The 92,511-nt window shown below is 70.3% G+C and carries 77 protein-coding genes, 2 tRNA genes and 3 pseudogenes (1 of these 82 running past the window's edge); 48 read left to right on the top strand and 34 right to left on the bottom strand.

Annotated features, from left to right (window positions below):
- Nucleotides 1-126: 126 nt before the first annotated feature.
- Entirely contained in the window at nucleotides 127-510 is a 384-nt protein-coding gene (locus tag ACFY2A_RS20650; RefSeq protein ID WP_363923075.1) for a hypothetical protein, read from the bottom strand.
- A gap of 276 nt (nucleotides 511-786) precedes the next feature.
- On the opposite strand from ACFY2A_RS20650, the gene ACFY2A_RS20645 reads away from it, so the two are divergent.
- From ACFY2A_RS20645 to ACFY2A_RS20610, 8 genes and pseudogenes are all read left to right on the top strand, one after another.
- Nucleotides 787-859 (top strand) — tRNA-Asn (locus ACFY2A_RS20645).
- 320 nt (nucleotides 860-1,179) lie between these two features.
- A pseudogene (locus tag ACFY2A_RS20640) lies at nucleotides 1,180-1,794 on the top strand (FAD-dependent oxidoreductase); the annotation flags it as partial.
- A 47-nt stretch (nucleotides 1,795-1,841) separates the two neighbouring features.
- A complete protein-coding gene (locus ACFY2A_RS20635; RefSeq protein ID WP_387173689.1) occupies nucleotides 1,842-2,792 on the top strand; it encodes a hypothetical protein in 951 nt (316 codons plus the stop codon).
- Entirely contained in the window at nucleotides 2,789-4,486 is a 1,698-nt protein-coding gene (locus ACFY2A_RS20630) for a M16 family metallopeptidase (RefSeq protein WP_387173688.1), read from the top strand. The genes ACFY2A_RS20635 and ACFY2A_RS20630 overlap by 4 nt, the downstream gene beginning before the upstream one ends.
- Before the next feature lie 150 nt (nucleotides 4,487-4,636).
- Nucleotides 4,637-4,710, top strand: a tRNA-Ile gene (locus ACFY2A_RS20625).
- A 560-nt stretch (nucleotides 4,711-5,270) separates the two neighbouring features.
- Entirely contained in the window at nucleotides 5,271-6,095 is an 825-nt protein-coding gene (locus ACFY2A_RS20620; RefSeq protein WP_387173686.1) for a class I SAM-dependent methyltransferase, read from the top strand.
- On the top strand, nucleotides 6,092-7,267 hold the full coding sequence (locus ACFY2A_RS20615) for a hypothetical protein (protein WP_387173684.1): 1,176 nt from the start codon (nucleotides 6,092-6,094) through the stop codon (nucleotides 7,265-7,267). The genes ACFY2A_RS20620 and ACFY2A_RS20615 overlap by 4 nt, the downstream gene beginning before the upstream one ends.
- A 411-nt stretch (nucleotides 7,268-7,678) precedes the next feature.
- Nucleotides 7,679-7,891 (top strand): annotated as a pseudogene (locus tag ACFY2A_RS20610) (helix-turn-helix domain-containing protein); the annotation flags it as partial.
- 288 nt (nucleotides 7,892-8,179) lie between these two features.
- Here the strand turns inward: ACFY2A_RS20610 and ACFY2A_RS20605 are convergent.
- Both ACFY2A_RS20605 and ACFY2A_RS20600 read right to left on the bottom strand, forming a co-directional pair.
- Nucleotides 8,180-8,305, bottom strand: a pseudogene (locus ACFY2A_RS20605) (LysR family transcriptional regulator); the annotation flags it as partial.
- An 812-nt stretch (nucleotides 8,306-9,117) separates the two neighbouring features.
- A complete protein-coding gene (locus tag ACFY2A_RS20600) occupies nucleotides 9,118-9,978 on the bottom strand; it encodes a hypothetical protein (RefSeq protein ID WP_387173682.1) in 861 nt (286 codons plus the stop codon).
- A 134-nt stretch (nucleotides 9,979-10,112) separates the two neighbouring features.
- On the opposite strand from ACFY2A_RS20600, the gene ACFY2A_RS20595 reads away from it, so the two are divergent.
- The 7 genes from ACFY2A_RS20595 (at nucleotide 10,113) to ACFY2A_RS20565 (ending at nucleotide 16,948) form a co-directional block, all read left to right on the top strand.
- Complete coding sequence (locus ACFY2A_RS20595; protein WP_387173680.1) at nucleotides 10,113-13,163, top strand: BTAD domain-containing putative transcriptional regulator; 3,051 nt, start codon at nucleotides 10,113-10,115, stop codon at nucleotides 13,161-13,163.
- A 118-nt stretch (nucleotides 13,164-13,281) separates the two neighbouring features.
- Nucleotides 13,282-13,629 (top strand): PadR family transcriptional regulator, encoded by a 348-nt coding sequence (locus ACFY2A_RS20590; protein ID WP_363923091.1) that lies wholly within the window; start codon nucleotides 13,282-13,284, stop codon nucleotides 13,627-13,629.
- Nucleotides 13,630-13,631: 2 nt separating this feature from the next.
- Complete coding sequence (locus ACFY2A_RS20585) at nucleotides 13,632-14,012, top strand: DUF1048 domain-containing protein (RefSeq protein ID WP_387173678.1); 381 nt, start codon at nucleotides 13,632-13,634, stop codon at nucleotides 14,010-14,012.
- Nucleotides 14,009-14,821 carry an ABC transporter ATP-binding protein gene (locus ACFY2A_RS20580; protein WP_387173676.1) on the top strand — a complete coding sequence of 271 codons (813 nt, stop codon included), beginning with the start codon at nucleotides 14,009-14,011 and terminating at the stop codon, nucleotides 14,819-14,821. The genes ACFY2A_RS20585 and ACFY2A_RS20580 overlap by 4 nt, the downstream gene beginning before the upstream one ends.
- Nucleotides 14,818-15,582 carry an ABC transporter permease gene (locus ACFY2A_RS20575; RefSeq protein ID WP_387173674.1) on the top strand — a complete coding sequence of 255 codons (765 nt, stop codon included), beginning with the start codon at nucleotides 14,818-14,820 and terminating at the stop codon, nucleotides 15,580-15,582. The genes ACFY2A_RS20580 and ACFY2A_RS20575 overlap by 4 nt, the downstream gene beginning before the upstream one ends.
- A gap of 109 nt (nucleotides 15,583-15,691) precedes the next feature.
- Entirely contained in the window at nucleotides 15,692-15,952 is a 261-nt protein-coding gene (locus ACFY2A_RS20570; protein ID WP_387173672.1) for a hypothetical protein, read from the top strand.
- A gap of 3 nt (nucleotides 15,953-15,955) precedes the next feature.
- Nucleotides 15,956-16,948 (top strand): PP2C family protein-serine/threonine phosphatase, encoded by a 993-nt coding sequence (locus ACFY2A_RS20565; RefSeq protein ID WP_387173670.1) that lies wholly within the window; start codon nucleotides 15,956-15,958, stop codon nucleotides 16,946-16,948.
- A gap of 15 nt (nucleotides 16,949-16,963) precedes the next feature.
- Here ACFY2A_RS20565 and ACFY2A_RS20560 read toward each other — a convergent pair whose 3' ends face one another.
- Together ACFY2A_RS20560 and ACFY2A_RS20555 are read right to left on the bottom strand one after the other, a co-directional pair.
- Nucleotides 16,964-17,317: an STAS domain-containing protein gene (locus ACFY2A_RS20560; protein WP_387173668.1), complete on the bottom strand. Its 354-nt coding sequence runs from the start codon at nucleotides 17,315-17,317 to the stop codon at nucleotides 16,964-16,966.
- A gap of 124 nt (nucleotides 17,318-17,441) precedes the next feature.
- Complete coding sequence (locus tag ACFY2A_RS20555) at nucleotides 17,442-18,224, bottom strand: aminoglycoside phosphotransferase family protein (protein ID WP_387173666.1); 783 nt, start codon at nucleotides 18,222-18,224, stop codon at nucleotides 17,442-17,444.
- A gap of 233 nt (nucleotides 18,225-18,457) precedes the next feature.
- Here ACFY2A_RS20555 and ACFY2A_RS20550 point away from each other — a divergent pair, with 233 nt between their 5' ends.
- The 3 genes from ACFY2A_RS20550 to ACFY2A_RS20540 are packed head-to-tail and all read left to right on the top strand — an operon-like array spanning nucleotide 18,458 to nucleotide 19,619.
- A complete protein-coding gene (locus ACFY2A_RS20550) occupies nucleotides 18,458-18,802 on the top strand; it encodes an ArsR/SmtB family transcription factor (RefSeq protein WP_387173664.1) in 345 nt (114 codons plus the stop codon).
- Nucleotides 18,799-19,266: an SRPBCC domain-containing protein gene (locus ACFY2A_RS20545; protein ID WP_387173662.1), complete on the top strand. Its 468-nt coding sequence runs from the start codon at nucleotides 18,799-18,801 to the stop codon at nucleotides 19,264-19,266. Before ACFY2A_RS20550 ends, ACFY2A_RS20545 begins: the two co-directional genes overlap by 4 nt.
- Nucleotides 19,263-19,619, top strand: a complete 357-nt coding sequence (locus ACFY2A_RS20540; RefSeq protein WP_387173660.1) for a nuclear transport factor 2 family protein — start codon at nucleotides 19,263-19,265, stop codon at nucleotides 19,617-19,619. Before ACFY2A_RS20545 ends, ACFY2A_RS20540 begins: the two co-directional genes overlap by 4 nt.
- A gap of 64 nt (nucleotides 19,620-19,683) precedes the next feature.
- Here ACFY2A_RS20540 and ACFY2A_RS20535 read toward each other — a convergent pair whose 3' ends face one another.
- The 3 genes from ACFY2A_RS20535 to ACFY2A_RS20525 all read right to left on the bottom strand — a co-directional run bounded on the left by ACFY2A_RS20535 (nucleotide 19,684) and on the right by ACFY2A_RS20525 (nucleotide 22,249).
- Nucleotides 19,684-20,829: an RNA polymerase sigma factor gene (locus ACFY2A_RS20535; protein WP_387173658.1), complete on the bottom strand. Its 1,146-nt coding sequence runs from the start codon at nucleotides 20,827-20,829 to the stop codon at nucleotides 19,684-19,686.
- A gap of 6 nt (nucleotides 20,830-20,835) precedes the next feature.
- The gene (locus ACFY2A_RS20530; RefSeq protein WP_363923115.1) at nucleotides 20,836-21,243 is read right to left on the bottom strand and encodes a YciI family protein; all 408 of its coding nucleotides are present in this window, start codon (nucleotides 21,241-21,243) and stop codon (nucleotides 20,836-20,838) included.
- Between the two features lie 127 nt (nucleotides 21,244-21,370).
- On the bottom strand, nucleotides 21,371-22,249 hold the full coding sequence (locus ACFY2A_RS20525) for a dihydrodipicolinate synthase family protein (protein ID WP_387173655.1): 879 nt from the start codon (nucleotides 22,247-22,249) through the stop codon (nucleotides 21,371-21,373).
- 70 nt (nucleotides 22,250-22,319) lie between these two features.
- On the opposite strand from ACFY2A_RS20525, the gene ACFY2A_RS20520 reads away from it, so the two are divergent.
- A complete protein-coding gene (locus tag ACFY2A_RS20520) occupies nucleotides 22,320-23,228 on the top strand; it encodes a LysR family transcriptional regulator (RefSeq protein WP_387173653.1) in 909 nt (302 codons plus the stop codon).
- A gap of 64 nt (nucleotides 23,229-23,292) precedes the next feature.
- On the opposite strand, the gene ACFY2A_RS20515 is transcribed toward ACFY2A_RS20520, so the two are convergent.
- Together ACFY2A_RS20515 and ACFY2A_RS20510 are read right to left on the bottom strand one after the other, a co-directional pair.
- Nucleotides 23,293-24,387 carry a hypothetical protein gene (locus tag ACFY2A_RS20515; protein ID WP_363923121.1) on the bottom strand — a complete coding sequence of 365 codons (1,095 nt, stop codon included), beginning with the start codon at nucleotides 24,385-24,387 and terminating at the stop codon, nucleotides 23,293-23,295.
- A gap of 148 nt (nucleotides 24,388-24,535) precedes the next feature.
- Entirely contained in the window at nucleotides 24,536-24,919 is a 384-nt protein-coding gene (locus tag ACFY2A_RS20510) for a DoxX family protein (RefSeq protein ID WP_387173651.1), read from the bottom strand.
- Between the two features lie 164 nt (nucleotides 24,920-25,083).
- Here ACFY2A_RS20510 and ACFY2A_RS20505 point away from each other — a divergent pair, with 164 nt between their 5' ends.
- On the top strand, nucleotides 25,084-25,992 hold the full coding sequence (locus tag ACFY2A_RS20505) for an aminoglycoside phosphotransferase family protein (RefSeq protein ID WP_387173649.1): 909 nt from the start codon (nucleotides 25,084-25,086) through the stop codon (nucleotides 25,990-25,992).
- Nucleotides 25,993-26,018: 26 nt separating this feature from the next.
- On the opposite strand, the gene ACFY2A_RS20500 is transcribed toward ACFY2A_RS20505, so the two are convergent.
- Nucleotides 26,019-26,909, bottom strand: a complete 891-nt coding sequence (locus ACFY2A_RS20500; RefSeq protein ID WP_387173647.1) for an AraC family transcriptional regulator N-terminal domain-containing protein — start codon at nucleotides 26,907-26,909, stop codon at nucleotides 26,019-26,021.
- Between the two features lie 149 nt (nucleotides 26,910-27,058).
- Here ACFY2A_RS20500 and ACFY2A_RS20495 point away from each other — a divergent pair, with 149 nt between their 5' ends.
- Both ACFY2A_RS20495 and ACFY2A_RS20490 read left to right on the top strand, forming a co-directional pair.
- Nucleotides 27,059-27,844: an SDR family NAD(P)-dependent oxidoreductase gene (locus tag ACFY2A_RS20495; RefSeq protein WP_387173645.1), complete on the top strand. Its 786-nt coding sequence runs from the start codon at nucleotides 27,059-27,061 to the stop codon at nucleotides 27,842-27,844.
- Nucleotides 27,845-27,929: 85 nt separating this feature from the next.
- Nucleotides 27,930-29,165 (top strand): acyl-CoA thioesterase/bile acid-CoA:amino acid N-acyltransferase family protein, encoded by a 1,236-nt coding sequence (locus ACFY2A_RS20490; RefSeq protein ID WP_387173643.1) that lies wholly within the window; start codon nucleotides 27,930-27,932, stop codon nucleotides 29,163-29,165.
- 39 nt (nucleotides 29,166-29,204) lie between these two features.
- Here ACFY2A_RS20490 and ACFY2A_RS20485 read toward each other — a convergent pair whose 3' ends face one another.
- The 4 genes from ACFY2A_RS20485 to ACFY2A_RS20470 form a co-directional block, all read right to left on the bottom strand.
- Nucleotides 29,205-31,361 carry a DUF4153 domain-containing protein gene (locus ACFY2A_RS20485; RefSeq protein WP_387173641.1) on the bottom strand — a complete coding sequence of 719 codons (2,157 nt, stop codon included), beginning with the start codon at nucleotides 31,359-31,361 and terminating at the stop codon, nucleotides 29,205-29,207.
- 34 nt (nucleotides 31,362-31,395) lie between these two features.
- On the bottom strand, nucleotides 31,396-32,115 hold the full coding sequence (locus tag ACFY2A_RS20480; RefSeq protein ID WP_387173639.1) for a dihydrofolate reductase family protein: 720 nt from the start codon (nucleotides 32,113-32,115) through the stop codon (nucleotides 31,396-31,398).
- 76 nt (nucleotides 32,116-32,191) lie between these two features.
- On the bottom strand, nucleotides 32,192-33,469 hold the full coding sequence (locus ACFY2A_RS20475; RefSeq protein ID WP_387173715.1) for an RNA polymerase sigma factor: 1,278 nt from the start codon (nucleotides 33,467-33,469) through the stop codon (nucleotides 32,192-32,194).
- Nucleotides 33,466-33,828, bottom strand: a complete 363-nt coding sequence (locus ACFY2A_RS20470; RefSeq protein WP_387173637.1) for a YciI family protein — start codon at nucleotides 33,826-33,828, stop codon at nucleotides 33,466-33,468. The genes ACFY2A_RS20475 and ACFY2A_RS20470 overlap by 4 nt, the downstream gene beginning before the upstream one ends.
- Before the next feature lie 275 nt (nucleotides 33,829-34,103).
- On the opposite strand from ACFY2A_RS20470, the gene ACFY2A_RS20465 reads away from it, so the two are divergent.
- The 5 genes from ACFY2A_RS20465 to ACFY2A_RS20445 all read left to right on the top strand — a co-directional run bounded on the left by ACFY2A_RS20465 (nucleotide 34,104) and on the right by ACFY2A_RS20445 (nucleotide 37,534).
- Entirely contained in the window at nucleotides 34,104-34,373 is a 270-nt protein-coding gene (locus ACFY2A_RS20465; RefSeq protein ID WP_387173636.1) for a hypothetical protein, read from the top strand.
- Nucleotides 34,373-35,410, top strand: coding sequence for a hypothetical protein (locus ACFY2A_RS20460; protein ID WP_387173634.1), 1,038 nt, complete (start codon nucleotides 34,373-34,375; stop codon nucleotides 35,408-35,410). The genes ACFY2A_RS20465 and ACFY2A_RS20460 overlap by 1 nt, the downstream gene beginning before the upstream one ends.
- A 149-nt stretch (nucleotides 35,411-35,559) precedes the next feature.
- The gene (locus tag ACFY2A_RS20455; protein ID WP_363923141.1) at nucleotides 35,560-35,919 is read left to right on the top strand and encodes a GntR family transcriptional regulator; all 360 of its coding nucleotides are present in this window, start codon (nucleotides 35,560-35,562) and stop codon (nucleotides 35,917-35,919) included.
- Nucleotides 35,916-36,842: an ABC transporter ATP-binding protein gene (locus ACFY2A_RS20450; protein WP_387173632.1), complete on the top strand. Its 927-nt coding sequence runs from the start codon at nucleotides 35,916-35,918 to the stop codon at nucleotides 36,840-36,842. The genes ACFY2A_RS20455 and ACFY2A_RS20450 overlap by 4 nt, the downstream gene beginning before the upstream one ends.
- Nucleotides 36,839-37,534, top strand: coding sequence for an ABC transporter permease (locus tag ACFY2A_RS20445; protein WP_387173631.1), 696 nt, complete (start codon nucleotides 36,839-36,841; stop codon nucleotides 37,532-37,534). The genes ACFY2A_RS20450 and ACFY2A_RS20445 overlap by 4 nt, the downstream gene beginning before the upstream one ends.
- A gap of 126 nt (nucleotides 37,535-37,660) precedes the next feature.
- Here ACFY2A_RS20445 and ACFY2A_RS20440 read toward each other — a convergent pair whose 3' ends face one another.
- A complete protein-coding gene (locus tag ACFY2A_RS20440; protein ID WP_387173629.1) occupies nucleotides 37,661-39,835 on the bottom strand; it encodes a carbohydrate-binding module family 20 domain-containing protein in 2,175 nt (724 codons plus the stop codon).
- Nucleotides 39,836-40,091: 256 nt separating this feature from the next.
- Here ACFY2A_RS20440 and ACFY2A_RS20435 point away from each other — a divergent pair, with 256 nt between their 5' ends.
- Entirely contained in the window at nucleotides 40,092-41,021 is a 930-nt protein-coding gene (locus tag ACFY2A_RS20435) for an LLM class F420-dependent oxidoreductase (protein ID WP_363923149.1), read from the top strand.
- Nucleotides 41,022-41,256: 235 nt separating this feature from the next.
- Here ACFY2A_RS20435 and ACFY2A_RS20430 read toward each other — a convergent pair whose 3' ends face one another.
- Nucleotides 41,257-41,685 carry a hypothetical protein gene (locus ACFY2A_RS20430; protein ID WP_363923151.1) on the bottom strand — a complete coding sequence of 143 codons (429 nt, stop codon included), beginning with the start codon at nucleotides 41,683-41,685 and terminating at the stop codon, nucleotides 41,257-41,259.
- Between the two features lie 59 nt (nucleotides 41,686-41,744).
- On the opposite strand from ACFY2A_RS20430, the gene ACFY2A_RS20425 reads away from it, so the two are divergent.
- Nucleotides 41,745-42,980, top strand: a complete 1,236-nt coding sequence (locus ACFY2A_RS20425; RefSeq protein WP_387173626.1) for a D-arabinono-1,4-lactone oxidase — start codon at nucleotides 41,745-41,747, stop codon at nucleotides 42,978-42,980.
- A gap of 73 nt (nucleotides 42,981-43,053) precedes the next feature.
- Nucleotides 43,054-43,608, top strand: coding sequence for a Uma2 family endonuclease (locus ACFY2A_RS20420; protein WP_387173624.1), 555 nt, complete (start codon nucleotides 43,054-43,056; stop codon nucleotides 43,606-43,608).
- A gap of 17 nt (nucleotides 43,609-43,625) precedes the next feature.
- Here ACFY2A_RS20420 and ACFY2A_RS20415 read toward each other — a convergent pair whose 3' ends face one another.
- The 3 genes from ACFY2A_RS20415 to ACFY2A_RS20405 are packed head-to-tail and all read right to left on the bottom strand — an operon-like array spanning nucleotide 43,626 to nucleotide 46,859.
- Entirely contained in the window at nucleotides 43,626-44,765 is a 1,140-nt protein-coding gene (locus ACFY2A_RS20415) for a site-2 protease family protein (protein WP_387173622.1), read from the bottom strand.
- Between the two features lie 46 nt (nucleotides 44,766-44,811).
- On the bottom strand, nucleotides 44,812-46,095 hold the full coding sequence (locus ACFY2A_RS20410; RefSeq protein WP_387173620.1) for a 7-cyano-7-deazaguanine synthase: 1,284 nt from the start codon (nucleotides 46,093-46,095) through the stop codon (nucleotides 44,812-44,814).
- Nucleotides 46,092-46,859, bottom strand: a complete 768-nt coding sequence (locus ACFY2A_RS20405) for a hypothetical protein (RefSeq protein WP_387173619.1) — start codon at nucleotides 46,857-46,859, stop codon at nucleotides 46,092-46,094. Before ACFY2A_RS20405 ends, ACFY2A_RS20410 begins: the two co-directional genes overlap by 4 nt.
- Nucleotides 46,860-47,042: 183 nt before the next feature.
- Between ACFY2A_RS20405 and pglW the strand changes: the two genes are divergently transcribed.
- The 7 genes from pglW to ACFY2A_RS20370 all read left to right on the top strand — a co-directional run bounded on the left by pglW (nucleotide 47,043) and on the right by ACFY2A_RS20370 (nucleotide 62,888).
- On the top strand, nucleotides 47,043-51,197 hold the full coding sequence (gene pglW, locus ACFY2A_RS20400) for a BREX system serine/threonine kinase PglW (protein ID WP_387173617.1): 4,155 nt from the start codon (nucleotides 47,043-47,045) through the stop codon (nucleotides 51,195-51,197).
- Nucleotides 51,198-51,296: 99 nt separating this feature from the next.
- Nucleotides 51,297-53,393: a prolyl oligopeptidase family protein gene (locus tag ACFY2A_RS20395; protein WP_387173615.1), complete on the top strand. Its 2,097-nt coding sequence runs from the start codon at nucleotides 51,297-51,299 to the stop codon at nucleotides 53,391-53,393.
- 84 nt (nucleotides 53,394-53,477) lie between these two features.
- Entirely contained in the window at nucleotides 53,478-54,737 is a 1,260-nt protein-coding gene (locus ACFY2A_RS20390) for a DUF3696 domain-containing protein (protein WP_387173613.1), read from the top strand.
- A complete protein-coding gene (locus ACFY2A_RS20385; RefSeq protein ID WP_387173611.1) occupies nucleotides 54,727-55,578 on the top strand; it encodes a hypothetical protein in 852 nt (283 codons plus the stop codon). Before ACFY2A_RS20390 ends, ACFY2A_RS20385 begins: the two co-directional genes overlap by 11 nt.
- Nucleotides 55,579-55,590: 12 nt before the next feature.
- Nucleotides 55,591-57,246: a DUF262 domain-containing protein gene (locus tag ACFY2A_RS20380; RefSeq protein WP_387173609.1), complete on the top strand. Its 1,656-nt coding sequence runs from the start codon at nucleotides 55,591-55,593 to the stop codon at nucleotides 57,244-57,246.
- Nucleotides 57,247-57,280: 34 nt separating this feature from the next.
- The gene (gene pglX / locus ACFY2A_RS20375; RefSeq protein ID WP_387173607.1) at nucleotides 57,281-60,835 is read left to right on the top strand and encodes a BREX-2 system adenine-specific DNA-methyltransferase PglX; all 3,555 of its coding nucleotides are present in this window, start codon (nucleotides 57,281-57,283) and stop codon (nucleotides 60,833-60,835) included.
- 523 nt (nucleotides 60,836-61,358) lie between these two features.
- Entirely contained in the window at nucleotides 61,359-62,888 is a 1,530-nt protein-coding gene (locus tag ACFY2A_RS20370) for an IS1634 family transposase (RefSeq protein ID WP_387173713.1), read from the top strand.
- A gap of 359 nt (nucleotides 62,889-63,247) precedes the next feature.
- Here ACFY2A_RS20370 and ACFY2A_RS20365 read toward each other — a convergent pair whose 3' ends face one another.
- The 8 genes from ACFY2A_RS20365 to ACFY2A_RS20330 all read right to left on the bottom strand — a co-directional run bounded on the left by ACFY2A_RS20365 (nucleotide 63,248) and on the right by ACFY2A_RS20330 (nucleotide 67,627).
- Nucleotides 63,248-63,481: a hypothetical protein gene (locus ACFY2A_RS20365; RefSeq protein WP_387173605.1), complete on the bottom strand. Its 234-nt coding sequence runs from the start codon at nucleotides 63,479-63,481 to the stop codon at nucleotides 63,248-63,250.
- Between the two features lie 195 nt (nucleotides 63,482-63,676).
- Nucleotides 63,677-64,630 (bottom strand): phospholipase D family protein, encoded by a 954-nt coding sequence (locus ACFY2A_RS20360; RefSeq protein WP_387173603.1) that lies wholly within the window; start codon nucleotides 64,628-64,630, stop codon nucleotides 63,677-63,679.
- 151 nt (nucleotides 64,631-64,781) lie between these two features.
- Entirely contained in the window at nucleotides 64,782-65,204 is a 423-nt protein-coding gene (locus tag ACFY2A_RS20355; RefSeq protein ID WP_387173601.1) for a hypothetical protein, read from the bottom strand.
- Complete coding sequence (locus ACFY2A_RS20350) at nucleotides 65,201-65,863, bottom strand: hypothetical protein (RefSeq protein WP_387173599.1); 663 nt, start codon at nucleotides 65,861-65,863, stop codon at nucleotides 65,201-65,203. The genes ACFY2A_RS20355 and ACFY2A_RS20350 overlap by 4 nt, the downstream gene beginning before the upstream one ends.
- Entirely contained in the window at nucleotides 65,860-66,120 is a 261-nt protein-coding gene (locus ACFY2A_RS20345; protein WP_387173596.1) for a hypothetical protein, read from the bottom strand. The genes ACFY2A_RS20350 and ACFY2A_RS20345 overlap by 4 nt, the downstream gene beginning before the upstream one ends.
- Nucleotides 66,121-66,125: 5 nt before the next feature.
- Entirely contained in the window at nucleotides 66,126-66,389 is a 264-nt protein-coding gene (locus ACFY2A_RS20340; protein WP_387173594.1) for a hypothetical protein, read from the bottom strand.
- Between the two features lie 181 nt (nucleotides 66,390-66,570).
- Nucleotides 66,571-66,777 (bottom strand): DUF397 domain-containing protein, encoded by a 207-nt coding sequence (locus tag ACFY2A_RS20335; RefSeq protein WP_387173592.1) that lies wholly within the window; start codon nucleotides 66,775-66,777, stop codon nucleotides 66,571-66,573.
- 13 nt (nucleotides 66,778-66,790) lie between these two features.
- On the bottom strand, nucleotides 66,791-67,627 hold the full coding sequence (locus tag ACFY2A_RS20330; RefSeq protein ID WP_387173590.1) for a helix-turn-helix domain-containing protein: 837 nt from the start codon (nucleotides 67,625-67,627) through the stop codon (nucleotides 66,791-66,793).
- A gap of 270 nt (nucleotides 67,628-67,897) precedes the next feature.
- Between ACFY2A_RS20330 and ACFY2A_RS20325 the strand changes: the two genes are divergently transcribed.
- From ACFY2A_RS20325 to ACFY2A_RS20295, 7 genes are all read left to right on the top strand, one after another.
- Nucleotides 67,898-68,314 carry a DivIVA domain-containing protein gene (locus ACFY2A_RS20325; protein WP_387173588.1) on the top strand — a complete coding sequence of 139 codons (417 nt, stop codon included), beginning with the start codon at nucleotides 67,898-67,900 and terminating at the stop codon, nucleotides 68,312-68,314.
- The gene (locus ACFY2A_RS20320) at nucleotides 68,311-68,571 is read left to right on the top strand and encodes a hypothetical protein (RefSeq protein WP_387173587.1); all 261 of its coding nucleotides are present in this window, start codon (nucleotides 68,311-68,313) and stop codon (nucleotides 68,569-68,571) included. The genes ACFY2A_RS20325 and ACFY2A_RS20320 overlap by 4 nt, the downstream gene beginning before the upstream one ends.
- Nucleotides 68,568-70,577: a hypothetical protein gene (locus ACFY2A_RS20315; protein ID WP_387173585.1), complete on the top strand. Its 2,010-nt coding sequence runs from the start codon at nucleotides 68,568-68,570 to the stop codon at nucleotides 70,575-70,577. Before ACFY2A_RS20320 ends, ACFY2A_RS20315 begins: the two co-directional genes overlap by 4 nt.
- A gap of 108 nt (nucleotides 70,578-70,685) precedes the next feature.
- Nucleotides 70,686-74,531 carry a phage resistance protein gene (locus ACFY2A_RS20310; RefSeq protein WP_387173583.1) on the top strand — a complete coding sequence of 1,282 codons (3,846 nt, stop codon included), beginning with the start codon at nucleotides 70,686-70,688 and terminating at the stop codon, nucleotides 74,529-74,531.
- 43 nt (nucleotides 74,532-74,574) lie between these two features.
- Nucleotides 74,575-77,280 carry a BREX-2 system phosphatase PglZ gene (gene pglZ / locus ACFY2A_RS20305; RefSeq protein WP_387173581.1) on the top strand — a complete coding sequence of 902 codons (2,706 nt, stop codon included), beginning with the start codon at nucleotides 74,575-74,577 and terminating at the stop codon, nucleotides 77,278-77,280.
- Entirely contained in the window at nucleotides 77,277-78,581 is a 1,305-nt protein-coding gene (brxD, locus tag ACFY2A_RS20300) for a BREX system ATP-binding protein BrxD (protein ID WP_387173579.1), read from the top strand. The genes pglZ and brxD overlap by 4 nt, the downstream gene beginning before the upstream one ends.
- 1 nt (nucleotide 78,582) lies before the next feature.
- Nucleotides 78,583-80,688, top strand: a complete 2,106-nt coding sequence (locus ACFY2A_RS20295) for a DEAD/DEAH box helicase (protein WP_387173577.1) — start codon at nucleotides 78,583-78,585, stop codon at nucleotides 80,686-80,688.
- Nucleotides 80,689-80,718: 30 nt separating this feature from the next.
- On the opposite strand, the gene ACFY2A_RS20290 is transcribed toward ACFY2A_RS20295, so the two are convergent.
- The gene (locus tag ACFY2A_RS20290) at nucleotides 80,719-81,633 is read right to left on the bottom strand and encodes a L,D-transpeptidase family protein (protein ID WP_387173575.1); all 915 of its coding nucleotides are present in this window, start codon (nucleotides 81,631-81,633) and stop codon (nucleotides 80,719-80,721) included.
- 180 nt (nucleotides 81,634-81,813) lie between these two features.
- Nucleotides 81,814-83,262: an alpha-amylase family protein gene (locus tag ACFY2A_RS20285; protein ID WP_387173573.1), complete on the bottom strand. Its 1,449-nt coding sequence runs from the start codon at nucleotides 83,260-83,262 to the stop codon at nucleotides 81,814-81,816.
- 254 nt (nucleotides 83,263-83,516) lie between these two features.
- Here ACFY2A_RS20285 and ACFY2A_RS20280 point away from each other — a divergent pair, with 254 nt between their 5' ends.
- The 4 genes from ACFY2A_RS20280 (at nucleotide 83,517) to ACFY2A_RS20265 (ending at nucleotide 88,387) form a co-directional block, all read left to right on the top strand.
- Nucleotides 83,517-85,319 (top strand): hypothetical protein, encoded by a 1,803-nt coding sequence (locus ACFY2A_RS20280; RefSeq protein ID WP_387173571.1) that lies wholly within the window; start codon nucleotides 83,517-83,519, stop codon nucleotides 85,317-85,319.
- A gap of 2 nt (nucleotides 85,320-85,321) precedes the next feature.
- Nucleotides 85,322-86,782: an NADH-ubiquinone oxidoreductase-F iron-sulfur binding region domain-containing protein gene (locus tag ACFY2A_RS20275; RefSeq protein ID WP_387173711.1), complete on the top strand. Its 1,461-nt coding sequence runs from the start codon at nucleotides 85,322-85,324 to the stop codon at nucleotides 86,780-86,782.
- 61 nt (nucleotides 86,783-86,843) lie between these two features.
- Complete coding sequence (locus tag ACFY2A_RS20270) at nucleotides 86,844-87,428, top strand: redoxin domain-containing protein (RefSeq protein ID WP_387173569.1); 585 nt, start codon at nucleotides 86,844-86,846, stop codon at nucleotides 87,426-87,428.
- On the top strand, nucleotides 87,428-88,387 hold the full coding sequence (locus tag ACFY2A_RS20265) for a cytochrome c biogenesis CcdA family protein (RefSeq protein WP_387173567.1): 960 nt from the start codon (nucleotides 87,428-87,430) through the stop codon (nucleotides 88,385-88,387). Before ACFY2A_RS20270 ends, ACFY2A_RS20265 begins: the two co-directional genes overlap by 1 nt.
- Here ACFY2A_RS20265 and serS read toward each other — a convergent pair.
- From serS to ACFY2A_RS20245, 4 genes are all read right to left on the bottom strand, one after another.
- Nucleotides 88,358-89,638, bottom strand: a complete 1,281-nt coding sequence (gene serS / locus ACFY2A_RS20260) for a serine--tRNA ligase (protein WP_387173565.1) — start codon at nucleotides 89,636-89,638, stop codon at nucleotides 88,358-88,360. The two genes, ACFY2A_RS20265 and serS, sit on opposite strands and share 30 nt — an antisense overlap.
- 144 nt (nucleotides 89,639-89,782) lie before the next feature.
- On the bottom strand, nucleotides 89,783-90,874 hold the full coding sequence (locus ACFY2A_RS20255; protein ID WP_387173563.1) for a MerR family transcriptional regulator: 1,092 nt from the start codon (nucleotides 90,872-90,874) through the stop codon (nucleotides 89,783-89,785).
- A 33-nt stretch (nucleotides 90,875-90,907) separates the two neighbouring features.
- Nucleotides 90,908-92,095, bottom strand: coding sequence for a saccharopine dehydrogenase family protein (locus tag ACFY2A_RS20250; protein ID WP_387173561.1), 1,188 nt, complete (start codon nucleotides 92,093-92,095; stop codon nucleotides 90,908-90,910).
- A 43-nt stretch (nucleotides 92,096-92,138) separates the two neighbouring features.
- Nucleotides 92,139-92,511: the 3' end of an alcohol dehydrogenase catalytic domain-containing protein gene (locus ACFY2A_RS20245; RefSeq protein WP_387173559.1), read on the bottom strand. It continues 782 nt past the right edge of the window; 373 of the gene's 1,155 nt are visible here — the last part of the coding sequence; the start codon falls outside the window, past its right edge; its stop codon occupies nucleotides 92,139-92,141.

The following is a 92,511-nucleotide window of genomic DNA, read 5'->3' as shown; positions in this document are numbered from 1 at the left end:
CGGGGCGCCGGGGGGGGGGCGGGGCCCGGGGGGCCCCCCCCCCCGGGGGGGGGGGGGGGGGGGGGGGGGGGGGGGGGGGGGCGCCCCCCCCGCGGGGGGGGGGCCGCCCCCCCCGTCCGGGGGTGCTCAGAGGGTGCTGCCGTTGGCTCCGGAGCCGGACGGCTTGCTGCGGGGGGTGGCGGACGTCGAACCGGAGCTCGACGAGCCGGAACCCGACTTGCTGCCGGCCGTGGCCGGCGTGCCGGCAAACGTGTCGTCGGCGGGGGTGAGCCCCGCCTTGCCGTTGGCGTTCAGCTTCTCGCCCAGCTTGGAGTTGCCGAGCTTGTCCTTGCCCTCGTGGTAGAGACGGTTCGCCTGGGCCTGCGCGACCCCGGCCGCCTCCTGGACGGTCGGGTGGTCGAGCACCTTGCGGCCCCGGACCACCAACTCCTCGTACTTCTCCCGGCCGGCACGGGCGCCCAGGACGAACCCTGCAGCCAGCCCGCCAAGGAACATGATCTTTCCGCGCATGGCGGCTCCTTTCGTACCTGACGCGCCGTCGTCCCGCTCCCGGAAGCCCGGGTGGCGGGACCGACCGATTCGCGCCTGAGTCCTGTCGTCGGCAGCTAACTACCCATCCTGCTCTCCGCTCATACCTCCTTGTGCCGGGATGACGATTTGTCTGGTAAACGGCCCCCGGATCGCTCGGTGGTGGCCGATGAACCCCCTGGACCAACACCCCCCGCCGTCCTGTACTCTTGTGCCCGGCGCGCGGTGCGGAGCGATCCGTTCCGGGCGTTGTTGCGGTCCCCCGTAGCTCAATTGGCAGAGCAGCCGGCTGTTAACCGGCAGGTTTTTGGTTCGAGTCCAAACGGGGGAGCTTCCTTCCTCACCACGACGCCCACCGGCCGGATCCGGTGGGCGTCACTCGTTCCCTCACCGGACGGCGTCGACCGTCGCGACGCCGCGCTTCGGCGGCGGTGCCCGGCCAACCGGTCTACGCTGGTGCCCGTCGATCCTGCGCCGACAGCCGGTGGGTGGGATGTCCGGAATCTGGAAGATCGGCCCGGCCGAGCTGCGGCGGTCCGAGGCGTCCCCGGCGGCCGTTCGCTCCGCCGTGGTCACGCGGCACGCCCGCCGCCGGCCCGCACGACCAGGGTGGGGCCTGCCCGATGGCCGCTGACATCGACGTCGTGGTCGTGGGCGGCGGCCTCGCCGCTGCCCGCCGGGCTGCTCGACCTGAACACCACAGTCTCCGAGGTGGCCCCGGGCCGGGTCCGGACCACCGTCGGTGAGCTGCGCTGCCGGGCCGTCGTCGTCGCCGTCGACCCGCCCGCCGCCACCCGGCTGCTGGACCTGCCGCCGGTACGCATGCACAGCTACACCACCTACTACCACGCCACCACCGAGCCGCCGTTGGACGAAGCGATCCTGCTCCTCGACGGCGACCGCCGCGAGATGATCGCCAACACGGTCGTGGTCAGCCGGGCCGTGCCCGGCTACGCGCCGCCCGACCGACACCTGATCGCCACCTCCGTGGTCGGGCCGTCGGTACCGTCCGAGTCGGCCGTGCGGCTGGAACTGACCCGGCTGTACGGGCGGCCCATCGCCGACTGGACGCACCTGACCACGGTCACGATCCCTGCCGCGCTGCCCGCCGCGCCGCCGCCACAGGGCCGGCTACGAAAGCCGGTGGCGCTGGGAAACGGGCTGTTCGTCGCCGGTGACCACCGCGACAGCCCATCGATCCAAGGGGCACTCGCCAGCGGATGGCGCACCGCCGGGGCCACCCTGCGGCACCTGCGTCAGCACTGAGAATTCGGGGCCACCAGGCCCAAAGATGATCACTTATGATCCTCGCCATGCCCCGACCCCTCGCGCCGCCGGTGCTCGACACCGCGGCGGCGTACCCCCAGGTGGCCGCCGCCCGTGACGCGCTGGCCGCCGGTGACTGGCCGGCGCTGCGCACCCTCGTCGACGCCCAGGACGCCCACGGTAGGACGGTCCTCGTCGGCGAGGTCGGCGGCACGGCGGACGTCGAGACGTTCCTCCGGAAGGCGCTCGCCGAACAACCGGACGACCCGGTGGCCGCTGCCATGCTGGGGGCGCACCTGATCCACGCCGGGTGGCGGATCCGGACGGCCAAACGGGCGCAGGATGTCAGCCGGGAACAGTTCGTCCAGTTCTTCGATCATCTGCGCCGGGCCGAGCAGGTCCTCATCGAGACAACCGCCCGCCACCCGGAGGACGCGGCAGCCTGGACCCAGCGGGTCACCAGCGCTCGTGGCCTGCAACTCGGCCAGGCCGAGGCCCGCCGCCGGTACGACCGCCTCGCCGCCGGGCACCCGCACCACCTGCCGGCACAGAGTTCCCTGTTGCAGCAGCTCTGTCCGAAGTGGAGTGGAAGCTGGGAGAAGGCGCACACCTTCGCCCGGGAATGCGCCGACGCCGCACCGGCCGGCGCACCAAATGCCGTCCTCGTCGTCGAGGTGCACCTGGAACAGGCCTTCGACCACGGCACCCTGTCCGCTGCGCGGGCATTCCTGCGCGGTCAGCAGATGCGCGCCACGATCCACGATGCGGCACAGCGCTCCATCTGGCACCGCGAGTTCCGCCACGGCTGGGGCTGGGTCGGGGTACGCAGCACCTTCGCCCTCGCCTTCTGCCTCATGCAGGAGTGGACGCTGGCGGCACAGCAGTTCGCCGCCCTCGGCGACCTCGGTGACGAGTCGATGTTCGGCTACTTCGGCGACGCGGTGGCGCAGTTCCAGCGGTTCCGCGAGAAGGCGTACGCGAAGGGCGGCCAGCCGTGATCCAGCACCTCGAAACCGACGGGGTGCCGACCCTGCTCGCCCCGACCGGCGGGCCGATGCGCGCCGGGCTGACCTTCCGGGTCGGCACCGCCGACGAGACGCTGGCCCGTCACGGCATCACCCACCTGGTCGAACACCTCGTCCTCGCCCCGTTGGGCACCGCCGACTACCACTTCAACGGTGCCACCGGACCGACCTTCACCACCTTCCACATGCAGGGCTCAGCCCAGGACATCGCCACCTTCCTCACCTCCGTCTGCGCCAACCTCACCGACGTGCCGACCGGCCGGTTGGAGGTGGAGAAGGACATCCTGCGTACTGAGTGGAGCAGCCGGGGAAGCGCGGCCATCGACGACATCCCGTTGTGGCGCCACGGTGCCCGCGACCACGGGCTCAGCAGCTACCCGGAATGGGGACTGGGCCGGCTCACCGCCGAGGAACTGCGCCAGTGGGCCGCACGCTGGTTCACCCGGGAGAACGCGGTGCTCTGGATCGCCGGTGACCGGGTGCCCGAAGGGCTGCGGCTGAACCTGCCCGCCGGCACCCGCCAGCCGGTACCGGCTGCCTCGTCGGCGCTGCCGACCACCCCGGCGTACTTCGTGCACGGCTCGCGGGCTGTGGTGCTCGACGCGGTCGTGCGGCGTCGGACCGCCGCGAACGTCTTCGCCGAGGTGATGGAGCGCGAGCTGTTCCGGGCGCTGCGCCAGGACGCCGGGCTCTCCTACACCATAGGCAGCGGCTACGAGCCGCGCGGCGACGGCCAGGCCCACCTGCGTGCCCTTGCCGACGCGCTGGCCGAGAAGCAGGACGCCGTGCTCGGTGGATTCATCGACGTGCTGGCCAAGCTGCGGGTGGGCCGGATCGAGCAGAGCGACCTCGACGCCGCGGTCGCCAAGCGGATGGACATGTACGCCACCGCCGAGGCCGACGCCACCCGGCTGCCCGCGTACGCCTTCAACCTGCTCACCGGCGAGCCGAACCACACCATCGACGAGCATCTCGCGCAGCTGAAGGCGGTCACCGTCGCCGACCTGCACGAGGTCGCCCAGGAGGCGTACGCCTCGGCGCTGCTGATGGTGCCGGACGGGACCAGCGCCGACTGGGCCGGCTTCACCGCCGCGCCCACCTCGTCGGAGGCGACCGTGTCGGGCACCACCTACCACGCCCGCGACGACGACAGTCGACTGCTCGTCGGCACCGAGGGGGTCAGCCACCTCAGTGCCGGCGGCACCCTCACCGTCACGTACGCCGACTGCGCCGCGCTGCTCGCCTGGCCCGACGGCGCCCGACAGCTCATCGGCCACGACGCGATCGTGTTGCACATCGAGCCGACCCTGTTCGACACGCACCCGGCGGCGATGCACGTCATCGACAGCGGAGTGCCCATCGACCGGCAGATCACCATGCCGCCCCGCGACCCGGAGAGCATCCCGCAACCGCGTGCCCTCCGCGCGGCCCGCGAGCACCTGGCCCGGCCGAAGCGGGCCGGGTGGGAGATCCTGCTGATGGTGCTCAGCGGCCTCGCCACGCTGGTGGTGGGCGGGTTCACCCTGCTGCTCACCATCGGAATGTTGATCAGCCCCACCGCCGAGGAGGACGTCGCCGTACTGTGGGGTGCGGTCGTGATCGGCTGGCTGCTCACTGTTATCCTCGCGTTGCCCATCGTGCTGCTGACACGAGGGCGACGCCGGTGAGGAGAGGCCGTCGACGCCGAATCCCTCCCGACGTGCACCGCACGGCGCTCGCACCCAGCGTCCGACCTTGCGGCCCGTCGGACCGCAAGGAGGTCGGGAAGGTTCGTTGGCCGGTGATCGACTGGGCGGGATAAGATCCGGCCCGGTGCCGGGGCGGTAGCTCAGCCGGTTAGAGCAGGGGACTCATAATCCCTCGGTCGCGGGTTCGAGTCCCGCCCGCCCCACATAACTCTCTGAGCTGCTGGTTCGCGGCCGGAGGTGGTCACCATGCGAACCGTCGGAGTGGCATCCAACGGATCGGTGGACAGTCAGGCTGTTTGGTCATACATGCGACCATGACGGGGCTGCCGTTGGGGGAAGTGAAGACCCGGCTTTCTGAGTTGGTGGGTCGTGTGCACGACCACCATGAGCGGGTGACGGTGCGTGGTCGGCCGTCCGCTGACCAGCTCGCCGAGACCCATTCGCACTCGTCGCGCCTCGGCCGCGTGGACCGGCGGCTGCCGGAAGATCCGTACACGCTTCGCACCACCCGACCGTCCGCCGAGCGTTGGCCGAACGGATGCCAGAGGCCGTCGCGGTCGCCGCCTACGAGTTCATGACCGGACCATTGGTACGGGAGCCCACCGGGCCGAGAAGAGCGTGCTACCGCCGCTGACCGACCGGTTCAGCGTGCGGCGGGGCACTTACCGGACCATCTACCGCATCCTCGACCTGGGTCACCGCCTCGCCCACCGGCCCCTCACCGCGAGTGGCCGTGCGTCGCGTGGCTCGATCATGGTTCTATGTGGACGTGTTTAACGACGTCGGACTCACCGCCTACCTAGTGAACGAGTCACGAGCGCGACGGGAGGATCTCGCGGCCGATCCGCTGGCGAGGGAGTGGATCTCGGAAGAGGACCGTGGCGCGGTTCGGGACCTGTGGGACGAGTTCGCCGGCGCGGTGTACCCCCACGACGACCTGGTCGTGTCCTTGCGTGGCCGCATCATCCTGGAGACCCTGACCCAGGCCCTGGAGAAACGCAGCGACACGGTACTGGTGGTGTGCGGGGCCGGCTTCTCCTCGTATCCGTGGCTGCTGCCGTTCCCTGCGGCGATGGAGGTCGACCTGCCCGACATGGTGGCGGCCAAGCGGCGCCGAGCCGCCGAGCTGCGGGCCGCCGGGGTGCTTGATCAACGCGAGGTCGCGCACATCGCGGCGGATCTGAACGACCCCGCGGCTCATCGCCGGCTCCTGGACCGGATCCGGCGGTTCGCCGCCGGGCGGCCCATCGCATTTGTGGCCGAAGGGCTGGTCTTCTATCTTCCCCCGGATCGGGCCCGGGCCGTCGTCGGACTGGGGGCCGCGGCGGGGCCGCCGACCCTGACGATGGTCAGCTACTGGCCGCTCGCTGCAGCGGATCATCCGGTGCTGGCTGCGCAACGCCGGTGGTTCCGGAAGCGGTCGGTGCCCGAGGACGCCAGCTACCTGACCATTGGTGATCTCTCGGCGGTCGTGGGCGCTCCAGTGGAGAACCACAGCACCGAAGACCTTCAGCACCGGTACCTCGGTGAGGTCGTCGTACCCGAGACCGAGCTGATCCCGGAGCACGTGGCGGTGGCCGGGCGATGACCGACGTGCTGCACGTCCAGACCAGGGCCTACCCCCTGCATTACGCCTCGGTCGACCGCACAGTGGAAACGGTGGTGGTGCCGGGACGCGGCGAGGTCCACCTCGTCCCGGGAATGCTCGGTTCGGTGGCGTACAACTCCGAGGAGACACTCGACGTCGATCTCACCGACATCGTCCAGGCTGCGGTCAGCCTGCCCGACGTGACGATCGTCAGTTGCCGGATCCGGATCCTCGCCGCCGGTGCCGTACTCGTGACGTATGCCCTGCGGCACCCGACGGACCTGCGCGAGCTCGGCGTGCACGCCCTGGTCACGCTGGACGCGACGATCAACCGCAGGCTCCGGGAGGCCGACCGGGTCGTGTTGGGGGATGTGCTGGCCGCCGCGCAGCAGGCCGGACTCCTCCGGAACGTCATGGTGCCGCCGGGCGGTGCTGCGGCCCCCGACTGGACGGAAATCAACCCCCGCGCCGTCCGATACAACTGCCACTTCATCGCGCGGGATCCCGCCTGGGAGCCGGATGGTCGAGTGCCCGGTCTGATGCTGGGTCCCCACTGCCAGATCCTGTTGCCCTACAGCTATGCCTGGGACCGCGATCCGTCCCCCGACGCCATCGATGACATCCTGACGATGCTGGAACCGGCCGATATCGCCGTCGCCCAGCAGTCGGTGCTGGTCGGCGCGAGTGTCGGCGGGCTCCGGATCCTGACCGAACTGGCCCAGGCGGCCCCCGGTCGGCTCACGGGGCCGGAGTTCCGGCGGTTCCTCGACGGCGTCTGGGCTGATTATCACCATCTCGACGCGTACCGGGTGGAGTCGGGCCAGGACCACCGGGCCACCTATCTCGCAGCCCGCGAGACAATCGGGCTCGACGGTACCCACGAGCGCGCGGAGAGGTTGCTCAGCCACGTGAACGCCTCGCTGCTTGCCGAGGCCTCGCTGCGCAGCGAACGGTTGGACAGGCGGCTCAACCGGGTCGCCGCCGCGCTGACCGTGGTCGCGTCCGCAGCGTTCCTGCTCGACATCGCGGCCTTCCTGTTGCCGGACGTGAGCGGGCAGATGAAGGTGATGGTCGTCTCCGGGGTGACTCTCTTGGCCGCCGGTCTGCTGGGCGCGACCATCTACTGGTCCGGGGAACGGAACGCTGAGCGGGGACAGGCTTTGCAACGGTAGGTGCAAGAGCGGCTTCCGATCTGGCTGGTCGGCCGGTGCTCCTGACGCACCTGGCACTCCTCCTCGGTGATGATTCACGGACGTCGTGAGATCCGTCGGCAGTTGGGTCTGGCGCCGGATGCTACCGATGAGCTGGCTCCGGCGACGCCGCGGCATCGGCATCGGCAGCGGCAGCGGATCGTCGACGTGGATGGCGTGCGGGACGCCGGCGGCGTGCCAGCCATTCGGGTGGTGCCCGACAACTGACGCCGACCTTTGCGAATTCGCGAACCGGGTCGTCTTTGATCCGTGGTCGCAGGCGGTGCTGCCGGTCGCCGGCGACTGGACGCAGTGGTACGAGAATGCGATCCCGGTCGCCGAGGTTGCTTACGAGGGTTGGCTTGCCTTCGAGAGGAAACGGAGGGAGGGCTGATGGTCGACTTCCATGACTGGGACGACATCCGCGCCGAGTTGCACGATGGAGACGACGACGCGCTCGATGCGGAATCTGCCCGCACCGAGGCATGGGTCAGCGCGTTCCACCTCGCCGAGGAGCGCAAGCGTCACGGTCCCACCCAGCAGCAGGCGGCCGAACTGATGGGGGTCACGCCCGGCCAGGTGAGTCAGATCGAGAACGGCGATCTGGACGCCAACGAGGTGGCGACTCTCAGCCGGTATGCACGAGCGCTGGGTGCTCGGATGGGCATCATCTTTGACTATGGCAGCGACCTGCGTCACGTCGCGGATCTCGTGCCCGACGATCCCCATGACGCCGAGCCGTACCGTCCCGGTCGTTCCCCGGGTGGATTCCGCCGCCCGCGTCAGGCCCTTGCGGATCGCGTCGTATCCGGTGCGCAGGTCCTCCCGCAGCTGCTCACCGAGGGGCGTCAGGGTCACGGCACGGCTCGTGCGCTCGAACAGCGCACCGCCGATCCGGCGTTCCTGCACCTTGATCGCCTGGCTCACCCGCGCCTGCGACACATGCAGCCGCTCGGCGGTCCGGCCGAAGTGCAGCTCCTCCGCGAGCGTCAAGAAGATCTCGATGTCGCGCAGTTCCACGCAATCTCCCCGCCGAATGACACCTCGGTATGGATCACGAGGGTTCGGGTCATGGATGCTACCGATCGCGCTTGCGGACGGCCAGGCGACCGCTGCCGGGTACGCCGGATGCTCGACTGGCGAAACGGTGGGCCAGCCCGCGGCGGCGGCCCCGTCTTGCCGGGTCGTGACCGCGTCAGCGGGCCAGGAGACCGAGGATCCGGTCGGTGACGAGCGCGGTGGCGTCGGCGTCGTACGTCGGCAGCGAGCTGTCGGTGAACAGGTGCGGGTCGCCGGGATAGGCGGACAGCTCTCCCTCGGCTACCTCCTTGACCAGCGCGCGGGCCGTGTCGATGTCGCCCTCGCCGGCACCGACGAGGATGACCGGCTAGACCGGCTTACCGCCCACCCGGCACTGGACGGGCCAGAGATCGTCTACCTGCGGGCACGGATCGCCCACCGCCGCGGCGACACCGGCCGTGCTCACACCGTGATGCGCCCGCCTGTCGTCGACCGAGGAGTTGCGGGCGCTGAACGGCCCGGACGGCTGGACGCAAAGTACAAGAGTGTTGCGGCCGAGCGGTCTGACTGCCGTCATCCGACGCGCGGCACCAATAGTCCGTCACGAGGCGGCCCTACCCTGCCATCGCTCTTTGCCGATGGCAGGGTGGCGGGCCACCAGAGATGGCGGCGTGGTTCGCATGGTGGTACGTCCGGCAAGACGCCAGCCGGACGGCGACAGGCCGCAGGTGGCGGATGCCACCTGCGGCCCTTGGCCTCTTACTGTGCGGCCGGTCGTCTGCACCGGCCGAGGTAACAGCGTGGCCGTCGGCTCAGGCGCAGATCGCCTGGATGGCCAGACCGTCGCTGGGCACGCCGGTCAGCGAGAGGCGGACCGCCCTGAGGTTAACGTCCGGGTAGAGGGAGTTCAGGAAGGTCTGACCAGCCGAGCCGGCTCCCGTGGCGCCGCCCACCGAGTGCACCTGCTCGGTTCCGGGGCAGGTGTGACTGGCCGAGCTGACCCCGGTCTGCACCGATCCCTCGGCCGCCGCCCCCACCGGGTTGGCGCAGATGGCGTACGCGGTGACCTGCCAGGTACCCGAGTAGGAGCCGTCCTCGGCGGCAGCGGCCCGGGCGATGTCCAGGGGACCGGAGGCGCGGGACATCTGCAGGCCGACGCTGCCGAACCCGCCACCGGCGATGCTCGCCCCGCTGCCGATCACCCGCTGGCCGCCCGAGCAGCCTGCGGCGGTGCTCCGAGGCGAGACCGAGGAGTAGCCGGAGGCCTGCGGGAGGATGTTGTATCCGGGCACCGAGGCCGCGGGGGCGCAGATGGCGTACCCCTCCAGTGCCCAGTTGCCGCTGATCCCGCCCGGCGGCTCGTCCGCCCAAACCTCGTACCGGTCGGTCTGGCCGGGGCCGCTGATCGGCTGTAGGTGGCTCAGCCGGATCAACCCCGCCGCCGGGCCGCTAACCCGGGCGCCGCCGCCGATCACCCGCATCCCGTTCGGACACTCGGCGGCCCGGAACTTCGGCGACTGCGAATTCGTCGCGGTGCTCACGTGGGTGGTCCGGATCAGACCACTGACCGCGACGGCCGGGGCGGTCGCGACGAGCTGGGCGGCCGCACCGAACGCCAGGGCGGCGATCAGTGCCGCCACGCGGAGACCGGTTCGAGCTTGCTTCGTGTTCATGGCTCCTCATTTCGTATGGATCGAGGTGACTGGCTCGTGCCGTCGCTCCGGACTGTGCCGGGTGGACCTTCGGAGAAGTTTCGACAGTCGTTAAATGGGCTGCTCAGCCGGATGGCTCGGGGGATGCTGCAGAGATGGACACGGCCCGGATTCCACCCGGCGCGGATTCGGCCGGTCCGTCTCCTCCGGAGAATCAGGTCGAGTTGCTGGTCCTCGGTGAGATGGCGGTGCGGGTCGGCGACCGAAACCTCGACCTGGGGCACGCCCGGCAGCGGTGCGTTCTGGCGGCCCTGCTGGTCGACGTGAACCGGGTGGTCCCTGCCGAGCGGCTGCTCGACCGGGTCTGGGGAGAGCGGCAGCCACAGCGGGCCCGCAACGCCCTCTCCGCGTACCTCTCCCGCCTGCGTCAGGTGTTGGCGCCGGCCGAGCAGGTGGAGATCGTCCGCCGGGCCGGCGGCTACCTGCTCCGGGCCGATCCCACCCTGGTCGACCTGCACCTGTTTCGTCATCTGATCATGCAGGCCCGCGCAGCCACTGTGGCCGGGTACCGGTCCGAGCAGGCTGGTCCGCCCGAGGCCGGGGCGACCCGGCCCGGAGGCGACCCGGCGGCCCTGCTGACCCGGGCGCTGTCGCTGTGGCGAGGGGAGCCCTTCGACGCCCTGGAGAACGCCTGGCTCGACACGGTCCGGACGGCCCTGATCGCTGACCGCCACGCCGCCGAGTTGGACCTGGTCGATCTGCAGTTGGCTGTCGGCCGGCACGCCGACCTGCTCGGAGAGCTGACCGCCAGAGCCACGGCGCATCCCCTCGACGAGCGGATCGCCGGCCAGTTGATGCGCGCCCTGTACGGCGCGGGACGGCAGGCCGAGGCACTGCGGCACTACCAGCTGATCCGTACCCGGCTCGCCGAGGAGTTGGGCACCGATCCGTCGGTGCCGCTGCGGCGGACCTACCATCAGATCCTGACCGCGGATCCGGCTCTCGGGGCAGCAACCGTGTCGCATGTCATCCCGGCGGCGGCGGCGGTTACGGCTGCAGCGCCGAAAGTCTCACCCCCGGAGTTCGTCGCCGTGGCAGGGCACCCGCCGCCCCGCCAGCTGCCGGCTCCGCCGCTCGGCTTCACCGGTCGGGTCGCGCAGCTCGCCGAGTTGGACGCCATGCTCGCTGGGCAGGATGTCAGCCGGGAGGCGACGGGGACGGGAGCGCCCGGGACGGTCGCGGGGCCGGGTGAGTCGGCGGCGGCCCCCTTGGTGGTGGTGGCCGGCACTCCTGGCGTCGGCAAGAGCACCCTCGTGCTGCACTGGGCACACCGGGCCGTAGACCGGTTCCCCGATGGGCAGCTGTACGTGAACCTGCGCGGCTTCGATCCGGTCGGTTCGGTTCTGGAACCCGCCGAGGTGGTCCGCGGATTTTTGGCGGCCCTGGGAGTCGCACCCCAGCGCATCCCGATCGGCCTGGCAGCGCAGACCGCCCTCTACCGCAGCCTGGTCGCCGGCCGGCGGATGCTGGTGTTGCTGGACAACGCCCGAGATCCCGAGCAGGTACGTCCGCTCCTGCCCGGGGCACCGGGCTGCGTCACCGTGGTGACCAGTCGTGGACAGCTCGGCGGTTTGATTGCCATCGAGGGCGCCCGGCCGCTCACCGTCGATCTTTTCACCGACGCGGAATCACTGTGGTTCCTGGTTCAGCGGCTGGGGCAGGCGCGGGTTCGGGCGGAGCCGGTGGCCGCAGAGGAGATCATCGCGCGCTGTGCCCGACTGCCCCTCGCGCTTGCCATAGCCTCGGCACGAGTGGTGGTGAACCGGTCGATCACCCTCACCCACCTGGCCAACGAGTTGGCCGGGGCCGGCGGCCGCCTCGATCCGTTCGATGGTGGTGATCCGGCGGCCGACGTTCGGGCCGTCTTCTCCTGGTCGTACCGGGCGCTCGCCCCGGCCGCCGCCGAGCTGTTCCGGCTCATCGGGCTGCATCCTGGCCCGGAGTTGGAGGTGGCGGCTGTGGCGAGCCTGGCGGGCAGCCCGATGCCCGCCGTCCGGCGCCTGCTGGCCGTCCTGACCCGCGCCAACTTGGTCACCGAGCACGCTCCCGGGAGATACGTGCTGCATGACTTGCTCCGGGCGTACGCCGCCGAGCAGGCCGAGGCCGAGGAGCCGGTGGTGAGCCGGCGGGCCGCAACCCAGCGCCTGCTCGACTACTGCCTGCACACCGCGTACGCCGCGGACCGGCTGCTGTATCCGCACCGGGATCCGATTCTCCTGGCCGACCCGGAGCCCGGGGTGATCCCGACAGCGCTGACCGACAACGCGGCGGCGATGCGCTGGCTGGTGGCCGAACACCGGGTACTGCTGGCCGCGGTCAACCTGGCGGCGCGGGACGGCTGGGACCGGCACGCCTGGGAACTCGCCTGGAGCCTGACCAGCTACGTCAACCTGCGAGCGCTCTGGCACGACCAGGTGGCCGTCCAGGGTGCCGCGTTGCCGTCGGCGGTCCGGCTGGCCGACCGGGTTGCCCAGGCGCACCTGCACCGCAACCTGGGGCGGGCACTGACCCAACTGGACCGTCCGGACGAGGCTCAGCGGCACCTGGCGCACGCCCTGGAGCTGTTCGTGGCCGTCGGGGACCGGGCAAACCAGGCGCAGACCCATGTGAACATTGCCCGGGTGCTGGAGCAGCAGGGCCGGGACCGGGAAGCCCTCGGATACGACCTGCGCTCGCTGGAGCTGTATCGGCTGGCCGGGCATCTGGCCGGTCAGGCCCGTGCCATGAACAACATCGCCTGGGTCCGGATCCGGCTCGGCGAACACGACCGGGCCCGTGAGCTGTGCCGGCAGACGCTGGAGATCAACCAGGAAATCGGCAACCGGCATGGGGCGGCTACCAACTGGCGTACGGCCGGCTGCGCCGAGGCGGCGGCCGGCGCGCACCACGAGGCGATCGTCTGCCACGAGCGGGCCCTGCGGCTGTTCCGGGAGATCGGGGACCGGGGTGGCGAGGCGGAGACTCTGGTCGGGCTCGGTGACGCCCGGTACGCCTGTGGCCAGGTCGAGGCTGCCCGGGAAAGCTGGGCGGAGGCGCTGGTGCTGCTGGAGGAGACCGGCCATCCGGACGCTGCTGCCGTCCGCGCCCGCCCGTCCGCGTTGATCATGAGGTCAGCGCAGACTGAGAAGGTCTCCCGTCTCCGCTGACCCCCGTGATCACTGGGTGCGGTCCCGCACCTTTCGGTATTCAGTGTTGCTATCTACCGGTACTTAGCGCTACTGTCTACCAGTAGTCAGCGTCGCTGGGTACTGAGGAGATGATGGCATGGGCAACCAGATGACGGAGATGCTGAAGGGCACCCTCGAAGGCATCGTCCTGGCGATCCTGGCCCGCGAGTCCGCGTACGGCTACGAGATCACCGCGTGGCTGCGTGACCGCGGATTCTCGGACATCGCGGAAGGCACCATCTACGCGCTGCTCGTCCGCGTGGAGCAACGGGGGTTCGTGGACGTGGCGAAGGTGCCCTCCGAGAAAGGGCCCCCGCGGAAGGTGTATTCGCTCAACGCGAAGGGGCGGGACCAACTGGCCGAGTTCTGGAGGACGTGGAGCGTCCTCGCCGATCGCATCGAGCAACTCCGGCACAACGGCAACCAACACGACCAGGGAGTATGAGCATGGCCGCGAAGTGGATCGAGACGATCGTCGGATCGCTGGAGCAGAAGAAGCAGTACAAGCAGCTCATGGCCCGGATCGAGGCCCTGCCGGAGCCCTACCGCGGCGCGGCCAAGGCTCTGCACCGGTACGTCATGTACCGCGGCGGAATCCTCGACGGCGACACGCTCACCACGATGCTCGGCGACCTCGTCGACCTCTGGGAGCGGGCGGTCGCTGACGGAACGCCGGTCCGCGCAATCGCCGGCGACGATCCGGTCGAGTTCGCCGAGACCTTCCTGCAGGCGTACGGCGGTAGGCAGTGGATCGACAAGGAGCGCGAGCGGCTCCGGAAGGCGATCGACGCCGCCGAGGACAACAACAGCAAGGAGGAGAGCGCATGACCACCAGGATGCGCGAACCCGCGATCAGGGTGCGGGCCATGACGAAGTCCTACCAGGACCTGCACGTACTGCGGGGCGTCGACTTCGACGTGGCGGCCGGGACCATCTTTGCGCTGCTCGGCTCGAACGGCGCCGGAAAGACCACGCTGGTGCGGATTCTGTCGACGTTGCTGAAGGCGAACGGCGGCAGCGCGACCGTCCACGGCTTCGACGTCTCCTCGGCTCCGGCCGACGTACGCAGGTCGATCAGCCTGACCGGCCAGTTCGCCGCGGTCGACGGAGTGCTCACCGGTCGGGAGAATCTGGTCCTGATCGCGAAGCTCCGCCACCTGAAGAACCCGGGGGCGATCGCCGACGACCTGCTCGCCCGCTTCTCGCTCACCGATGCCGCGAACCGCCGGGCGGCGACGTACTCGGGCGGCATGCGTCGGCGGCTGGACATCGCGATGAGTCTGGTCGGCGACCCGCCGGTCGTATTCCTCGACGAGCCGACCACCGGCCTCGACCCGCAGGCCCGCATCGAGGTCTGGCAGACGGTGAAGCAACTCGCCAAGGATGGCACCACCATCCTGCTGACCACTCAGTACCTCGACGAGGCCGAGCAACTCGCCGACCGAATCGCGATCCTGCACAAAGGCACGATCATCCAGCACGGCACCCTCGCCGAGCTGAGGCAGCTCCTCCCGTCCGCCAAGGTCGAGTACGTCGAGAAGCAGCCGACCCTTGAAGACGTCTTCCTCGCCCTCGTTGGTGACACCAGCGACACCACCGACGAGACGGCCGTGCCCGCGGGAGAGGAATCCCGATGACTGCCCACGTCCTCAGCGACACCGGAACCCTCACCGGCCGCTCCCTGCGCCACATCCTCCGCAGCCCGGACACCATCATCACCACAGCGATCACCCCGATCGCGCTGCTGCTGCTCTTCGTGTACGTGCTGGGCGGAGCCATCAACACCGGATCCGACGAGTCGTACATCAACTACATGCTCCCGGGCATCCTGCTCATCACGATCGCATCCGGCATCGCCTACACGGCGTACCGCCTGTTCCTGGATATGCAGGGCGGCATCTTCGAGCGCTTCCAGTCGATGCCGATCTCGCGGCCCTCCGTGCTCTGGGCGCATGTCCTGACCTCACTCGTCGCCAACCTGGCCTCGATCGTGCTCGTCATCGGCGTCGCGCTGATCATGGGGTTCCGTACCGGCGCGTCGGTGGCCGACTGGCTCGCCGCCGTCGGCATCCTGATCCTGTTCACCCTCGCCCTCAGCTGGCTCGCCGTGATGGCGGGCCTGTCCGCCAAGACCATCGACGGCGCCAGCGGCTTCAGCTACCCGCTGATCTTCCTGCCCTTCATCAGCTCGGCGTTCGTCCCCACCGGCTCGATGCCCGGCCCGGTCGCCTGGTTCGCCGAGAACCAGCCGGTGACGTCCATCGTGAACACTCTCCGCGCGCTCTTCGCGCAGCAACCCGTCGGCAACGACATCTGGATCGCCCTCGCCTGGTGTGTCGGCCTGCTCGTGGTCGCCTACGTCGCCGCGACGGCGATCTACCGCAAGAAGATCAGCTAGCTGATCGCAAGAAGACAGCGCCGCGTCCGCACGGACGCGGCGCTGTTCCCTGTGGCGCAGCCGGCGTAGGGCGAACTGGGTACGTCGGGGCTGTTCGTAGACTTCGGGGGTGGAGAGCAGTCAGGGGCGAGTTCTGGCCGGCTTGTTGGACGCGGCCGAGGACGCCTCGCCGGTGGAAGCCGTCGAGGCGGTCACCCGTGAGGTCGGCGAGGCGCTCGGCGCGTCGGCGGTCTCGTTCCTGATTGCCGATCTCAGCGGTCGGGCGTTGGTTCGGCTGGCTTACGTGCCGCTGCACGGCACGGGCGGGACCCGCCGCCACGGCGACGAGGCCGCCACCGTGCTGCCGTTCGATGGAAGCCCCGCGGAGTAGGCGTTGCGTACGCAGAAGGTGCAGGTGATCAAGCGGTCCGATGGCTGGACGGTGCTGGCGCCGGTGACCGACCGCGGTGAGGCGATTGGCCTGCTGGAGATGCTGTTACCCGCGGAGCCGGCCGCGCAGGCGCTCAGGGAGATCGTCCGCACGGCGCACGCGTTGGCATTCGTGGTGATCGCGAACCGGCGACACACCGACCTGTTCGAGTGGGGGCAACGCACGACCCCGTTCACGCTGTCCGCCGAGATCCAACGCCGCCTGCTGCCGGGTTCGTTCACGTGTGAGGCGAGTGCGTTCACCCTGTCCGGGTGGTTGGAACCGGCTGCCAGCATCGGCGGGGACACCTTCGATTACAGCCTGGGCCGCGACGTGCTGCACTTCAGCGTCACCGACGCGATGGGCCACGGGGTGGGCAGCGCGCTGACCGCCACCCTGGGCGTGGGCAGCCTGCGCAACACCCGCCGCCGTAGTGCGGGCCTGGTCGAGCAGGCCGACGCCGCGAACGCCGCCATAGCCGAACACGCAGGGGTACGTGGCAGCTACGTCACCGCGGTTCTTGGCCGCCTGTACCTACGCAACGGAGTCTGCGCGCTGCTCAACGCCGGGCATGTCCCGCCGCTGCTCGTCCGTGGCGGTGACGCGCAGCCGGTGTCGCTGCCGGGGAACTTCCCGCTGGGCATGTTCGCCGAGGCCGAGTACCGCCACGAGGAGATCACGCTGCAACCTGGCGATCGCCTGGTCGTGGTGACCGACGGCGTGCTGGAGCGCAACGCAGCCGGCTTGGACCTGCCTGCTGTGTTGCGGTCGATCGGTGATCTGCACCCACGCGAGGCTGTCCGGGCGTTGGCCGACGCCGTACTTGAGGTGGCCGGGCCCAGCCTGGCCGATGACGCGACCCTGCTGATCCTCGACTGGTACGGCGGGCATCAACGAGGCCGCCGTGCCAGCGCGGGCGCGGACGTGGAGCGTGCCAGCGCGGCGCTCACCGACTGACCACTGCCCGCCGGGTCACGCCGTCCGAGGACGGCATGTCGCTTCCGCGCCCGGTACGTCGTCGTAGATGTCGACCACCCGGTCCACCGACGTGATACTCAGGACGCGGCGTACCCCGGGCTGCACCGACGCCAGGCAGAGCCGGCCGCCGACACCGCGCAACGCCTTGAACATCACCACCAGCGTGCCCAGTGCGCTGGAGTCCATGAACCCCACTCCGCCCAGGTCCACCACCACCTGCCGGTCGCCGGCGTCGATCAGCTGCTGCAGGCTGTCGCGCAGCTGCGGGGAGGTCGCCATGTCGAGATCACCACTCACCTTGACCACGGTGCACCCCAGCCCCGGCCGAGCCGACAACAGCAGATCCACAACGGCCTCCCAAGGCGGACGATTCGTACCCACTCTATGTGTCCCTGCGGCGGAGCGCTGTCAGCGGTCGACAGCACCGCCGGCACCGGCCGTCAGGATGGCGGTAACGCCAGTCCCGGCCGGTTCAGTGGTGCAGAGCGCGTTCGAAGATTGAGCGGTTGGAGCGTACGTACTCCGCGTCGTTGAGGTACTGGATGTGGTGTCCGTCGGCCAGGTGGCCGGCGAAGGCGGCGTTGCCGGCGGCCGCCTGGGCGTGCATGAAGTCGACAAGTGCGTGCAGCCGGGCGACGGTGACGTCGACCAGGCCGGCTCGGGCGCTGTTGGCCAGCCCGTAGCGGTCGCAGAACGTCCGGAGCCGGGCGGCCTGTTCCTCGGTGGTTCCGAAGCCGTCCGTGTTCTCCGGCGCGGTCATCGGCACCCAGCGGTAGGCCGCGTAGGCGACATCCCAGATCCGGGGCCCGGGCTGGGCGTGGTCGAAGTCGATGATGCCCACGACGCGGTTGCCGTCGAGCACGCAGTTGTGTGGCGCGTAGTCACCGTGACAGATGACCTCGACCGGTTCGGTCGCCGTCACCTGCCAGCCGTCGCGGGGCGCGCGCTGCGCGTACTCGGCCGTCGCGTCGTGGTACGCCCGCAGCAGCACGGCCGCACTCTCCAACGCCTCGACCGAGGCCGCCGCGGCGGTGGGCGGATAGTTCGACACCTCGCCCGGTAGGAAGTCGAGCATCTCGAAGCCGGGTTCGTCCGTGTCGCGTACCCGGGGTGCCGCCGTGAAGCCCTGGGCGGCGAGCTGCCGCAGTAGTTCGTGCACCTGTGCGGACCAGGGTCCGGTAGGGCGACGCACCATGTCGCCGATCCGAACGACCTCGTTGACGCCGCCGCCCGTCAGGATCTCCCGCTCGACCATCCGTCCCACTCCGCCGGGTCGATTTCCGTCCGACCGGCCACGCTCCGACCAGCCGGCCACGCTCCGACCGACCGAACCTGACCGTTCGACGATACGAAGCCCGTCCCGGGCGTCGGCCTTCAGGGTGCACCCGCAGTCGCCGCCCGGTCCTGACCGGAAGGGGAGTGGCTCGGCCGGCGGGAAAAAAGCAAACCATTGTTTTTGCAAATAACTGTTTGTGTTAGCGTGGGGCCATGTCCACCTCGCTGGCACCAACGCCAGAGCTCGATTCCGCCTTCGCCGCGCTCGGTGACCCTGTCCGGCGTGCCCTGGTGACCCGACTCGCGCGCGGTGACGCCACGGTGGGGGAGCTGGCTGCGCCCTTCGACCTGACCCCACAGGCGATCTCGCACCACGTCGGGGTGCTGCGGCGGTGCGGCCTCATCGAGCAGCGGAGAGAGGGCACGAGACGTCCCTGCCGGTTGAGGGCCGATCAGCTGTCGTTGCTCGGCACCTGGATCGCCGACCAACGCCGGGTCTGGGACGACCGGCTCGACGCCCTGGAGCGGCACCTCGTCGACGAGGAGGCGGTCCGATGACCGCCAGATCGCAGCTTCGCGGCGACGAACTGATCGCCAGCCGCCGCCTTCCGGCCGAGCCCGATCGCGTCTGGGTCGCCTTCACCTCACCGACCGGCATCGCAGCATTCTGGGGCGGTTCGCATGCCGTCGTGCCGCCCGAGTCCGTGATCGTGGACCTGCGTCCCGGCGGGGAGTTCGCGCTCGACACCCGCGCGCCGGACGGCGCCACCCGTCGGCTCCGCTTCGTCTACGTGAGCGTCACCGCACCGCACGAGCTCGTGTTCGACGAGCCGCTGACCGGGCTGCGGACAACCGTCAGTTTCCGCCTCGCTGCCGGTGGCACCGATCTGACCGTGCACCAACGCCGGCTTCCCGCTGAGCTTCGCACGACCCAGGCGGCGGAAGGGCTCGCCTCGATCCTCGACGCGCTGGCGGCACACCTGCAACATCCCGATGCCACCCAAGAACGGAGCACATCATGACGCAGCAGACCCAGCGCGACCTTGTCGCGGACTACCTCGAAGGTTTCCGGACGAGCGACCACCGGCGCATACTCGCCACCCTCACCGACGACGTCGAATGGATCATCCACGGCCACCGGACCACCCGAGGCAAGGCCGAGTTCGACAGTGAGATCGAGAATCCGGCGTTCACCGGCAGCCCGGAACTCGACGTCCAGCGTGTGCACGAGGACGGTCCGGTGGTCATCACCACCGGCGAGGGGCGCGGGGTCAGCGTCGAGCACGGGCCGTTCCGGTTCGCCTTCAACGACCTGTTCACCTTCCGCGACGGGCTGATCGCCCGCGTCGACTCCTACGTCGTACCGCTGCCCTGAGGCGGTCGCCTCGCCGGCGGGCCGCCGACCGGCCCACCGGCGGCCGTCTCCAGCGGCCGACCGGTCAACGACGCAGTTCCGCGTTGAGCCGGGCGGCCTGTCGCGTGAGATGTTCACATTCCGGCAGGCTGGGCGCCGATCGGGCGGCTTCGGCGTAGAGGCGCGCCGCGGTCGCCAGATCACCGTCACGCTCGTGCAGGTAGGCGGCGACAGCGCGGTGCCGGGGCAGGGCGGGGTCGAGACCCACCAGGGCGGCCAGGCCGGCCCGTGGCCCGTCGGCCTCGCCGACCGCGACGGCCCGGTTGAGACGGGCCACCGGGCTGTCGGTGAGGCGCACCAGTTCGTCGTACCACTCGACGATCTGCACCCAATCCGTCTCCTCGGCGGTGCGGGCGTCGGCGTGCAGCGCGGCGATGGCGGCCTGCGCCTGGAATTCGCCCAGGCGGTCGCGGGCCAGAGCGTTCTGGAGCACCTGCACGCCCTCGGCGATGAGGCGGGTGTCCCAGCGGCTGCGGTCCTGTTCGGCCAGCGGCACCAGCCGGCCGCCGGCGGTGGTCCGAGCCGCACGACGGGCGTGATGGAGCAGCATGAGCGCGAGCAGGCCCGCCACCTCCTCGTGCCGGATCCTGGCCGCCAGTTGGCGGGTGAGCCGGATCGCCTCCGCGGCGAGGTCGACATCGCCGGAATAGCCCTCGTTGAAGACCAGGTAGAGCACGCGCAGCACGGTGGTGACGTCACCGGGCTGGTTGAACCGGACTCCGGTGACGGTCCGCTTGGCCCGGCTGATCCGCTGCGCCATGGTCGTCTCCGGCACCAGGTAGGCCTGGGCGATCTGCCGGGTGGTCAGGCCACCCACCGCCCGCAGCGTCAGCGCCACCGCCGAGGTCGGGGTCAACGACGGATGCGCGCACAGGAAGTACAGCGCGAGCGTGTCGTCCACCGGTTCGCCCGGGCCGGGCGCGGGCTCGACCTCCACCAGCGCCTCGCGCCGCCGCCGGGAGCTGTCCGCGCGAGCCGCGTCGAGGAACTTCCGCCAGGACACGGCGACCAGCCACCCCTTGGGGTCGCGCGGCGGGTCGGTCGGCCACACCCGTACGGCCTCGACCAGCGCGTCCTGCACGGCATCCTCGGCCGCCGCGAAGTCAGCTCCGCGACGGACGAGGATGCCGATCACGGCGGGAGTAAGGGTCCGTACTACGGCCTCCTCCACCGTGTGTCACTCCGAGATGGTCGGCGGCTCGGCCAGGAACGGCCGTACCTCGAGCCACTCGTGCAGCGGCTTCCCGCCGGTACCCGGCGCCGCGGACAACTCGCCGGCCAGCTCCAGCGCCCGCTCGTAGGTCTCGACGTCGATCACCATCCAGCCGGCGATCAGATCCTTGGTCTCCGCGAACGGGCCGTCGGTGACCGGCGGTCGCCCCTCGCCGTCGTAGCGGACGAACGTTCCCTCCGGGGAGAGCGCCTGGGCGTCGACGAACTCGCCGGTGCCTTCGAGCCGGGCGGCGAAGTCCCGCATGTACTGCACGTGGGCCGAGATCTCCTCGGGCGTCCACTGGTCCATCGGCACGTCGGTCAGCGGCTTCGGGCCGCCACGGTAGTGCTTGAGCAGCAGGTACTTGGCCATCGAATACTCCTTGTCAGGTACGGGCCATTGTGGCCGCGTTCGGAGCAAGGACGGAGCCCGACCCGGCTTTTCGACATGCCGCCGGGAAGATTTTCCGGCGGATGTCGGGCCGCCGTTTCCGTGCCGGTCATGCCAGCACCGCCGGTACCTCGGTCAGACAGGACAGCGCCCGGGCGGTGGCCGTCGACGTGGCGGGCAGCAGCGGAGGTCGGACGAGCGGCGTCGGGATCCGTCCCTGAGCGTGCAGCACCGCCTTGACAACGGCGGGGTTGGGTTCGGCGAACAGCGCGGCAGAGAGGGCGGCGAGCCGGTGGCCGAGCGGCCGGGCCCGGGCGACGTCGCCGGACCGCCAGGCCGCGACCAGGTCGGCGTAGTCGGCGGTGGCGAGGTGCGCGGAGGCGAGGATGCCGCCGGCCGCGCCGAGGGCGAGCAGCGGCGAGACGTACGCGTCCTCGCCGCACAGCACCGCGAAGTCGGACGGTGGGTCGGTCAGGAGGGCGATGGTGTCGGCGTCGATGCCGCCGACCGCGTGCTTGACGCCCACCAGGCCGGGCAGCCCGGCGAGGCGGCGCAGCGTGCCGACGCCAAGCTGCTGCCCGGTGCGGTACGGAACGTGGTACGCGACCAGCGGCACGGGGCAGTCCTCGGCCAACCGGGCGTAGTGCGCGAGTACCGCCTCCTCGCCGGGGCGGAGAAACGGCGGGACCAGGCAGAGTGCCGCCGTGACCTCGGGTCGTTCGGCGAGGGCGCGCAACTCCGCCGCGGTGTGCGCACCGACCAGCAGAGCGGCCCGGTGTTCCCGGCAGACCCCGGCGATCGCGTCGACGACGGTCCGCTGCTCGACGGCGCTGAGGGCGTGCGGCTCGGCGGTGGTGCCGAGGGCGACCAGCCCGACCGCGCCGGCTACCAGCACCTCGTGGGCGAGGGTGCTCAGGGCGTCGAGGGCGACGGCACCGCTCTCGTCGAACGGCGTGACCATGGGTACGTAGAGCCCGGCAGGTGTCATGCTGCCAGCCTCCGACAGCAGAAGGTGAAGCACCAGTTCCGATTACTCACCAGATACGTAAGCTGAACTGATGCTTGACGTCCGCCGTCTGCGGCTGCTGCGGGATCTGTCCCACCTCGGCACCATCGCCGCCGTGGCCGAGGCGCACACCTACACGCCGTCCGCCGTCTCCCAGCAACTCGCCGCGCTGCAACGCGAGGCCGGCGTCGCGCTCCTGGAACGGGCCGGCCGACGGGTCACCCTGACCCCCACCGGGGAGGCGCTGGTCAGGCACGCCGAGGTCGTCCTCGCCGCGCTGGAGGCGGCCGACGCGACCCTCGCCGCCGCGCGGGGCGGGCTCACCGGCACGGTACGCATCGGCGCGTACCCCAGTGCCGTGCGTACGCTGCTGCTGCCCGCCCTGGTCGCGCTCGGCCGCGACCATCCCGCGCTCGACCTGATGGTCACCGAGTTGGACCCGGTCGCCGTGCCCGACGCGCTGCGCGACCGCCGCCTCGACGTGGCCCTCGTGCACGACTACGACATCGTGCCCGTCGAGCCGGATCCGGCCCTGGACTCGGTGCCACTGCTGGACGAGACGGTGTTCCTGGCCGTCGGGGCGAGCCGGAATCTCACCGGTGACCCGATGAGCTCGGTACGCGACGCGGACTGGATCGTGGGCAGCCCGGGCACGCTCTGCCACTCGGTGACCCTGCACGCCGGTGAGCTGGCCGGCTTCCGCCCGACCGTGCGGCATCACGCGGACGACTTCACCGCCGTGCTCGCCCTGGTGGCCGCCGGTCAGGGCGTCGGACTGGTGCCCCAACTGGCGGTCGAACGGCCGCCCGCCGGGGTGGTCCTCGTCCCCCTCAGCATCCGACGGCGTACCCGGATCGCCTACCGGCAGGGTGCGGGTGGCCATCCCGCGGTGGCCGCGAGCATCGCCGCGCTGCGCGCGGCCGCCGGTGACCTGCCCGCCGAGCAGCCGGCCGGGTCCTGAGACGCCGCGCCGTGCACCTGCGTCGGTCCCCGCCCAGGTGGCGCCTGGGCGGGGACCGCCGATCTCAGGCGCTCGACGAGAAGGTCGAGCTGAACGCGACGTCCTGCGGACGGCCGGCGTTGCTGAAGCAGGCGACCGGCAGCACCGCATCGCTGCCGAACTGCGCCCACAGCTCCTGGATGGTGCAGTACGAGGGGTCGTCGCCGATCGCGGTCACCTGCGCGGTGGTGCTCTTCTCGTGCAGGGCCGGGAACTTGACGACGAAGGTGCCGGGGCCGGTCGGACCGAAGCCGTTGGCGCCGACACCGAGCGGGTACGAGTAGTTCGTCGGGCCGGCGAACGGCGACGCGAGGTATCCGAAGTGCTTCGGCGGGCCGAACGACGCGTAGACCGAGCGCTCCCGATGGAACGACACGGTGAAGTCGCTGTCCATCAGCGTGCCGGTGACCGGATTGTGGCAGGCGACGTAGACCACCGCGTCCGGGCCGGCCGCACCCCAGCGGAGGATCTTGCACCGGCGTGGTTGTGCGTTCGGCTGCTGGGCGGTCACCTGGACGTTCCCGGACAGCACGCCGGGCGGCGCGCCGACCGCCCGAAAGCGCACGTCGTAGATGCCCACCGCGACGTGGGCGACGGTGACGGGCGCACCTGTCGAGTTGTACGACTGGGCGAGGAAGTTGGACAACACCTGCGCCGAGGAGTACGTGCCGACGCCCGCCGGCAGAATGCCGGAGCTGACCGTCCACAACACCGTGAACGGGGTGTCGGTCGGGGTGCCGCCGGGCCGGAAGCACTGCACGTCGACGATCTCGTCGGCGCCCGAACTGCCCCACCGCACGAGCTGGCAGAAGCGGCCGTCCTTCGCCACGGCGGTGACGTGTGCGTTGCCGCGCGAACCCAGGCCGATGGCCGGAAACCTCACCAGGAACCGGCCGGGGGCGACCTTGCCACCGGTGGCCGTTGGACCCGGCGCCCAGCTGCCGAACTGGTAGGCCGCGGGCAGCGGCGTCCAGACCGGCACCGTCGGGTCGTCGACGTACGCGAATCCGAAGCGGTCGGCGGTGGCGGCCGTGGCTGGTGCGCCGGGGATCGACAGCGCCGCGGCCAGCACCACGGCTAAGCCGGCGGCAAGGTGACGGAGACGGAGGCGGAGAGACATGGGCCACTCCAATCGGTGGTAGTCGATGCTTGCTGCCACTGTTCCGGGTGCCGGTCAAGGTCACAATCGGCTTGCCTACAACCGGTGGGACGGGTGCTCGGCACAAGTGCGGTCGCCCTGCCGACACCCGTCGCCGGCGACCGATCGCTCAGCCGGTGAAGGACTCGGGTCCGAACCGGCCCCAGGCCACGTAGCCGGCCAGGGCGAGATAGACCAGGTTCAGCGCGACGAACCGGGCCTCGCCGTCGCGCAGGTGAGTGACGGCGGCGCCGATCATCAGCAGGATCCAGCAGACGGCGGTGACCGGCACCAGCACCGGTGCGATGTCCAGCACGGCCGGCAGGATCAGGCCGACCGCGGCCAGGAGTTCGAGGACCCCGAGCGTCTTGACGAAGCCCGTGCTGGCGCGCCCGGTCCAGCGGGCGCCGGGCAGCGTCGCCAGCTTCTCCCTGGGTACGAACGTCTTGCTGAGGCCGCCGGCCAGGGCGACGAAGGCGAGCAACCCGGCGGCGATCCACAGGCTGAGGTTCATCAGCTTCTCCTCGCGACTTGTCGGTGCGGCCGGCGTGTCGGTCGACCGCACATCAGATGCCGCCGCCCCGGTCGCTGTGACAGCTCCACCCCGTGACCCCCTTCACAACCTCGTACGCGAAGAATTGGGTGGCCCACCCGCGCGCCCGGCGCAAGGATCTCGGCGTGACACTGCACCAGGGTGAGATTCCGGTCGACGAGGGTGTCGTCAGATCGTTGGTGACGGAGCAGTGCCCACAGTGGGCACACCTGCCGCTGTCCCGGGCTGGCGCGGGCACCGACAACACCATGTACCGGCTCGGCGAGGACCTGCTCGTCCGACTTCCGCGTACCGCCGACAAGGCACCGTCGCTGCGCAAGGAACAGCGATGGCTGCCTCGGCTGGCGCCCCTGCTCGCCTGCCGGATCCCGGAGCCGCTGCACACCGGCGTACCCGGCAGCTCATTCGCGCTGCCCTGGTCGGTCTACCGGTGGATCGACGGCGACGAGGCCGGGCCGGAGACCGTCTCGGACTGGGCGGCGTTCGGCACCGACCTTGCGGCCGTGGTACGGGAGCTGCACGGCGTGGACCTCATGGGTGCGACCCGAACGGGCGACCTGAGCTGGTACCGCGGGGGAGAACTGCGGGCCTGCGCGGAGTGGGTCGGCGGCGCCCTCGCCGACTGCCGTGGCATCCTCGGCACCGAGGTCGACGTCGAGACGCTGGAACGGCTGTGGCAGACGGCGCTGGCCCTGCCCGAGCCGTCCGGACCGCAGGTGTGGCTGCACGGCGATCTCCGGCCCACGAACCTCCTGGTACGACACGGCAGGTTGCACGCGGTAATCGACTTCGGTGGCCTGTCGGTCGGCCTGCCCGATGCCGAGCACGCCCCGGTGTGGGACCTGCCGCCCGAGGCGCGCCACGCGTACCGAAACACCGTCGACGTCGACGACTCGACCTGGCTACGTGCCCGCGCCTGGGCGATCGCCGTGGCCGCCAGCGGTATCCCGTACTACCAGCACAGCTACCCGGCGTTCGTCGCCGAGTGCCGAGCCCGCCTCCAGGCGATCCTCACCGACGAGGGCACGTCGTGACCGGCCGGTGCCGAGCGGACGAGCGGCTACGGCACGGTGGGCGCGGGGTGCCGCAGGCGGGCGGCGTCCTGGCTCGGTGGCGCGCCGAACAGGCGGCGGTACTCGCGGCTGAACTGTGACGGGCTCTCGTACCCCACCCGGTATCCGACACCTGTGACGTCGTCGGGGTGGGCCGCCAGCAGCAGCCGGGCCTGCTGGAGCCGGATCTGCTTCTGGAACTGGATGGGGCTCATCGCGGTGACGGCCTGGAAGTTGCGGTAGAAGGCGGAGAGGCTCATGCCCGACATCTGGGCGACCTCCTCCACCCGGAACGCCTCCCGGTAGTTGTCGCGAATCCATCGCACCGCGCGGCTGACGTGGGCGATGTTGCTGTCGGCCAGGCCGAGTTGGCGGACGGTCTCGCCCTGCTCACCGGTGATCAGGCGCCACAGAATCTCCCGCTTGATCATTGGCGCGAGCACCGGGATGTCGCGTGGTGTGTCGAGCAGGCGCAGCATCCGTACCGCCGCGTCGAGCAGTTCGACAGGCGCGTCGCTGACCGCGAGCGCGGACGGTGCGCCACGAGGCCGGGTGAACTCTCCGGGTGTCATGTCGAGCAGCAGGTCGGCGACGGCCACCGGCTCCAGGGCGAGGCCGAACCCGAGAGCCGGCCGGTGGCGGCTGGCCTCGGTGTAGTGGCCGGTGACCGGCAGGTCGACCGAGGCGATCAGGTACTGGCCGGCGCGGTACTCGTACACCCGGTCGCCCAACGCGAGCGTCTTCGCGCCCTGGGCGATGAGCGCCAGCACCGTGCCGGACATCGACGCCGCGGGTTGGTACGCCTGCTCGGCCTTGCCGATCAGCACACCGTCGACGGCGGTGGTCCCGTCGGCCCGGGCGTGACGGGCCAGCAACGACCTCAGTTCGTCGAGTGCCACCCAGGGATTTGAGCATCCGCCGCTGCCTCCCCGCAATGAGAGGATCAGGCAAGAGGTCGGGAGTACTCATCTAACAGAAGTCCTGCCAGCGCTGATCGAATGGACTCATCTCAATCGCAGGGGCTGACAGAAGCTCCACGAATGAACAGGTGGGTAACGGTATGCGGGTCGCCATCGTCATCGGTGCCAGCTCCGGGATCGGGCAGCGCACGGCAATCCAACTCGCCAAGCGGGACATCGGCGTGATCCTGACCTACAGGGGCAACCAGGTCGGTGCGCAGGACACGGTGACGGCCATCGAGAAGGAGGGCGGCACCGCTGTCGCGCTCCGGCTGGACGTCGGTCGCAGCGAGACCTTCCCGGCCTTCCGCGAGCGGGTCGTCACCGTGCTGCGCGACACCTGGCAGCGGGACACCTTCGACCATCTGGTCAACAACGCCGGCTTCGGTGGGATGGCGATGTTCGAGGACACCAGCGAGGAACTCTTCGACAGGTTCATGCGGGTACTGCTCAAGGGGCCGTACTTCCTCACCCAGGCGCTGCTGCCGCTGCTCGCCGACGGTGGCGCCATCGTCAACGTCAGCAGCAACTCGGCGTCCCCCACCGGTCTGGTCGACGCCGGCTACTCCGCGTACGCCACGATGAAGGGCGGCCTGAACGTGCTGACCCGCTACCTGGCCAAGGAACTGGCCTCCCGCGACATCCGGGTCAACGCCGTCTCGCCGGGTCCGACGCGTACCCGGATCTCGGACGCGGCCGGGGTGGTGGCCTTCGAGGCGTACCCGGAGGTGATCCCGGCGCTCGCCGCCAAGACCGCCCTCGGCCGCATCGGCGAGCCCGACGACATCGGCAAAGTCATCGCCGCCCTGCTCGACGACACGGGTGGCTGGATCACCGCGCAGAACATCGAGGTCTCCGGCGGCTACGACCTCTGAGGCACCGGGACGGTACGCCGGTCGGCCCCGACCGGCGTACCTCGGCGGGTCGGGTGGGTGGACCGCCGGGGATACGGTGTCATCGATGCCGCGTTCGAGGACGTCCAGGATCCTGCCCGCCGCCATGGTGGGGCTGCTGGTCGCGACCCTTCTCGTCGGTGACCGGGGCAGGGGCGGGGCGCCGCGCCTGCGCCTGGACGTGGCGCCGGCCGTCGCCCTCGTCGACCAGCCGGTCCGGGTACGCGTGAGTGGCCTGGCCGCGCGGGAGCGGGTGGTGGTCGCCGCCGCGGCCCAGGACCACTCGGGGCGCAGGTGGCGGGCGGAGGCGACGTTCGTCGCCGACGCCGACGGTGTCGTGGACGTGTCACAAGACGCACCGGTGGACGGCTCCTATTCGGGCGTCGACCCGATGGGCCTGTTCTGGTCGATGGATCCGCTGGACGGCGACGCCTCCTACTTCGCGCCGGCCTGGCCGCACCTACGGCGTGACTTCCCGGTCCGGCTGTCGGCCACCGGTGGCGAACGGGAGCCCGCCGCCGCCACCGTACGGCGGGACTGGACGGCGGGCGAGGTCTCCTTCACCGAGCTGACGCCGACCACCGACGGGGTACGCGGGTTGCTCGTGCTCCCACCGCCGGAGGTGCCGCGACGACGCGGGGTGCTGTGGTTCGGCGGCTCGGAGGGCGGCGTCGGCGGGCTGTACGACGCGCCGTTGCTAGCCTCCCGGGGGCATCCGGTGCTGTGCCTGGGCTACTTCGGAGCTTCCGGACTTCCGGACAGCCTGCACGACATCCCGCTGGAGTACTTCGTCACCGCCGCCGAACTGCTCGCCCCGTACTCCGGTGGCGAGGTGGTGGTGACGGGCTACTCACGCGGCACCGAAGCCGCGTTGCTGCTGGCACAGCAGCGCCCCGACCTGGTCCGCGCCGTCGTCGTCTACGCACCGAGCAGCGTCGTCCATCTCGGTTACCCGTACTCGGGAGCGCCCGCCTGGACCTACCGTGGCCGACCCGTGCCGACCGGCCGGATGCCTGTCGACCGGATCGACGGACCGGTACTGGCCGTCGCCGGTGAGGACGACCAGCTCTGGGACGCGCCGACCTACGCCGCCGAGCTGCTGCTGGCCCTCGGTGGCCCGCCGCACCGCGCGTTGTTCTACCCGGACGCCGGTCACGGCGTGGGAACCTTTCCGTACCTGCCGTCGAAGACGGTGCACCAGGGGCGCACCGGCACGCACAACCACGGCGGCACCCGGGCGGGTGACGCCGCCGCCCGCCGGGACGGGTGGTCCGAGGTGCTCGCCTTCCTCGCCGCCCTCTGACGGCCGGAAGCCGACCCGAGCGGGTCGGCTTCCGGGCGGTCAGCGCGGTGTCCGGTTCTTCGGCAGGTCGAACTGGTCGGCGCGGCGGCAGTCGCGCTGATTGCCGATGGCGTCGGGCCCCAGCCGGTCGAGCACCTCCCGGGCCCGTTGCCGACCGCGGTTCCAGGCGTGCCACGGGTCCGGCTCGGCCAGGTCGTCGGCGATCCAGCTGAGCGTGCACCGGCGGACCGGATCGGGCAGGGTGGACAGGGCGGGAGTGGCGTCCGCGGAGAGCGCCCGCAGATACCAGGCGTCGATCCGGCCGGTCTGCTCGTACCGGGCGACATTGCGGCGCGCCGCGTAGTCCTCCGGGTTCAGCGCGGCCAGGCTCAGCAGCATCACCACCGCGAGAGCTGCGGTCAGTCGCGGAATCCAGGCGCCGCGCCAGCGTACGCCGGCCACCAGGATCATCAGGAACACGGCACCGAGCAGCAGTTCGAACGCCATCACGAAGATCCGCTCGCCGGTGAAGCTGTAGACCTTCTGGTAGGTGTACATCCGGGACAACGCCGACACCACGATGACCACGCTCAGCGCACTGAGCAGGCCCAGCAGGATTCTCAGCAGGACCCGGTCCAGCGGTCGGTCCCGACGTGCCCACCTGGTCACCCCGCCGAGCACCGCCAGGGCCAGCAGGGTCACCGCGACCAGTTGCCAGAAGCCGCTGCGGGCGTACTCGGCGTAGCTGAGTCCGGTGGTTTCGAGCACGTGCCGCTGCCCGCCGAAGAGGACTGTGAACTGCACCGCGACGAAGCCGCCGAACAGGGCGGTCAGAGTGGCGATCGGCGGAGCCCACTCGACGAGCCCGATGCTGCGCGAGGTCGGCCGGTCCACCGAGGACAGCTGAGGCGGAGCGGCGATCGTGTAGACGGCGGCCACGGTGATCAGGGCGCCGACGGCGGCCAGGAACAGCCACCGGAACACGCCGCCCACGCTGATCTCCGGAATGAGGGCGCCGAGTACCTGGGAGAAGGCGGCGTCGGCGGAGGAGAGCAGCGCCCCGAACACGACCAGCACCGCCACGGTGGCGGCGACCGAACCGACGACCCGACGGGCGGTCCCGGAGTCGTCGGGTGCCCGGACGTGGGCACGCACCCACGGCAGTCCGCGTAGCGCCGCGATCGGGGTGGCCACCAGGCTGAACAGGATCGACCGGATACGTCGTCCACCGACGATCGCGAGTGCTGTGCAGGCCAGCGCGCCCAACACGCAGAACGTGACCAGCCACCAGGCGTTGCGGAAGCCGAGGACCGCGAGCAGCGCCAGGGCAGCCGCGGCCCAGCCGGCCCGCAGCCGACGCTCGGGCCGGGGGAGTCCGGCGATGTGGTGCCGCACCGCGACGGCGACGCCGGTGCTGAGCACCAGGTAGCCGAGGAGCCAGCCGATGCCGGTGCGACCCAACGGTACGAGCGTGGCCACACCGAGCGCCCCGGCCAGGACGGCCAGGGGCGTTGCCCGGTTGCGGGCCGGCGCCGGTCCCGGCCACACCCGGTCGAAGAACGACGGCTGCGGCGGCGCCGGCCGGAACGGGTACGGCGGACCCGGCCGCGAATAGCCGGGTGGCACCGACTGCGGAACCGGCCCACCCGCCGGGGCCACCGGCCCACCCGCCGTCGGCCCACCCGCCGTCGGCCCACCCGCCGTCGGGCTGCCCGCCGTGGGCGTGACGGCTGGCGTCGCGGCGGCTGGTGGGCCGCTCGCCGGCGGGCCGCCGGCCGGGGAACTGCTGGCCGCGTCGCCGGTTGGTGGGCTGCTGGCCGGGCCGTCGGCCGTCGTGGTGGTGGCTGGTGTCGTGGGCTGTTCCGTGGCCGCGCCGGCCCGGGTATCGGTAGGACCGGTGGCGACGAGCCCCATCGGCTGCGCGGCCGTGCGTTGCGTCGGTGGCGTCGGACCGGCCGGGCGAACATCCTCCGGCACCAGGGGCAGGAAGATGGCGTAGCCCTGGGTGCCGGGCGGGACGCTTACCGGAATCGCCCAGGCGGGCTGGTCGGCCGGTCCGGGCCAGACGATGGGTGTCAGCCCGTCTGCCGGTGGCATGACCAGCAGACGGGGGGCCGTCGCAGCCGGCGGCGCGGCAGCCTCGGGACCGGCTGCGACGGGTAGCTCGTCCGGTTCCCCGGGCACAGGGGAGCCGACGACGGGTGGCGGCTTGGACACCGCGCCCTCCTAGATCGACATGTGTGCCGTCACTCTAGGGCCGGGCGCGCTCTCCGGTGGTCCCGCCAGGGGTGTCGGTGCCCCTGCCACGGTCGTCGAGGACCAGCGGTGCGCGGCCGCGCACCGTGTACCGGACGTGCGTGACCTGCGGGCCGGGGACCACCCGGTCGGCGGTGAGCTCGATCGCCTCGAAATCGTCGAGCCCCAGATCGTCGAAGAGCCGTAGCCCGGCACCGAGGACGACCGGCACCACGTGCAACTCCAACTCGTCGAGCAGCCCGGCCCGCAGCACCTGCCGGACCAGGCTGCCGCCGCCGGCCACCGCGACGTTCTTGCCACCGGCTGCGGCCCGGGCCTGTGCCACCGCGCTGGCCAGCCCGTCGGTGACGTAGGTGAAGCTGGTGCCGCCCCGACGGTGCAGCGTCGGGCGGGGCCGGTGGGTCACCACGAAGACCGGAGCGCGGAACGGTGGTTCGTCGCCCCACGGCACCTCGCCGCCGTCGGCCATCCGGCGTCCCATCACGTACGCGCCGGCCGCGGCGAACGACTCGGCGATGATCTCGGAGTCGGCGTCGTGCCGGCCGCCGGTGAAGCCCTGCCGCTCGCGCCACGCCATCGCTTCGGTGGCCCACCGGGTCACCCGGAAGAACCCGTGGCTCTCCGCCGACCGCAGCCAGTCGCCGTCGCCGTCGTGCTGCGGGCCGGCGTAGTAGCCGTCCAGCGACACCGACAGTTGGGCGGTCACCTTCGTCATGTCCGTTCCTCCCGGATTTGGCGGCACCCACCGTGGGTGCCGATCCACCGGTGGATCGGAGCCGGACGGCTCGCTTCTACCGGATCCGAAAGTGACCTGGCCCACACAGGCGCTGGCTTGGGTCGCTCGCGGCGGCGGCGCGGCGCAGCAGATACCGCCGTTCGGGATCGCTGCCGGCATGCTGCGCCGCTGCCCGCCACTGCGCGGCGGCGGCGGCCCGATCGTCGGCGCGTTCCAGCAGGTGGGCGCGGACGGCGTGCAGTCGGTGGTGCCCGGCCAGCGGCCCCGACTCCACCTCGGACAACAGGGCCAGCGCGGCACCCGGCCCGTGAACCATGCCCACCGCCACTGCCCGGTTCAGGGTGACCACCGGGTTGGGCGCGATCTGCTCCAGCAACTCGTACAGGGCGAGCACCTGGGGCCAGTCGGTGGCCTCGGTGCTCGGCGCCTCGGCGTGCACCGCCGCGATGGCGGCCTGGATCCGGTACGGCCCGGCTGGTGAGGCGGCCAGGCTGCGTTCGACAAGTGCGCGACCCTCGTCGATCGCCGTCCGGTCCCACCGCCCACGGTCCTGCTCCGCCAGTGGCACCAGTTCGCCGTCCGGGCCGACCCGGGCCGCCGCTCGGGCCTCGGTGAGCAACATCAGCGCGAGCAGGCCGGCGGTCTCCCCGTCGCCGGGCAGTTGCTCGTGCAGTCGGCGAGTCAGCCGCAGGGCCTGCCCGGTCAGGTCGGCGCGACGCAGCTGGGGGCCGCTGCTGGCGCTGTATCCCTCGTTGAACATCAGGTACAGCACCTGGCGTACGACGGCCAGCCGTGCCTCCGGTGCCGCCGTCGGCGGCGGTGCGAACCGGGCGCCCGCCTCCCGCAGCCGCTGTTTGGCCCGGGAGATCCGTTGTCCCATGGTCCGCTCCGACACCAGGAAGGCCGCGGCGACCTCTGCGGTGGTGAGCCCACCCACCGCGCGCAGGGTCAGTGCCAGTTGCGCGGGTGCCGGCAGCGCCGGATGGCAGCAGAGCAGGAACAACTCCAGCAGGTCGTCCCGGGGCGTCTCGGCGTCGGGTGGCGGGGCGACCAGCGCGTCGCGTGGGGTGAGGTCCAACGCCGTACGTTCGCGGCGGGTGCGGGCGGCCTCGGTGCGTACCAGGTCGACGTAGCGGCGGGCGGCGACGGTGTGCAGCCAGCCCGACGGCTGCTCGGGTACGCCGTCGAGTGGCCACCTCTCGACGGCGGCGACCAGGGTCTCCTGCACGGCGTCCTCGGCCCGGCCGAAGTCGCCGTACCGGCGGACGAGCGTCGCCAGCAGCTGTGGCGCGAGCCGGCGCAGCAGGTCGACGGTGGCCGCGTCGAGGCTCAGTGGTCCGCTCCGGTCATCAGCGGCCAGATCTCGATGCCGCCGCCGGCGGTGCCGAACCGCAGACCCGGATAGTCACGGGCGATCTCCAACGCCCGCTGCTCGTCGTCGACGTCGACCACGAAATACGAGCCCACGTATTCCTTGGCCTCCAGGTACGGCCCGTCCGTGACCACCGGAGCGTCCGCGGTGATCCGCACCGACCGGGGCCGGGACACCAGCCCCTGCACGTCGACCAGCTCGCCGGAGGCCCGCAACGACTCGGTGAAGGCGTCGACCTTCCCGATCAGGGTGGTCAGGTCGCCGTCCGGGAGGCTGCCCCAGATCTCCTCGTTGCCATAGATCAACATTAGATACTTCACGCGTCGCCTCCATAGTGGTCAATATGTCTGGAAAAGGACAAGACGGCGGAGCGTACCCCGACGCACTGTTGTAGCAGGTAGCGAGGCTGCGGATGGCGGGCCACATCCGATCCTCCGGCCGGGGCGGGAACCGCGACGTCCCCGCCGGCCGCCAGTAGGGATCACGCCGGGGCGCGCGCCGACGCGCCACCCCGGCTCCGGCCCGCCGTCGCAGACCAGCCGCACCGACGGTGTTGCACCGCTGGTCACGGCGACCAAGCCAGGAAGGAGCCGCCATGGCCGCTCCCACCGCCAACGCCTCGATGAACCCCACCACCTACTCAACGGGCGAGCAGATGCTGCTGACCGTGAACTACGGCGACGCGGACCACCAGCGGTTGACCGTGACGGTCACGGTGGCCGACGCGCAGGGCAACCGTAGCGCCCCCGTCTCGGTGACCGCGGTGATCGATCCGCTCACCGTCACCGTCGTCGACGACTCGGGGCGCACCTGGTCCCGGGTCTCCGACAACGGCTCGGTCGCCGTCTACCGGGCGGTGGCGTGATGCCGAGGGTGACCGTCACCGTGCGCGACTCCGCCAACCGGACCGCCAGCGCCAGCGTCGCCTACACCGTGCTGCCGCCGGTGCTGGGCGGGTACTACCTCTCGGGCGGCGCGGACCCGACGGCCGACATCACCCGCGGCAACTTCCGGTCGCTGACCCAGTACCGCAGCTTCGCCGACGCCTACATCTTCCCCGGCTACCAACGCCCCTGGCTGATCACGCTGGGTCGGGCCGGGGTGCAGCTCAACATGGTGCTCGAACTAAAGCACTACGGCGCGCCCGACACCGGGCCGCAGACCTTCACCGTGGACGGGGTGCGATACACCGTGCCGGCGCCGGCGATGACCATCCAGCAGCGACCCGGCGCGGTCTGGCCGAAGGCGTACGGCTACGGCCAGGTCCTCGCCGGGCAGTGCGACGGGCTGTTCGCCCGGGCGCTGTCGCAGTACCGGACGATGGGTTTCGGGGTGAACATCCAACTCGCCTCCGAGCTGGACACCGATCACGAGTTCGGCACCACAGAGGCCGGAAAGGCGTACACCTGGGCCGAGTCCGACGCCCGGGCGGTGCAGGCTGTGACGTACATCGTCAACTGGTTCAGGGCCAAAGGGCTGCCCCAGGGCAGCACCTTCTCGGTCGGGCTCGGTGGCTTCAACCGGGACTGCTTCCGGCGTACCCACCCCGAGGCGCTGATGACCCGGCTCGACTACCTCCAGTGGAACGTCTACGCGACAAGTCCCAGCCACACCGCGTTGGAGCGGTTCCGGCGTACCAAGGACTGGGCGGTGGCCGATCTCGGCCCGGTGGCGTTGTCCCGGCCGGCGCTCATCGCCGAGTGGGGCGTACGGGTCATCGAGATCCCCGACCAGGCGGCCTGGATCGCCACCGTGCCGCCGGCCATCGCCCGGCTCAACGCCGAGCGTGGCCCGCTGATCGCCCGGACGAACTACTTCAACTCCGGCTGGGGCACCCTCAGCCCGAAGGCGACCGGGCTGGCCGCGCTGCGGGCCGCGTATGCCCGCCCGCCGTACGGCTGAGCTCCGGTACGACGGCCCGGTCCGGCGTGACTCCCGGACCGGGCCGTCGCCCGCCCATCCCCTTGACAACGGCGCCACCCTGGTTGCATGGTTAGTTACATGAGTAATGAACCAGTCAACCAGTGTGCCGACTGGGGATGGCGCACGTGATGGAGGACGGGCGGCCGATCTTCCTCCAGATCGCGGAGCTGCTGGAGAACTCGATCCTGGACGGGACCCTCGCGGAGGAGGGTCAGGTGCCCTCGACGAACGAGCTGGCAGCCTTCCACCGGATCAACCCCGCGACCGCCGCCAAGGGGGTCAACAAGCTGGTCGACGACGGAACTCTCTACAAGAAGCGAGGAATCGGCATGTTCGTCTCTCCCGGCGCCCGAGCGAAGCTCCGCGGCCGGCGCCGCGACGAGTTCGCCCGACAGTACGTCCGGCCGTTGCTCACCGAGGCGCGCAAGCTCGGCATCGAACCGGCCGAGCTCAAGAACATGATCGACACCTGGGAGGCGGGCCGATGAGCGCGGTCGTCACCGTCAGGGATCTGACCAAGCGGTACCGGGGAGTCACCGCCCTGGACGGGGTCAGCTTCTCGCTAGCCGAGCATCGGATCCATGGCCTGCTGGGGCGCAACGGGGCCGGCAAGACCACCCTGATGCAGATCCTCACCGCGCAGAACTTCGCCACCAGCGGTGAGATCAGCGTCTTCGGGCAACACCCGTACGAGAACGAACAGGTGCTCTCCCGGATCTCCTTCATCAAGGAGAGCCAGACCTATCCGTCGCACCTCCGGGTCACGCACGTCCTGCGGGCGGCCCGCCTGGTGTATCCGGGCTGGGACGAGGAGTTCGCGCAGCGGCTGGTCGACGTGTTCCAGTTGCCGCGCGGACGCAACGTCCGCAAACTCTCCCGTGGCATGCTCTCCGCGCTCGGCATCGTCGTCGGGCTCGCCTCGCGTGCCCCGCTGACCTTCTTCGACGAGCCCTACCTGGGCCTTGACGCCGTGTCCCGGCAGCTCTTCTACGACCACCTGCTGGCCGACTACACCGAACATCCTCGCACCATCGTGCTGTCGACCCACCTCATCGACGAGGTCAGCGACCTGATCGAGCACGTCCTGCTGATCGACCAGGGCCGGCTCCTGCTCGACGTCGAGGCGGAGGCACTGCGCGGTCAGGTGGTCACCGTCTCCGGCCCGGTCGCGGCGGTGGACGAGTTCTCCCGTACCGGCACCGAACTGCACCGGGCGTCGCTCGGCGGCACGGCCCGGGCCACCGTACGCGGCGACTTCGGCCCGGCCGCGTACGACCGTGCCCGGTCCCTGGGCCTCGGCCTCGAAGCGTCCTCGCTGCAGGACATCGTCGTTCGCCTGACCACCTCGAACAACGGGCACGCGGCCGGTGCCGGCAGCGCCGCCGCGGCAGACAAGGAGGCCGTCCGATGAACCGCGCCCTGACCGTGGCCCGCCTGCAGTTCGTCGGCTGGCGCAGTGTGGTCGGCTGGCCCTGGGGGATCCTCGCGCTCAGTTTTTCCATCAACCTGGCGCTGTTCAGCGCGATGAACGAGGCCGACGACTTCGAGCCGACCACCGGTGGGCTGATGAGCATCTACGTCGTGATGATCGTCGCCAGCATCAACGCGATCACCCAGGAGTTCCCGTTCGCGATCGGGTTGGGCGTCTCACGACGCAGCTTCTACCTCGGCAACGTGCTCCACTTCGCCGGACAGGCGGTCAGCTACGGCGCGGTGCTCTACCTGCTGGCCGTGATCGAGGAGGCCACCGATGGCTGGGGCGTCAACATGCGCTTCTTCGGCGTGCCCTTCCCCCTGGTCGATCATCCGGTGCTGCGGTTCCTCGGCTTCGCGATCCCGTTCCTGCTGCTCGGCTTCATCGGCATCGCGATCGCCCTGGTCTTCAAGCGCTGGGGCGTCAACGGCCTGCTGATGCTGAGCACCGTCGCGTTGGCCGGGATCGGTGGGCTCGTCGTGCTCGCCACCTGGCAGGGCTGGTGGTCGGCGATCGGTGGCTGGTTCGCCGACCAGCCGGGCTGGGCCCTGCTGGTCGGCTGGCCGGCGCTGCTCACCCTGCTGCTCGCCGGCCTCAGCTATCTGACCATCCGACGCGCGACGCCCTGACCGTCGACATGCCGGCGTCCGAGACGGGTGGAGACCGGCATGTCGACGCACCGTGGGACGGGGGCGGCCCCTCCCGATCGGGGGATCGGGAGGGGCCGCACGGTGTGTAGGTCAGCGCCCGGTGGGTCAGCGCCAGGTGTCGATGAGCATCGGTGAACCGGAGGCGGTGGCGGTACGGTTCGCGCCCGACTCCCACACCACCTGGCCGGAATCGGTGCGCTTGACGTACTTGTAGGAGAACGTGGTGCCGGCGGGCAGGCGCACCGTACCGGTCCAGACCGGGTACTCCGTCGGTGACAGCCGGATCCCTCGGGCCGGATCCCAGCCACCGAGTGCGGTCAGGTCGCCGACCAGGTAAACCTGTTGGCCGTACGTGGTGCCTGCGGTGACCCGTACGGAGACCGTGGCGTCGCCGGGGGGATCGCTCGCCGGCTGGTTCCAGGTGGCGGTGACGGCGGTGCCGCCGGTGCCGGTGCGGTTGGGGTCGTTCTCCCACTGCGTCGTGCCGTTGCCGACCTTGACCAGCTTCCACTCGAACGCGCTGCCGGTCGGAATGTCCACCGACCCGGTCCAGGTCGGGTAGCTGCCCGACGTGGTGGACAGCTTCACCCCGTTGCTCGGGTTCCAGGAGCCGAGCTGCGGTATCGAACCGACGACGTACACCTCCTGACCCGGGTCGGTGGAGACGGTCGCGGTGAACCGGGTCGACCCGGTTGGCTGGGACGGGCTCGCGGTCGGCGTCGGCGTGGTGGTCGGCGTCGCGGTAGGGGTCGGGGTCGGGGTGACGCCGTCGAGGCGGGCCTCGACGTGCAGGGCCACCGCCTGGTCGGCGGGGATGGCGGCGGTGAAGCTGCCGCCGGCGACGGTGACCGCGCCACCCGGGCACGCCCCGGTCGACCGGTCGTAGGCGCCCCGGCCGACGTTGCAGTAGCGGCCGTCCGGCAGCGAGGTGACGAAACTGCGGTTCCAGGTGTTGCCGGTGGCGTTGAAGGCGGCGTACCCCCGGTTGCCCCGACCGAACGCCAGCCGGCCGTTGCCGTCGGTGGTGACCGACCCGATGCCGGTGCCGGCAACCGCGTTACGGAAGCCCGGCATGCCGGCCACCCCCGGGTCGCGGTGCTCACAGATCCACGCACTGCTGGCGCAGTCGGTGGCCAGGGTGGTGCCGTCGGAACTGCTGGGCGGGCCCTGCCCGTGCACCGATCCGTACGCGTAGCTCGACATCAGCTGGGGTCGGCCGTAGGGATGGGCCATCATGAACGTGTCCGCCAGGTAGTAGCGGGCACCGCTCTTGTACGTCAGCGTCGGGTTCTCCCGCTGCGTGTCGTGGTTGTCGATGAACACGACCGCCTGCTGCGCGGTCAGCCCGCCGTAGTTGGGCAGGTTGCCCAGCTGGGCGATGTTGCCGTCGCGGAACGCCGAGGAGACGGCCCGCTGGTAGTCGAAGTTGGTCACTCCGCCGTACGGGGCGTACGCCGTGTAGGGGATGGTTCCGTCGCCGTACACCTCGTGGAAGAGGTCCGGCTGGCCGCCGAAGCCGGGCACGTCCCGTAGCCGACTGATGATGTCGGCCAGGTGCGCCTCCTGTACGTGCTTGGCGGCGTCCACCCGGAACCCGGCCACTCCGAGGTCGATCACCGCGTTCATGTACTTGGCGACCTTCCGTCGCACCTCGGGGTCGGCGGTGTCGAGGTCGGCCAGGTCGAGCAGTTCGCAGTCCTGTACCTCCTGCTTGTTGCCCCAGTTGCTGATCCGCCGGTAGCAGGGCCCGAAATCGGCGTAGCCGTAGCTGTCGCCCGAGCCGTCGTCGAACAGGTTCGGATAGCTGTACTTGCTGTAGACGGTGCCCGCGCTGCCCGGGCCGCTGCCGGCCGAACCGGTGCCGCTCATGTGGTTGAGCACCATGTCCACATAGATCTTCACGCCCTGGGCGCGGCAGCGCTGGACCATGTCGACGAACTCGGCCTTCGTGCCCCGCCGGGTCTGAACGAGCCGGTACGACACCGGCTGGTAGTCCTGCCACCACGGGTAGGTGGCGCCCTCGGCGCTGGGCAGCACCACGTGCTCCTGCGGCGGGGAGACCTGCACGCCACCCCAACCGTCGGGGCCGAGGGTGGATTCGCACTCGTCGGCGACGGAGTTCCACCGCCATTGGAACAGGTGGACGATCGCGTCGCCGTTGGCGCGTACGTCGGCCGCGCTGGCGGGCCCGGTGCCGGCGGTGACGGTGGCGAGACCGACCGCGACCAGCAACGCGGTCAGGGCCGCGGGGATCGCGGCGCGGGGACGGGGGATACGCACGGTGCCCTCCTCGGGGGACGGTCAGGCAGACGTCGGTGACAGCCGAGGTTCCTGCAAGCAATGCAAGAAGTTGCGGTGGTTGCGTGACCGTAACAGGAGCATCGATAGTTGGGAACCTATCTTTCACAACATGGTGCAACGGGATTCAGGTCCTTGCCGCTGTCTGCAATACCTGCAAAGATTTCCGACCCTGACTCCGAAAGTGACCGGTGAGCGTCCCCGAGCGCCACAGCCGGCGGCTTTCTATGCTCGACCCATGGAACTGCGGATCTTCACCGAACCCCAGCAGGGTGCCAGCTACGACGACCTGCTCGCCGTGGCCCGACGTGCCGAGGAGACCGGCTTCGGCGCCTTCTTCCGCTCGGACCACTACCTGAAGATGGGATCGGTCAGCGGCGAGCCCGGCCCCACCGACGCCTGGACGACGCTGGCCGGGCTGGCCCGGGACACCCGGTCCATCCGGCTCGGCACGCTGATGAGCGCCGCGACGTTCCGGCTCCCCGGCCCGCTCGCGATCACCGTCGCCCAGGTCGACCAGATGAGCGGCGGACGGGTTGAGCTGGGCATCGGCACCGGCTGGTACGACGCCGAGCACCAGGCGTACGGGATTCCGTTTCCGCCGCTGGGGGAGCGGTTCGACCGGCTGGACGAGCAACTCGCGGTGATCACCGGCCTGTGGCGCACCCCGTCGGGCGAGACGTTCGACTTCACCGGCCGGCACTACCAGGTAAGCGACTCGCCCGCGCTGCCCAAGCCGGTCCAGCGCCCGCATCCGCCGATCCTGCTCGGCGGCAAGGGCGCGAAGCGTACGCCGCGGCTCGCCGCCCGTTACGCCGACGAGTTCAACCTGCCGTTCGTCTCGATCGACGAGACGGTGGCCCAATTCGAGCGGGTCCGCGCCGCCTGCGCCGACATCGGCCGCGACCCGGCCCAGCTGACCTGGTCCAACGCGCTGGTGCTCTGCTGCGGCAAGGACGACGCCGAGGTGGCGCGGCGGGCCGCGGCGATCGGCCGCGACCCGGACGAGCTGCGCGTCAACGGTCTCGCCGGCACACCCGCCGAGGTCATCGACACCATCGGCCGGTACGCGGAGATCGGCAGCCAGCGCCTCTACCTCCAGGTGCTCGACCTGACCGACCTGGACCACCTCGACCTGGTCGCGGCCGAGGTGATGCGCCAGCTCTGACCAGCCGACGCGGGCGACTCCCGCGCGGTGCGGACGCCGTGGGGCGGTGCGGACGCCGTGGCGCGGCGCGGGCGGCTCCGTCCGGCGCGGGCGGCTCCGATTGCGGCAAGCCGGGGTGTCAGCGGCCCCGGAGACACCGGCATGCCGCAATCGGAGTCGATCTCGCCCAGATGCCGCCCGCGACCGGGCAGGCCGGGCCGGACCGGCGGGCCGGGCAAGCCGGGCGGCGGGCGCGTCAGACCCGGTGTTCGTCGCGCAGCACGGTGTCGAGCTGGCCGTCCCGGTCGCGGTCGAGGTAGGTGACGTCAGGGAGCCCGTCGCCGTCGAGGTCGAACTGCACCTGGTCCGCCACGCCGTCGCCGTCGAAGTCGGTGACCACCTGGACCGAACCGTCCATGTGCCGGGTCACGATCGACCGGGCGCCGGCCTCGACCCGGGGTGGCGGGCCGGGTGTTGGCGGTGGTGCCGGCACCGGCTCCGGGGCGGGGCTGGGCTGCGGGTCCGGCTGGCTCGCCGACGGCCCGACATCGGACCAGGTGACCGAGGAGCCGTCGACGGTGCCGGTGGGACCGCTGGCGGGGTACACGCCACTGCCGGCCGGGTCGATCTCCTCCTCGGAGGGATACACGTCGCCGCGAGGGGCGGGATCACGGTAGCTGCTCATCGGCGTAGGGTTCCCCGACGGAGCCGACGGTAACCGCCGGCGTGGAGAGGGGGTCGGGAGTGTCGACGCACCGCAACTGGGCCGGCAACGTCGAGTACGTGGCTCGGGCGTACCACCGGCCGTCCTCGATCGACGAGCTGCGGGAGCTGGTCGCCGGCAGCGACCGGATCCGGGCGGTGGGCAGCGGACACTCGTTCAACCGGCTCGGCGACACCACCGGAGACCTGGTCACGCTGGCCGGACTGCCGGCCACCCCGCACCTGGACGAGCAGCGGCGGGTGGTGCACGTACCGGCCGCGCTGCGCTACGGCGACCTGGCCACCTGGCTGCACGAGCGGGGGTACGCGCTGGCCAACCTCGCCTCGCTGCCGCACATCTCGGTGGCCGGCGCGGTCGCCACCGGCACCCACGGCTCCGGCGAGACCGTCGGCAACCTGGCCACCGCCGTCGCCGGCCTGGAACTGGTCACCGCCGCCGGTGACCTGCTCACCGTGGACCGTACCGACCCTGAGTTCACCGGGATGGTGGTCTCTCTCGGCGCGCTGGGCATCGTCACCCGGCTCACCCTCGACGTGGTGCCGACCTTCGAGGTACGCCAGTACGTCCGCCTCGACCTGCCCCGCGAGGCGCTGGACGAGGCGCTCGCCTCGGCGTACAGCGTCAGTGTCTTCACCGACTGGCGCTCCACCCGCGGCACCCAGGTCTGGCGCAAGCAGCTCGCGGACCAGCCCGCGCCCCCGGCGGACTGGCTCGGCACCACGGCGGCCGACCGGCCCTGGCACCCGGTGCCCGGCATGCCGGTGGTCAACTGCACCGAGCAGCTCGGCGTGCCCGGCCCCTGGCACGAGCGGCTGCCGCATTTCCGGCTCGGCTTCACCCCCAGCAACGGCGACGAGTTGCAGTCCGAGTACCACCTGCCCCGCGCGGTGGCCGGCGAGGCGCTCGCCGCGCTGGACGAGGTGGCGCAGCTGATCGCCCCGGTCGCGCAGACCAGCGAGCTGCGCACCATCGCCGCCGACGGCCTGTGGCTCAGCCCGCAGTACGAGCGCGACAGCCTCGCAGTCCACTTCACCTGGATCGCCGACGCGACGGCGGTACTGCCGGTGGTCGCCGAGGTCGAGCGGGCGCTGGCTCCGTTCGCTCCTCGGCCGCACTGGGGCAAGGTCTTCACGATGCCGACCGGGACGATCGCCGAGACCTATCCCCGCTGGTCCGACTTCGCCGCGCTGGTCAATCGCCTCGACCCCGAGGGGACGTTCCGCACTTGGGAACTCGACCACCTGTTTCCCCGTTGACGAGGATCCGGCAGACCGACGGGGCGCGGCGCGGCCCGGTGGATGTGCCCGGACATCGAACTAGGATGAGCCCATGAGCGCTGAGGCTGTCGGCATGCACATGCCCGCCGTCGTGACGCTCGACGACGTGGCGGCGATGAACGCCGCCGACGCGAACGGTCATCGTTACGAGACCAGCCCCGAGGGGGTCCTGTCGGTCATGCCGCCGCCCGACTCGGAGCACGCGACGATCGCGAGCCGACTGTTCGCCTGGCTGATCATGGCGGGCTGGCCTGCGGAACAGGTGCTTCAGGCGGTCGGCGTACGCATCCCCGGGCCGGACGGAAACGGTGGCCGGATTCCGGACCTGAGCGTCTGGCGCAAGCCTCCCCGGCGTGGCGTGTGGTCGGCGGTGGCGGACATCGCGCTCGTGATCGAAATCGTGTCACCCGGCTCCGAGGCGATGGACTCGGTCACGAAGGTGCGTGAGTACGCCTCGGCGGGCATCCCCCGGTACTGGGTCGTGGACCGGGACGGCGCGCAGACGGTCACGTTGCACGAACTCGGCGGCGAAGGGCGGTACGTCGAGCAGGCCCGCATGCCGTTGGCCTGGCTGTTGCAGACCGCTCCGGCCGACCACCTCGACTGAGTCAGCGCAGTCGGCGGTCAGCGGCCGGTGGTGAGCTGGTCGCGCATGCTGCTGCGCTGCACGGCGCGGCTGATGTCACTGGGCGAGACGATGCCGACCAGCCGGCCGTCGGTGACCACAAGCGCCCGGCCGTCGGCACAGTCGCTGAGCCGGGGCAGCAGGTCGGTGAGCGGCTCGTCGGGGGAGGCCAGCACCAGGTCGTCGGCGCGGCAGGCCACCGCCGCCAGGGTGGTGCTGCCCCGCTCGTCGGACGGCACGCCGCGTACCCGGTCGAGGGTGACCAGCCCGACGGGCCGGTCGTCCTCGATCAGCGGCAGCGCCGTGTGCCGGTACGCGAAGAGGTAGTTGTCCACGAAGTCGGCCACCGTCAACTCACCCGAGGCGGTCTGCGGCTGCGGGGTCATCACGTCGGCGACCCGGATGCCGCGCAGCGCGTTGCCCACCCTGGCCTGCCGCTCCTCCATGGTCGCCGCCCCGATCAGGAACCAGCCGATAAGCGCCAGCCACAACCCGCCGACACCGGTGCCGGTGAGGAACCGCCACAGCCCGAACCCGATCAGCGCCAGGCCGAGAATCCAGCCGGCCCGGGCCGCCACCACCGTGGCGCGGGTCCGGTCACCGGTGGCCTTCCACACCGCCGCCCGCAGCAGCCGCCCACCGTCCAGCGGTGCCGCCGGCAGGATGTTGAACACCGCCAGCAGCAGGTTGATGCCGCCGAGCCAGGCCATCACGCCCAGCAGCAACCCCTGCACCCCGGCCAGGGCGAGCAGCGTCGCGATGGCTCCGAAGAAGACGCCGATGATCAGACTGACCAGCGGGCCGATCCCGGAAATGCGCAACTCGGCACCGGGGGAGCGGGCCTCGCCGCGCAGCTCGGCGACGCCGCCGAAGAGCCACAGGGTGATCCCCTGCACGCCCAGGCCGTTGCGCTTGGCCACCACCGCGTGGGACACCTCGTGGGCGAGCAGGCCGAGGAAGAAGACCACCGCGGCGGTCAGCCCGGCCAGCAGGTACGCGACCACGGACCGGTCCGGGTACGACTCGGGGAACAGGTTGGCCGACAGCCCCCACCAGATCAGCGCGAAGATGACCAGGACACTCCAGTTGACCCCGACCGGTACGCCCACGATCTTGCCGAGCCGGAAATTCGCCCTCATGTCTCGGTCATACCCCCACAGCCCGTTCCCATGCCAGGGCCGAACGTCACCGATCCGCTGCCCTGACCATTTGTCCGTGCCGGACGATCATCCGGGTCAGCTCCGTACGGCCGCGCTGCACGACGTCAACAAGGGCGGTCAGGTCAGACCCTTCCGGTACGGGCAGGTCGGTGAACAGATCACGCACGCCGAACGGTCTGCTCAGCCAGCGCTGCAACGCTCGCCGGTTGCCGGACAGGTCGTCACTGTCCGGCAGGCTCCAGACGTCGGTCCCATACGGCGTAGCGTCGCCGCCGAGTGCGGCAAACAGGCCGGAGTGGCGCATGAGGCACGGGTAGCAGTGCCCGCAGTGCAGGTCCGGGCCGTTGCTGGAGGGGTGACCGCAACTCACGGTGGTGCCGCTCAGCAACATAGGTGAGAGCCCGGCGTGCAGTGCACGCCGGCAGACCTCTCCCTTGGTCAGGTGAACGTATGGATTGGTTACGATGACAGATCCGCCGACCTCCCGAATCACCTCGTTGAGAAGCCACAGCGTGAGTGGATGTACCGAACGGGTGGAGCAGGCGGCTGCCCGGGCCGGCGTCAGTGGTGGGTTTAGCGCCAACTGCCCGTTCTCCGGCACGCAAACCTGCGGCACCCGGTGGGCAGCCGCGAAATATACGGCGGCCGTCGAGTAGATCAGACCGCGGGTACGTGCGGACAACTCCATCCGCCGTCCGGGAGCGGCGACCTGCTGCGACGAACTGAACTGCCATATCCGCCGTCGCCGCTGGCGATCAATCGCGGCGAGGGCGGCATCCTGCTGTGGCTTCCACTTGGGTTCGAAGTAGGAGACGAGAAGGAGGTTGCCGGCGGGAGCCAGGGATCGCTCGGCGGCGTAGGCGACAGAGTCCAGCCCACCGGAGAAGAGTGCTACTTCCTCGATCGGGAAGTCGTAGTGGCTCCTGCTCTGGTGCGGGAGCGCTGTGGCGCCGGGCCGCACTCTGATCCGCCAGCGATCCGCGCTGAGTACCTCCGCCAGCGATGAGAGCAGTGCGAGTGCCCGTTCGGTCCAGTGATCGACTGTCCTCACCTGGACACAGAGATCGATCTGGCGCGTCCAGCGGTCGTCTGCCTGGTCCCGGAGTGAAAGCTTGTCGGCGAGGTAGATCGCGCGGGCGATGTGGAGCAGATCCTCCGCCCAGGAGGGCCGATCCCAGGGCACTTCGCTCCACTGGCAAAGAGCCCCAACGGCGAGGTCAAAACCGTTTCGGCTGATCACTTGCCAGCCGGGGTCCAAGGACATCGGACCCGGGTCGGGGTAGTGGTACGCGAAACTGGCGGGGCTCATGCGGCCAGCTCCAGACCGGAGTCGCCCAGGCCCAGCGCCTCCGTGACCGTCTCTGTGAGCAGGTCCCGGGCAATGTCGACGAGGCGTGGCTGTTCGGGCTCGCGTGCGTTCGCCACCGCACAGGGATCAGGCAGGACCTTGACGATCTGGTCGGCGACGATGCCGGCCACCGTGTCGGTGGGGTCGAGCGCCAGCACCGGCAGTGCGAGCTTGACGTTCTCGGCGATCAGGATGTGCACGAACTGGCCGACCAGATCCCCGAAGAAGGACCGGTAGAGGGCACAGAACAGCTCACCGCTGATGCCCCCCGGCCGCAATGGGGCGGCGAGCGGGCCGTCGTGGTCCATCAACCGTTCGGCCACGCGGCGCGCGGCACGGCGGGTGGCTGCGTCGACAACCAGCCGGCCGTTGCCGCCGACCTCGGCGACGAACCGGCGAACGAACTCGTCGGCCGGCGTGAGAGGGCGATCCGCGATGCCCCGGAGCAGGGCCGGGTCCGACTGGCGCAGGTCGTCCAGCACGGTGACGAGACGCTCTCCGCTCGCCTTTGCGGAACCCTTGATGCCGAATCGTTCCGGGTCCTCGCGGAGCGCATCGCGCAGCGCGTTCCGAAACTTCTCTGCCGTTCGCTCGGCCGTCCTGCGGTCGTCCTCGAAGAGCGACTCTGGCTGGCTCTGCGGGTGCGGGGTCCAGCGACTGAGGCTGAGCTTCGCACTGGTCCAGCCGCCGCCGGCCGGGCCGGGTAGTCGGGTCGATGTGCCCAATACGACCTCCCGGAGGGGCGGGAAAGCGCGTAGGTGCGAGTGTACGAAGCGGAGTGTGCTCCTTCAAGTGCGGAGCGTGTTGGTGCTCGGGGTGGGCGCGGGCTGTGCCCTGCGCAAGCGCCTGACCGGTAAGGTGCGAAGACCGAGCTGGGCCGTTGCCGGACGGGGTGGAGGAGTCGGCGCATGCGTGAGGATTCGCCGCGCTGGGAGCAGATAAACGCCAGCTCCCATGTCCACGAGCAGGACGGCCTGCGGGAGTTGGCCAGCTACCTGCCGGATGCCGACCCGTACCACGTGTGGGCGAACGTCGAGTTCGTCGGCACCGATGGCTCCATCAACGAGGTCGACGCGCTCGTACTCACCGCGAGCGGGCTCTACGTGCTCGAACTCAAGCACTGGCAGGGCGAGATCCGTGGCGACGGTACGCAGTGGGTACGGCGGGTGGGGAACCACCGCCTTACTCCGGAGGACAACCCGTACATCCTGGCCAACCGCAAGGCCAAGCGGCTGGCCAGCCTGATCCGCTACTACGCCCGACAGCAGGGCCGCGAGTCCCAGGCACCGTACGTCGGCGCGGCAGTGTTCCTGCACGCCAGGAACATGAGCGCCAGGGGTCTGGACACCATCGGCAGGCAGCACGTCTACGGACTCGAAGGGCACGACAGCGGGCTGCCCGGACTCACACAGCTCCTGCTCACGTCGCCACGTAACCCGACGCACCGGGTCGACGGGGTCCGTGGTCGGCAGATCGTCGAACTGGTCCGGGGCGCCAAGATCCGCCCGTCGGTGGCGGACCGAAAGGTCGGTCAGCTGCTGCTGCATCCCAAGCCGTTCGCGGAGGGCCTCGGCTGGCAGGACTTTCTCGGCGGACACGTCATGGACACCTCGCTGGTGCGGCGGGTGCGTTTCTACCTGACCAGCCGGGCGGCCGAGCACGAGGTGCCGGCGATCCGCAAGGCGGCCGAGCGGGAGTTCCGCCTGCTCCAGGGCATCCACCATCCCGGCGTGGCCCGAGCACACGACCTGGTCGAGCACGCCTGGGGGCCGGCGGTCGTCTTCGAGCACAAGCAGGACTGGGTGCGTTTCGATCAGTGGCTGCTGCGACGCGGCGATTCGTTGACGCTCGCCCAGCGGCTGCACCTGGTGCAGGATCTGGCCGAGATCATCGACTACGCGCACTCACGCCGGTTGGCGCACCGGGCGCTCTCGCCCCGGGCGATCTACGTGGCCGATCCGGACGGGTCCCGACCGGCCCTGGTGGTGACCGACTGGCAGACCGGTGGCCGGCTGACGGGCAGCACCGAGTTGACCCGGCTGGGACCGTCCAGCGACCCGGCCAGCCTGGGGCTGTTCTTCGACGACGAGGTCCGTTGCTACCAGGCACCGGAGGCGGAGAACGCCGCCAAGCTGCCCGGGCACCAACTGGACGTGTTCTCGGTCGGTGCGACGGCCTACCGGATTCTCGCCGGTACGGCACCGGCAGCCAGCCCGGAGGAACTGGTCGCCGCCGTTCGGGACAGCGGCCTGCACCTGGACGCTGTTGTCGACGGAATGCCGCACACCCTCGTCACGCTCGTGTACGACGCGACTCGCGGCGACCCTGCGCAGCGGCTCTCCAGCGTCTCGGCGATCCGTGACGGCCTGGAGAAGGTGTGGGAGGAGCTGACCGCTCCAGAGCCAGAACCGGTTACGGACCCGCTCTCAGCGCACCGCGGTGACATCCTGGACGGTGACCTGGAGGTCAAGGATCGGCTGGGCTCCGGTGCCACCGCCCTCGCCCTGCTGGTGCGGCGCCCGGAGGACTCGGACGACCTGGTGCTGAAGGTGGCCCGCGACGAGCAGCACGAGGAACGGCTGGCCGCGGAAGCGCGTACCCTCGCGAGCTTGAAACATCCCCAGGTCGCGGCGCTGGTCGATGGGCCGGTCCGGGTCGGCGGGCGGACCGCCCTGCTGCTGGAGAGTGCCGGCCGGCAGACCCTCGCCGAGGAACTGCGCGGTGGGCGACTCGCGCTGGACCTGCTGGAGCGGTACGGGCGGGACCTGCTCGACATCGTCAACTACCTCGACAGCCAGGGTGTCTGGCACCGCGACCTGAAACCGGCGAACCTGGCCGCCCGACCCCGACCCAAGGACAAGCAGCCGCACCTGTGCGTCTTCGACTTCTCGCTGGCCGACACACCCGCCGACCGGATCACTGCGGGAACCGTCGGCTACCTGGATCCGTTCCTCGGGCCGCCGCGCCGGCTGCGCTACGACGCGGCGGCGGAACGTTTCGCCGCGGCCGTGGTGCTCCACGAGATGGCGACGGGGACGCTGCCGCGCTGGGGCGACAACGCCAACCCGGTGGCGATCCGTGATGAGGTGACCCTGGAAGCCTCCGCGTTCGACCCGGCCGTCGCCGACCGGTTGGTGGAGTTCTTCCGGCGGGCGCTGGCCCGCGATGCGGCAGCTCGCTTCGACACCGTCGACGAGATGACCGACGCCTGGCGGGCCATCTTCCAGCGGATCCCGAAGGCGGCACCGGGAGGTCCGGCCGTGCCGGGGCTGACCCGGGAGTCGCCGCTGGCCGCCGCCGAGTTGACCGACCGGGCCCGGTCGGCGCTGGAACGGCTCGGCCTGGTCACCGTCGGGGATCTGCTCGACGCGGAGCCGTCGGTGTTGACCCGGGCCAAGGGGGTGCCCGACGCGACCCGCAAGGAGATCCTCGCCAAGGCCCGAGCGCTGCGCACGGTCGTGCCGGGCGGCACCGCGCCCACGGTCACGGATGACCGGCCGCTGGCCCAGGGGGTGGAGGCGCTCTGCGCCACCCTGCTGCCCGGTCCCAAGTCGCGCAACCACCGCGCGTTGGCCGTGCTGCTGGGGCAGGCTCCGACCGACGAGGGAACGTTCCTGTGCTGGCCGGCACAGACCGAGGTGGCCCGGATCATCGGGCGTAGCCAACCGCAGATCTCCAAGCTGCTTGCCGCGCAGGCGAAGGTATGGCTGGACGAGCCGGCGTTGGACGCGGTCCGCAATGAGATCGTCGCCCTTCTCGACGTTCGGGGTGGGGTGATGTCCGCTGCGGAACTGGCCGAGGCGCTGATGGCCGCCCGCGGGTCCTACACCTCCGGCCCGAAGCGGCTGCCGCAGGCGATCGGGCTGGTCCGCGCGGCCGTCGAGGCCGAGCTGAGCACGGGTGGCAACGCTCGGGTGGCGATCCAGCGCCAGCGCCCGACCGGGCTCGTCCTGGTGGGCCGGGAGCCTGACGATCCAGCGTCCGACGTCACCGCGGCCGACTTCCTCGACTACGTGGTGACGCTTGGCGGGCGGGCGGTCGACCTGACTGGCGCTGACCGGCTGTCGACTCAGCGCCGAGCCGACGGTGAGCCGCTGCCGACCCGGCAACGGGCCGTCGAGGAACTACGCCGGCTACCCGTACCGCCGGGCATGCCGCCCGCGGCCGACCTGCGGTTGCTGCAACTGGCGGCGATCGGCAGCAACGACCGGGTGGACGTCAACGCGCAGGGCCAGCTCTACCCGGTGGGCATGCCGGCGGAACGAGCGCTACGGCTGTCGACGGGCACCCTCATCGGCCAACGGCTCAGCGAACGGCAGATCCGTGACCGGGTGCAGAGCCGCTTCCCCCGCGCCGAGCAACTCCCCGGACGCCCGGCGCTCACCAGCCTGCTGGCCACGGCTGAGGTGCCACTGACCTGGCATCCGCAGGATCGGGTCTACGGCCCGGTGAGTGTTCCGGCATCGGTCACCGGCACCCGCACCGCCACCAGCCATGCCCCGTTGCTCAGGCTCACCGCTGTGGACGAGGTGGGCGACCGGCTCGCTGCGGCGCTGCAACGGCACGCCTTCCTGGCGGTGCTGGCACCCTGGCGTCGGCTCGGCCCGGCCCGCCGGGCCCTGCTGACCAGGCTGCCGTTGACCGAGGTGGACGTCACGGCGATCCTGCTGGAACGGCTGCGTTCGCTGGGCTTCCCGTGGGAGGCGATCGTGGCGGCCGACAACGGTGCAGCACAGGACGCGGACTTCCGCAGCCTTGTCGATCTCGTTCGGCACCAGGTGATGCCGGCGGTGCGCGCCGCGATCACCGCCGCCGACGGTCCGGTGCTGATCACCGAAGCGGCGCCGCTGGCCCGGTACGGGCAGTTGGAACTGTTCCAGGAGTTGGCCGATCCGACCCGGTCCCGGCCGGCGGCCCGACTGTTGCTGCTGCCGACCCGGCGCGCCGAGTCGGCGGCGCTGGACGGTGTGCAACTCCCGCTGACCTCCCCGGCCAGCCAGACGCTCTACCTCGCGGAGGACTGGATCGAGGCGACCGACGCCTCCCGTACCCGAGTCGGCTGATCAGTCCACAGTGCCGAACGGGTGGCGCCGATCAGCCGAGTCGCCATGTCGACAGCCGGCGGGTCGGGTGCCGACACGGATGTCGGCGATAGTTCGAGGGTGGCGATCTCGACCGATGACAGCGACGACCCGTACCTCTGGCTCGAAGACCTGGATGGCCCGCAGGCGGCGACGTGGGTCCGGGAGCGCAACACCGAGACCGTCGCGGCGCTGACCGGCGGTCCAGCGTTCGCCGCCCGGCAGGCCGAGATCCGGCAGGTGCTCGACGCGGACGACCGCATCCCGTACCCAACGTGGCGTGGCGACGGCTTCTACTACGACCTGTGGCGCGACGCCGCTCATCCGCGCGGGCTGTGGCGGCGTACGACGCTCGACCAGTACCGCCGGCCAGAACCGGAGTGGGACGTCCTGCTCGACCTGGATGCGCTCGCCGAACGGGAGGGCGAGAACTGGGTCTGGGGTGGTGTGGCGACACTGCCACCGGAGCAGCGGCGCTGCCTGGTCAGGCTGTCCCGGGGCGGCGCGGACGCGGTGGTGGTTCGTGAGTACGACCTGACCGACCGGGCCTTCGTGGCGGACGGGTTCACCGTGGCGGAGGCCAAGACCGACGTCGGCTGGATCGACGCCGACCACATCTGGATCGGCACCGACCTCGGGCCGGGATCGCTTACCGACTCCGGGTATCCACGGGTGGTGCACCGGTGGCGGCGCGGCACCCCGCTCACCGAGGCCGAGATCGTCTTCGAGGCGTCCGCCAGCGACATCGGGGCGTACGGCTGGCGTGACCTGACGCCCGGGTTCGAGCGTGACTTCGTCACGCGCACCGTGGATTTCTACCGGTCGGAGAGCTATCTGCTGACCGGGGCGGGAGAGCGGATCCGGATCCTGGTGCCCGAGGACGCCGGTTGGGACGTACACTGGGAATGGTTGCTGGTCCGGCCGCGTACGCCGTGGCAGGTGGGCGACCGGACCCACCCGGCGGGTGCGCTGCTGGCGATCCGGTTCGCCGACTTTCTCGCCGGTGATCGGGATTTCGACGTGCTTTTCGAGCCGGACGACCGGACCTCGCTCAACGGGTACGCCTGGACCCGTCACCACCTGATCCTGACCACCCTCACCGATGTCCGCAGCCGGTTGGAACTGCTCACCCCCGATGAGGGTGGCTGGCGGCGCGAACCGCTTCCCGGGGTGCCGGTCGACCAGGACAGTTGCGTCGTGGAGACGGATCCGGACCGGGACGATGCCTACCTGATCACCTCGGAGGGCTTCCTCCAGCCGGCCACGCTGCGGCTCGGACGGGTCGGCGGCGGCGTCGAGACGCTCAAGCGGGCACCTGCGTTCTTCGACCCCGACGGCCTCGCGGTACGCCAGTTCTTCGCCACCTCCGCCGACGGCACCCGGGTGCCGTACTTCGTGGTCGGAGATCCGGCCGCGCCCGCCGGGCCGACGCTGCTGCACGGGTACGGCGGCTTCGAGGTCTCGCTGACCCCCGGGTACGACGGCATCGTCGGCCGGGGTTGGCTGGCCCGCGGCGGCACCTACGTGGTGGCGAACATCCGGGGCGGCGGGGAGTACGGCCCGCGGTGGCACCGGGCCGCGCTGCGAGCCGACCGAACCCGCGCCTTCGAGGACTTCGCGGCCGTGGCGACCGACCTGGTGAGCCGGGGCATCACCACGCCGGCCATGCTGGGCATCGAGGGCGGCAGCAACGGCGGCCTGCTGATGGGGGCGATGCTTACCCGCTACCCGTCGCTGGTCGGTGCCGTCGTCGCGAACGTCCCGCTGCTGGACATGCGTCGCTACCACCGACTGCTGGCCGGCGCCTCCTGGATGGCCGAGTACGGCGACCCGGACGTCGCGGAGGACTGGGCCTTCCTGCGGGACTACTCGCCGTACCACAACGTGCGCAGTCACGAGCGGTACCCGCCGGTCCTGTTCATCACCTCGACCCGCGACGATCGGGTGCACCCCGGGCACGCCCGGAAGATGACCGCCCGGCTGCGCGAGCACGGCCACGACGTGTCGTACTACGAGAACATCGAGGGTGGACACGGCGCGGCGGCCAACAACGAGCAGCGCGCCTTCATCGAGGCGTTGTCGCTGGAGTTCCTCTGGCGCAAACTCGCCCCACCGCCGGAAGCCGTACCCGCCCAGCGGCACCGGGCGGACGAATGGGCCCGCGCCGCCGGACAGTAGACGACCACAGTGGTCAGGATGGTCGAGCCACCATGGACGTCTGCGGGTACGTGACTGGTCACCGTCTGTGGTAGGAATCTAGGAATGCCGCTGCGCAAGATCGTGCTGGAGAACTACCGCTGCTTCCGGGATCGGCAGGAGGTCGAGCTGGCCCCGGTGACAGTGGTGCTCGGCAAGAACAACTCCGGCAAGAGCGTGCTGACCCGCGCCCCACTGGTCATCGCCACCGGCTTCAACACCACAAGCACCGCCCCACTCGACCTGGACCGGCTGCAACCCCAACCGGTGGACGGGTTCGCCGATCTCGTCTTCGAGCAGAGCCCGCACGGCAAGTTCTTCCTCGGCTTCGAGGTGGACGGGCATGATCTATTTGCGATGGACGCGACGATTCAGCTTGTCGACGAGGACAGGTCTGCCTTTGTCTCGGATTTGCGGGTCGGGATGGCAGAGCAGGAGATCAAGCTCTCCTGGCAACCGACGATGGCAGACAGCTACGGGAACTACGAATACCGGATCGAAGCGCCGGAGCGCGCGCCCGCCGTGCGACCTGTCAGGTTCACCGGCCTGCTGCCACGCCCGGCCGGCATTCCTGAGCTGCGTCATTCCCATTTGCTACTGAGCACCCTGTCCCTTGGACCAATTCGCTTCCTGAGCGCCTACCGGGATCGGCCCGAGCGGCAGCACCGGCTACCGCTCGGTGCCCCCCGCGGCATCGGCGAGCAGGGTCAAGGGACGCTCGGCATCCTCGCGCACGACCAGGCGCGTAACTCTGGTGAGCTGATCGCACGAGTCAACAAGAAGCTGGAGTCGATCGTGCCGGACTGGCAGATCGAGGAAATTGAGGCCGGGCCGTTGTGGTCGACGGTACTGACCAGGAGCGGCAGTCGCGTCCGGGTAAACCTGGCCGACGCCGGTACCGGGCTTTCGCAGGTCCTTCCGATCCTTGTGCAGTGCGCTATAGACGAGCTAAGCGGCAAGAATGCGACGCCCGCGTTGCAGATCATCGAGGAGCCGGAGATGCATCTGCACCCGGGTGCCCATGCCGCACTGGCAGACCTCTACCTCAGCACCGCGCGAGAGACCGGCACCCGCTTCCTCATCGAAACCCACAGCGAGACCCTCCTGTTGCGGCTACGCCGCCACATCGCCGAGGGCTGCCCACCGGAGATGGTCGCGGTGTACGTCGTCGAACAGCACGGCGGCGTCTCCGATGTACGGCAGGTCGGCATCGATCGGTTGGGCAACCTCGACGACGAGTGGCCCGAGGGCTATTTCTCCCAGGACTATCACGAGGTGCGGGCGCTCGCGGCGGCCCAGCTGAGGCAGGGTGGCTATGCGTCTTGACATCGAGCCGGAGGTGTTCACGTCCGGCGACCGGCTGTCGGTGATCAACCTGCTGGCCCTGGCCGTCGAGGGAAGGCACGAGTGGCGGCCGACCCTGCCGGTCGCGCTCAGCGCCGAACGTTTCGCCGACCAGGAAGTCCCGGTGCTGTCGGAGTTCGTGCGGAAGGCACTGGTGGAGGCGGCTAACCCCGCCCCGGACGCCCCGGCCGTTGCCACGATCACCGCCGCGAAGCTCAAGGAGCTACTGGCCGATCTGCGCCGGCCCGCCACGTTGGTGGTGGAGAACCGGATCGCCGATGGCGGCTTCGTCCGTGCGGTGGCGGCGGCACTCGGAGACCATCGGGTGGTGGAGGCGCTGTCGCCGGGCCGCCAATGGCTGTGCTTCACCAATGGCGGCGGCAGCGGCGACATCCCCGAACTGGCGGCCGACGAACGAGCCGCCTTCACCGTGCTGGTCCGTGTCGCGGTGCTCTTCGACAGCGACCGGGAACACGCCGACCATCCCGGGCGCAACCAGGACAAGGTCGAGAAGTGCATCCAGCACGGCGTCACCGAGGTGCATCTGCTGGCCTGGCGGATGATGGAAAACTACGCGCCGTTCCGGATCTGGGAGCACCACTTCGCCTACAAGATGGACCACGTTGAGGAACTGCGGGCCATCGAGCCGGCGCGGCGGGGCTACCTGCACCTCAAGAAGTGGTTCGAGCAGCGGCGGTGTCACGTGCCCAAGCGGGTTTTCCCCGCTGACGTCGCCCTCGGCGAGGACGACTTCGCCGAGTTGGGGCCGGAGGTCGTGGCCGAGCTGCGCACGTTGCTCGCGATGATCCACCGGATCCTGTAGGAGACTGGAGCCATGCGCGCCGACCAGGCCGAGATCCGGCCCGACCCGACCATCGCCCTCGTCGATGATCTGTTGGGCGGCATCGGCCGTGGTGAGATCCGGGTGCCAGCGTTCCAGCGTCCCTTCGTCTGGCGACCCAACCAGATGCTGGAGCTGTTCGACAGCATCGAGCGCGGCTACCCGATCGGCAGCCTACTGCTCTGGCGTACCAACGAGCGGGTGCCCTCACTGGACAGCATCGGTGGCCTGCCGATCCCGCCGCCACCCGAAGGCAGACAGGTGTCCTACCTGCTCGACGGCCACCAGCGGGTGTCGACGCTGTTCGGAGTCTTGAACCGTCCGCTACGTGACGGCCCGCCGCAGGACGAGGCGGACTGGATCTGGCAGATCTACCGCGATCTCCGCCCAGATCCGCTGGGTTCGGACCGCTACCGTCACCACCGGTCCGGCAAGTTCCTACCCCATCTGCTGCCGCTGGCCGCAGTGATGCGTACCCGGGACTTTCTCCGGCACTTCCACCGGGTGGAGTTGTCGGTCAAAGATCCTGACCAGGCGGATTCGCTGATCCGGGAGGCCGAGGCGGTCGCCCAGCGGATCAAGGGATACAAGCTGACGCTCGTACGTCTTGATGGGGCCAGCATCGAGCAGGCGGTAAATGTCTACGCCCGGCTCAACCGCACCGGTACCCGGATGGACCCGGACCAGATGGTCTCCGCGCTGACGTATCGCCGGGAGCAGCCTTCCCTGGCGAGCCGAATCGACGAGATCGTCGCTGCTGTCGCCGACACCGGTTTCGGAGAGTTGCCCCGGCTGGCGGTATTCCGCGCGTTGCTGGCGATCGCCGGAGAGACCGACATCATGTCGCCCCGGTGGAGTCTGGTCGCCAACTACATGCAGAACCGCCTGCACGACGCCCTGCCGCAGACCGACCGCGCGGTGCACCTCGCCGCGCGGTTCCTCCGCAACGGCGTGAACCTGCCGCAGGCGAAGTTCCTGCCGTACTCGCATCAGCTCGTGCTGCTGGCGATGTTCTTTCACATCTGCCCCGAGCCGAGCGGCTGGCAGTACGACCGGCTACGCCGCTGGTTCTGGGTGACCTCCTGGTCGAGCGCCTTCGCGGGGGCGACCTCCACCGTCCTACGCAAGGCGCTGGAGGAGATGGAGAGATTCGCCAGGGGTGAGGGTGACCTCCGGCCGGATCCCAACGATGTGCAACCGATGCCCGAGTCGTTCAACCTCAACAGCGCCCGCACCAAGGCGTACGTGGCCTGGGAATCGGCGGAGTTTCCCCGGCGGCTCGACATGCTGGGCCAGCCGTTCGACGTGGTGAAACTGCTGGAGACCGCAGATATCCAGATCTTCCGGCACGTTGTGCCGAAGGACAGCCGCCCCGCCAACCGGCTGATCTTCCCGACCACGCCGAACATCGGCGTGCTGGCCGCGCTCAAAGGGCTCAACCTGCCGAGGGACGAACGGATCCTGGAGAGCCACGGCATCCCGGTCAAGGCGTGGCGACGGCTCCGCGACAGCGGCAACGGCAACGGCTACCAGATCTTCGTCGACGATCGCACCGAGTTCCTGGAGCAGCGGCTGCGGGCCTTCGCTGATCGCCTCGACGTCCCGGTCTTCGGCAGCCTCGAGGGTGTGGCCGACGACGACTCGGAATAGCAGCCGCGCGAGCGGCAGACCTTAGGATCTAGCAGTGATCGAGCTGAAGGCACTGCAAGCGCAGGTCAGGGACTTGGTGGAGGATCTGCGCGGGCAGGTTGCGCAGACGCCGGGCCTGCGCGCCGAGCTACGCCAGGAGTGGGCTGCGGCGCAGGCCGCCGAGCGGGTCGGGGCCAGCTTCGAGACCTGGCTGGAGGACATCCTCGACCAAGCGGCGGTGGCCTGGGTGCTCGGCTGCGTCTTCGTCCGCTTCTGCGAGGACAACCAGCTCGTCAACGGGCTGTGGATCGGTGGTGCCGACCCGGCCGCACCGGCCGAGCAGGCGGTGCAGCGCCGGCAGGCGTACCTGATCGCAAACCCCCGCCACAATGACCGGCACTGGCTACGCGAAGGCTTCGGCTACCTGGCCGAGCTGCGCGCCACCGGCAAGATCTTCGACCAACACAACCCGGTCTGGCGCTTCGACATCTCCGGCCCGGCCGCCGAAGACCTCAGCGACTTCTTCCGCCGGGGTGCCGGTGCCGAGTCGCTGCGCCGCGACGACCTGAACACCCGCTTCCTGGGCGACCTCTACCAGGATCTCTCCGCGCACGCCAAAAAGACGTACGCGCTGTTGCAGACCCCCGAATTCGTCGAGGAGTTCATCCTCGACCGCACCTTCGAGCCAGCGGTCAAAGAATTCGGCCTGGCCGAAACCAGCGTCATCGACCCGACCTGCGGCTCCGGCCACTTCCTGCTCGGCGCCTTTCACCGGCTGCTACGCAAGTGGCAGGACCGCGAGCCCGGCACCGACGTCCGCATCCTCGCCGAACGGGCACTCGGCCAGGTAACCGGCGTCGACATCAACCCCTTCGCGGTGGCGATCGCGCGCTTCCGGCTGCTGATTGCCGCCATGAAAGCCTGCGAGCTGACCACCCTGGAACGCACCCCCGCCTTCCCCGTCCGGGTAGCCACCGGCGACTCCCTGCTTCCCTGGGGCGCATTCAGCTCGCGCGCCCAAGGCGACCTGATGAAAATGCTTGAGGCCCAACAGGGCGGGGCGGCGGAAGGCGAAAGTGAGAAGGAAATCTTCGCGTACGAGAGCGAAGACGCCGACCTGCTCAAGGACTATCTGGCCGAGAACCAGTACACCGTGGTGGTTGGCAACCCGCCCTACATAACCGTCTCCGACAGCGCCCGCAGCCAGCTTTACCGCAGCATCTACCCGACGGTCTGCCACCGGCAGTACGCACTTACCGTGCCCTTTGCCAAGCGCTTCTTCGACCTGGCCAAATGGTCGGACGAGCACGGCGAGGGCGCTGGCTACGTCGGCCAGATTACTGGCAACGCCTTCATGAAGCGCGAATTCGGCAAGAAGCTGATCGAGGATTACTTCGCCCACGAGGTGGAACTGACCGAGGTAATCGACACCTCCGGCGCTTACATCCCAGGCCACGGCACCCCAACCGTGATCCTGGTCGGCCGCGCCAACAAGCGCCGCCGCGCTGCGATGCTCCGGACGGTCTTGGGGGTGCGCGGCGAGTCGGCAACGCCGGACGACCCGGCGCAGGGTAGAGTTTGGCAGGCAGTTGTAAATCAGATCCGAAATCCCGGCTCTGATTCTGAGTGGATTAGTGTTTCAGAGCTGCCGCGCGAGCGATTCGCTGCTCATCCATGGAGTCTAAGCGGTGGCGGATCGGCGGATCTTGTCGCTCTGATGAAGGTCCGATCTGGCCACGTCGTCAGCGACCACTCCACGCGCATTGGGTTTTACGGCATGACCCATGCCGATGAAGCCATGCTTGCCCCAGCTGGTGCATGGAAGCGATCAGGGTGTGAAGAGCGTGCCCTCCGCCCAATCGCCGCAGGGGAAGACGTGCGGGACTGGAGTGAATCTGCGGACAACTGGGCTTTCCATCCCTACATTGGTGAAGAGCGAGCCCTCCTTGCTCTGAGGGATATCCCTGTTCATGCAAGTCGCTTTTGGTTGCTGAGAACTGAGTTGGGCAGCAGAGGGACCTTTGGTGGTGGCACATACTTTAGTAGCGGCCGCCCGTGGTGGGAGTGGCATCAGATCCCCAGGGATAAGGGTGCTCATTCCTGGGCAATTGTGTTTGCCTTTGTGGCCACGCATAACCATTTTGTGTTGGATCGGGGTGGGAAGGTCTTCAAGCAGTCGGCACCGGTGATCAAGTTGCCGGAGGGTGCGACGGAGGACGACCACCTGCGACTGCTCGGGGTGCTGAACAGTTCCACCGCCTGCTTCTGGCTCAAACAGGTCAGCCAGCCGAAGGGCGGAACGGCGAACTCAAGCGGCGGCGGAAACCGGCTGAGCCCGGAGCCTTGGTATGAGCGGTATGAGTTCACCGGGACCAAGCTCGAAGAGTTTCCGTTGCCTTCGGCGTACCCACTTGCTCGGGCGCGGGAGCTGGACTCGCTGGCGCAGCGGTTGGCCAGCTTGACCCCGGCGGCGGTTGCCACTTCGGGGGTGCCGAGTCGGCAGCGGCTTGCGGAGGCTGAGGCGGAGTACCGCTCGGTGCGGGCGCGGATGATCGCGCTCCAGGAGGAGCTGGACTGGGAGGTCTACCGGCTCTACGGGCTGATCGACGAGGATCTGACCTGCGCCGACCCGCCGGAGCTGAAGCTGGGGGAGCGGGCCTTCGAGATCGTGTTGCACACCAATGGGGCGCAGACCGAATGGTTCAACCGGCACGGGTCAAAACCGATCGACCGGCCCAGGGCGGAGTGGCCGGCGGAGTACCGGTCGCTTGTGGAGCGGCGGATCGCGGTGATCGGGTCCAACCGGCACATCGGGTTGATCGAGCGGCCGGAGTGCAAGCGGCGCTGGTCGACCGACGGGTGGGAGAAGATGCAGTCGGCCGCGTTGCGGGACTGGCTGCTGGATCGGCTGGAGGCTTCGGAGTTGTGGGGTGGGCAGCCGACGCCGCTGTCGGTGGCGCAGCTCGCCGACCGGGTCGGCGGGGATCAGGACTTCCGGGCGGTGCTGGACCTGTGGGTGGGGCACGACAACTACGAGCTGACGAAGACGCTCGGCCTGCTGATCGCCGACGAGCATGTGCCGTACCTGCCGGCGCAGCGCTACAAGCCGGCCGGGCTGCGTAAGCGGGCGCAGTGGGAGCGGACGTGGGCGTTGCAGCGCCGGGAGGACGCTGGGGAGAAGGTCACCATCGAGGTGCCACCGAAGTACAGCTCGGCGGACTTTGTGCGGCCGTCGTACTGGCGGGCGCGCGGCAAGCTGGACGTGCCGAAGGAGCGCTACATTTCGTACCCGGGAGCGGGCCGGGACAGCGACGGCAGCGAGCTGCTCGGCTGGGCCGGCTGGGACCACCTGGCCCAGGCGCAGGCGCTGGCCACCGTCTACCTGGACCGCAAGACGCAGGAGGCGTGGCCGGCGCACCGGCTGCTGCCGCTGCTCGCCGGCCTGGCCGAGATCGAGCCGTGGCTGCACCAGTGGCACACCGACGACCAGCCCGCCTACCTCGGATCGCCGGCCGACTTCTTCACCAACTTCATCAACGCCGAACTGGCCACCCTCAGCTCCGACCGCTCGGCCCTGACCCTGCTACGCGGCGTGCCGGAACTGACTTAAGGTCTACAAGTCGGGCAAGACCCGCGGGTCAGCAAGGATGGCGTAGATGTAACTCGGACCGCGTACGGCTTGGCTCAACGCACCTGGTCCGGACGCTGGCCATAGTGTTAAGGCTGCTTGGACCTGGCTGCGGTGGATCCAGTAGTTTGTGCGAGTTGTCCTCAGGCGGTCGTTATCCACAACATAGCGGAACGGTAAACCGGTGACTGTCAGGAAGTCGCGTCCGGCGTGGAGGGTGATGGCGTCCCAAACCGAGTTCATGTCTCGCATGTCCGTAAGCCTGCGCTCGGCGCTGACTGTCGGCAAGGTTTAGAAACATCAGCCGATCAGCCAGTTCTGGTTAGTCGAAGGCCGACCAGTCGTCGATCCATTCCCGACTTGGGCCACGGTTGGCTGATTCCATGGTCGACGGGGTCGTGGCCTGGGGTGTTGTGTTGGGCGGCACGCACTAAACGGGTCGGGTTCTATCGTGTTGGCTGTGGCGTACGTGCGGACGGTGAAGACGGCGTCCGGGGCGCGTGCGGTGCAGATCGTGTACTCCCAGCGGCGGGGCTCGCGGGATATCGAGCACATCGGGTCCGCGCACACGGATGCGGACCTGGAGTTGCTCAAGGCGGTGGCGCGGCAACGGCTGGCCGCGGGGCAGGGCGAGTTGGACCTGCGTTTGCCGGGCAGCCCGGCCAACCAGGGCGAGGCGTTGCCGATCACTTCCTCGCGGATGGGGCATCTGCTGGACGCGCTCGGTCGCGGCTACGACGTGTTGGGGTTCGTAGCCGCGACTGGCCGGGACGAGGTGTTCAAGGCGCTGGTGTTGGCCAGGATCATTGAGCCGACCAGCAAGCTGGACTCGATACGGGTACTCGCCGAGGCCGGTATGGACCCGCCGTCCTACCGGACGGTGAAGCGGCGGCTGCGCATCTACGCCGGCGCTGATCAGAGCCCCGACGACGCCGCCCGGGACGTCGATGACTCGGAGCCTGGGCACGTCGATCCCGGTGGCGGGCGGTGGCGGGCTCGGTTGGCACGGGCCTGCGCCGAGCATGTCAGTTTGGGCCCGACGACGTTGCTGCTTTACGACGTCACGACGTTGTACTTCGAGACGGACGAAGGAGACGGGTTCCGCGAGCCGGGGTTCTCGAAGGAACGCCGTCTGGAGCCGCAGATCACCGTTGGTCTGCTGACCGACGGGTCGGGGTTCCCGCTGATGGTGCACGCGTTCGAGGGCAACCGGGCCGAGACCACCACCATGCTGCCGGTCCTGCGGGCCTTCCTCGACGCGCACCACCTGTCGGATGTCACCGTCATCGCCGACGCCGGCATGGTGTCCGAGGCGAACAAACGGGCGATCGAAGCCGCTGGGCTGTCGTTCATCCTCGGCGCCCGCGTCCCTGACGTGCCCTACGTCGTCACCGAATGGCGCGATGCCCACCCCGACACCGAGATCCCCGACGGGCATGTGTTCATCCAGCCCTGGCCCGCCGGTCCCACAGACAAGCGCCGCGACCACACGATCTTCTACCAGTACCGGGCCGACCGCGCCCGGCGCACCCTCCGGGGGATCGACACCCAGGTCGCCAAGGCCGAGAACGCCGTCGCCGGCAAAACAGCGGTCAAGCGCAACCGGTACGTACGCCTGACCGGCGCGACCAAAAGCGTGAACCGGACCCTGGAGGCCAAGAACCGGGCCCTGGCCGGCATCAAGGGCTACATCACCAACCTCCCGAACCCGGACCCGCAGCAGGTGATCGGCACATACAGCCGGCTGCTCCAGGTCGAGAAGTCCTTCCGAATGAGCAAGACAGACCTGGCCGCCCGACCGATCTACCACCACAAACGCGAGTCCATCGAAGCCCACCTGACCATCGTGTTCGCCGCCCTGGCCGTGTCCCGCTGGATCGAGAACACCACCGGCTGGAGCATCAAACGCTTCGTCACCACCGCCCGCCGCTACCGCACCATCCAGATCCAGGCCGGTGAACACACGATCACCGCCGCTGACCCCCTACCCGACGACCTCCACGCCGCTCTCGACGCGATCCATGGCACGCACTAATTGGCCCAAGTCGGGTTAAGGTCTACAAGTCGGGCAAGACCCGCGGGTCAGCAAGGATGGCGTAGATGTAACTCGGACCGCGTACGGCTTGGCTCAACGCACCTGGTCCGGACGCTGGCCATAGTGTTAAGGCTGCTTGGACCTGGCTGCGGTGGATCCAGTAGTTTGTGCGAGTTGTCCTCAGGCGGTCGTTATCCACAACATAGCGGAACGGTAAACCGGTGACTGTCAGGAAGTCGCGTCCGGCGTGGAGGGTGATGGCGTCCCAAACCGAGTTCATGTCTCGCATGTCCGTAAGCCTGCGCTCGGCGCTGACTGTCGGCAAGGTTTAGAAACATCAGCCGATCAGCCAGTTCTGGTTAGTCGAAGGCCGACCAGTCGTCGATCCATTGCTCAACGTCCTGTGGCTCGATCTTGGTGTGCTTGCTCTCGCTATTGCGGGGGCGTGTTCCGACTCGATCCATGAACTGTTGGTGCCGTTTGCGCACCTGGCGGCGCAGATCATCGCCGGGCGCGATGAAGAACTGTGGGTGAGTGGCGGATACATCGACCAAGACGTATGTGTCGGTCATCATCTGGGTGAAGCGGTCCACGTCTGCGATCATCCAGGCGCCCTGCCAGCAACCATGACAGCGGCGCGTCGTCCGTTGACCTCGATGAACGTCTGAGGGCCAGAGACACCTGCGCTATACCCTCGGAGCAAAGCCTGGCCAAAGGTAAGGTGCCGGCCGGCTTGGTGCTTCTGCTGGTGGGTCGTCACGAAGTCCTCCCGGTTAAGGCCGCGGAACCTATTGATTGTCAGCGGTCGTGCTCGCTGGAGCCGCCCACAGACCGCGTAGGGCCACAGACGTGGGTGACATCGGTGAGAAGGGTTGTTCCCAGTCGATATTCCCGCCGGAGCTTCGGACGAGTTCCTCGACCTCGGCAAAGGTGCGTGTTTCGAGGCTGTCAGGATGTCGTGGCCACACCAGGACCGCCACGGGAGTTCGTCGATCTGGCACCACCCGCGCCACGGCCGCGGGCGGCCAGACCCGTGAGTTCTTGCGAGGCTTTCGCTCGACTGCTCCGACGTCGACCAGTACGACCTCGTCTCCTTGGCGAACCAGTCCGTCGTCACCCCGGTTCATTCGCCAGGGGAACACACTGCCCTGCCCATGACGCTCAAGCCTCTCGACCAAGGCTGCGGCTTGGGATGGCAGGGCAGCCGTCTCGTTGATGGCCATGCCGAGCCAGAGCCTTGGTGACTGCCGGGGGCGATGAGGCGACGACACAATCACCGGAGGACGGTAGATCTGGCACGCGCGCTTCAACCATGCCTGGTCGACCCTCTCGCTCAGGGCATGCCATACGTCGAGTTGCTCAGCAACCTGGTTGCATAGCCCTGCGTCGTCGGTGAGGACGGCTGCTTCCCGCAGCGAGTCACGCGAGTGGGCCGAAGCGTTTGCCGAGCCGATGACGACCCTGGTCTTCCTACCTTCCAGATGCATCACCTTGGCGTGCAGGCTCTGGAGGGACCGAACCTCTACATCGTCGGCGAGCCAGCCGCTGATGACGGCTGGGTCAACCCGTCCAGCGCTGAACGATGTGTCCGATCCGTTGATGACGATCGTGTCGCCGGTCTTGAGATCGAGAAGTTCCTTAGCCGCTGACCCGATATAGGCGATGGCGACGCGTTTGCGAGAAGCCTGTTTTATATAGCTTTCCAGGCCGTCCCATGCGTTGTCGGCGACCAACCGCATCATGACCTGATCCTCGCATTCAAGCGTGGTGTGGTCGAGGTTTGAGGTAGAGAAGACTGGTCGCCTGGCTAGCCGTCGAGCGGGCGAGTTGTCGAGCGCGGCCCGCAGGGCGTGCGGCTCCGCTCCCTCAACTCCGTCGATCCCACCGGGTCGTCTACATGTACTCCGCAGCGGTTTGTTCCGCCTCGGCCACGAAGGCGTCAAGCTGTTCCTGCGTCAGGTTGGCCTCTTGAAGGAAGTGGGTGAGGACGAACAGCTCCGCGCCGAGCGCCACATCTGGAGCGATGTTGTCGGCAAGCTCGGCCTCGCCGAGGGCCGCGCGGATCAGCCCCTCCATCTCAAGCGCGGGAAGGGTGTCGCCCTCCTCGTAACTGGCCCGAGCGGCGGCCACGAACTGAGCGACGTCGGCGGGGGAAGCGTTCGGTCCGAAGCGTCGGTTGACGGCAATCGCGAACGCGGCACCGATCACCTGGAGACCACCAGCCCACTTAGCGCGGTCAAGATCCGCAATGAGGGAGTCGGTTGTGTCCCAGTCACTGCGGGCCATTGCCTGGATCAACTCACCCAGCTTCGTCACGACCGTCTCCTGATCCTCGGAATGTTCTTCTTGACGACTGATGCGATCCGATGTGCCGCGACGCCTGCCAGCAGGCCGATGACCACAAGATTCCCTGCGGCATCCGGTGCGTCTATTTTCGGCTGGGTCGTTGGGATCGACGTACTCGGGGTGGCTGTGCCAGTCGATTGTGAGCCGGCCGGTCCGTTCGGGTTTCGTACCACCTTGGCCGTCTGCTGGATCGCGCTGGTCGTGCTGGCTGCTTGGTCCTGTAGCTCGTCAGCCTTGCGTACCTGACGATTGAGGAACGTCCCAACGTTCTTGCGTGAGAGTTCACGCCTCTCGCTCTCCGCGAGCAGATCTTCACCGGAGGGAGATGCCCCGTCGGCTGCATCTCGGCGAGTCGCCGAGCCCGGCGCGATCTCGTTGATGTAGTCGGCGAGGTGACCAGCGGCGTCGCTGTTCAAGCTTCCGAGTCTGCCGGAGTTCGTCGCTGCCGCCCGGCTGCCTCTGACGGCCTCCCGAATCTCTGGTCGGCTGCTGCCCATGCCTCCTGCGCTGAGGTGCCCAGTGGCCTGCTCGATGTCTGCCTGCGCGCGGATAGCTTGGACGGCAAGAGTGTCGAGCGCCTGGGCGGCGCTGTTGAGTTGGGCGACGACCTGGGCGATCAGGCCACTCATCCGAGTTCAGACACGAAGGATGAGGCGTTCTCCTTCGCGCTCTCAATGTTGTGCAGCGTCAACTCGACCTCACGCCGTGCGGCAGTCAGCGCCGCGAGAGCCTTCTTCGAGTAGTCGTGTTCGCTGCCCTTCAGGGTGGCCAGCACGAGGGGGATCACGTCGTTAAGTGCTGTTCCGATGCCCTCGACCGTTGCTTTCGCCTGGTCGAGCGAGTGGATGCCCTCGCGAATGACCGCCTTGACGTCGCCGATGCTCACGGTCGTCAGCCCAGGACGTTGATGTACTGCCGGGCGGCCTGGGTGCTGCCCTGGAGCGTCGTCGCTGCCTCGACCAACCGCTGCTTGCTCTGCTCAGCGCGGGCGATAGCCTCGGCTATCGCTGGGTGGCCGGTGCCGGCGGCGACCGCCCGCAGCCGGGCGAGCACCTGCTCGGTGCCGTCGATGGCCGCCCGGATCTGATGAGTGGTGGCGTTGCTCTGCTCGGCTGCCTGGGCGAGCGCGGCCTTCACTTGCTCGATGCTGGCCATGCCGTCCTTCCCGAACTGCTGCCGGCGGCAGGGGACACCGGCCGATGTTCATGAATCCGTGGCGGGACGAACACTATCCGACATTGAGTAGCGACCGCAGCCCCGCAGCGGTTGGCTTGGGGGTGATCAATGGCGAGGGGTGTCGTCCGGACTCCGGACGACACCCCTCGTTGTGCCGATGTCAATTGCTGAACGTGTCCCGCTTGACGCTCGACACGAAGATCGCCCAGGTAGCGTGACTGAACGCGAGAACTGGGCCGTCGGGATCTTTGCTGTCCCGCAGACCGACCGATCCTGCGAGGTTGTCCGCGACCTCGACGCAGTTGCCGGACCCGTTGCTGCGTGTGCTCTTCCGCCAGGTCACGCGGGCTGTGCTGACCTCTTCCACCCGCGCCGTCCTCTCATAGCTCGTCGATCGCCCCCTGGATCAGGTCGCGCGACTCCCGAGCGCCAGCCGCCGAGGCGACCAGGTGCTCGAAGACCCGGCTGTACTCCCTGACCTGTTGGCCTTCGAGATAGAGGCTACCCGCGCGGGTTTCGACGTAGACGACGCCAGGATCGGCCGGCTCCGGAAACGTGAGAATGCTGAAGGCGCTGCCCATTGAGCCGTACTCGCCGGCAGCGAAGGTCAGGATCTGGATGGTGCGACCTGGTCGATCCGCCTCTTCGGCGAGCCGCTGCAACTGCTCCTTGAAGGCCGCAGCGCCACCGACCGGGCGCCGCAGCGCCGCTTCGTCCAGTACCACCCACAGTTTGGGCGGTGAATCGGTCCGCTGGCGGCGTAACCGTAGCTCGACCCGCCGGTCAACCTCGTCGCTCGACGCGTCGGGGTGTTCGGCACGGACGATCGCCCGGGCGTAATCGGCAGTTTGGAGGAGGCCGGGTATCAGCTGCGGCTCGAAGGCGCGAATCTCCGATGCTTCCGCCTCCAGGCCGACGTAGACCTCGAACCACTCCGGCAGAACGTCGTCGTACGCCTGCCACCAGCCTCGCTTGCGGGCGTCCCGAGCGACCTGGACGAGTGCGTCGACCTCGTCTCCCTCGACGCCGTACATCTCCAGCAGGCCGCGCGCGACCGGCGGCATGACGGAGACCTGGGCGTTCTCGATCCGGCTCAACGCCGACTTGGAGATGCCGATCCCCTTGGCCGCCTGGTCGGCAGTCATGCCGGTCTGCTCGCGGAGGCGGCGCAGCGCGGCGGCCAATCGTCGACGTCGGACGGTCGGGCTTCCGGTCATGTCGATCAGTGTTCCGGAGACGGACAGGCTTCGCAACGACACACTCCCGTATCGGGAGTTGCGCAAAGGGCGAAGCCCGATGCACGATGAGTGAGGTCACAGCTCGGCTGAGTCATGGCCCCTTGTTAGGTCCACTGTGTGGCATGTCTGCCCTGTTGCCGTACTGCCGATGAGGGCTGCGGTAGCAGGTGCTGGGCGGGTCCGTCGGTGCGCGGCGGGCCGATGGACCCGCCTTCCACATCGCCTACGCCAACGAGAGCGAGGTCTGTCATGCGCATCCCCTTCCGGCGTCGCCGGCACGACCCAGGGCACCGCGGGCGGCCCGAACCGAGCCATGCCGCGCGGCGCGGCAACCAGCGCGGCGAGCGGTACGACCCGGGCACCTGTTACCGGGCGGCGACCTACCGGCCGTTGCGGCCGTGGCAGGTGCGGGATCGGCGGTTCCGGTTGGGGCGGCGCGGCTACGACCCGGTGGAGGTGGTCGCGTTCCTCGACCGGGTGGCCGGTGACCTGGAAGCCGCGTACCGGCAGGTGGCGGCGGCCGACCGGGAGGCGGCGCGGGTCCGGGAGGCGCTGCGTCGGTGGCAGTCCGAGCAGGCCCAGGCGCGGCAGGCTCGCCTCAACGAGCCAGGCGTGAACCAGGCCGGTGCCCATCAGCGGTCGGCGAACCAGGGACGGCATCGGTGAGCGGGCGGTGGGTCGTACATCTGCCGGTGGCCGCGTCGGACCTGCTCGCGGCGCAACGGCTGGCCCGGGTGGTGGCCCGGTGGGCGTCGGTGCTGCCGCCGGCCGACCCGGGAGAAACCACCGTGTCGGCCGAGGACGAGCAGGGCGTACGCCATCGGGTCTTCTGTGACCTGCGGCTGCCGACCGGCGGGCGGTGCCTGCTGCGGGCCGACCACGACGGCGATTGTGCCCGGCGGCTGGGCGGTGGTCGCCGATGAGCGTTGTCGACTGTGCCGAGTGCTCGGGGCTGGGCTTCGTGGTGCGGCGGTGCTCCTGCACGGACGGCGGTGACCGGCTCGTAGTGGACGGGAGCGCACGCCGCGACGAGGCGTACGCCGGGTGCCGGCTCTGCGCTGGAGACGGCAGTGTGGTCGACGGGTGTCACCGGTGCGGGCGGGATGGGCGGCGGCGGGCGCAGCTGGTGGTGACCGTGGTCAACCTGGACACCGGGGCTGCGGCGTCGCGGCGGTTGGTGCCCGGCGGGGCGGTGCCACCGGTCGACGGTGAACGGGTGTGGCGGGTCCGGCCGGTGCTCGCCGAGCTGAGCGAGGCGGTCGGGGTGCGGGGACTGCGCCCACGGTGGGGCCGGCGGGATCCGGACGACACGCTGGGCTGGCTTCCCGTGTCGTGGCGGCCCGACCTGCCGGGGCCGCAGCGGTGGGCGATGGAGGCGGCGGCGCTGGTCAGGCGGGACTACGACCCGTGGTGGGTATACGTCGGGCGCGGAACCGAGCTGCCGCCCCCGCCCGAACCGGAGCGCGAGCTGGCCCGGTTGTGTGAGCTGGCCGACCTGTTGCACCTCGATCTGGTGGTGGAGGTCCGCCGCCTGCACGGCTGGCAGATCCGCTACGAGCTACCCGGCTCGCCAGTGCCGGGCGACGAAAGGGTGGTTGGCTCCGCCGACCTGGCGACGGCGGTCGCCGGCACCACGGTGGCCAGCGCCATGCTGCTGCTCCACGAGCGGGGGCGCCTTGCTCCCGCGTACACGGTGCGGCCGGTACCGGCTGCCGGCGTACCCCCGGCGGTGGACCTTGGTGGGCTCTCCCGGAGGGTCCTCGCGGACCTGGCCGGGGACGCGCCCGGGGCCCAGGCCATCTGGCGCGACGGCCGCTGGTGGCACACCCCGCTCTGCCCGGCCGGCAGCGTCGAGAAGCTGCACGAGCGGGACACCGGCCAGATCGCCCGGTATGTGCGGGAGACGGTGCGCCGCGTCACCGAACCACCCGACCCAGCGTGGTGGGGCGAGCCGATCGGGCAGCGACCCTGCCCGGACTGCCGACCCGGCACCCGGCTGTGCCGCTGTGACTGCCGGCGCGGCGCTCGGGAGGCCGACCCGCACTGCCCGGACTGCTCAGGTGCCGGTTTCACTCCGTCGGTTATGTGGTGCACGACCTGCAAGGGCAGCCACCGGCTGCCGGCGGCGGTCGCGGTGACGGTGACCGACCTGCACCGGGTACGCCACGAAACGTGGCGACCCGGACCGGACGAGCCCGCCCCGGTCGTCGGGCATCAGCCCAACGGCACGCCGGTACACCAGCTGGGCGCGCACTGGCGGCTGGCCCGGCAGGCCGGCACCTTCGGGGTACGCCCGACGGACCTGTGCCTCCTCGACGAGCAGCGGCCGGTCGACCAGGATCTGCTCGACGGCACGGTGACAGTCTTCGACTCCGGTGTCGAGCCGGCCCGCCAGCACGTCGAGCGGATCGGCGGCGGGCTGCCCGGGTCGCGGCTGTTCGTGCTGGCCGCCGCACCGGACGCGCCACCGCTTACCGACCTGCTGCGGCTCGCCCACGCGCTCGACCTGATCGCCGTGCTCACCTACTGCGACCACCGGCTCGACGCGGGCGACCCGACGAAGATCCAGGGTGAGCAGTGGGATGTGCGGCTGCTGGCGCGCGACGCCGAGGTGGGGGAGGAGCTTCCGTTCTGGGCCAGGGTCGAGCTGGCCGTGGCCCGGTGCGTCGAGTACCTCGACAGTCAGCTGCTCGCCGTCGTGCCGCGCGACCCGGAGCGTCAGGTACCCGCGCCGCAGGCGGCCCCGTCGCCGCCGGTGCCGGACCCGACCGACCTGCTGCGGCGGGTCGGTCGGCACTACACCGGGCAGCCGGTGGTGGCGTCGTTCGACCGGACGGGTTGCCGGCTCTGGTTGGCCGAGGGCGGCCTCGTCCAGCCACTTGCCCGGGCCGCCACGCTCGACGAGGCCGTGTCGGCCCTGCGGCTGTGACCCGGCCAACCCGCGCCCGGCGGCTGGGACTCTGCGCTTCCTAACCTTAGGATCGTCGGGTCGCCGGTGACGCTGGCGTCACGGGGAGCGGCGGAACGAGGAGCGGTGATGACCCTGCTGCGGGACGTGATCGAGATCCCGACGTCGGTCGGCGACGGTGACTTCGTCGTCCGGGCGGCCGAGGGCGCCGACCTGCGGCGGTACGTCGTCACCGAGCAGCTCCGGGAGAACTTCGCCGAGGCGTTGCGGCGGATCGGGCACGCCGTCACCACCGGCCGTTCCCAGGCGATGTTCCTGCACGGTTCGTTCGGCTCCGGTAAGTCGCACTTCATGGCGGTGCTGCGGGAGATCCTCCAGCACAACCCGGATGCGCGGCAGATCCGGGGGCTTGCCGAGCCGGTGCTCGCCGCCGACCCGTGGCTGCGGGACCGCAGGCTGCTCACCCTCACCTTCCACATGCTCGACGCCCGTTCCGTCGAGCAGGCCGTGCTGGAGGGATACCTCAACCAGATCACCGCACTGCACCCCGAGGCGCCGGTGCCCGCCGTACACCGGTCGGACGCGCTGCTCGACGACGCGGCCCGGCTGCGCGGGCGGATGGGCGACGAGGCGTTCTTCGCCGCGCTGCACGACGGTGGTGGCACGCCGGTGGCCAGCGGCGCGGGGCTGGCCGCGCACGTCACCCGGGCAGCCGGCTGGACGGCGGAGCGTTACGCCGACGCGGCCGCCGCAGCACCCGGCACCGAGCAGCGGGATCTGTTGGTCAGCGCCTTGACCAGCACCTTCTTCACCGGCGCGGTGCGCAGCGGGGAGTACCTCGACCTGGACACCGGCCTCGCGGTGATCACCCGGCATGCCAAGGCCCTCGGCTACGACGCGCTGGTGCTCTTCCTCGACGAGTTGATCCTCTGGCTCTCCACCAAGCTCAGCGACCACGTCTTCGTCAACACCGAGGGTGCCAAGCTCAACAAGCTCGTCGAGTCGGCCGACGCCACCCGGCCGCTGCCGCTGATCTCCTTCGTCGCCCGGCAACGCAACCTGGAGGAGTTCCTCGGTCCACAGGTCGGTGGCACCGAGCGGGAAGCGCTCGCCCACGTCATGCGCAGCGTGCAGGGCCGCTTCGGGGAGATCGCCCTCGCCGACACCAACCTGCCCGAGATCACCGAGAAGCGGCTGCTGAAGCCGTTGACCGACGAGGGCCGCGCGGTGATCGACAACGCCTTCGCCGCGGTCAGGGGCAACCGGGAGGTGTGGGACACGCTGCTGCTCGGCGCCCAGTACGGCGACGCGGGCATCGGCTCCGACGCCGCAGCCTTCCGCAAGCTCTATCCGTTCTCTCCCGCCCTGGTCGCCACCCTGGTGGCGTTGTCACAGGCGTTGCAGCGGGAACGGACTGCGCTCAAGGTGATGACCGAGTTGCTCGTGGCCCGCCGGGACACCCTGAAGGTCAACGACCTGATCGGCGTGGCAGCCCTCTTCGACCCCCTGGTGCTGCACGGCGAACTGCCCGATCGGCCCAAGCTCAAGCAGCTGTTCCAGTCCGCCAGGAGCCTCTACACCCAGAAGCTGCGACCGATCCTGCTCAACCTCAACGACATCACCGAGGAGCAGGCGGCCGGGCACCAGCAGTTCCAACTCGACGACAAGCTGATCAAGACAGTGCTGCTCGGCGCGCTGGTGCCGGAGGTGCCGGCGCTGCACAACCTCACCGCGGCCAAGCTGCACGCACTCAACTTCGGCTCGATCACCTCGCCGATCCCCGGCTACGAGCGGCAGATCGTGCTCAACCGGCTCAACCGGGTCGCCGACAGCGCGGGGGAGCTGCACCTGAGCAAGACGCCCGACCCGGTCGTCTCGCTCAAGCTGCACGCCGTGGACTACGACAAGCTGCTCGACCTGGTGCCGGACGAGGAAACCACCACCACCGGGGTACGACAGCAGCTCATCCGCGAGATGGTCACCGCCGAGATGGGTATCACCGGGGCCGACGGCCAGCTCGGTGAGCTGCTGCATCCGCGCGACTGGCGCGGCCGGCGACACACCGTCCAGGTGAAGTTCGGCAACGTACGCGACCCCGACACCATGCCGGTCTCCGCGCTGATCGCCACCGGGGAAGCCTGGCGGGTGGTGATCGACTATCCGTTCGACCTCCAGGGCTACGAGCGCACCGCCGACCGGGCCCGGATCGAGAGCCTGGAACGCGGCTCCCGGACGGTCTTCTGGCTGCCCTTCTTCCTGACCGACGAGATGATGGCGAAGGTCGGCCAGCTCGCCAAAATCAACTATCTGCTCGGCAACGGCACCGGTGACCGTCTCAACTCCCTCGCCGCCGACTGGTCCCTCGTCGACCGGCAGCAGGGCCGCGTCTACCTCCAGCAGCGCCAGTCGCAACTGCGCAGCACCCTGCTCGGCGCGCTGATGCAGGCGTACGGGTCGGCCACCTCGCGTGGTTCGGACGTGCGCGACGACAGCGTCGGGGTGTTCCACACCCTCGCCGAGGGTCTGCACCTGGGCGATCCTCGCGGCGGCACCCTCGCCGAGGCGTTTCACCACCTCACCGGGGAACTCCTCGCCTGGTCCTACCCGGGCCGCCCGGCCATGCCCGACGACGAGAAGCCGGTCACCCGGGCCGAACTGGCCAAGATCCTGGAGTACGCCACCCGCGCCGCCGCCGACCCGGCCCGGGGCGTCAGCGTGGCCAACCCCGCCGACCAGCGCATCCTGCGCCGCGTCTGCAACCACCTCGGCCTCGGCGAACTGGTTGACGGCAGGTACGTGTTGACCACCTCCACCTGCCGGTGGAGCCGGCACCTGCTCCAGGCCGCCGCCAACGAGGGCTACACCGAACACTTTCCGGTGGAACTGCTGCGACGGCTCATCGACGTGCCGGCCCCGTTCGGCTTCGACCGGGAACTCCAGAATCTGATCATCCTCGTCTTCGGGCTGGAGCAGCAGCTCGCCTGGTATCAGCACAGCGGCAAGGTCGACGTCGGCAGTGTGCTCGCCGTGCGGGACGACCTGGAACTGCGGCACCCACCGATGCCCGACGAACAGGCGTGGTCGGCCGCGGTGCACCGGGGCGCCAAGCTCTTCGGGAAGGTGCTGCCGGGCTGGCGTACCCCGGCCAACCTGGGCACGCTCGCCAGCACCCTGCGCGATGCGGCGATGCAGCGCCGTGAGGCCGCCGCCGCTCTGGTGGACGCGCTTACCGCACACGCCGAGGTGTTGGGGCTGGACCCCGCCGCCCCGGCCGGAAGGCTCGCGACGGCCCGGCGGGCGGCCCGCTTCGTCGCCGACATCGGCGGCGAGCGCGACGACGTCGTGCTTGTCGAATTCGTCGCCACCGTCGATTTCGGTGACATCGACGACGAGGCGGTCGGTGAGGTGCTCAGCCGAGCCGGCGAGCTGAGCCGGGCGCTTGCGCAGGACAACCAGTGGCCGCTGCTCACAGCCGTCTCCGCCCGAGCCGCTCACGACGAGCAGGCACGGCAGGTCATCGATCAGCTGCGCGGCGTCGTCCGGCACGAACAGCACGGACAGGATCTCCTGGACGCCCTCCAGTCCGCATTCCGCAGGTCCGCCGTACTGCTCGCGTCCGGTGCGCCGGCCCAGCCGGGCGCAGCCACCACGACCGCGCCACAGCAGCGACCGAGCGACGGCGGGTCGGCGACGGTTGGTGGGGTCGTGGCTGCCGCCGGTGGCTCGGTGGCTGGCGGTGGCAGCACCGTGCCCGGTCATCGGCGACCTGGGGAGGACGGCCCGGACGTGAGCGGCATTGCGTCGGGGCCTGGGGTGTCGCCGGACGGCGACGGCCACCAGGCCGGCGGCATCGATGCCGGCGTCGAACGGCGGCACGAGGTGCTGGACGTGGCTACCTGGAAGGAGATCGCCGCCGAGATCGAGGCGCAGGTCACCGCCGGCCGGCGGGTAACCGTCACCTGGGAGGCGCGGTGACACCGGGAACGCCCGGCCGGGCCTCGGCGCATGGGGTGCCGTCGTGAGTGCCCCGGTCAACGTCGCGACACCCGACGCCGTTCGGCGCAAGGTCGAGGCGTGGCTGGGCGAGGACGACCCGGCGTACGCCATCGCGCTGGCCGCCCGCCCGGAGTGGCCCGTCGACCCGGTGCTCACCGTGGGCGATACCCGGATCCGGGTGGTGCCCTGCCCGACGCCCCTGGCCGCCCGGGCCGCTCTGCACGACCGCGTCGACGGGGAACGGCTCGTGCTGCTCACCGAGCTGAGCGAGAGCGACCTCGGTGACGGCCTGCTCGCCCACCTCAGCAAGCAGACCGTACGCAAGATCGATCCGTGGGATCTGGTCCGGCAACTGTTCGGCGGGATGGCGAGCCTCGATCCGACCCTGGTCCGGACCGGACGGTGGGTCGCCGACGCGCTGAGCGACCATGCCCCGCCCGAGGGGTGGCCGACGCCGCCCGGCGCGATCCTCACCCGCGACCACGCCCTGCGTAGTCTCACCGCCGAGCTGCTCGACCTGCCGGCCGGTGAACTGGACGACAGCGGTCTGGTGCAGTGGACCACCGACGCCACCCGGCAACAGCGGTTCATCGGCGTGGCCGAGGCCGTGGCGGAAGGCATCACCGCGTATCTGACCGGCATCGCGGGCCGGGCCGCCGTCGGCATCATGGCCGCGGTGCGGGCCGGGCACGGGGTCGACGTCATCCCGTTGGGGCTGCTGGCCGGGCTGCTCTACTCCGCTGCGGGTAGCGGCGAGGTCGTGGCGGCGGTCGGCCGGACCAGGCTGGAGCCGAGGTTCGGCGGGTTGTCGTTGACCGCCGATCAGGCCGATGCGTTGCACCAGGCCGCCGAGGCGTGGGTCTACCGGAGCATGGACACCGGGGTCGAGGGCCGCGCCGAGGCGATGCGGATGCTGCGACGGGCCGAGGCGATTGCCGTGGAGATCGGCATCACCGAGCTGCTCGGTGCGTCGACCGTTCTGCCCAGCGGCTTCGTCCAGCGGCTGCGGGCCTTCGCCGACGCTGTGCGCCTCGCCGTGCCGGCCGGCGGTGCCGCGCAGCCGGCCGCCGTGAACCGGGCGCAGGTGGCGCTCACCGCCGTGGAGGAACACCGAGCGGCCGAGCCGCGCCGGGAGGAAACGGCCCGGATGGCGTTGCGCCTGCTGCGCTGGCTCAGCACCCCCGAGACCACCGCACCGGTCACTCTGCTCGACGCGCTGCACCGCCAGGTGCGGCAGGACGGGTGGGTTGATCGGGCTCGGCTCGACATCTTCGCCGGTGACTCCGACCCGCAGGTCGGTGCCGCGTACCGACTGCTGCACCAGGCGGTGGATGCCCGCCGTGCCCGGCACGACCAGCAGTTCGCCGAGCTGCTCGCCGCCACCACCGGCGCGGAGAGCGAACCCGGTGCCCTGCTGCGCGTCGAGGACGTCCTCGACCGGGTGGTCCAGCCCTTCCTCGACCAGCGGCGGCGAGTCCTGCTGCTGATCCTCGACGGGATGAGTGTCGCGGCGGCGACCGAGGTGGCCGAATCGGTCACCCGCAGAGGTGCCTGGGTGGAGTTGACCCCTGACGGGGGACCCCGCACGGGCATCCTGGCAGCGCTGCCCACCGTGACCGAGGTCAGCCGGTGCAGCCTGCTGAGCGGGCGGATCACGACCGGTAGCCAACGGGCCGAGCTGACGGCCTTCACGCAGCGGTTCCCCACCGGGCGGCTGTTGCACAAGGCGTCACTGCGCGCCGGGGCCGGGATGGCCCTTGATCCGGACGTGCGGGCGGCCGTCGAGGACTCCGCCGTCCCGGTCGTGGCCGCCGTGGTCAACACCATCGACGACGCGCTCGACCGCAGTGATCCGGGCACCACCGTCTGGGGAACCGACACCATCACCGCCGTCGACGACCTACTGGCGTCGGTGACCGACCGGGTCGTGGTGCTCGTCTCCGACCACGGCCACGTGGTCGACCGGGGGCCGGACGGGAGTGTCGTGCCCAGCCCCAGCAGCGAGAACCGGTGGCGGCCGGCCGCCGCGCCGGCCGGAGACGGCGAGGTCAGGTTGGCCGGCAGCCGGGTTGCGCTCGCCGGTGGCGAGATCGTCGTGCCCTGGCGCGAGGAGCTGCGGTACGGGCCGCGCAAGGCTGGCTACCACGGTGGTGCCGCCGCAGCCGAAGCGGTGATCCCGCTGCTCGTGCTGGCCCCCGGTGACGATGTCTCCGTGCCCGGCTGGTCCGGTGCTCCGGTGGCCAGTCCGGACTGGTGGCGCGAGCCGCTGCCCGAGACGTCCGACGCACCGGCCGAGCCGGGCGCGCCGGCCCGCCGCCGTGCCCGCCGTCCGGTGGAACACCAGCCGGAGGGACTCTTCGACCTGGTGACCGCCGCTCCGGCTGCTGCGCCTGTCGCAGCAGCGGTGCCGGTGCCGCCGTCCGATCTGGTGACCGCGCTGCTGGCCAGCGACCGGTACGCCCAACGGCGTGACCCCCGGCTGCCGCTCGCCGACGAACGGGTCGCCGCGCTGCTGCGTACCTTGCTGGCCAACGGTGACCGGGCCACTCTCGACACCCTCGCCGCTCGGGCCCGAGTCCCGGCGCACCGCATCACCGGCACCCTCACGGCGCTGCGCCGGCTACTCCAGGTCGAGGGCTATCCCGTGATCACGGTCGACGCGGACGGGAAAACGGTGCACCTCGATCGCACGTTGCTGATCGAGCAGTTCGAGTTGGGGCCGCAGTGACGGCCGACATCTCCGCCCGTCGCCGCAGGGACATCATTGACGCCCTGCGCCGTGGCGTCGTGCCGAGCAACGGCCTGGACGCGCTCGCCGTCGGTTTGGACAGGTTCACCGCCGCGCTTGACGACGACCTCGACCGGGTGGCCGGCGGCGGCAGCGTCTTCAAAGCGGTGCGCGGCGAGTACGGCGCCGGCAAGACCTTCTTCACCCGGTGGCTGGCCGAGCGCGCCAAGAGACGCGGCTTTGCCGCCGCCGAGGTGCAGATCTCGGAGTTGGAAACGCCGCTGCACCGGATGGAGACGGTCTACCGCCGCCTGGTCGAACACCTCAGCACCGAACAGTTCGCGCCCAGCGCTTTCCGGCCCGTACTCGATGGTTGGATCTTTGCATTGGAGGAAGACGTCCTGGCCGGCGGCACCGTCGCCGAGGACGACACGGACGCGCTCGACCAGGCGGTCAACGACCTGCTTGAGCGCCGGTTGGGAGACATCTCCCGCAACACGCCAGGATTCGCGGCGGCATTGCGCGGCTACCGAGCCGCAAGTGTGGGCGCGGACCACGCTACTGCGGACGGTCTCGCGGCATGGCTCGGCGGCCAGCCACACGTCGCCGCGGCGGCGCGTCGGGCGGCGGGCGTCAAGGGCGACCTCGACCACTACGCCGCGTTGAGCTTCCTACGGGGATTGCTCACCGTGCTGCGAGACAGCGGTCACCAGGGACTGCTGCTGGTGCTCGATGAGGTCGAGACGCTGCAACGGGTGCGATCCGATGCCCGCGACAAGGCCCTCAACTCGCTGCGCCAACTTATCGACGAGGTGTACGCGGACCGCTTTCCGGGCCTGATGGTGGTGATCACCGGCACGCCCGCCTTCTACGACGGCCCGCAGGGTGTGCAGCGGCTCGCGCCGCTGGCCCAGCGACTCGCCACCGACTTCGGCCCGGATCCGCGCTGGGACAACCCGCGCGCCACCCAATTGCGGCTGCCCGGCTTCACCGCCGACGCGCTCGTCGACCTCGGCCAGCGGGTGCGGGCGATCTACGGCAGTCCGGCGGTCGACTCCCGAGTCGACGACGAGTATCTGGCTCTCCTAGCCGCCGCCGTCACCGGGGCGCTGGGCGGGCAGGTAGGCGTGGCACCCCGGATCTACCTGAAGAAGTTGGTCGCGGACGTGTTCGACCGGGTCGACCAGTTCACCGACTGGAACCCGCGCCAGCACTACCAGTTGACCCTGCGAAACGACGAGCTGACCGATGTGGAACGTAACGCCGCCGCGTTCGCCGACGACATCGAACTGCCGATCTGAGATGCCGATCGACCTCGATCCGGTGGTGATGCACCACCTGGTCAACAGCTTGGGGTGGCGTGATCTGCGGCCAATGCAGCGGGCCGCAATCGGGCCGGTGCGGGGCGGCAACGACGTGCTGCTGCTGGCGCCCACCGCAGGCGGAAAGACGGAAGCAGCGCTGTTTCCGCTGCTGACCCGGATGGCGGAGAGGCAGTGGACCGGCACGTCGGTGCTCTACCTGGCACCGCTCAAGGCGCTGCTCAACAACCTGCAACCCCGGGTGGAGCAGTACACCGGATGGCTCGGGCGGCGCGCTGCGGTCTGGCATGGCGACGTCACTGCCGCCCGGCGCCGAGCTGTGCTCTACGAGCGGCCGGACATCCTGCTCACCACGCCGGAGTCGCTGGAGTCCATGCTGGTCAGCGCAAAGGTCGACCACCGCAGCTTCTTTGCCGGGCTGCGGGCCGTCGTCGTGGACGAGGTGCACGCCTTCGCCGGGGACGACCGCGGCTGGCATCTGCTGGCTGTGCTGGAACGGCTCGCCCGGGTGGCCGGGCGTCCCCTGCAACGGATCGGGCTCTCCGCCACCGTGGGCAACCCGAGCCAGCTGCTCACCTGGCTTCAGGGCGCGGGGGCAGGCCACCGACCGGGGGAGGTCGTTGCTCCCGACCCGACCGCTGCCACGGACCGCCCGCCACCTGGCGACATCGAGCTGGATTATGTCGGCTCGCTTGTCAACGCCGCGACGGTGATCGCCAGCCTGCACCGGGGGGAGAAACGGCTGGTCTTCTGCGAATCCCGGCAGGCTGTCGAGGAACTCGGTGAACTGCTGCGGATGAAGGGGGTGACCACATTCCTGTCACATGCCTCGCTCTCCGCCGATGAACGACGTCGCGCCGAGCAGGCGTTCAGTGAGGCACGCGACTGCGTCATCGTCTCCACAAGCACTCTGGAACTCGGCATCGACGTCGGCGACCTGGACCGAGTGATCCAGGTTGACGCTCCGGCCACGGTCGCATCGTTCCTCCAGCGGCTCGGCCGTACGGGCCGCCGGCCGGCCAGCAACCGTAACTGCCTGTTCCTGTCGCTTGACGGAGAGTCGCTCGTTGAGGCGGCCGCGCTACTGCTGGTCTGGTCCCGTGGCTGGGTCGAGCCGGTCGTCGCCCCGCCGGAGCCTCGCCACATCGTCGCCCAGCAGATGCTTGCGCTCTGCCTTCAAGAACACCGGGTTGGCGACCAACTGTGGGTGCAGGCATGGAACGGGTTGGCTCCGTTCGGGGAGGCCGCCCGCCCCATCGTCCGGCACCTCGTCGAGCACGGCTACCTCGATCGGGACGGGGGGATGCTCTTCATCGGTCCGGCCGCCGAGGCACGCTTCGGCCACCGGCACTTCATGGACATGACGGCGGTGTTCACCGGCCCACCTGAGTTCACCGTCCTACTCGGTCGCACAGAGCTGGGGCGGATCGACCCCAGTCTGCTGACCGAGGAGGTCCGGGGTGAGCGGCGGCTGCTGTTGACCGGCCGCAGTTGGCGAGTCACCTACATCGACTGGCGTCGGCGACGGTGCTTCGTCGAACCCGCAGACGGCGGGGGCCGTGCTCGCTGGACCGGCACCGGCTGGGCGTACCAGGGCTTTCCCCTGACCCGTGCGGTCCGTGAGGTGCTGCTTGGCGCGCATCCGCCGGTTCGGCTCACCCGGCGGGCACTCGAGCGACTTGCCCGGGAGCGCGGGGAGAAAGCACACCTGGTGCATCCCGGCGGAACTGTCATCGTGCGGGAGGACGGTGGGGACCTACGCTGGTGGACCTGGGCCGGCGTCCGGACGAACGCCACCCTGACCGCTACCCTCGGTGAGGTTGTCGATCCGGTGGAACGCTTCGACGACCACAGCATCCGATTGCGCGAGAACGTCACGCCGTCCGAGTGGCAGGCCCTGACGTCCGATGCCGGCGACCGGCTCTGCCTGCCAGGGGTCAACGAAAAGGCCCTCGACGGCCTCAAGTTCAGCGTCGCGTTGCCGAAGCGGCTTGCTGCGGCCACCCTCTCCGCCCGCCTCGCTGATCTGCAAGGGGCGGCCGTCGTGCTGAAAGAACCGGTCCGGTTCGTCGTGACGACTGCCTGATCCGGCGATGCGGTTTGCCCGGGTTCCCGCTCAGGCGGTCGGTGGCGGGTCGGGCAGTTCGTCGACGACCACCACCGGGGTGCCCGGGCGTACCTTCTCCAGCAACAGGCGCTGACCGCTGGCGGTCAACCGGATGCAGCCGTTCGTGGTCTGCTGGCCCAGCTCACCGTCGTGATACCAGGTGTGGATGCCGATGTGGGCGCCGCGCAGTCCGGCCGGCACCGAGTCCAGGTCGTCGGGGATCGAGCCGAGGGCGTAGATGTCCACCCCGCCGTAGACCGACTCGGGCGGTGGCGTGCGGCCCAGCACGAAGGTCCGGCCGAGTGGGGTTTCCTGGCCGCGTTGGCCGAGGCTGACCTGCCAGGATTCTTTGGCGGTGCCGTCGCGGAACCAGGTGAGCCGGAAGGGTGCCCGTTCCACGACGATCTGGTCGCGCAGCGCGACGGTGCGGAAGCCGCCGGGTGGTAGCCAGGCCAGTTTGCGGTTGGCCGAGGGGAGCAGCACCGCCGTCCAGCCGGACTCGCGGCGGGCGATCGGCACGGTCAGCTCCACCTCGCTGATGGTCGGCATCAGGAACGCAAGTGGCCGGCCGCCGGGTGCGTCGTACGCGGCGAGCTTGCGGGTCGGATGCAGGCCCTGGGTCAGCGGTGTGGTGTCCAGGGTGTCCGGGTCGTCGGGGAAACCGGCGGGGGCCGGGTCGTAGTCGATCTCCGGGAGCCCGTCCGGTGCCGGTGCGGCGGGCAGCACCCGCTCGGCGTCGGCGGATGGCGGCACCTCCGCGGTCGGCAGCCCCGCCCCGGCGGTTGGCCCGGCGACCGGTGCCGTCTCAGGTGCCGGAGTCAGCGCCCACCCGGTGTACGCGGCCCCGCCCATCAGCACCGCCACGCCGACCCCGACAGCGACCCCCCGCCGCCCCCGCGCCCCAAAACTCCACAAAACCCCCACAACTCCACCTTAACCCCAAAAACCATCAAATCACCCTCAACCCCACCCCTCGCCCGCGTTGATCAAGAAGTTTGCGTCGAGATCCGGCGCGAGAGCGACCAAAACTCCTTGATCAACGCGGGCGGGGGTGGGGCGGGCGTGGGGGCGGGGGGCGGGCGTGGGGTGGGGTGGGGGGTGGGGTTAGGGGAGGCGGGCGTTTAGGTGGAGGGCTATGGCGTCGTGGGCGGGGATGTTGGCGGCGAACCAGCCGTTGGTGTCGACCGTGATGACCGGGCCGGAGCAGGTGCCGTTGGTGAAGGTGCCGTGGATGACGTCGCAGTAGCGGCCGGCCGGGAGTCCGGTGTAGTAGGAGCGGCCGTTGATCGCGGAGCCCTCGTCGTTGATGGTGATGAAGCCCCGGCCGGTCCGGCTGAAGGCGATGTGGTTGTTGCCGTTGTCGTACCAGTTGCTGACCCCGGAACCCTCGGTGGCGTTGCGGAAGCCGACCATGTTCGCGATCACCGGCCAGCGGTGCTCGCACTCCCAGCCGGAGTAGCAGACCGTGTTGCGCGTCTTGTTGCTGCCGTCCGAGGGTGGGCCGGCGTCGCGGCTGCTGAAGGTGTAGCTCGACATCACCGTCGGGGAGCCGTACGGCCAGGCCAGCATGAACGCGTTGGCGAGGGCGTAGATGCCCCGGTCGCGGTAGGTGAGCACGCCGCCGTCGTCGCGCTGGGTGTCGTGGTTGTCCACGAAGACGGAGGACACGCCGCCGGGCAGATGGCCCCAGCCCTCGCCGAAGTTACGCAGGTACGCGAGCCGCTCGGAGCGGAACACCCGGGCCAGGTCCTTGCCGTAGCGGAACTCGTGCACGTCACCGTTGCCGGTGTATTCGTTCGGCGTGATCGGCTCGCCTGCGCCGTAGATGACCTCCTGCACGATGTACGCCGACCGGTTGAGCCGGCTGCGGATGTTGGCGATGTCGGCTGCCGGCATGTGCTTGCTGGCGTCCAGCCGGAAGCCGTCCACCCCGAGCGACAGCAGGTCGTTGAGGTACGCGGCCAGCCGGGAGCGGACGTAGTCGGACTCCGTCTTCAGGTCGGAGAGGTTGACCAGCTCGCAGTTCTGCACTTCGTAGCGGTCGTTGTAGTTGGCGATGTCGTTGTTGCCGTTGCGTCCGCAGTAGTGGAAGTCCTGTGACTGGTAGATGCCGGGGTAGACGTGGTGCTGGTAGGTCGAGCCGGCCCAGCCGGTGCCGCCGTTGTCCTGGCCGGACATGTGGTTGATGACCGCGTCGACGATCACCTTCACGCCGGCCGCGTGGCAGGTGTCGACCATGGACTTGAACTGCGCGCGGGTGCCCTTGCGGGACTCGATCCGGTAGCTGACCGGCTGGTAGGCAACCCACCACTGGTTGCCGCGTACGTGCTCCTGCGGTGGTGACACCTGGACGTAGCCGTAGCCCTTCGGGCCGAGGGTGCTGCTGCACTCGCTGGCGACCGAGGGCCAGTTCCACTCGAAGAGGTTGGCGATGACCTTCTTGCCGCCACTGGGGGCGGCGGCGGCCGGGGGTGCGGTCACCACGCCAGGGGCGAGGAGGCCGGCGATCACGGCGAGGGCGACGATCGCCGGGCGGAGTCGACGTCGATGCATCGGGTGCTCCAGGGGTGCCGGGGGACGGGAAGGCGGTGCGGTTGCCCGGATCTTGCAATCAGGGCTGAAAATTTCGGAAAGGTTACAAGCTCATTTCAATGCCTGTCAATGTGCAGGCTGGGAAGGGCGGCGGTGCGGCCGTTACACGCGCCGGGTGGCGGGGCGGTTCGACAACTCGGCGAGATTTTTTCTTACGACACTGATCCGACTGGAGCCGCGCTGCGTACTGGAATGGGGAACAGGGTCGGCCGGCGGTGCGCCGCCGCGAGACGATCGAGGAGCAGATGGTCCGGGCTACGCAGAACGAGAAGGCAGCTGCCGTACGTACCAGCAGCAGCAGTCGAGGGATCCGCGTCCGGTCCCGCGGCCAGATCATGGCGCTCTCCGCGTCCGGGCTCGCCGCGCTGTGGGCGTTGACGATGCTCACCGGCGCGGGCCAGAAGATGTACGCGATGGGCTTCTTCTTCACCGAGTTCTTCGCCGGCGTGATCGCGCTGGTCGCGCTGAGCCTCACGGTGATGATGGGACTGCTCGCCACCGATCGGCTGGTGCTGCTCATCCGGCATCGGGTGCTGTTGCAGTCCGCGCACCGGGCCACCGGCATCCTCGGCGTGGCCGGGCTGGCCTTCCACGTCATCACGAAGATCGCCAGCGGTCGGGCGGGGGTGACCGACGCCGCCGTGCCGTTCGTCGGTGGCCGGGGCCTCTACGTCGGGCTCGGCACCATCGCCGCGTTGCTGATGGTGGGTGTGCTCTGGACCGGGATCATCCGGGCCCGCTTCGCCGACGTCGGCCCGAAGTGGGTGTGGCGTGCCCTGCACTCCATGGCGTACGTCTCCTGGCCGTTCGCAATCTTCCACGGTCTGCTCGCCGGCCGTCCGCCCGCCACCTGGGTGGGTCTGAGCTACTTCGCCTGCGTGGTGCTGGTCGTGCTCGCCCTGATGGTCCGCCTCTCGGTCACCCTGCAACGGCGCAGCCGCGAGCAACAGCAGGCTGCTGTGCTGAACGAGGTCATGAGCGGGGCCAAGTCCACCGAGGAGACCCGGGGCAAGTCCCTGCTCGGCACCCTGACCGGCCGGCGCGAGGAAGCCGACGACGGTCGCGAGAAGCGGGTCCGTCGCGACACCAGCTGGGCCGACAGCACCTCCGGGACCTGGGCCAGCCCCACCATCCGACGCAACGACCCGGAACGGTTCACCGTGCCGGTGGTCCCCGAGCCGGGCACCCTGCGCGAGCCCGTACGAGCCGGTCGGGACCGTCGCGACGAGGAGTTCGAGCCGGTCGTCCGGCGTGCCTCGCGCCGCGAGGAGGAGGAACTGGAGCGGGTCGTGCGTCGCGAGACCGAGGTGCTGGAGCCGGTGGCGCGCCGACGCCGCGATGCCGAGCCGGCCAGTCGGCGTTCCTCCCGCCGCGACGAGGAGTTGGAGACCACCGGGCGGCGCTCGGCGCGGGTCGAGGAGGACCTGGAGCCGGTGGTCCGCCGGCCGCGGCGCGACGAGGAGCCGACCGGTCGCCGGTCGCGGCGCGAGGAGGAGCGCGAGCCGGTAGGCCGTCGTGCGTCCCGTCGCGACGAGGACCTGGTGGAGTACGAGGAGCCGGTGCGCCGCCGTCGCCGCGACTCCGACGACGAGGAGGAGTACGGCCGTTCCCGCCGGTCCCGGACCGACAGCCGGTACTCGGCCCCGCCGCAGCGGATGGAGGACGAGCCGGAGGAGCCCTGGGACAGCCCTCGCCGGTGGGAGTCGACCGCCTCGATCTCGGCCGGCCCGATCTCCGGTGCACCCATCTCCGGCTCGCCGATCTCCGCCGCGCCACGCAGCGGCGGTGGGCGGCACAGCGCTGAGGACGACCTGCCGGAGGCGGAGACCGACTACTGGCGTCCGCCGGCCCGGTACGCCCCGGACGACGTGGCCGACGACGACACTCCGACCCTGGTCGACCTGGCCTCCCGACGTGCCCGCCGGGCCTCGTCGGCGGAGAGTCGGCGTCGCCGCCGGGCCGACCCGGACTCGGTGGACGGCGCCTACTGGGCCGGGCTGCGGGGTGAGGCCAAGTGACGATGCGGACCACCGTTCCCCCGGTGGCTGCCGTGGGTGAGCCCCGGCTCACCGCGGGGTTCGCCGAGTTCGGCCGGCTCGACCTGCGTGCCCACGAGCTGGTGCACGGGCCGATCAGCCCGATGGAGCCGTCCAACCTGCTGCGTCTGGCCGAGGGCATCCAGCTCAAGGGCAAGGGCGGGGCCGGATTCCCGTTCGCCCGGAAGCTGCGTGCGGTGCTGGAGTCCTGTGAACGTCAGGATCTGCCGCCCGTGGTGGTGGTCAACGCCACCGAGGGTGAGCCGGCAAGTTGGAAGGACAAGGTCCTGCTCACCCGGGCACCGCACCTGATCCTCGACGGTGCCGCGCTGGCCGCGTTCGCGTTGGACGCCGAGGAGATCGTGCTCTGTGTCGCCGACGACCTGGTGGGCCGGGACTCCCTGATGGAGGCCCTGGACGAGCGCCGGATGCCGGCGCCGACAAGCGTCGTGACGGTGCCGCACCGGTTCATCAGCGGTGAGGGCGGCGCGCTGGTGAACGGGATCAACGGGCTGCCGCACATTCCGCCCGGCACCAAGAAGCGTTCGAGCGACTCCGGCGTCGGCGGGATGCCGACCCTGCTGTCGAACGCCGAGACGTACGCCCAGATGGCGATCGCCGCCCGACTCGGTCCGTACGAGTACGCGGCGCTCGGCACCGACGACGAACCCGGCACGGTGCTGCTCAGCATCACCGGCGCGGCGAAGCGGCACGCGGTGGTGGAGTGCGCGGCCGGTACCCCGTTGGCCGAGATCCTCGAACTGTGCGAGGTACCGGACGGTCCCGGCATCCTGATGGGCGGCTACCACGGTAAGTGGATCACCCGGGAGGCGGCGGAAAAGGCCGAGGTCTCCCGCAAGGGGCTTGCCGCGGTCGGCGGCACGCTCGGCGCCGGCATCATCGTCCCGCTCGCCAACGACACCTGCCCGCTCGGTGAGGCGGCGCAGGTGGTCCGTTACCTGGCCGGCGAGTCCGCCGGGCAGTGTGGCCCGTGCAAACGAGGTCTGCCGGACCTGGCCCGCGCCGTCGACCTGGCGGTTTCCGGCAGCGCGCCGGTGGAGGTCGTCCGGGCCGCCGCCGGCGACGTCAAGGGTCGCGGCGCCTGCAGCCACCCCGACGGCACGTCCCGCTTCGCGCTCTCGGCGATGGAGGTCTTCGCCGAGGACCTGAAGAAGCACACCACCGGGGAGGGCTGCGGACGGCGGGTCAAGGGCATGATGGGTCTGCCCGGCGCCCCCGATCCCGACCCGCAGAAGCTGGTCCTGGACTGGTCCCGCTGTGACGGGCACGGCCTCTGCGCCCACGTGGTGCCGGACTTCATCCGGCTGGACCAGAACGGATATCCCGCCTTTCCGCCCACCCCCGTACCGACCTGGTTGCGGGAGGGCGCGGTGAAGGCGGTGAAGGTCTGCCCGGCGTTGGCGCTGCGGCTGACTGAGGCCTGAGTCCGCCGACCGGGCGGCGTGGCTGCCCGGGTGACGGGCGAGCGAACCGAAGGAGACGCCGATGGGGTCGGTTCCACCAACCGGACGGGTCACCGGGGCGGCCACCGCCGCCCTGCTCGCCGCCGTGCTGGCCACCGCCGGATGCGGCGCCGGTCCGAACGCCGAGGCGGCCCCGCCGGCCGGTGGCCCGGCGTCCGCCACGGCCGACGCCACGTCCCCGTCGACCGGGCCGACCAGCCCGGTGCCGGACACCCTGCGGTTCACCGGCACCACCCTGGACGGTGCGGCCTTCGACGCCGCCACCCTGGCCGGCCGGCCGGTGGTGCTCTGGTTCTGGGCGCCCTGGTGCGCCACCTGCGCGAGCCAGGCGTGGACGATCGCCGAGATCGAGCCCGGCTTCCGGCAGAGCGTGCCGATCATCGGTGTCGCGGGGCTCGGTGAGCGCAAGGCGATGACCGACTTCGTCACCGAGTTCGAACTGGGCCCGATGCCGCAGATCGAGGACCGGGAGGGAGTGATCTGGCGACGCTTCGAGGTCGTCGAGCAGAGCACCTTCGTCATCATCGACCGGGACGGCCGGGTGATTCACCAGGGTTGGCTGGACGGTGAGGATCTCACCCGCCGGGTCACCGCACTGGCCACCTGATGGAAGCGCCGCTGCTGCTCGCGCTGACCGCGGGCATGCTCGGCGCGGTCAACCCGTGCGGCTCCGCGATGCTGCCGGCGTACCTGTCGCTGCTGGTCGCCGGGACCACCGACACCCGGGGTGCCGTCGGTCGGGCGCTGACCGCCGCGGGTGCGCTCACCCTCGGGTACGTCCTGGTGTTCGGTGCCTTCGGGCTGGCGCTGGCCCCGGTCGCCGACTGGCTGCGGCCCCGGCTGCCCTGGTTCACCGTGGGGCTGGGCCTGCTGCTGGTGCTGCTCGGCTGCTGGCTGCTCGCCGGCCGGCGGCTGCCGACCCTGCGCCCGCTGGCCCGGGCGCCCCGGTTGACCCGCTCGTTGCCGTCGATGGTGCTGTTCGGAATGGCGTCCGCGACGGCCTCGCTGGGCTGCGCCATCGCGCCGTTCCTGGCGACCGTGGTGACCAGCCTCCAGGCCGGCTCGACGGCACGCGGGCTGGCGCTGTTCGGCGCGTACGCCCTCGGGATGGGGTTGGTGGTCGCGGTGGCCGCGCTCGGCGTGGCGCTGCTGCGCGGCGAGGTGGTCGCCCGGCTGCGCGGCGTCGGCGCCTGGGCACCCCGGGCCAGCGGGCTGGTGCTGCTGCTCGCCGGCGGCTACGTCGCCTGGTACGGCTGGTACGAGGCGCGGCTGGCCGCCGGCAACCGCGACGCCCTCACCGATCCCCTGGTCACCACCGCCACCGCCCTCCAACGCTGGCTCGCCGACACCATCGCGACCGCCGGCCCCGCCCTCCTGGCGGCAACCCTCGCCGCCCTCGCAACCCTGACCATCCTGACCACCCGCCGCCGCACCCACCCCGGCGATCTTGCACTTTCTGCCCCGACAAATGATGCCGAAGGGGACCTTTCGGCGACCAGAACTGCAAGATCGACGCGGGGGAGGGTGGGGACAGGGTCAGCGGGGGGTGAGGCGGTCGGTGGCTAGGCGGTCGCGGAGGGCCTCCGGGACCAGGACCGAGCCGTCGGGCTGCTGGAACTGCTCCAGGATGGCCGGGTAGAGGCGGCTGGTGGCCAGGGCAGAGCCGTTGAGAGTGTGCACGAAGCGGGTCTGCTTGCCGCCCGGCTCGCGGTAGCGGATCGCCGCCCGGCGGGCCTGGTAGTCACCGCCCCAGGAGACCGACGAGACCTCCTTGTACTTGCCGGTGCTGGGCATCCACACCTCGATGTCCAGGGTCTTGCGCATCGACGCGCTGGAGTCGCCGGCCGCGAGCAGGCTGCGCTGGTAGTGCAGACCCAACCCCTCGACCAGGCTCTCCGCGTGGCTGACCATCTGCTCCAGCGCGGCGTCGGCCTGCTCGGGCAGGGTGAACTGGAAGATCTCCACCTTGTTGAACTGGTGGCCCCGCACGGTGCCCCGCTCGTCGGAGTGCGAGCCGGCCGCCTCGCGCCGGTAGCACGGGGTGTACGCGAACACCTTCAGCGGCAGCTTCGCGGTCTCCAGGATCTCGTCCTGGTACGCACCGAGGATCGCCGTCTCCGCCGTCGGCAGCAGGAACTGCCCGCGCGGCGCGGACTGCTTGTCCAGGTGGTAGACGTCGTCGTAGAACTTGGGGAACTGGCCGGCGGCGAAACCTGCGCTGTCCAGCAGCAGGTGCGGCGGCAGGAGGAACTCGTACCCGGCCTCGATGTTCCGCTCGATCAGCCAGTTGATCAGCGCCCACTCCAGCCGGGCACCCAGGCCGGTGTACATCCAGAAGCCGGAGCCGCCGAGCTTGACGCCGCGTTCGTGGTCGACCAGACCCAGCATCCGGCTCAGCTCGACGTGGTCGCGGACCTTCTCGATCGCCGGTGGCGCCCCGAAGGTCTTCACCACCCGGTTGGCCTCCTTGCCGCCGGGCACCACGTCCTCGGCGGGCAGGTTGGGCAGCTCGCTCATGGTGGTACACAGCCGCGCCTGCACCTCGTCGAGTTCCGCCTCCAGCTCGGCGACCTGCTTCCGACCGTCGTCGGAGGTGACCTGCGGCTCGACACCGGCCCGCTTCGCCTGCGCGTACGCCCGGGCCTCGGCCTTGCGGCGCTGGCGTTCCCCGTCGATCTCACTGATCAGCCGGCGGCGCTCCCGGTCGAGCTGCTGGATCTCCTCCAGCACCCGGTCGACCTCGGCGGCGTCCAGCCGCTTCGCCAGCGCGGCCGCCACCGCGTCGCGATCCTTCCGGATCAACTCCATGTCGAGCATGCTGCTCCGTACGCCTCCGTCCGGGCTCGGGTGGACCTCCAGATGCTACCGTCGCGCCCGGATCGCCCCGCCTCCCGCACCCGACCCACCCCGGACCGGCGGTTTCGACGTCCGGTCCGAGCCGGACCGGACGGGTCGCCGCGGTCAGAGTCGGATCGGCATCAGGATGGAGAAGGCCGCCGGATCGTCGGCCCGCCGGATGGCCAGCGGGGTGACCGGGCCATCCAGTTCCAGCACCAGGCGCGGGCCACCCGCCGCGTGCAGGGCGTCGAGCAGGTACCCCCCGTTGACGCCGACCCGCAGCTCGGCGTCGGCCCGACCGGCCGGATCGTCGGTCAGTTCGTCCGGGTCGAGCAGGCGTAGCGCGTCCCGGCCGCCCAGCCCCAGCACGGTCACCGGCAGCGGGCCGCCCGCGTGCTCCCGGGTCACCGTCGAGGCACCCGAGCGCAGCGCGGCGACCAGCCACGGCGCGTCCACCGGCACCCGCCGGGCCGGCCCGCCGGTCGCTCCCGGCAGCAGGGCGTGATAGTCGGGAAAGTCGTACGGCAGCGTCGTCACCCGCAACCGACGCCCGGCGACGTCGGCGACGACCTGCCGTCCGACCAGGGTCAGCCGTACCTCGCCGGTGACCGCCTCGTCGGAGAGCCGGCGCAGCCGGTCGACCGCGGCCACGGGCAGCAGCGCACGCACCGCCGGACCGTGCACCGTCGCGCCGGCCGTCGCCACCGCCAGTCGATGCCGGTCGGTCGCCACCAGCCGGATCCCCTCGTCGGTCACGTCGAGCAGCACGCCGGCCAGCCCCGGCAGCGCCGGGTCGGTGCCGACCGCGAACCGGACGGCGTCCACGGCGGCGGACAACGCACACCCGGTCAGGACGAGCCGGGTGGCCGGCGGGGGCTGGTCGTCGGCGAGCAGGCGACGGATCCGGGCGACCTCGCGCCGTGCCTCGGCCAGTCCGTCCGCCAGCCGCCCCAGGTGCGCGTCGAGCAGCCGGCGCACCACCGGGGGCTCCGCGCGTACCGCCCGGGCGATCTCGGCCACCGGCAGGCCGATCCGGCGCAGCCCGGCCACCAGCCGGGCCGGTGCCACCTGGTCGTCGGCGTACCAGCGGTACCCGGTGACCGGATCGACCCGGGCCGGGACCAGCACCCCGGCGGCGGCGTAGAACCGCAGCGCGCTCACCGTCAACCCACTCGCCCGGGCCAGCTCACCGATGCTGCGCAGGTCACTGTCCACGGGCCGATCCTGCCCCCTCGACCTGGTCGAGGGTCAAGCCGCCGGCTCCTCCTTCAGCACCCGGAAGGTGATGCCGGCCGCGGTGAGGCGGTGCAGCAGCGCGTCGCCCATCGCGGTGACCGGCGTGAGCTGACCCGAGGTGGCCGGCAGATCGTCGCAGGCCAGGCAGAGGGCCGACTCGGCGAGCATCTTCGCGGTCTCGTCGTAGCCGGGGTCGCCGCCGGCCACCTCCGTCACCACGCGTCGCCCGCCGCCGACGCCGACGAAACGCACCGTGAACCACGACTTCGCCCGCTGCTCGGCGCTCGGTCCCTGCCCGGAGGCGAGCCGGCCGAGCAGCCAGCGTCGGGTCGGCGGCAGCTTCACCAGCCCGACCACGGCTCCGAGTCCCGCACCGGCGGCCAGCACCGTCGGCAGCCGCCGCACGGCCGCGAAGTGCCGGTAGCGGAAATCCGGACCGTACTCGGGGCGGGCCACGGCCGAGCGGCGGACCACCTGCGGGTCGATGGTCGGCAGCGGTACCGCCCAGACCGGCAGGTCCCGGGAGCGGGCCAGTCGGCCCGACACGGCCCGGACCCGGCGGTCGGTCGGGCGTGGCTCGGCGGCGCGGCGTTCGCGGGCCGCCCGCGACGCCTCACCGGTACGCGAGAAGGCGGTCAGTACCGAGTGGTACGTGCCGGCGGAGAACCGCCCGCCCGCCCGCACGTACCCGTCCACGGTGACGGCGGTGTCGGCGGGCAGTTGTTTGACCGTGAACCAGACACCGAGGTCGTGCGGGACCGAGTCGAAGCCGCAGGCGTGCACCAGCCGAGCACCCGTGCGCACCGCCTCGGCGTGGTGGCGCAGGTACATCCGGTCGACGAACTCCGGTTCGCCGGTGATGTCGAGGTAGTCGGTGCCGGCGGTGGCGCAGGCGGCCACCAGCGGCTCACCGTGGTGGACGAACGGGCCGACGGTGCTGGCCAGCACCCGGGCGTCGGCGGCCACCGCACGCAGCGAGGCCGGGTCGGTGACGTCGGCGGTGAGCAGCGGCAACCCGGCCAGCGTCGGGTCGATCGCGGTCAACTGGTCCCGGACCGCGGCCAGCTTGTCGGGATTGCGGCCGGCGATCGCCCAGCGCAGTCCCGGTGGCGCGTGCCGGGCCAGGTAGCGGGCGGTGAGCCCGCCGGTGAACCCGGTCGCCCCGAACAGCACCACGTCGTACGAACGTTGGGCAGCCATCCCGCGATCATGCCACCGTCGCCGCCGATCCGCCCGGTCCCGGTCACTGCGGGGTGAACACGGCGCGGAGGCACTCCTCTGGCCGGTCGCGGAACAGGGCGTACCCTTCCGCGGCCCGTTCCAGCGGGAAATGGTGCGTGGCCAAGTGCTCAGTACGCAGCTCGTCGCGGGCCATCCGGTCCAGCAGCATCGGGATGTGGCGCTGGCCGTGCTGGCGTCCCCCGCGCACGGTCAGTCCCTTGTGCACGACGGTGCCGGCCGGGAACGCGTCGACGTGGCGGACGCCGCCGTTGAGGACGAAGACGCTGCCACCCTTGCGGCAGGCGTACACCGCCTCCCGGACCGCTTCCGGCACCCGGGCGCGGCCGGTGAACCGGTCGGCGAGCGACCGGTGTTCCCCCGCCGGACCGCCGACC

The sequence above is a fragment of the Micromonospora sp. NPDC000442 genome, from assembly GCF_042898635.1.
GTDB lineage: Bacteria > Actinomycetota > Actinomycetes > Mycobacteriales > Micromonosporaceae > Micromonospora.
This window is presented reverse-complemented; position numbering and strand designations above follow the sequence as displayed.

Coding starts and splice junctions, on each gene's coding strand:
- ACFY2A_RS20595 (WP_387173680.1), top strand. CDS start 10,113: ATGGACACGGCCCGGATTCCACCCGGCGCGGATTCGGCCGGTCCGTCT.
- ACFY2A_RS20360 (WP_387173603.1), bottom strand. CDS start 64,630: ATGATGCGGTTGGTCGCCGACAACGCATGGGACGGCCTGGAAAGCTAT.
- ACFY2A_RS20455 (WP_363923141.1), top strand. CDS start 35,560: ATGGAGGACGGGCGGCCGATCTTCCTCCAGATCGCGGAGCTGCTGGAG.
- ACFY2A_RS20325 (WP_387173588.1), top strand. CDS start 67,898: ATGCGCATCCCCTTCCGGCGTCGCCGGCACGACCCAGGGCACCGCGGG.
- ACFY2A_RS20550 (WP_387173664.1), top strand. CDS start 18,458: ATGTCCACCTCGCTGGCACCAACGCCAGAGCTCGATTCCGCCTTCGCC.
- ACFY2A_RS20600 (WP_387173682.1), bottom strand. CDS start 9,978: ATGAACACGAAGCAAGCTCGAACCGGTCTCCGCGTGGCGGCACTGATC.
- ACFY2A_RS20385 (WP_387173611.1), top strand. CDS start 54,727: ATGCGTCTTGACATCGAGCCGGAGGTGTTCACGTCCGGCGACCGGCTG.
- ACFY2A_RS20540 (WP_387173660.1), top strand. CDS start 19,263: ATGACGCAGCAGACCCAGCGCGACCTTGTCGCGGACTACCTCGAAGGT.
- ACFY2A_RS20270 (WP_387173569.1), top strand. CDS start 86,844: ATGGGGTCGGTTCCACCAACCGGACGGGTCACCGGGGCGGCCACCGCC.
- ACFY2A_RS20585 (WP_387173678.1), top strand. CDS start 13,632: ATGGCCGCGAAGTGGATCGAGACGATCGTCGGATCGCTGGAGCAGAAG.
- ACFY2A_RS20430 (WP_363923151.1), bottom strand. CDS start 41,685: ATGAGCAGCTACCGTGATCCCGCCCCTCGCGGCGACGTGTATCCCTCC.
- ACFY2A_RS20615 (WP_387173684.1), top strand. CDS start 6,092: ATGACCGACGTGCTGCACGTCCAGACCAGGGCCTACCCCCTGCATTAC.
- ACFY2A_RS20575 (WP_387173674.1), top strand. CDS start 14,818: ATGACTGCCCACGTCCTCAGCGACACCGGAACCCTCACCGGCCGCTCC.
- ACFY2A_RS20350 (WP_387173599.1), bottom strand. CDS start 65,863: ATGAGTGGCCTGATCGCCCAGGTCGTCGCCCAACTCAACAGCGCCGCC.
- ACFY2A_RS20410 (WP_387173620.1), bottom strand. CDS start 46,095: ATGAGCCCCGCCAGTTTCGCGTACCACTACCCCGACCCGGGTCCGATG.
- ACFY2A_RS20480 (WP_387173639.1), bottom strand. CDS start 32,115: ATGACGAAGGTGACCGCCCAACTGTCGGTGTCGCTGGACGGCTACTAC.
- ACFY2A_RS20490 (WP_387173643.1), top strand. CDS start 27,930: ATGCCGCGTTCGAGGACGTCCAGGATCCTGCCCGCCGCCATGGTGGGG.
- ACFY2A_RS20295 (WP_387173577.1), top strand. CDS start 78,583: ATGCCGATCGACCTCGATCCGGTGGTGATGCACCACCTGGTCAACAGC.
- ACFY2A_RS20465 (WP_387173636.1), top strand. CDS start 34,104: ATGGCCGCTCCCACCGCCAACGCCTCGATGAACCCCACCACCTACTCA.
- ACFY2A_RS20580 (WP_387173676.1), top strand. CDS start 14,009: ATGACCACCAGGATGCGCGAACCCGCGATCAGGGTGCGGGCCATGACG.
- ACFY2A_RS20545 (WP_387173662.1), top strand. CDS start 18,799: ATGACCGCCAGATCGCAGCTTCGCGGCGACGAACTGATCGCCAGCCGC.
- ACFY2A_RS20275 (WP_387173711.1), top strand. CDS start 85,322: ATGCGGACCACCGTTCCCCCGGTGGCTGCCGTGGGTGAGCCCCGGCTC.
- ACFY2A_RS20310 (WP_387173583.1), top strand. CDS start 70,686: ATGACCCTGCTGCGGGACGTGATCGAGATCCCGACGTCGGTCGGCGAC.
- ACFY2A_RS20445 (WP_387173631.1), top strand. CDS start 36,839: ATGAACCGCGCCCTGACCGTGGCCCGCCTGCAGTTCGTCGGCTGGCGC.
- ACFY2A_RS20250 (WP_387173561.1), bottom strand. CDS start 92,095: ATGGCTGCCCAACGTTCGTACGACGTGGTGCTGTTCGGGGCGACCGGG.
- ACFY2A_RS20415 (WP_387173622.1), bottom strand. CDS start 44,765: ATGAGGGCGAATTTCCGGCTCGGCAAGATCGTGGGCGTACCGGTCGGG.
- ACFY2A_RS20285 (WP_387173573.1), bottom strand. CDS start 83,262: ATGCATCGACGTCGACTCCGCCCGGCGATCGTCGCCCTCGCCGTGATC.
- ACFY2A_RS20525 (WP_387173655.1), bottom strand. CDS start 22,249: ATGACACCTGCCGGGCTCTACGTACCCATGGTCACGCCGTTCGACGAG.
- ACFY2A_RS20460 (WP_387173634.1), top strand. CDS start 34,373: ATGCCGAGGGTGACCGTCACCGTGCGCGACTCCGCCAACCGGACCGCC.
- ACFY2A_RS20420 (WP_387173624.1), top strand. CDS start 43,054: ATGAGCGCTGAGGCTGTCGGCATGCACATGCCCGCCGTCGTGACGCTC.
- ACFY2A_RS20435 (WP_363923149.1), top strand. CDS start 40,092: ATGGAACTGCGGATCTTCACCGAACCCCAGCAGGGTGCCAGCTACGAC.
- ACFY2A_RS20450 (WP_387173632.1), top strand. CDS start 35,916: ATGAGCGCGGTCGTCACCGTCAGGGATCTGACCAAGCGGTACCGGGGA.
- ACFY2A_RS20330 (WP_387173590.1), bottom strand. CDS start 67,627: ATGACCGGAAGCCCGACCGTCCGACGTCGACGATTGGCCGCCGCGCTG.
- ACFY2A_RS20635 (WP_387173689.1), top strand. CDS start 1,842: ATGCCCCGACCCCTCGCGCCGCCGGTGCTCGACACCGCGGCGGCGTAC.
- ACFY2A_RS20510 (WP_387173651.1), bottom strand. CDS start 24,919: ATGAACCTCAGCCTGTGGATCGCCGCCGGGTTGCTCGCCTTCGTCGCC.
- ACFY2A_RS20590 (WP_363923091.1), top strand. CDS start 13,282: ATGGGCAACCAGATGACGGAGATGCTGAAGGGCACCCTCGAAGGCATC.
- ACFY2A_RS20515 (WP_363923121.1), bottom strand. CDS start 24,387: ATGTCTCTCCGCCTCCGTCTCCGTCACCTTGCCGCCGGCTTAGCCGTG.
- ACFY2A_RS20650 (WP_363923075.1), bottom strand. CDS start 510: ATGCGCGGAAAGATCATGTTCCTTGGCGGGCTGGCTGCAGGGTTCGTC.
- ACFY2A_RS20380 (WP_387173609.1), top strand. CDS start 55,591: ATGCGCGCCGACCAGGCCGAGATCCGGCCCGACCCGACCATCGCCCTC.
- ACFY2A_RS20315 (WP_387173585.1), top strand. CDS start 68,568: ATGAGCGTTGTCGACTGTGCCGAGTGCTCGGGGCTGGGCTTCGTGGTG.
- pglW (WP_387173617.1), top strand. CDS start 47,043: ATGCGTGAGGATTCGCCGCGCTGGGAGCAGATAAACGCCAGCTCCCAT.
- serS (WP_387173565.1), bottom strand. CDS start 89,638: ATGCTCGACATGGAGTTGATCCGGAAGGATCGCGACGCGGTGGCGGCC.
- ACFY2A_RS20390 (WP_387173613.1), top strand. CDS start 53,478: ATGCCGCTGCGCAAGATCGTGCTGGAGAACTACCGCTGCTTCCGGGAT.
- ACFY2A_RS20555 (WP_387173666.1), bottom strand. CDS start 18,224: ATGGTCGAGCGGGAGATCCTGACGGGCGGCGGCGTCAACGAGGTCGTT.
- ACFY2A_RS20520 (WP_387173653.1), top strand. CDS start 22,320: ATGCTTGACGTCCGCCGTCTGCGGCTGCTGCGGGATCTGTCCCACCTC.
- ACFY2A_RS20265 (WP_387173567.1), top strand. CDS start 87,428: ATGGAAGCGCCGCTGCTGCTCGCGCTGACCGCGGGCATGCTCGGCGCG.
- ACFY2A_RS20340 (WP_387173594.1), bottom strand. CDS start 66,389: ATGGCCAGCATCGAGCAAGTGAAGGCCGCGCTCGCCCAGGCAGCCGAG.
- ACFY2A_RS20530 (WP_363923115.1), bottom strand. CDS start 21,243: ATGGCCAAGTACCTGCTGCTCAAGCACTACCGTGGCGGCCCGAAGCCG.